This is a genomic window from Streptomyces sp. NPDC057280, assembly GCF_042668605.1.
Taxonomy (GTDB): Bacteria; Actinomycetota; Actinomycetes; order Streptomycetales; family Streptomycetaceae; genus Streptomyces.
On the sequence record NZ_JBHUYR010000002.1, the window covers coordinates 628,385 to 741,989 of the forward strand.

A 113,605-nucleotide genomic window follows, 5' to 3' on the forward strand; every position below is an offset into this window, starting at 1 on the left:
CACGTACGCCTGCCTGAAGGAGTTCGCCGGCACCACCCAGGCCCTGCTCGTCGCGATCGGCGTCATGGTCCTGGTGTCGTACGTCGCCGTCGGCGTCTCCCCGCGCACCATCGGCCGCCAGCACCCGCTGAACACCGCGACGGCGGCGGCGTACGTCCTGCTGCCGCTCGCGCGGATCATGGGCCCGATCCCGAACCTGCTGATCCTCATCGGCAACGCGCTCACCCCCGGCAAGGGCTTCCGCCGCGGCCCCTTCGCCTCCGAGGCGGAGCTGCGCGCGCTCGTCGACCTCGCCGAGAAGGAGTCGCTGATCGAGGACGACGAGCGCCGCATGGTGCATTCCGTCTTCGAGCTCGGCGACACCCTCGTGCGCGAGGTGATGGTGCCGCGCACCGACCTCGTCGTCATCGAGCGCTACAAGACGATCCGTCAGGCCCTCACCCTCGCCCTGCGCTCCGGTTTCTCCCGCATACCGGTGACCGGGGAGAGCGAGGACGACATCGTCGGCATCGTGTATCTGAAGGACCTGGTCCGCAAGACGCACATCAGCCGGGACGCCGAGTCCGAGCTGGTCTCCACGGCCATGCGGCCCGCCGCGTTCGTGCCCGACACCAAGAACGCCGGCGACCTGCTGCGCGAGATGCAGCGCGACCGCAATCACGTCGCCGTCGTCATCGACGAGTACGGCGGCACCGCCGGCATCGTGACCATCGAGGACATCCTGGAAGAGATCGTCGGCGAGATCACCGACGAGTACGACCGCGAGCTGCCGCCGGTCAAGGAGCTGGGCGACGACCGCTACCGGGTCACCGCCCGCCTCGACATCACCGACCTGGGCGAGCTGTACGGCCTCGACGAGTACGACGACGAGGACGTGGAGACCGTCGGCGGACTCCTCGCGAAGGCGCTGGGGCGCGTGCCCATCGCCGGGGCCTCTGCCGTCGTGGACCTGCCCGACGAGCGGGCGCTGCGGCTGACCGCGGAGGCCGCGGCCGGCCGGCGGAACAAGATCGTGACCGTGCTGGTGGAGCCCGTAGAGGTGCCCAAGGAGGACGAGTGAACCCGCAGGAGCTGCGCACCTTCTGCCTCTCCTTCAACGCGGCCGTGGAGGACTTCCCCTTCTCGCCGGAGATCTCCGTCTTCAAGGTGCTGGGCAAGATGTTCGCCCTGTCCTGGCTGGACAACCGCCCCCTGACGGTCAACCTCAAGTGCGACCCGGAGGACGCGGTCCGGCTGCGCGCCGACCACCCCGGCCTGATCATCCCCGGCTACCACATGAACAAGCGGCACTGGAACACCGTGACGGTCGACGGCGAGCTCCCGGACCGGCTGGTCCGGGAGCTCGTGGAGGACTCGTACGACCTGGTCGTGGCCGGCCTACCGCGCGCCGACCGCCTCCGCCTCGACCGTCCCTGACCGCCGGGTCCGCAGGCCCACCGCGACCAGCGCGGCGGTGGCCAGGACGACCGCCGCGTCGATCGCGACGACCGTGCGGACGCCGGTCAGCAGGTCACCGGCGGTCGTCGCCAGCACGCCGAGCAGCGGGATGCCGACCGTGATGCCGACCTGCTGGGTCGAGGTGACCAGCCCGGTCGCCAGCCCCTGCTCCTCGTCCGGCACGCCCGAGGTGACGGTCAGGCCGTACGAGATGATCGCGCCGAGGTGGAACATGCTGGCCAGCGAGACGGCGGCGACGGCCAGCCAGACCGAGGCGTTGGACTCCCCGAGGCCCAGCAGCGCGGCGATCAGGACGCCCTGGCCGGTGAGCGAGACGACCAGCGTGCGGCGGGCGCCGCCGAGCCGGCCGATGACCCTCGGCGTGTAGACGCCCGCCACCACCGACAGCACGCCCTGCACTCCGAAGACGAGGCCGGTCTCGAACGCCGACAGGTGCAGGACCTCCTGGAGGTACAGGGTGAGCACGAAGACGATCGTCGACATCATCGAGAAGGTGACCAGACCGCCCAGGTTGCCCCACGCCACCGTGCGGCGGCGCAGCATCGGCAGCGACACCAGCGGGGCCGCGCTGCGGGACTCGACGACCGCGAAGGCGGTCAGGAGGGCGAGGCCCGCCACCAGGGTGATGACGACGTCCGTGCGTCCGAAGCCGTGGTCGGCGGCCGTCGACAGGGCGTAGATCAGCGAGAGCAGACCGCCGGTGACGGTGACCGCGCCGGGGATGTCCAGGCGGGGGCGGTCCGGGGTGCGGGACTCCGGCAGCAGGCCGGGCGCCAGCGGCAGGACGAGCAGCGCGAACAGGGTCAGCAGACCCATCGTGGAGCGCCAGCCGAAGGCGTCGGTGAGGACGCCGCCCGCCACCATGCCGACGGTGTAGCCGAGGGACAGCAGGGTGCCGGAGATGCCGAGCGCGCGGTCGCGGGCCGGGCCCTCGGGGAAGGTGGTGGTGAGCAGGGACATGCCGGTCGGCACGATGGCCGCCGCGCCCACCCCTTGCAGCGCGCGTCCGGCGAGGAACGACGCCGGGTCCCAGGCGAACGTCGCCAGGAGCGAGGCCGCGCCGAACAGGGCGAGGCCGGTCAGGAACAGCCTGCGGCGGCCGTACAGGTCGCCGATCCGGCCGAACAGCAGCAGGAAGCCGCCGGACGGCAGCGCGAACGCGGTGACCGCCCACTGGAGCGCGGACTGGCTCATGCCGAGGTCCGCCCCGAGGACGGGCAGGGCGACGTTCAGGACCGAGAAGTCCAGGGCGACCATGAACTGGGCCGCGCACAGGACGAAGAGGACGAGCTTGTCGCGGTGCGAGAGCCGTGGTGCGGGGACGGTGCCGGTCTCGGTGCCGGCGGTGGTTGTGGATGCGGTGTCGATCGCCATGGACACGAGCCTCGCGGCCGTGGAATAGCCGTGGGGAGACGGAAGTTGTCCTGGTGGTGGCACCACCAGGCAACGGCGGCGGTACGAGGGGGACGAGTTCGTGGTGGCGGAGGCTGTCCGGCGGCGGCAGGAGCTGCGGGAGTTTCTGATGAGCCGGCGGGCCCGGGTCTCGCCCGCCGAGGCCGGGTTGCCGGACGGCGGGGCGCGACGCCGGACGCCCGGGCTGCGGCGCGAGGAGGTCGCCGTGCTGGCCGGGGTGGGCGCCTCCTGGTACCAGTGGCTGGAGCAGGGGCGGGACATCTCGGTGTCGCCGCAGGTCGTGGACTCCGTTGCGCGCGTGCTGCGGCTCAGCGGCGCCGAGCGCCGTCATCTGTACGTCCTCGCCGGGCTCAACCCGCCGGTGCCCGAGGTGGAGCCGGGCCGGCGGGACATGTGCGACGGGCTGCGGCGGATGATCGACGCGTGGATGCCGTATCCGGCGCACATCATGGACCTCTACTACAACTGCGTGCTCTACAACGACGCCGCCGCGATGGTCCTCGGGATGCGGCCCGACATCACGCAGAACTGCCTCGTCGACTTCTTCACCGACCCGATGTACCGGTCCCGTTCGAGGAGCTGGGCCGAGAACGCGCGTACGGTCGTGGCCCAGTTCCGGGCGGCGTCGGCCGCGCGGCCCGACGACGAGGGGTTCCGGCAGGTGCTGGCGGACGTGTCGGCGGCGAGCGAGGAGTTCGTCGCGCTCTGGAAGGAGCGGGACATCGAGGACGCCGGGCAGATCCGCAAGGAGCTGGACCATCCGCTGGCCGGGCTGCTGCACGTCGAGGCGAGCGTGCTGAAGATGCCGGTACGGCCGGATCTGTCGATCGTGCTGCACACGCCGATGGACGAGGTGACGGCCGGGAAGCTGGAGTGGCTGGCGTCCCCGGAGGGGCGGCGGGGGGTCATGTATCCGGTGGCGGGACGAGGGTACGTATCCTCGGCTCATGACCGACAGCGCGCTTGATCCCGAGGACCGCAAGATCGTGACCCTGGCCCGTTCCGCGCGGGCACGCAACGGGGTCCCCGAGGGGGCGGCGGTACGGGACGACACCGGACGTACGTATGTCGCGGGGACGGTGGCTCTGGCCTCCCTCCAGCTGAGCGCGCTGCAGACGGCTGTCGCGATGGCGGTGGCCTCCGGGGCGAAGTCGCTGGAGGCGGCGGCGGTGGTGACGGAGGCGGATGCGGCGGCGGCGGCGGATCTCGCCGCGGTGCGGGATCTGGGGGGCGCGGGGACGCCGGTGCTGCTGGCGGGGCCGGACGGAGCGGTGCGCTCCACGGTGACCGTCGACTGACTTCCGGGTCGGCTGAATTTGAACCTTGTCGTCTTCAGTCTCTCGCGCATCAATGGAACCGATAGTTCCGACGGCCCGTCAGATTTTCCCCCGCCACCCCCCACGCGGCGCGTCCCGCACCACGCCCCGCCGACGGGCCGTTCGGGCATCTCCCGTCCATCCCCACATGGCACTTCCCCCGAACGGGGAAGGGAGAGGGAACCCGATGAGAGGCAAACGAACAGCGACCGGTGCGGCACTGGTGACCGGGGCGCTCGCGGTCGCCGGGCTGGTGTGCGCGCCCGCCGCCCTGGCCGTCACCCCCGGCAGCGCGACCATCAACGCCGACTGCGGCGGCTTCGGCAGTGGTGAAGCCGCCGTCACCGCCACCCAGGACGGTACCGCCGCGACCATGACGATCAACTCCTCGGCCATCACCGCACCGATCGCCCTGTCCGAGGACTCGATCACCTCGACCCTCACGCTGGTGAACGCCGCCGGCGGCACCACGTCCTTCACCGCCACCGAGAACCCGGCCATCGCCGCCGGCGATCCCGTGCAGGTCGGCCCGCTCCCGGGTGCCGTGGCCTCGGGTGACAGCCTCGAGGCCTACGGCGGCTCGCTCACGATGACGGTCTTCGGGATCACCATCACCTGCACGGCGACCGCACCGCAGTCGCCGGGTCCGTTCGTGTTCGACTGAGTACGAGCAAATGCCGGAGCTGCCGCAGTAACTGATGGTTCGTCAGATTACTGCGGCAGCTCCATTGACTTCTCACGCAATCCCCACATCAATGCCCCCTGTCGGCGCAGAAGAGCCGCTGCGCCCGCATCCCTCGGAGGGGGCAACCAACCATGAGAAACCGAAGACGCCGACTGGCGTCGCTGCTCGGGGCGGCCGCGCTCGCCGTCACCGCCGGCGGTGCGCTCGCCGGGCCGGCCGAAGCCGCGGGCAACGTCGACTTCGCCACCCACTGCATCCCGCCCGCCGTCGCCGGCATCCCGCCCATCGACGGCACCACGACCGCGCTCATCACGGTCGACAAGGCCGCTCCCAAGGTCGGCGACACCGTCACCGTGACCTACACCGTGGTCAAGCCCGCCGCCAGCAACCCCACCGCCATCAGCCTCCCGGCCGACATCATGACGCCGTCCGGCAAGGTCACCCTCGGCGGGGCGCAGACCGGGGACGTGACCGTCGTCGGGCCCAAGAAGAACGATCCGGTGGCCGGCAACGCGCCCTTCCCGTCGTTCAGCATGACCGGTACCTTCACCGTCACCACCGCCGGAGCCATCACGCTCTCGCCCGGCGACTACAACATCCACACCAGCTACATCCTGGAGCTGGACACCCCCTGCACCGTCATCAGCCCGCCCGCGCCCGTCTCCGAGACGATCACCGCGAGTCCGGCCACCCAGCCCAACACCCGTGCCATCACGCTCGGTTCGGCCTCCGGGAACCCCGGTGACAGCGTCACCGTCAACGGCAGCCACTTCACCCCGGGCGCCACCGTCACCCTCGCCGGACGCTCCGGTTCCAGCCAGACCGCGGACACCGCGACCGTGACGGCGGACACGGCCGGAGCCTTCAGCGGGTCCCTGGTGGTGAACGACAAGACCACCACCGGCGTCGTCGCCTACGAGGGCGCGAGCTGGAGCGACCAGTCCGGTGCCGGGCCCGCCGCCTACACCGTCATCGACAACACACCCGTCCCCGACAACGCCCAGAAGATCAGCACCACGGTGAAGGCGGGCACCCTGTCCATGACCCAGGCCGGGGACACCGTCTCCCTGGGCGCGGTCGACTACGGCAAGGGCGGCGCCTCGGGCGGCGACCTCAACACCGTGAGCGTCAAGGACTTCCGCGGCGGTGTCGCGGGCTGGTCCCTGACCGGCAAGGTCACCGACTTCACCGGTCCCGGCGCCAAGATCGATGCCGGGGCGCTCAGCTGGACCCCCGCCTGCACCACCAAGGCGGGCAGCCCCAGCACCTGCCAGGCCGGTTCGTCCGGCACCGTGGGCGCGGCCGGGGCGACCCTCGCATCCGCCCCCGACGGCACGGTCACCGGCGGTGAGTTCACCGTCGACGCCAAACTCTCCCTGAACGTACCGGCGTTCACGCCTCCGGGCACGTACTCCGGCGTTCTCACCCTCACGCTCAGCTGACCGTACGGGCGTCCGCACCCGCCCGTGTCACCTCGTACAAGTGGGGGTCCGCACCCATGCGCCGTATGTTCCACGCCCTGGTCCTGGGCCTTCTGTTCCTCCTCGTCACCCCCTGCGCGCACGCCGCCGACAACGGCAGCTGGTCCGTGTACCCGCTCGCCTCGAAGGTCGCCGCGCGTCCCTACTTCTATCTCTCCGCCGACCCGGGGCAGACCCTCACCGACAAGGTGGTCGTCGCCAACAAGACCGGGAAGCCGCTGACGTTCCGCCTGTACGCCGCCGACGCCTACAACACCGCCCGCGACGGCGGCTTCGCCGTGCGCACGGTGACGGAGAAGATGCGGGGCGTCGGGGTGTGGGCGCGGCCCGCGAGGACCCGGGTCACCGTTCCCGCGCACGGCAAGGTGACCGTGCCGTTCACGATGAAGGTGCCGGAGGGTGCCGAACCCGGTGACCACCCGGGAGCCATCGTGGCCCTCGACGAACGGATCGACCGGGGCGACGGCTCGGTCGCGCTCGGGGTGCAGCGGGCCGTGGCCGCCCGCGTCTATCTGCGGGTCGGCGGGCCGACCCTCCCCGCGATCTCCGTGGCGGACGTCCGGGTCAGCCACCACCAGCCGCTCGTGCCGGGACTGGGCGACAGCGCGGCGACGGTCTCGTACACCCTGCGCAACACCGGCAATGTCACCCTCGACCCGAAGGTGGAGCTGCGCGCGACGGGCCTGTTCGGCCGTACGCTGCTCGCCCGCGATCTGACGAAGGTCCCCTCCGAGCTGCTGCCCGGGCAGAGCGTCCGGCTGAGCGAGCCGTGGCGGGGCGCGCCCCAGCTGGAGTGGGGCGAGGTGACGCTCACGGCGAGCGCGAAGGACACCCGCGAGTCGGCGGGCGCCTCCTTCCTCGCGCTGCCGTGGCTGATGGCGGTGCTGCTGGCGGCGGCCGTGGCGGTGGGGGCAGTCCTGGTGATCAGAGCGCGTCGGGGCCGCGTTCGCCCGTCCGTACGCGTACGACCGTCTCGACCGGCAGTGCCCACACCTTCCCGTCCCCGATCTTCCCCGTCTGCGCGGCCTTGACGATCGCGTCGATGACCGCGTCGGAGTCGGCGTCCTCCACCACGACCTCGATCCGGACCTTCGGGACCAGGTCGACCTGGTACTCGGCGCCGCGGTACACCTCGGTGTGGCCGCGCTGGCGGCCGTAGCCGCTGGCCTCGCTCACGGTCAGACCGTGGATGCCCAGCTCCTGGAGGGCGGTCTTCACCTCGTCGAGGCGGTAGGGCTTGACGATGGCGGTGATGAGCTTCATGCCTGGCTCTTGACCTTCTGGGCGGAGGGGACGGAGGACGCGCTGACCGGGGCGCCGTGGCCCAGGACGCCGTGATCGTATGCGGTCTCGGCGTGCACCGTAAGGTCCAGGCCGGTGTGCTCCTGCTCCTCGCTCGCCCGGAAGCCGATCGCCTTGTCGAGCAGCTTGCCGATGCCGTACGTCACCAGGAAGGCGTACGCCCCCACGGCGACCACGGCCACCAGCTGCTTGCCGAGCTGGGCAAGGCCGCCGCCGTAGAGCAGACCCTCGGTGCCGCCCGTCATCTCCGCGACGGCGAAGACGCCGATGAGGAGGGTTCCGACGATGCCGCCGACCAGGTGGACGCCGACGACGTCGAGGGAGTCGTCGTAGTTGAGCTTGAACTTCCAGCTCACGGCGTAGGAGCAGAGCACGCCCGCGGCGAGGCCGACCACGAGGGCGCCGAGGAGGGAGACCGAGCCGCAGGACGGGGTGATCGCGACCAGACCCGCGACCGCGCCGGACGCGGCGCCCAGCGTGGTGGGGTGGCCGTCGCGCCTCTGTTCCACGAAGAGCCAGCCGAGCAGGCCCGTGCAGCCGGCGGCGAGGGTGTTGAGGAAGGCCGCGGCCGCCAGTCCATTGGCTCCCAGCGCCGAGCCCGCGTTGAAGCCGAACCAGCCGAACCAGAGGAGACCGGCGCCGAGCACGACCATGGGGAGGTTGTGCGGGCGCATGGCATCTTTCTTGAAGCCCAGACGGGGGCCGAGGACCAGTGCGAGGGCCAGGCCCGAGGCGCCGGAGGTGATCTCGACGGGCAGACCGCCCGCGAAGTCCAGTGCGCCGAGCTTGTCGAGGATCCAGCCACCCGGGCCCCAGACCCAGTGGGTGACGGGAACGTATACGAGCAGCGCCCAGACCGGCACGAACACCAGCCACGCACCGAACTTCGCGCGGTCCGCGATCGCGCCGCTGATCAGGGCCGCCGTGATGATCGCGAAGGTGAGCTGGAAGGTGGCGAAGAGGAGGGTGGGGACCGTGCCCTGGACGCTGTCGGGGCCGAGGCCCTTCATGCCGGCGTGGTCGAGGCCGCCGATGAGGCCCGAGAAGGTGTCGTCGCCGAAGGCGAGGGAGTAGCCGGCGGCCAGCCACACCACCGTCACCAGCGCGATCGAGACGAAGCTCATCATCAGCATGTTGAGGACGCTCTTCGTGCGGACCATGCCGCCGTAGAACAGGGCCAGACCCGGGGTCATCAGCAGGACGAGGGCGGTGGCGGCGAGCAGCCAGGCGGTGTCGCCGGTGTCGATGCCTTGCGCGGCTAGGGTCACGGTCGTCTCCAACGGTGTGGGGGCTCGTCAGAGGTTCACCGGCGTGCGTTTCCGCTTGCGTACGGGTGTGTTTCGCCGAGGTTTCATTGCGTGAGGGTTTCCGAAAGCTCACGTGTGGGGCGGTGATCGGTCTGTTGTGCGGCGGGGGTCTGTGGATCAGGGAGAATGGGCGCCATGAGCGTTCGCAGTCAGTCATCCGAGCCGTCTGAGCCGACCGGGGCTCCCCATCGCGCCGGCTTCGCCTGCTTCGTGGGCCGCCCCAACGCGGGCAAGTCCACCCTCACGAACGCTCTGGTCGGGCAGAAGGTGGCGATCACGGCCAACCAGCCGCAGACGACGCGGCACACCGTGCGCGGGATCGTGCACCGGGAGGACGCCCAGCTGATCCTGGTGGACACCCCGGGGCTGCACAAGCCGCGGACCCTGCTGGGGGAGCGGCTGAACGACATCGTGCGCACGACCTGGGCCGAGGTCGACGTGATCGGCTTCTGCCTGCCGGCGAACGAGAAGATCGGGCCCGGTGACCGCTTCATCGCGAAGGAGCTCGCCGGGATCAAGAAGTCGCCGAAGGTAGCGATCGTCACGAAGACGGACCTCGTCGACTCCAAGGCCCTCGCCGAGCAGCTGATCGCGATCGACCAGCTGGGCAAGGAGCTGGGGATCGAGTGGGCGCAGATCGTGCCGGTGTCGGCGACGGCGAACAAGCAGGTGGACCTGCTGGCCGACCTGCTGGTCCCGCTGCTCCCCGAGGGGCCGGCCCTCTACCCCGAGGGTGACCTCACCGACGAGCCGGAGCAGGTCATGATCGCGGAGCTGATCCGCGAGGCCGCGCTGGAGGGCGTGCGCGACGAGCTGCCGCACTCCATCGCGGTCGTGGTGGAGGAGATGCTCCCCCGCGAGGACCGCCCCGCCGACAAGCCCCTCCTCGACATCCACGCCTTCGTCTACATCGAGCGCCCCAGCCAGAAGGGCATCATCATCGGCCCCAAGGGCAAGCGCCTGAAGGAGGTCGGCATCAAGAGCCGCAAGCAGATCGAGGCACTGCTTGGCACGCCGGTGTTCCTGGACCTCCATGTGAAGGTGGCGAAGGACTGGCAGCGGGATCCTCGGCAGTTGCGGAAGCTGGGGTTCTAGGGGGTTGTCCGCTGGGGGGTGAGGTCCTGCAGGCCCACCACCCGCAGCAGCTCCAGGCGTTCGTACGCCTCTGTTCCCGGGCGGGCTGTGTGGACGACCAGGAGGTGGTGGTGTTCGTGGCTGACCATGACCTCGCAGTCGAGTTCCAGCAGGCCCACCACGGGGTGCACGAAACGCTTCGTGGCCTTGTCGCGCTGGGTCACCTCGTGCTCGTCCCACAGCAGGGCGAACTCGGCGCTCAGGTCGCGGAGTTCGGCCACCAGCGCGGCCGGTTCCGGGTCGTCGGGGCGGGCCGCGGCCACCGCACGCAGGGTGGCGACCTGGGTGCGGGCGTGATCCGCCAGGTCCTCCTCGGGGAAGAGCGTCCGCGCGGCCGGGTCCAGGAAGAACCGCCGGACCAGGTTGCGGTCCCGGCGCGGCCGGGACATCACGTCACCCACCAGCGCCTTCGCCATCGCGTTCTGGGCCAGCACCTCACCGCAGTCGTTCACCACCTGCGCCGGGGTGTCGTGCAGCCGGTCGAGGATGAGCAGCAGGCCGGGGCGGACGTGCGCCGACGCCGTCTCCCGGCGTGGGGGTTCCTCGCCCACCAGGTGGAACAGGTGGTCCTGCTCGACGTCCGTGAGGCGCAGCGCCCGCGCCAGTGCCGTCAGCATCTGGCGGGACGGGCGCGGGCCGCGGGACTGTTCCAGGCGCGTGTAGTAGTCCACGGACATGCCCGCGAGCGACGCCACCTCCTCCCGCCGCAGGCCGGGCGTACGGCGCCTCGCCCCCGGCGTCAGGCCCACGTCCGACGGGGTCAGGCGGGCGCGGCCACGGCGTAGGAAGTCCGCCAGTTCGGGTCGGTTCACCCCTCCAGCCTGCGGCACCGCGCTCTCCTTATCCAGGGACTGCCGGTCCCCCGATCGAGAGGTCTCTCCCGCACGCCACGAACCCGGCCGAGGCTGGTCACCGACGAGAGGAGCACAAAGATGCTGACGTTGGTGACAGGGACGACCGGGCAGGTCGGCCGACGGTTCGTGCCCCGGCTGCTGGCCCAGGCCCGGCCGGGCGAGAGGGTGCGGGTGCTCGTGCGGGACGCCGGCCGCGGGGAACCCTTCGCCGAGCTGGGCGCCGAGGTCGTGGTCGGCGATCTGCGGGACGCCGAGGCGCTCGGCAAGGCGGTCGCCGGCGTGGACGTGGTCGTGAACGTCGCGGCCGCCTTCCGCGGCGTACCGGACGAGGAGTGCCGGGCCGTCAACCACGACGCCGCAGTGCAGCTGGGGCGGGCCGCGCTCGCGGCCGGGGTGGGGCGGTTCGTGCAGGTCAGCACCGGCCTGGTGTACGGCACCGGACGCGGGCGTCCGCTGACCGAGGACGACGAGAGCCGGCCCGGCGGGGGGATGTGGGGCGCCTACCCCGAGTCCAAGGCGCGGGCGGAGCGGGAACTGCTCGCGATGGACGGGCTGGACGTACGCGTCGCCCGCCTCCCCTTCGTGTACGGCGAGGGCGACCCCCATCTCGCCCAGTCCCTGATGTGGGCCAAGCACTGGGCGGCCACCCAGCGCCTGCACATGGGCCACCACGTGGACGTCGCCCAGGGCCTGCTGCGCATCCTGCACGCACCGGGCATCGCGGGCCGGATCTACAACATCGCCGACGACGCCCCCGTCACGGCGGTGGAGCTGCACCAGCTGAACGGCGCCGAGGTCCCGCCGGAGCTGCACGAGCGGACCGACCCCGACCCGTGGCTGGTGCTCATGTCGACGGAACGGATCCGAAGGGAGCTGGGGTACCGGCCGGTGTATCCGTCGGTCTACGCGGCCAGGGACGCCGGAGCGCTGTGACGGGGGCGCTCTAGTCCACGCCCCTTATCCGGTCGACGAACACCGCCCCCGCCAACCCGATCACCGCCGCGACCAGATACAGCACCCGGTAGCCGCCGAGGTGCGTCACGATCGGCGCGGCCACGGCGGGGGCGGCGACCTGGGGGAGGGCGTTGGCGACGTTGATGACGCCGAGGTCCTTGCCGCGGTCCAGGGCCTTCGGCAGGACGTCCGTCATCAGCGCGAAGTCGACCGACATGAACACCCCGAGGGCCAGACCCAGCAGCGCCGCCACCACGATCGCGCCGGTCCAGGTCTGCCAGGCCGCGAGCAGCGCCGTGGCCGCCGCCATCAGCGCCCCGGACCAGCGCACGAACGGTTTGCGGCGGCCCACCCGGTCCGACCACACCCCGCCGACCACCACCGTGCCCAGCAGCGTCACGCTGTTCACCGCGGTGAGGATCAGGACGCCCTGCTCCGGGTCGTCGTGGTGGAGGCGGTCCCGGAGGTAGTAGAGGAGGTAGAGGATCACCAGCGCGTTGCTGAGGTTGATCAGGAACCGGGTCAGCCAGGCCCAGCCGAAGTCCGGGTAGCGGCGGGGGCTCAACCAGAATCCGCGGGCGAAGGAGCGGCCGTGCCACGGCGGACGGTCCGCCGCCGGCAGCCGCAGGTCCGGATACCGGAGCACGTACGGCAGGACGCCCGCCAGCGCGAACACCGCGCACGCCGCATACCCCGCCGCGATCCCGCCCGCCGCCGTCGCCAGCCCCGTACCGGCCACCGCGCCCAGGACCTGCGCCGCCCCCAACCACCCGCCCACCGAACCGCGTTGCAGCCGCGGTACCCGGTCCGGCACGGCCGCCGTCACCGCCGCGAAGGACGCGTTCAGGGTCAGCTGGACCAGGCACCAGCCCAGCGTCATCAGCCACAGCCCGCCCGCGCCCGCGAGCAGGAGCAGGGACAGGAACCCGCCGCCCGCTCCGGCCACGATCCACGGCGTACGGCGGCCCCAGCGCGCCGTCGTCCGGTCCGACAGGGCGCCGAAGAACGGGTTGGCGGCCAGGGACACCACCGCGCCGGCGCCCGTCACCCACGCCAGCAGCGTCTCCTTCGACATGCCGGTACCGGGCGCGAAGTCCTCCGCCTGGCGGGCCAGCAGGATCTGCAGCGGGCCGTACCAGCCCACCCAGATCGCCACGTTGGCGAGCGAGAGGGCCGCCGTCCAGCCCCGGCCGACCCGCTCCACGGGCTCGTCCAGGGCCGTCGTCGTCACCTCTGGGCCCGCAACAGGGACTGGTACCAGGCGTAGGAGTCCTTCTTGGTCCGCTCCTGCGTCGTGAAGTCCACGTGCACCAGGCCGAACCGCTGCGCATAGCCCTCGGCCCACTCGAAGTTGTCCATCAGCGACCACACGAAGTAGCCCCGGACGTCGACGCCCGCCTCCACCGCCCGGTGCAGCGCGCGCACATGGCTGTCGAGGTAGTCGATCCTGGCGCGGTCGTGCAGGCCCTCGTACGAGCAGCCGTTCTCCGTGATGACCACGGGCGGGAGCCGGTCGCCGTAGCGGGTGTGGAAGGTCGTCAGGAGTTCCGTCAGGGCCTCCGGGACCACCGGCCAGCCGAAGTCCGTGACCGGGACGTCCTCGATCTCCTGGACGGAGAAGGGGAGTTCGGCCGGGATCGTCAGCCCGCCGAACTCGATGTCCTCGCCCTGCGGGGCGCCCACCTTGGTCGGCGCGTAGTAGTTGACGCCGTAGAAGTCCAGCGGCTCGGAGATGACCTTGAGGTCTGACGCCACGTCGCCCGGCATCAGGTCGCCCAGCCCGTCCGGGTATTCGCCCAGCAGGATCGGCTCGGCGAACAGCCGGTTGAGCAGCAGGTCGTAGAACGCCGCCGCCTCCAGGTCCGGCTGCTCCTGCGAGGCGGGCCAGGTCGGGCCGTGGGAGTTGGCGATGCCGATGTCCGCGGCGCCGGAGGCGCGCAGGGCCTGGACGCCGAGACCGTGGGCGAGGAGCAGATGGTGGGCGACCGGCAGCGCGTCGAACATCAGCCGCTTGCCGGGGGCGTGGGCGCCCAGCGCATGACCGAACAGGGTGTGTTCGGCGGGCTCGTTGATCGTGATCCACTTCTGCACCCGGTCACCGAGCCGCTCGGCGACGACCGCGACGTACTCCGCGAAACGCGCCGCTGTGTCCCGCTCCAGCCAGTCGAGGCCGACCGGCAGGTCCCAGTGGAACAGGGTCGGGACCGGGCGGACGCCCGCCGCGCAGAGCTCGTCGACCAGCCGGTCGTAGAAGTCCAGGCCGCCGGGGGCGTTCACCCTCGGCCAGGAGACCGAGAAGCGGTACGCGTCCACGCCCAGGTCGGCCAGGAGCGCCACGTCCTCGCGGTAGCGGTGGTAGTGGTCGCAGGCCGTCGCCGCCGTCGAGCCGTCCTTCACCCGGCCCGGCTCGGCGGTGAACGCGTCCCACACGGAGGGCTCGCGCAGCTCCGTCGCGCCCTCGATCTGATGGGCCGAGGTCGAGACGCCCCAGAGGAAGCCGGCCGGAAACTCGGGTATCGCGTTGGTCGCCATGGGCGGGATCATCCTTACCGGCGGTAAGGGAAGTCAACGCCCCAGCGTGAACTGCCCGTTACGCTCCTTCCTTCAGGACCCGCGAGATCAGCTCCCGCTGCTCCTCGGTGAGCCGGGGGTCGGCCGCGTAGACCGTCCTCCCGTCCACCGTGATCTCGTAGCTGAACCCGTCGGGGACCCCGACGGGCGGGATGTGCCGCCCGTCGGAGACCGCCTTCTCGGCCAGGGCTCGCCATTCGGGTGCGTCGGGCCGCCCCGAGGTGTCCACCTCGGCGCTGCGCTCGATGCCCGCGAATCCGCCCGTGCGCCTCACTCGAATACGCATGGGACCGTGTGTAGTACGGATTTACGCCGTGCGCACCCCGACCTGCTCCCACGCCTTCAGCACGGCCTGGAGTTCCTCGCCCTCCTGGTAGCGGGCCTTGGCCGCCGCCACCGTCAGCGTCGCGAAGTCCGTGAACAGCGCGTCCTTCTTCAGCTGCCCGCCGGTCAGCACGTCGTACCAGATCTGCCCCGCCCGCTCCCAGGCGTGGCCGCCGAGGGTGGTGGCGACGATGTAGAACGCGTGGTTGGGGATGCCGGAGTTGATGTGGACGCCGCCGTTGTCGCGGCCGGTGCGGACGTAGTCGTCCATCGTCGCGGGCTGCGGGTCCTTGCCGAGGACGTCGTCGTCGTACGCCGTGCCCGGCTCCTTCATGGAGCGCAGTGCCTTGCCCGTGACGCGCGGGGCGAGCAGGCCCGCGCCGATCAGCCAGTCGGCCTCGGCGGCGGTCTGGCCGAGGGTGTACTGCTTGATGAGGGAGCCGAAGACGTCGGACATCGACTCGTTGAGCGCGCCGGACTGGCCGAAGTAGGTCAGGTTGGCGGTGTACTGCGTGACGCCGTGGGTGAGTTCGTGGCCGATGACGTCGATCGGGATGGTGAAGTCGAGGAAGATCTCGCCGTCCCCGTCGCCGAACACCATCTGCTCGCCGTTCCAGAAGGCGTTGTTGTAGTCCCGGTCGTAGTGGACCGTCGCGTCGAGCGGGAGGCCGCTTCCGTCGATGGAGTCGCGTGCGTAGGCGTTGAGGTACAGCTCGAAGGTGGCGCCGAGGCCCGCGTAGGCGCGGTTGACCGTGGCGTCCTTGCCGGGTTCCGAGCCCTCGGCGCGGACCTTCTTGCCGGGCAGCTCGGTGCGGTGCCTGGCGTCGTAGAGGGTGCGGTGCGGCTTGCCGGCCTCCGCGCCGAGCGGCGCGGCGACGGACGGGGCGCCGATGACCGTGGTCAGACGGCGGTGGGTGCGCTCGAAGGCGTCGCGCTCCAGGGTCTTGCGCGCGGGATCGGCGAGCGCGGGGTCCTCGGCCTGGGCCAGCTTGTCGAGGACGTGCGGCGGTACGACGGTGCAGAAGACGGGCTCGAAGCCCCCGTTGGTCTTCGTCATGCCCGGCACCCTTGCACTGCGTTATTCCGGTGTCACTACCCGCAACCATGATTGGTGAAATATGCGGACAGGGAGCGGCACGCTCCGTGACGAAGTGGTATGACGACGTGGCGTGGCGCACTTTTTGTCCGGTTCCCTGGTTATTCGTCGCCCGGGTCCCGCATGCTGATACAGCGCCCCGCATCCGAACCGGCTCGGCTAGCATGCTTCGCATCATGCGTTTCGGGCTGCTTCTTCTTAGCTGCCGCGGCGAGGGCCTGTAGTCCAGGTCGACTCCCTCCCCGCGGAGCTTGGCGTTGCGTCGTCGGCCGTCCTTCCGGACACCCTGAGGAGCCCGAGTCATCATGGCGAACCGCCAGCAGCCCAGCAGCATGCCGATCCACAAGTACGGCCGGTACGACCAGGTCGACATCCCGGACCGCACGTGGCCGGACAACCGGATCACCGTCGCGCCCCGCTGGCTCTCCACCGACCTGCGTGACGGCAACCAGGCCCTGATCGACCCCATGTCGCCCGAGCGCAAGCGCCGGATGTTCGACCAGCTGGTCAAGATGGGCTACAAGGAGATCGAGGTCGGCTTCCCGGCCTCCGGCCAGACGGACTTCGATTTCGTCCGCTCGATCATCGAGGAGCCGGGCGCGATCCCGGACGACGTCACCATCTCCGTACTGACCCAGGCCCGCGAGGACCTGATCGAGCGGACCGTCGAGTCCCTGAAGGGCGCCAAGCGCGCGACCGTCCACCTGTACAACGCCACGGCCCCCGTCTTCCGCCGGGTCGTCTTCCGCGGCTCCAAGGACGACATCAAGCAGATCGCCGTCGACGGCACGCGCCTGGTCATGGAGTACGCGGAGAAGCTGCTGGGCCCCGAGACCGAGTTCGGCTACCAGTACAGCCCCGAGATCTTCACCGACACCGAGCTGGACTTCGCCCTGGAGGTCTGCGAGGCGGTCATGGACGTCTACCAGCCGGGCCCGGGTCGCGAGATCATCCTCAACCTGCCCGCCACGGTGGAGCGTTCGACCCCGTCCACGCACGCGGACCGCTTCGAGTGGATGAGCCGCAACCTGTCGCGCCGCGAGTACGTCTGCGTCTCCGTCCACCCGCACAACGACCGCGGTACGGCGGTGGCGGCGGCCGAGCTGGCGCTGATGGCCGGCGCCGACCGCGTCGAGGGCTGTCTGTTCGGACAGGGCGAGCGCACCGGCAACGTCGACCTGGTCACCCTGGGCATGAACCTGTTCTCCCAGGGCGTCGACCCGCAGATCGACTTCTCCGACATCGACGAGATCCGTCGCGTGTGGGAGTACTGCAACCAGATGGAGGTCCACCCGCGCCACCCGTACGTGGGCGACCTGGTCTACACGTCCTTCTCCGGCTCCCACCAGGACGCCATCAAGAAGGGCTTCGACGCGATGGAGGCCGACGCGGCCGCCAAGGGTGTCACGGTGGACGACATCGAGTGGGCCGTGCCCTACCTGCCGATCGACCCCAAGGACGTGGGCCGTTCGTACGAGGCCGTCATCCGCGTCAACTCGCAGTCCGGCAAGGGCGGTATCGCGTACGTCCTGAAGAACGACCACAAGCTGGACCTGCCGCGCCGGATGCAGATCGAGTTCTCGAAGATCATCCAGGCCAAGACGGACGCCGAGGGCGGCGAGGTCACCGGGTCCGACATCTGGGCCGTCTTCCAGGACGAGTACCTGCCGAACCCCGAGAACCCGTGGGGTCGGATCCAGGTCAAGAACGGGCAGTCGACCACCGACACGGACGGCGTGGACACGCTGAAGGTGGAGGCCACGGTGGATGGTGTCGACACCGTGCTGACCGGTACCGGCAACGGTCCGATCTCGGCCTTCTTCGACGCGCTGGCCAAGGTCGACATCGACGCCCGGCTGCTGGACTACCAGGAGCACACGATGAGTGAGGGTGCGTCCGCGCAGGCCGCGTCGTACATCGAATGCGCGATCGACGGCAAGGTGCTGTGGGGGATCGGGATCGATGCGAACACGACGCGAGCGTCGCTCAAGGCGGTTGTGTCTGCCGTGAACAGGGCTGCGCGCTAAGAGGGTGCCTCGCGGGGTGGTGTGGCGGGTGCGGCGCCGTTGTGGCTGGTCGCGCAGTTCCCCGCGCCCCTAGGCCATCTTCCCCGCCGGCGTTTCCAGGTCCCCGTCCGCTGTCGTCCAGCGGGCGGGGCCCGTTTGTTTTCGGCCATCTCCTCGTGGAGGTCACGGAAAGGTCTCGTCCAGGGTGCTGACTGGGGGTCTCCGATGTGGCTAACATCACGCCAGCGCGGCGATGTTGCCGTGCGGTTACGCGGAGGTGTGACGTGCTGCCAGGACGGGGACGAAACGACCGTGTCGTCAGGCCTGCGCGCATGCTGGGCACGCGTACCGCATGGACGCCCGTGGGCGACGGGGAGTTCTTCTGCCCAGGCTGCGGCGGGGACCGCAACTACCAGCGGCTGACCGGCCGCCGCCGCTTCACCCTCCTCGGTGTTCCGGTGCTGCCGCGCGGTGAGACCGGGCCGGTCGTCGAATGCGCGGCCTGCTGCCGCCACTTCGGCACCGACGTCCTCGACCATCCGACCACCACCCGCTTCTCCGCGATGCTCCGCGACGCCGTCCACACCGTCGCCCTCGCGGTCCTCGCCGCGGGCGGCACCTGTTCGCGTACGGCGCTGGAGGCGGCCGCCGCCACGGTCCGCGCCGCCGGGTTCGACGACTGCACGGAGGACCAGCTCGGCGCGCTGGTGGAGGCGCTGGCCGCCGACACCGGGCGGGTCTTCGGCGAGCCCTGCGGGGCGGGGCTGGCGATAGAGCTGCACGAGGCGCTGGACCCGCTGGCACCGCATCTGGCACCGGCCGGGCGGGAGTCGATCCTGCTCCAGGGCGCCCGGATCGCCCTGGCCGACGGGCCCTACACCCCCGCCGAGCGCGATGCGCTGGCCACGGTCGGCGCCGCCCTCACCATCTGCGCCGACGACGTCACGCGGCTGCTGGCCGCGGCGCGGACACCGTCGTAAGCCCCGCAGTACTCCCCAGGGAGTAATCGGGGGCCCGTACCGCCCTGCGTAGTAACCCCCAACTCGCCCTTCCGCGCGACGATTCGAGGTCCCCGCGCCGGGAGTCTGGACACGACCCAGACATCCGACCGGAGGGAGGCCCGTCGATGGGGGCCGCAAGGACATCCGCACGACGACGGCGTGCCGTGCCCTGGGTGCTGCTCGGGCTGTGGATCGCCGTGCTGGCGATCGCCTCGCCGTTCGCCTCGAAGCTCGCCGACGTCCAGCACGACCGGGCCGTCGACTATCTGCCCGCGAGCGCCGACTCGACGCAGGTCGCCAGGATCCAGGACCGGCTGCCGGGTGGCGAGGCCACCGAGATGGTCGTCGTCTACCACCGCGACAGCGGACTGACCGCCGCCGACAAGGCCACCGCCGCCCGGCAGATCGAGCGGATCGCCGGGGCGCACCAGCTCACCGGCAGGCCTCAGGGCGTCCCCTCCAAGGACGGCACCACCCTGATGTACCCGGTGGCGAGCACCGAGCCGGGCACCGACGAGAAGGCCCGCGACGCGCTCGTCGACGACGTACGGGACATCGCGCACGGCGAGGGCGGTCTGAGCGTCGACGTGGGCGGCGCGGGGGCGCTCCAGACCGACGCCGCCGAGGTCTACAACGCGCTCGGCGGGCCGCTGCTCTACACCACGGCCGGGGTCGTCGCGCTGCTGCTGATCCTGATCTACCGCAGCCCGGTCCTGTGGCTGGTGCCCCTCGTCGTCGCCGGCCTCGCCGACTATCTGTCGATGGGCGTGGCCTACGGCGTCCACCAGGCGTTCGGCACCGCCGTGACCGGCGCGAGCTCCGGCATCATGACGATCCTCGTGTTCGGCGCGGGCACCGACTACGCACTGCTGCTCGTCTCCCGGTACCGCGAGGAGCTGCGGCGCTTCGAGCGGCCGTACGACGCGATGGCCGCCGCGCTCAAGGGCTGCGGCCCCGCGGTGCTGGCGTCCTCCGGCACGGTCGCGGCGGGCCTGCTGTGCCTGCTCGCCGCCGATCTCAACTCCAGCCGCGGCATGGGGCCGCTCGGCACGGTCGGCATCCTGTGCGCGCTGGCCGCCATGCTGACCCTGCTGCCCGCGGTTCTGGTGCTGCTCGGCCGCCGCGTCTTCTGGCCGCTCGTGCCGCGCTACGGCAGCACGCCCAAGGCCCGCCGGTCGCTGTTCGCGGCGATGGGCAGCTCCGCCGAGCGGCGGCCCCTGGCCGTCCTCGCCTCCGGCGCGGTCCTGCTGGGAGCGCTGGCGCTCGGGGTGCTGAACCTGCCCGGCGCCCTCAAGCAGGAGGACTCCTTCACCACGAAGCCTGACGCGGTCGCCGCCATGGAAACCCTGGCCGAGGCCTACCCCGAGCAGGGCACCCAGCCGCTCACCGTCCTCGCCCCCACCGACCGGGCCGACACCGTGCTCGGCGAGGTCCGGGACACCCGGGGTGTCGCCTCGGCGGAGCGCGGGCGCAGCGGGGACGGCTGGACGGAGATCTCGGTCACCACGACCGCCGCACCCCAGTCGGCGGGCGAGACGGCGACCATCGAGGCCCTGCGCGACCGCCTCGACGACGCGCTGGTCGGCGGCGCCAGCGCCCAGCAGCTCGACCTCGCCGACACCAACGCCCGTGACCGCATGATCGTCGTACCGCTCGTCCTCGTCTCCGTCCTGCTGATCCTGGTCGCGCTGCTGCGGTCGCTGGTCGCGCCGCTGATCCTGGTCGGCGCGGTGGTCGCGGTGTGGGGCGCTGCGCTCGGCATCGGCGGGCTGGTCTTCGGGCCGGTCTTCGGCTTCGAGGGCACGGACCCGGGGCTCGGCCTGCTGTCCTTCGTCTTCCTGGTGGCACTCGGCGTCGACTACGGCATCTTCCTGATGCACCGGATGCGGGAGGAGTCGCTGAACGGCACCGAACCGGTGGCGGCGGCGCTGACCGCGCTGCGCACGACCGGCGGCGTCATCGCCTCCGCCGGCCTGGTCCTCGCCGCGACCTTCGCGGTGCTCACCAACATGCCGCTGGTCAGCCTCGTCGAGCTCGGCTTCGTCATCGCCGTCGGCGTCCTGCTCGACACCTTCCTGGTCCGCACCTACCTGGTGACCAGCGCCGCCGTCGCACTGCGCCGCAAGGTGTGGTGGCCGGGCGCCCTGTCCCGCGACCCCGGGCCGCCGGCCCCGCCGAAGGAGCCGGAGCCCGTAGTGGCGGTGACGCACTGAACGGAACCGACCGGCGCCCCTCCTCTCCCGGAGGGGCGCCGTCCCGTCGGAGGATGACCCCCATGCACCCCACCACGACCCCGGTGCGGCCACGCCTCGGCGAACGCGTCACGGCGACGCTCACCCGCGACCCCAGGACCGCGCCGCACGCCACCCGCAACGACGCGGTGCTGGCGGCCGTCCTCGCCGGCCTCGCCGCGGTCCTGGCGGCCTTCACCGACACGCTCCGCCACCCGGACGCCCTGGGCTGGACCCTTCTCCTCGCCGCCCACGTGCCGCTGGTGTGGCGCCGGCGGCGGCCGCTGCTGGTGCTGGCCGCGGTGGTGGTGCTCGTCATCCCCTACCACGCCCTCGACAACAACCACGGCGCACCCGTCCCCGCCTCGCTCGTCGCGCTCTACACGGTCACCGTCACCCAGCGCCCCGCCCGCTCGATCCTGGTCGGCGCCGCGGGCCTCGCCGTCTCCCTGACCGTGATGCTCACCTTCGGCGACCACAAACAGGCCTCCGACCTGGTGCGCATCTACGGCTGGGTGCTGGCCGTCCTCTTCATCGGCATCGACGTCCGCTACTACCGCCAGTACGTCGCCTCCCTCGTCGAACGCGCCGAGCGGGCCGAACGCACCCGCGAGGAGGAGGCGCGGCGCCGGGTCGCGGAGGAGCGCCTGCGGGTCGCCCGCGACCTGCACGACCTCCTCGCCCACACCATCACCCTCATCGGCGTCCAGACCTCGGTGGCCGCGCACGTCCTGGCCGCCGACCCCGAGCGCCTGGACCGGGAGACGATCGCCAAGGCACTCAACGACATCGCCGACACCTGCCGCACCGCCCGCGGCGAACTGCGCACGACGCTGGAGGTGCTGCGCGAACAGGGCGCCGCCGGGGAGACGCGCGGCCCGCTGCCCGGCCTCGACGGCGTCCCCGACCTGGTGGAGGCGGCACGGCTGGCGGGCGCGCGGGTCACCCAGACGGTACGGACGGGCGAGACGACCCCGCCCGCCGTGGGGGCAGCGGCCTACCGCATCGTCCAGGAGGCACTGACCAACGCGGTGCGGCACGCGGGGGCGGAGCCGGTGGTACGGGTGGAGGTGTACGAGGAGCAGGGCGCCCTGCGGCTGGCGGTCACGGACGACGGGGCGGGGGACACGGGTGCCGGCGGTTCTTCGGACGGCGGCGGATTCGGGCTGGTCGGGATGCGGGAGAGGGCCCGCAGCGTGGGTGGCACACTCGACGCGGGGCCGCGGGCCGGGGGCGGTTTCGAGGTGACGGCGGTGCTGCCGCTGCGGGGTGCTCTGGAGGGGGCCGGATGACGATCCGCGTACTGCTTGCGGACGACCAGACGCTCGTACGGGCCGCGTTCGCGATGCTCGTCGAGTCGGCGGGGGACATGGAGGTCGTGGGCGAGGCCGGTACCGGCCGGGAGGCGGTGGAACTGGCCCGGGGCGCGTGTGCCGACCTGATCGTGATGGACATCCGGATGCCGGACCTCGACGGCATCGAGGCGACCCGGCTGATCGCGGCGGACCCCGACCTGGCCGGGGTGAAGGTGCTGGTCCTCACGACGTACGACACGGACGAGAACATCGTGGAGGCGCTCCGGGCGGGGGCGTCCGGGTTCCTGGTGAAGGACACGAGGCCGGCGGAGCTGCTGGAGGCCATCCGGACGGTGGCGGCGGGGGAGTCGCTGCTGTCACCCGGGCCGACCGCGCGGTTGATCGCGCGTCTGCTGAGCAGCCCGACCGCGGCGACGCCGGTGTCGGGTGGGCCGGAGTGCCTGTCCGAGCGGGAGCGGGAAGTGCTGACGCTGGTGGGGCGGGGGCTCAACAACGCCGAGATCGGGGAGGCGTTGGGGCTGAGCCCGCTCACCGCGAAGACTCATGTCAGCCGGATCATGGGGAAGTTGGGGGCGCGGGACCGGGCGCAGTTGGTGATCGTGGCGTACGAGTCCGGGATGGTGACGCCCGGGGGCGTGTAGGCGTCCTACAGCAGCCCCGCCCCCGCCAGGAACTTCCCCACCTCGGCGACCTCCGCCACCGACAACCCCACTTGAGGCTCGGCCGTCGCGGGGCAGTCGATGACCCCGCGGAGGTACAGCGCGGCCTTGAACGCCCCCAGGGCCGCCGAGGATTCCCCCATCCGCCTGCGGTCCCCGGCCCGCACCATCCCGAACAGGCCGCACAGGCGCTCCTGTTCGGTGCGGGCCGCGGCCCAGTCCCCGGCGCGGCACAGCTGGTACAGGCGGACGTACCCCTCGGGGTCCACGTTCGCCAGGCCCGGTACCGCGCCGTGGGCGCCCGCCGCCAGGGCCGAGTCGACGAGCAGTTCGGAGCCCGTGAGGGCGGCGAAGCCGGCGAGGTCGCAGTGGCCGCGCAGCCCCCGCAGGACGTCACGGAAGCCCGCCAGGTCGCCGCTGGAGTCCTTCAGCCCCGCCAGCACGCCGTCCGCCGCAAGCTCCAGGACCACGTCTGCCGGCAGCTTGGTGTGGACGCCGCCGGGGAGGTCGTACGCGATGACCGGGACCTCGCTTTCCGCCGCGAGGAGGCGGTAGTGGCGGGCGATCTCCGCCGGGTGGGTGCGGGTGTAGAAGGGGGCTGTGGCCACCACCGCGTCCGCCCCGGCCGCCACCACCCGCGCCACCTGCTCCCGCACCCGCGGCGTCGTCATGTCGATGACCCCGGCCAGCACCGGCAGCCGCCCGCCGACATGCCCCGTCACCGCCTGCACCACCACCTCCCGCTGCCCGTCCGTGAGGTAGGCCGCCTCGGACGACGTACCGAGCACGAACAGGCCGTGCACCCCGGCCTCCAGCAGGTGGTCGACCAGGCGGAGCAGCGAGGGGACGTCCACCTCGCCGTCCGGCGTCAGCGGGGTGCACACGGGTGGTACGACGCCGGTCAGCGGGGCGGGGACGGTCATCGAGGCTCCCTGTCGTCGGTGCTACACGGGCGGCGCGGTCAGCTGGGCCGCGATCGCCCCGCCGTCCAGCCACACGTTCTCGCGGGAGATCTTCCCCTCCTTGAACTCGAAGACATGCAGCATCCGGAAGGTGATCCGGCGGTCGTTGCCCGGAATGCCCATGAACTGGCCGGTCACCACGGCGGTGATGAAGTCCTCGGTGATCGCGGCGTCGTCGGCGTAGTACGTGTGGGTGCGCTCCGCCTTCTCGACGCGGAGGTCCTTCACCAGCTGGTGGTAGCGGTCCAGGGCGGCCTCGACGCCGTGGATCGGGTCGCCCGGGAAGCCGACGACGTCATGCTCGACGTCCTCGGTGTAGACGGAGACCGCGCGCTGCGGGTCGCCGTGCTCCTCGGCCAGCATGTGCGTGCCGATCAGGCTTTCCATTTCGGCAGGTGTGACGGTGCCCATCGGGGCACCCCCTCTCACTCATGCCGTGACCCGCGGCCACGGCCCCCGTTGATGAGACAGTGCTACCGTAATGAGAAGAGTTTCTCACGACAAGAGGGGATTCGCATGACGGAGGGGCGCACCGGAAGCGCGACCGGCGCGACCGGAGGGCTTGCGCGCGGTGGATCGTCCGAGGGGCGGCGCAACCAGAAGCTGCGCACGCGCCGGGCGCTCGTCGACGCCGCCGTCACCCTGGTCCGCGAGGGCAGGCCGGTCACCATCGCCGACGCCGCCGAGGTCGCCCAGGTGTCGGTCGCCACCGCCTACCGGTACTTCTCGCACCCGCAGGACCTGCTGCGCGAGACCCAGAGCGCGGCGCGGGCCTTCGAGGCCGTCGCCGAGCTGCCGGACGATCCCGCCGAGCGCCTCGACCAGCTCGTCTCCCGCGTCGCCGGCGTCCAGCTCGACGACGAGGCGGTGTGGCGGGCGGTGCTGCGCTCCTCGCTGGAGCGCTGGACCCCGTCCGGCGCCGGTGAGCTGGACGAGTCCGACGGCACCCCCATCCGCAACCGCTTCCGCCTCGATCTCACCCGCACCGCCCTCGAACCCCTCGCCGGCACCCTCCCGCCCGACCTCCACCGCCGCCTCCTCATGGCCGTCACCCTCGTCTACGGCGTCGAGGCCCTCATCACCACCCGCGATGTCTGCGAACTCGACCCCACTGAGGCCAAGGACGTGATGCGCTGGGCGGCGGGCGCGCTGCTGGAGGCGGCGCTGCGGGAGGCGGAGGAACAGGGTGAGCGAGGCTGAGTGGGGCCAGGACGACATCGGCGTACTGAGGCTGCCGTCCGGCCGGCTCGTCCGGGGCCGCGGGCTGCGGCACCCCCTCCCACCGGGGGCGACCCCCTCGTACGGCCTTTACCTCCTCGGCCACCGACCGCCGCCCGTCCCCTGGGAGTCGCGCTGGCTGCGCTGGCCCGACTTCCGGCTGCCCGCCGATCGTGCGGACGCCCGCGACGCGCTCACCGAGGTGTGGGAGCGGGCCGCGGGCGAGCGCGTCGAGGTCGCCTGCGGGGGCGGACGCGGGCGTACGGGGACGGCGCTGGCGTGTCTGGCCGTGCTGGACGGCGTACCGCCGGGTGAGGCCGTCGCGTACGTCCGTGCGCACTACCACCGGGGCGCCGTGGAGACGCCGTGGCAGGGGCGTTATGTGCGGCGGTTCAGGCCGGACCGGTGAGGGTGTCCGCCAGCAGGGCCGCCGTGTCGCGGATCAGTACGTCGTCCCGGGCGGCGTCCTGCTCGGGCAGGGTCGACAGGACGGCCAGCAGGAGCGGGGTGCCGTCCTCGGTCCAGGCGATGCCGACGTTGTTGTTGGTGCCGTAGGAACCGCCGCCCGTCTTGTCGGCGACCGTCCACGTCCTCGGCAGACCGGCGCGCAGGCGGGTGCCGCTCGTGGTGTTGCCGCGCAGCCAGTGGGTGAGCAGGGCGCGGTCGGGGCCGTCGAGGGCGTCGCCGAGGACCAGCCGGCCGTACGTCCGGCCGATCGCGTACGGGCTCGTCGTGTCCGTGATCCGCCAGGGCTCGGCCGAGTTGAGCTCCGTCTCCCAGCGGTCCAGGCGGGTCACCCGGTCGCCGAGGGAGCGGGCGAAGCGGGTGAGGGCGGTGGGGCCGCCGAGTTCGCGCAGCAGGAGGTTGCCGGCGCCGTTGTCGCTGAAGGTGATGGCCACCTCGGCGAGTTCGGCGACCGTCATGCCGTCGGCGAGGTGCTCCCGCGTCTTGTCGGAGCCCTCCTTCGGCAGGTCGGCGTCCGTGTAGTGGATACGGCGGGACAGGAACTCGCCGTCGCGGTCGAGATCGCGCAGCACGGCGGCGGACGCGAGCGTCTTGAACAGCGAGCACATGGGGAAGAGTTCGCCGGCGCGGTACCGCACGGTCCGGCCGGTGGCGATGTTCCGGGCGAACACGCCGAGCCGGGCCCCGTGTTGAGCCTCCAGCTCGCGCAGGCCCTCGGGGGCGGCGGCGTGGGCGGGTGCGCTCGTCATGAGGGCGGCGGCGGTGGCAGCGGTCAAGAGGGTTCGGCGGGCTAAGATCGCGCTCTCCTTCGGTCGGTGGGGCGTTGACGATCTCTGCAGTGATCGACGCCGTACGTCATCCCTTGGTTGCGGGCTCGTAGACCATCGGCGGACGGCGGTGCGGGCGCGGGGCCGCCACAGTGGCCGTATGGAGATGACCAGGAAGACCGAGGGGATCAGCCGGGCGCGGTTCCTGGCGGGAGCGGCGGCGATCGGGGTGGCGCTGCCCTCGGGGGCCGCCGCGGCGGTCGAGAAGGGACCGGCCCGCAAGGGACTGACGCGCCGCGGTGTCGTCTACACCGTCGGCGCGGGGGAGACGCCGGCCACCGCCTGGAGCACCGCCCGGATGCGGCGTGACCTCCGTGCCGTCCGCGACGACCTGCACGCGAACACCGTCGACGTCACCGGCGACGGCGTCGAACGCCTCACCTCGACCGCCGCCGAGGCCGCCGGACTCGGTCTGCACGTCTGGCTCCAGCCGACCCTCGGTGACGTCCCGGAGCGGGACATCCTCGAACACCTCGCGGAGACGGGCCGGTTCGCGGAGCGCCTGCGACGGCAGGGGGCGAGCGTCGACTTCAGCGTGGGCTGCGAGTTCTGGCTGTTCGTGCCCGGGATCGTCCCCGGGGACGACGTGTTCGAGCGCATCGAGAATCTCCAGAGCGGGAACCTCGACCGGGCGGCGATGCAGCGCCGGCTCGCCCGCTTCACCGCGAAGGCGGCACGGCTCGGCCGCAGGGTCTTCCACGGCCGCCTCAGCTACGCCTCCGCCCCGGAGATCGACCAGGTCGACTGGGACCTCTTCGACATCGTCGGCGTCGACTACTACTCGTACTTCCCCCGACGCTCCGACCACGTACGGGAGTTGCGGCGGTACCTGCGCCACGGCAAGCCGCTCGCCATCACCGAGTTCGGCACCTGTGCCTACCGTGGCGCGCCGGAGACGGACGGCATGGGCTGGGACATCGTCGACCACCGCAAGACGCCCGAGGAGATCAGGGATCCGGTCCCGGTCCGCAGCGAGCGCACCCAAGCCGCCTACCTCACCGACCTGTTGGACGTCTTCGAGTCGATGGACCTCTACGCGGCGATGGTCTTCGAGTTCCTCACCGCGGACGCCCCGCACCGCCCCGGCGACCCGCGCCACGACCTCGACCTGGCGAGCTACGGCATCGCCAAGGCGATCCAGGACCGCCCCGGCGATCCCGGCTCGCCCTGGCACTGGGAGCCGAAGGCGGCGTTCCATGCCGTGGCCCGCGCCTATGGGAGGCGCTGACGCCGTCAGGGCGGTCAGCGGCAGTAGAGGTCGGCGGCGGGGCGCTTGCCCGTCGTCAGGAAGCGGGTCACCGCCGCGTCCCCGCAGGCGTTGCCGTTGTCGAGGTAGGCGTCGTGGCCCGTGGAGTCCACGGTCACCATGACCGCCCGCCGTCCGAGCGCCGCACGGAGCTTCCGGGCGCCGCCCACGGGGGTGGCGACGTCCCGTTCGTTCTGCACGAGGAGGACGGTGGAGGGGCCGCGGTCGGTGATCACCGTCGGCGGCTCCTGCGGCGGGTAGGGCCAGGCCGCGCAGACCATCGCGTTGCGGGGCATGCCGGCGGTCAGCGGGAACTCGGCCCGGCTCTCCTCGACTCCCTTCTGGTAGACGGCCGTTGACGTCGGCCAGGCCACGTCGTTGCAGAGCGTCCCGGCGCCGACTGCGGAGACGTTCTGGAGGACGGCGTCGGGCGGCGAGGCCGGCGCGGGCGGCACCGTGCCCTTCTCGGCGGCCAGCATCAGCTGCGCGAGCGCGGGGAAGTCGTCGGGGTCGTAGAGGCTGCTCAGCATGGCCTGGCGCAGCATGTTGCCGTTCAGCTCGGCCGGGTTGGCGCCGGGCCACGGGAGAGGCTCGCGGTCCAGGCGCGCCGCGAGCTCCAGGAACCTCGGGCGCACCTCGGCGGCCGTCGCGGCGACGCGGTACGGATTACCGGGCGCGGAGGCCCACCGGGCGAACTCGGGGAAGGTGTCCTCGACGCCCTGCTCGTGCCCGGCGAGCCAGGCGCGGGCGACCCGGGTGGGGTCGGGGTCGTCGTTGCTGTCCAGCACGAACCGGTCGGTGCGGCCCGGGAACATCTCGGCGTAGACGGCCCCCACGTACGTCCCGTACGACACGCCCCACGCGGAGATCCGCCGCTCGCCCAGCGCGGCCCGCAGCCGGTCCAGGTCGCGGGCCTCGTTGCGGGTGCTGAGGTGCTTGAGCAGCTCACCGCCGTTGCGCTGGCAGGCCTCGGCCATCCGCCGGGCGGTCGCCATGTTCGCGTCCACGGAGCCGTCCGCGGCGGGCCAGGGGCGTGACGCGGTCAGCGAGAGGTCGCGACGCTCCAGCCCGCAGTCGACGGAGGTGGAGGGCGCGAGCCCGCGCGGCGCGAACCCGATCAGGTCGTAGGCGTCGCGCACCTCCTGCGGCAGCTTCTGCCCCTTCCCGGAGGGGTCGTCGAGGCTCGACCCGCCGGGCCCGCCGGGGATCAGGAACAGGGCCCCGCGCCGGGCGGCGGGCTTCTCGCTCACGATCCGCGAGACGGCGATCCCGATGCGCGGACCACCGGGATCGGCGTAGTCCATGGGCACGTCGAGCACGGCGCACTGCTGACGCGGATCGAGACCGGTGCCCACGCACTTCCCCCATTTCAAGGCGGGCGCGGCGGACGCGGTGAGGGGTGTGAGAGCCCCGAAGACGATCCCGGAGGCGACGGTGATCCGGACGAGGGACTTGGTCAGCTGCTTCATGCCGATGAGCCTTCCGGATCTTCACGCCCGCCCCCATCCGGCCAACTGCCTTGTCCTCGCGGGGGTTTACCCCAGTGATCGGCTACGGGCAATGCCATCCGGCGCTTGCGGGTATACATGGGGGCGGGGAGGGGACGGGGGATGCGTAAGTTTCTGCTGCCGGTGTTCGTGCTGGGACTGATCATGGCGTTCTTGTCGGCCGGGGCCGGGACGGCGTCGGCCGAGGAGGCGGACCGGTGCGAGTCCCGGGCGTTGCGGGCCGCCGAGGTCACCAGCTCGGTGCGGATCAAGCACGACGGCGAGGACTACACACGGGCCGAGGCCGACATGGTCGTGAAGGTGCCGAAGTCCTGGCCGCTCTCCGACGATCTGCTGCTCAACGGGGACGCGGCGGCCTACCGGGCAGCGATGCGGTGTCTGGTGCACGACACCGACGACGACTACCCGTACCGCGACACCGAGTGGCGGCCCTGGCCGCCCCGGGTGACAGTCGGCGTGCAGACCATCACGGTGAAGTACCGGGCCGTCAGCTCCGTGGACAGCCCGACCCAGCGCTGGTTTGGCCCCTGGCGCATCACACCGGGCAAACGGCTGTGGACACTCTCGCTGGAACGCCCGCCGGCGCTCGCGCAGTCCTGGTGGCGAGAGATCTCCGTCGACCTCGGCAACCGCGGTGCGCGGGACATCTGGCCGATGCCCACCAAGGGCTCGGCGAACGAACTGACCTGGACCTGGGCCAAGTCCGACATGCCGATGCCGGCGCTGTGGGTGCGGATGCAGCCGCCGGCCTCCAAGGCACTGGCCATTCGCTGGGAGGAAGGCGCCCGCTGGTATCTGTTGCGGTCCGTCACCTGGGTCTCCTGGGACCTCGTCCTGTTCCCCGTGGCCCTCTTGCTGATCCGGCGGCTGTCCCGGTCACCGGCCCCCGCCCTTCGGACCCCCGCTGAGGCGGCCACCCGGCGCAACCTGCTGCTGTGGGTCTGGCTGATGTTCGTCATGTCGCTGCTGTTCGAGCTGGCGGACGATCTGCCCCGACTGTCCACCTGGTGGGACAGCCATCGCGTCGCCTGGAACCTCGTGCTCGGCACGGTTTTCGGCATCCTGCCGTCCCTGTTCGGCAGGCCTCAGGTCGCTGCCCGGGTGGCCGTCTCGGTGGCCGGCGCGTATCCCGTCGTGGTGGCGGTGCGCCCCGGCTGGTTCGGCCTGCCCGCCGACTTTTGGCTCGACCAGACGATCACCGACGAGGTCGTGCGGGCGGAGCGGACGGGTGGGTTCTGGTGGCTCGGGCTCGCCTGCGTCTGCGTCGCCTTCGTCTGGATGGTGGGCGGGGTGTCGGCTCTCCGGCGAATCAGGGCAGGGGTGGAGGTCCAGAACACCGCGACGCCGCCGCGCGGCACCTTTCCCTGGTGGGTCCTTCCGGTCTGCGTGGTCGGCGCAGTGGTTCTGCCCGCCCTGGCCCTGTGGGCCGCACACAACTCCTGGTCCCAGACGACCTGGTTGAGCACCCGGGACGACTTCTGGGAGCTGTGGCGCTTCGTCTACCACTACAACCAACTGGCCTGGTTCCCCTCCGACCTGTCCCTCTGGTGGTTCGTGACAGTGTGCTGGTGGTACGGCCTGGCCGCGGCGCTCCTCGCGGTCCTCGCCGCCCGCGCGGCGGCTCCCCACGACGAGCCGGTCGCTCCCGAGGGGACGACGCTCCTCGTCCTCGCCCTCTTCTCCTTCCAGTTCGTCTGGCCCACGCCGGGCTGGTACGTCGGCCTGTGGCTGTCCCCCCTCACCGTGCCGGCCACCCTCCTGACCGGCTTCCTGCTGCTGGCTCTCGGCCGGCGCCGTGCAGTGCTGTGGCAGAAACCGTTGCCGAACCAGCCGGACAAAATGCTGCGGCACGCGATGCGGGAGTCCGACCGGAGCTGGCTGGTCGAGTCCGCCCGCACTTACCGGGACCTCCATTCACGGCTGCGCCGGCTGGAGCAGGGCGACCCGGACGGCAAGCGGCAGGAGTTAGAACAGGAACTCGACGCCCTGCACCACTGGAACCCGCCCGGTGCCACCGCCCCGTTCGCCGGCGTCCGGCTGCCCGAGTCGGTGGATGTCGTGGAACTCGCCCTCGCCTGGGGGCCGCGCGCGACCTGGTGGCAGAACGCCTGCCGCGCCGCCCTGCTCACCGCGCTGATCGCACTGCCCGCCAACGCGGTCTCGTTCTGGGCGGACAACATCCGGGGGTCGTTGTGGGACAGCGTGACCAGGGACGAGCTCGGCATCGTCGGACTACTCGCCAACGCGGCCAGCCTGGAATTCTGGGCAGCCGCCCTCGGCTTCGTCCTCGGCGCGCTGTGGCGTGTGCTGCCCGGCCGCCGCGGACCCGCCAAGGCCCTGGGCCTGTTCCTGGTGTACGCCGTCCCCGTCGCCGCCCACTGGATGCTCACCCGGGCGATGGGCCAGGCCTTCGGCACCTGGGCCCTCGATCTGGCGCTGACCCTGCTCATCCTCACCGTGACGGGCGTGGTCATGGACATCGACACGTTCCGTCAGGAGGGCATCTACTGGCCGACCAAGGCGTCCCTGCTGCTGTCGATCTACCAGCTGCGCACGGCCTCGGTGCAACTGGCCTTTCTCGTCGCCCAGGTGGTGGCCCTCGTCGGCCTCTGGCAGCAACTGAAGGGCAACGACCCCATGATCCTCATCCAGCCGGGCGAGGCCACCGACAAGTCGGGTGGCCCCGACGCCTCGAACCCTTGATCCGCACCGGCGGCCCACAGACTCCTGCTGAGTGTAGGGAAACCCGCCCGCCCCGGAGAGGTGAAGCGTGAAATCCGGGGGAGCCGGGGAGGCACCTGAGTGAGCGCACAGTGGCGTGTCGTGTCGAAGGAGTGAGGGAGCCGGTGAAGGGATTGCGGGCGGCGTCGGAGAAGCTCCGGGGCGCACGGGTGGATGTGGCGTGCGACGCGTTCGGTCCGGTGCCGCGATGAGGGTCCCCGTCGGCAGCCACGTCGTGGACACCCGCACCGGACGGCTCGGCATCGTCATGGGACACGAAGGCCCCTACCTCCAGCTCAGACCCTACGGCGGCGGCAAGGAGTGGGACGTCGCCCCCGACGCCGTGCGGTACGCGACCCCCGCCGAGCGGCTCAGCGCGGCGACCGCGTACGCCGACGCCCGCAGCCGGGCAGAGGGGCCGTGACCGCACTGTCGTAGGGTGCGGGTCCCATGGGTCCGTGGAGCCCGCGGAGACGGACCCACGCCGACCCGGCCCGCCGACCCCTCGACGTACGGGACAATGACTCCATGAGCCTTTTCCGGGACGACGGCATCGTCCTGCGGACGCAGAAGCTCGGAGAAGCGGACCGCATCATCACCCTCCTCACCCGGGGCCACGGGCGGGTGCGGGCCGTCGCGCGCGGTGTGCGGCGGACCAAGTCCAAGTTCGGGGCGCGACTCGAACCGTTCTCCCATGTCGACGTGCAGTTCTTCGCGCGCGGGAGCGAGCTGATCGGGCGCGGGCTGCCGCTGTGCACGCAGAGCGAGACCATCGCCGCCTACGGCAGCGGGATCGTCTCCGACTACGCCCGCTACACCGCCGGCACCGCGATGCTGGAGACCGCCGAGCGGTTCACGGACCACGAGGGCGAGCCCGCCGTACAGCAGTACCTGCTGCTCGTCGGGGCGCTCAGGACCCTCGCCAACGGCGAGCACGCCCCGCATCTCGTCCTCGACGCCTTCCTGCTGCGCTCCCTCGCCGTCAACGGCTACGCCCCCAGCTTCGGCGACTGCGCGAAATGCGGGCTCCCCGGGCCGAACCGGTTCTTCTCCGTGGGCTCCGGAGGCTCCGTCTGCGTGGACTGCCGGGTGCCCGGCAGCGTCGTACCCTCTCCGCAGACCCTGGAACTCCTCGGCGCGCTGCTTACGGGAGACTGGGGGACAGCGGACGCGTGCGAGCCGCGGTACGTCCGGGAGGGCAGCGGACTGGTCTCCGCCTACCTGCACTGGCATCTGGAACGCGGGCTGCGCTCGCTGCGTTACGTAGAGAAGTAAGCCGGAGAGGAACGAAGCAACATGGTCGTACGTGGGATCCTGGGGCGCCAGCGCCGCGAGTACAGGACGCCCGAGCCCCACCCCTCCGGCGCCCGCCCGCCGAAGCTCCCCGGCGAACTCGTCCCGAACCACGTGGCGATCGTCATGGACGGCAACGGCCGCTGGGCGAAGGAGCGTGGGCTGCCCCGCACCGAGGGCCACAAGGTCGGCGCCGAGCGCGTCCTCGACGTCCTCCAGGGCGCCGTCGAGATGGGCGTCGGCGCGATCTCGCTGTACGCCTTCTCGACCGAGAACTGGAAGCGCTCGCCCGACGAGGTCCGCTTCCTCATGAACTTCAACCGCGACTTCATCCGCAAGACCCGCGACCAGCTCGACGAGCTCGGCATCCGGGTCCGCTGGGTGGGCCGGATGCCCAAGCTGTGGAAGTCGGTCGCCAAGGAACTCCAGGTCGCCCAGGAGCAGACCAAGGACAACGACAGGCTGACGCTGTACTTCTGCATGAACTACGGCGGCCGTGCCGAGATCGCGGATGCCGCGCAGGCGCTCGCCGAGGACGTGAAGGCGGGCCGGCTCGACCCCTCCAAGGTCAATGAGAAGACCCTCGCCAAGTACCTGTACTACCCGGACATGCCGGACGTCGACCTGTTCCTGCGGCCCAGCGGCGAGCAGCGCACCTCCAACTACCTGCTCTGGCAGAGCGCGTACGCCGAGATGGTCTTCCAGGACGTCCTGTGGCCCGACTTCGACCGCCGCGACCTGTGGCGGGCCTGCGTCGAGTACGCCTCCCGCGACCGCCGCTTCGGCGGCGCCCTGCCCAACGAGGAACTGCTCGCGATGGAGGGCAGGCAGACCGCTCCGTGATCGCAAGCGTGGCCATGTCACGGCTACCCGGCGTTCACCGGGTTCGCGCACGATCCGGCCATGAAGGTCACGCACCGCGCCATCCCCGCCGCCCTCGCCCTGGGCACCCTGCTGGTCGCGGCCCTGCCCGCGCAGGCCGCGCACCAGCCCGCCCACGCCACGAGTTACGGCACCAAGGCCACGTACGCCCCGCAGCAGAGCGCGCACTCCTACCAGCGCCCGCCCGCCGGCTTCACCCCGGTCTTCACGGAGAACGTCTCCCGGCACGGCTCCCGCGCCGCCTCCGACAGCGAGGACGGCGACCTGATCCTCGCGCTGTGGGACAAGGCCGAGGCCGCGGGCCAACTCACCCGCAAGGGCAAGGAGTTCGGTCCCAAGGTGCGCGCCCTCCAGGCCGCCATGGCGAAGGTCGGCTACGGCAACCTCAGCGGGCGCGGCGAGCAGGAGATGCGGGACACCGCCGCGCGCACGCAGCGCCGGCTGCCCTCCCTCTTCGCGCGGATCGCCGCCGACGGCGAGAAGATCGACGTCGTCAGCTCCGGGCAGGGCCGCGCCATCGACAGCGCGAACGCGTACGCCGGTGAGCTCGCCGCGACCGACCCGGCCCTGAAGCCGCTGATCGGCGCGACCCGCACCGACAAGGACCTGCTCTACTTCCACAAGTCCGCCGGGGGCGCCGCCTATCGCGACTACATCGACCACGACCAGCGCCTTGCGGCCACCCTGAAGTCGATCACCGACCAGCCCCGTACGGCAGAGGCCGCCCGCAGCGTCCTGCGTCGGCTCTTCCAGGACACCTTCGTCGACGGGCTCAGCACCGCCGACCAGGTGGCCGCCGCCCAGGCCGTCCACAACCTGTACGCCATCGCCCCCGCGATGAGCGAGGAGAGCCCGGACGGCAAGGACTGGGGCATGCAGCGGTACATCTCGCGCTCCGACGCCGCCTGGTTCGGCTACCTCTCCGACGCCGAGGACTTCTACGAGAAGGGCCCCGGCTTCGCGGACAGCGACATCACCTACAAGATGGCCGGTGTCCTCCTCGACGACTTCTTCCAGCAGGTCGAGGCGAAGAGGGCGGGGACCAGCACGCTCGGCGCCGAACTCCGCTTCTCCCACGCGGAGGAGATCATCCCGCTGGCCGCCCTGATGGGCCTGCCGGGCAGCACGCAGCCGGTCACCGAGCAGCAGCCGTACACCTACGCCACCAACCCGTGGCGCGGCAGCTCCGTCTCCCCGCTCGGCGCGAACATCCAGTGGGACGTCTTCCGCAAGGGCGACCGCTGGCTGGTGCGGATGCTCTACAACGAGAAGGAGACCGCGTTCAAGGCGGGCTGCGTGCCCATTGCCAAGGGCAGCAAGTTCTACGACCTGGACGCACTGGAGAGGTGCTTCGGCCGCGCTTGATCAGCGGCGGTACGATCCCGCCTCATGGTCATGAACATGGGGCGGGACGCCGAACAGGGCGTGGTCGAGCTGGCGTACCAGCCGGTCGTCGGGGACTACGCGACGGCGCTGCGCGAGCGCCGGCGGTTCAACCGGGCGGGGCGGCTCCAGAAGGTGGCGCTGGTGCTGATCGCGTTCGCCTGGGTGCTGAACCTCGGGGTCGCGGTGGGCGGCGGGGACACCCATGTGTTCCTGCTGATCTGGATGCCGCTGCTGGTGGCGCTGCTGCTGGCCCAGCCGTGGTTGCAGGCCCGGCAGGTCATGAAGGCCGCCACCCGCAACGGTGCCTTCCGGGCGGCGGTGTCGGACGCGGGGCTGACGGTGGTCACCGAGCACAGCTCGACCTCGGTGGGCTTCGCGGCCCAGCCGCGCTACCGGGAGACCAAGGAGCTGTTCGTCCTCTACAGCGACGACAAGAACGCCACCTGCTTCACCGTGCTGCCCAAGCGGGGCGCCGCGCACCCCGCCGACGTGGACCGGTTGCGGGAGATCCTCGACCGCAACCTGACCCGCGTCTGAGTTCCGAGGTCAGCCGGCGGCTGCCGCGCAGTCGGCACAGGTGCCGAAGATCTCCACCGTGTGCGCCACGTTGACGTAGCCGTGCTCCGCCGCGATGGCCTCGGCCCACTTCTCCACCGCCGGTCCCTCGACCTCCACGGCCTTGCCGCAGACGCGGCAGACGAGGTGGTGGTGATGGTCGCCGGTGGAGCAGCGGCGGTAGACGGACTCGCCGTCGGAGGTGCGCAGGACGTCGACCTCACCGGCGTCGGCGAGGGACTGCAGGGTGCGGTAGACCGTGGTCAGACCGACCGAGTCGCCCTTGTGCTTGAGCATGTCGTGGAGCTCCTGCGCGCTGCGGAACTCGTCGACCTCGTCCAGGGCCGCCGCCACGGCAGCCCGCTGCCGGGTCGAACGGCCCTTCACGGGCGGTCCAGCGGTCGTCACCGGTTGCCTCCTCACACCTTCTGCGTCTGCCGGGCCATTGTGCCAGCCCGCGCGGTGCCCAGTCAGACGCCGACCTTTCCGTCCGGCTCCCGGCTGGCCGGAATCACACACTCCGCGGGGTCGCCCGCGGCCTGTGCGGCGGCTGCCGCCCGGGCCCGGCGGCGGGCCAGCGGGGTGGCGAGGGCCGTGGTCAGGATGAACGCCGCGATGGTCAGCAGGACGATCGTCGCGCCGGGCGGGACGTCCTGGTAGTACGACGTGACGGTGCCGCTGATGGTGACCGTGACGCCGATGGCCACGGCGATCGCGAAGGTCGCCGCGAAACTGCGGCTGAGCTGCTGGGCGGCCGCCACCGGGACGACCATGAGGGCCGAGACCAGCAGCAGGCCCACCACGCGCATGGCGACCGTGACCGTCACGGCCGCCGTGACCGCCGTCAGCAGGTTCAGGGCGCGTACCGGCAGACCCGTGACCCGCGCGAACTCCTCGTCCTGGCTGACCGCGAAGAGCTGGCGGCGCAGGCCCAGGGTGACCAGCACCACGAAGGCCGCGAGCAGGCAGATCGCCGTCACGTCCGACTGCGACACCGTCGACAGCGAGCCGAAGAGGTACGAGGTGAGGTTGGCGTTGGAGCCGGTGGGGGCGAGGTTGATGAACATCACGCCGCCGGCCATGCCGCCGTAGAAGAGCATCGCGAGGGCGATGTCGCCGCGGGTCTTGCCGTACCAGCGGATCAGCTCCATGAGCACCGCGCCGAGGACGGAGACGAGGGTCGCCATCCACACCGGGGAGGTGTTCAGCAGGAAGCCGAGGCCGACGCCGGTCATCGCCACATGGCCGATGCCGTCGCCCATGAGGGCCTGGCGGCGCTGGACCAGGTAGATGCCCACGGCCGGGGCGGTGATGCCGACCAGGACGGCGGCGAGCAGGGCCCGCTGCATGAAGGCGTAGTCGAGGATCTCCATCAGCTCAGCAGTCCCGTGTGGATCGGCGCGTGTTCGTGCGGGTGTACGTGGTCGTGGCCGGGGAGCGCGTGCTGGCCGACCGCCTTCGGGGGCGGTCCGTCGTGCAGGACGCAGCCGTCGCGGAGCACTACCGCCCGGTCGATCAGGGGCTCCAGGGGGCCCAGTTCGTGCAGGACCAGCAGGACCGTCGTACCGGCGGCGACCTGCTCCTGAAGGGTGTGCGCGAGCACCTCCTGGCTGGCCAGGTCCACGCCCGCCATCGGCTCGTCCATGATCAGCAGCTCGGGTTCGGCGGCGAGCGCGCGGGCGATGAGCACGCGCTGGTGCTGGCCGCCGGACAGCGCGTCCACCGAGTCCTTCGCGCGGTCCGCCATGCCGACCAGCTCCAGGGCCCGGCGTACGGCCTCGCGGTCGGCCTTGCGCAGCACCCCGAAGCGGGCGCGGGACAGGCGGCCGGACGAGACGACCTCGGTGACCGTCGCCGGGACACCGCCCGCGGCGGTGGTGCGCTGCGGGACGTAGCCGACGCGCGCCCAGTCCTTGAACGCCTTGCGGTCCGTGCCGAACAGGCGTATCTCGCCCGCGGCGAGCGGGACTTGGCCGATGATGCCGCGCACGGCCGTCGACTTGCCGGAGCCGTTGGCGCCGAGCAGCGCGACGACCTCACCGCGGTTCACGGTGAGGTCGATGCCGCGCAGCACGGGCCGTGAGCCCAGGTCGGCGCGGACGCCGCGCAGGGAGATGACGGGCTCGGACACGGACTCCTCCGGGTGGGTCATTTGGCGCCTAGCGCGCTCTGCAGCGCCTTGAGGTTGGACTCCTGGACCTGGAAGTAGTCGTCGCCCCTGGACTTGGACGTGATGCCCTCGATCGGGTCGAGGACGTCCGTCTTCAGGTTCGCGTCGGAGGCGATGGTCTTCGCGGTCTTGTCGCTGACGAGCGTCTCGTAGAACACGGTGGTGACGCCGTCGGCCTCGGCCATCTTCTCAAGGTCCTTCACGCGGGCCGCGCTCGGCTCCGACTCGGGGTCGAGGCCGTTGATGGCCTCCTCGGTCAGGCCGTAGCGCTCGGCGAGGTAGCCGAAGGCGGCGTGGGTGGTGATGAAGACCTTGGTCTTGGTGTTCTTCAGCCCGTTCGCGAACCGGGTGTTGAGGTCGTCGAGCTTCTTCACCAGGGCCGCGGTGTTCTTCTTGTAGTCGGCCGCATGGTCGGGGTCGGCCTTCTCGAAGGCCTTGCCGACGCCCTCGGCGACCTGGGCGTAGCGCACCGGGTCGAGCCAGATGTGCGGGTCGAGGCCGGCCAGCTCCTCGTTCGCGTGGTCGTCGTGCTCGGCCGCGTGGCCGCCGACCTCGTTGCCGTGCTTCTCCAGCGTGGTCAGGGAAGCGGCGTCGATCTTGGTCTTGACCTCGGACTGGGCCACCGCGTCGTCCACGGAGGGCTGGAGGTTCTTGAGGTAGAGCACCGCGTCGGACTCCTGGAGCTGCGCGGTCTGCTTGGCGCTGATCTCCAGGTCGTGCGGCTCCTGGCCGGGCTCGGTGAGGCTGGTGACGTGGACGTGGTCCCCGCCGATCTGCTCGGCGAGATAGGCCATCGGATAGAACGAGGCGACGACGTCGAACTTGTCCGTGTTGCCGGCGGCGCTCGCGCCCGAGCAGGCGGAGAGGGTCCCGAGACCGAGGGCGGTGACGGCCGCGATGACGGTCCCCGATATGTGCTGTCGTCGTACGTTCATGACAGTCATTTTCAACAAATATGGAAACCGTTGTCAACAAACCTGGGTGAAGGGCCGGTGAGAGATGGTGGAGGCCCGAACCGATTTGATACCGGGGGTGTCGGCGCCGGTAACCTGAGTCATTCGCTGCCGTCCATTCGTCATGAAGAGAGCACCGTGGCCGCCGACAAGATCGACACCATCGTCAGCCTGAGCAAGCGCCGTGGCTTCGTTTTCCCCTGTAGTGAGATCTACGGCGGTCAGCGCGCCGCCTGGGACTACGGACACCTGGGTGTCGAGCTCAAGGAGAACATCAAGCGCCAGTGGTGGCGCTACATGGTGACGTCGCGCGAGGAGGTCGTCGGTATCGACTCGTCCGTGATCCTGGCTCCCGAGGTCTGGGTCGCCTCCGGTCACGTCGCCACCTTCTCGGACCCGCTGACCGAGTGCACCTCCTGCCACAAGCGCTACCGCGCGGACCACCTGGAGGAGGCGTACGAGGAGAAGAAGGGCCGCCTCCCCGAGAACGGCCTCGCGGACATCAACTGCCCGAACTGCGGCACCAAGGGCCAGTTCACCGAGCCCAAGCAGTTCTCGGGTCTGCTCTCCACGCACCTCGGCCCGACCCAGGACTCCGGCTCCGTCGCGTACCTGCGCCCGGAGACCGCCCAGGGCATCTTCACCAACTTCGCCCTGACGCAGACCGCCGCGCGCAAGAAGCCGCCGTTCGGTATCGCGCAGATGGGCAAGTCCTTCCGCAACGAGATCACGCCCGGCAACTTCATCTTCCGCACCCGCGAGTTCGAGCAGATGGAGATGGAGTTCTTCGTCAAGCCGGGCGAGGACGAGAAGTGGCAGGAGTACTGGATGCAGGAGCGGTGGAACTGGTACACCGGCCTGGGTCTGCGCGAAGAGAACATGCGGTGGTACGAGCACCCGCAGGAGAAGCTCTCCCACTACTCCAAGCGCACCGCCGACATCGAGTACCGCTTCCAGTTCGGCGGCAGCGAGTGGGGCGAGCTCGAGGGTGTCGCCAACCGCACCGACTACGACCTCACCGCGCACTCCAAGGCCTCCGGCCAGGACCTCCAGTTCTTCGACCAGGAGGCCGGTGAGCGCTACACCCCGTACGTCATCGAGCCCGCCGCCGGTGTCGGCCGCACCATGCTGGCGTTCCTGCTCGACGCCTACGTCGAGGACGAGGCGCCCAACGCCAAGGGCAAGATGGAGAAGCGCACGGTGCTGCGCCTCGACCACCGCATCGCTCCGGTGAAGGTCGCGGTGCTCCCGCTCTCCCGCAACCCCGAGCTGTCCCCGAAGGCCAAGGGCCTCGCCCAGGCGCTGCGCCAGAACTGGAACATCGAGTTCGACGACGCCGGCGCCATCGGCCGCCGCTACCGCCGCCAGGACGAGATCGGTACGCCGTACTGCGTGACGGTCGACTTCGACACGCTGGACGACAACGCCGTGACGGTCCGCGAGCGCGACTCGATGAAGCAGGAGCGCGTCTCCCTCGACCAGATCGAGGGCTACCTGGCGAGCCGCCTCGTCGGCTGCTAGGGCGCGAAGCCGCCGCATTGGCCCTTGATGCGGGTCCCGTAGTGGACCTGTATCAAGGGCCGTCGTGCTTCCAGGGTGGAGGCATGAGCCTCGCCTTCCTCCTCACCACCCTCGTCGTGGTCGCCACCCCCGGCACCGGCGTCGTCTACACCCTCGCCGCCGGGCTCTCCCGCGGCCGCCGGGCGAGCGTCGTCGCCGCCTTCGCCTGCACGCTCGGGATCGTGCCGCACGTCCTCGCCACCGTCACCGGCCTCGCCGCGCTGCTCAACGCCAGTGCCGCCGCCTTCCAGATCCTCAAGTACGCCGGTGTCGCCTATCTGTTGTGGATGGCGTGGGCGAGCCTGCGGGACCGTGACGCGATCACCGTCGAGCGGGATGCTCCGGCGCCCTCCTCCGCGGGCCGGGTGATCGTCCGAGGGGTGCTGATCAATCTGCTCAACCCGAAGCTGACGATCTTCTTCTTTGCCTTTCTGCCGCAGTTCGTGAGCCCGGGGGAGCCGCATGCGCTGCCCCGGATGCTGGGGCTCAGCGGGGTCTTCATGCTGGCGACCTTTGTGGTCTTCGCCGCGTACGGGGTGCTCGCGGCCTCGGTCCGGCGCCATGTGATCTCCCGGCCGCGGGTGATGGCGTGGCTGCGGCGGAGTTTCGCCGGGTCCTTCGTGCTGCTCGGAGCGAAGCTCGCGATGACTGACAGCTGACAGATATTGAAATCTGTCAGCTGTCATGCCAGGCTGGACGGCATGACGACACAGACCCCCCGCACCCTCGGAACCACCGGCCCCCAGGTCTTCCCCCTCGGTCTCGGCTGCATGGGGATGTCCGGTATGTACGGCGAGGCGGACCGCGCCGAGTCCATCGCCACCATCCACGCCGCCCTGGAGGCCGGCGTCACCCTTCTCGACACCGGTGACTTCTACGGCATGGGCCACAACGAACTGCTCGTCGCCGAGGCCCTGCGCACCGCACCGGCCGCCCTCCGGGAGAACGCGCTGACCAGCGTGAAGTTCGGCGCCCACCGCGGCCCGGACGGCTCCTGGCTCGGCTACGACACCCGCCCGGCCGCCGTGAAGACGTGGGCCGCGTACTCCCTCCAGCGCCTGGGCGTCGACCACATCGACGTCTACCGTCCCGCCCGGCTCGACCCGGACGTCCCGATCGAGGAGACCGTCGGCGCGATCGCGGAACTCGTCGAGCAGGGATACGTCCGCCACATCGGCCTGAGCGAGGTCGGCGCCGAGACCATCCGCCGGGCCGCCGCGACCGCCCCGATCGCCGACCTCCAGATCGAGTACGCGCTCATCTCCCGCGGCCCGGAGCGCGAGATCCTGCCCACCCTGCGCGAACTGGGCATCGCCGTCACCGCATACGGCGTGCTCTCGCGCGGGCTGCTCTCCGGTCATGTCACGCCCGGCCAGCAGTACGCGGCGAACGACTTCCGCGCCCACTCGCCCCGCTTCCAGGGCGACAACCTCCAGCACAACCTGAATCTCGTCGAGGCCCTGCGCAAGATCGCCGAGCAGAAGGGCGTCTCCGTCGCGCAGATCGCGATCGCCTGGGTGCTCTCTCGGGGCGAGGACATCGTGCCGCTGATCGGCGCCAGGACCCGGACGCGGCTCGACGAGGCCCTGGGCGCCCTGGACGTGACACTGGACGCGGCCGACCTCGCCGCCGTCGAGGCCGCCGTACCGGCGGACGCGGCGGCCGGCGAGCGGTACGCCCCCGCCCAGATGGCCATGCTCGACAGCGAGCGCTGATCGCGGTGCCGGGTACCGTCTAGGCATGCCAGCCACCAGCGAGATCCTGACCGCCGAGCGCATCCTCGAAGCCACCGAGGAGGTGCTGCGCCGCCACGGCCCGGCCAAGGCCACCGTGGTCGACGTGGCCCGCGCGCTCGGCGTCAGTCACGGCAGCGTCTACCGGCACTTCCGCACCAAGGCGGCGCTGCGGGAGGCGGTGACGAAGCGGTGGCTGGACCGTACGACCGAGGTGCTGGCCCGGATCGTGACGTCCGGCGGCGACCCCGAGACCCGGCTGCGCGACTGGCTCGCCGCCCTGTTCACCGCCAAGCGCCGCAAGGCCGGTGACGATCCCGAGCTGTTCGCGACCTACCAGGTCCTGGCCGTGGAGGCCGGCGAGGCGGTGAGCGCCCATCTCGCCGACCTCACCGGCCAGTTGGCCCGGATCATCCAGGACGGCGTCGACACCGGCGTCTTCACCGCCCCCGACCCCGAGGCCACCGCCCGCGCCGTCTTCCACGCCACGGGCCGCTTCCACGACCCCGGTTACGCCGCCGCCTGGCAACGGCACGACATCCAGGCCGAGTTCGAGGCCGTCGTGGACCTGCTCGTCCGGGGGCTGCGGGCCTGAGAGGATCCGGGGGGTCCTGAGAGGATCTGGGAATCCTCAGTGGATCCTGGGGTCCTGAGGAGTCAGTCGTCCTTCGGGTTCACCGTCGCCTGATGGGCCTCCGCCAGATGTTCCTCCGCCTTCAGCCAGGGCAGGAACTGCGCGGCCTTCTTCCAGCCGCAGGTGTCGCATCTGATCGTGCGCTGGGGGCCTTTGCGCAGCACCTGGACGACATGCTCCCGCCCGTGCTGGTCCCAGCGGCTCACCTTGCTCGTGCTGATCTGCAACATGATGCCTCGCCTCCGGTGAGGCAGTGTGCAGCAATCACAACATCAACAGGGGTTTCTTCACGGCGAGTTCGCTGAACCGTGAACAGTCCTCACCCGATGGTCCGCGGCAGCCGCAGGCTCAGCAGGCCCGTCAGGGCCACGCCCGCCAGTTGGGCGAGGAGCGTGGTGACCAGGGCGTCGCGCATGCCCAGGGTGGGGATCAGGGAGAGGAACAGGGTGCCCAGGGTGGCCACGCCCAGGGCCAGTGCGGACTGCTGGGTGGTGATCATCACGCCGCTGCCCACGCCCGCGCGGGCCTGCGGTACCTCCGAGAGGACGATGCGGAAGATCACGGGGAGCTGGAGGGCCTGCCCCGCGCCCGCGATCGCCGCGCCCGGCAGCAGCTCGACCAGGCCGAGGTCCGGCCAGGAACGCCAGGCCGCGAGGGCCATCAGGCCCACCCCCACCGCCTGGATCACCGCACCGGCGGTGACGACGCGCGTGCCGTACTTCGCGACCAGCCGCGGGCCCGCGAGCGAGGTGAAGAAGAAGACCACCGCCATGGGCGCCAGGGCGAGCCCGGCCCTGACCGGCCCCAGCCCGGCGCCGCGCTGCAACGCCACCGCGATCACGAACATGAAGCCGCTGAACCCGATGGAGAACGGCACGATCATCACGAGCCCGCGCCGCAGCGACACCAGCCGGAACAGGCTCGGCGGGACGAGCGGCGTACGGCCGCGCCGGTCCGCCCCGCGCTCCACCGCCCAGAACGCCGCCACCGCGAACGGGAACGCCGCCAGCGACAGCCACGTCCACAGCGGCCAGCCCGCCGCCCGCCCCTCGGTCAGCGGGGCCAGCAGGGTGAGCAGGGACACCGCCAGCAGGACCGTGCCGGGGCCGTCCACCGGCTCGGGGTGCTGGGAGCGGGTCTCCGGCACGGCACGGGCGGCGAGGACCAGGCCGAGGACGACGACCGGGACGTTGACGAGGAACACCGAGCGCCAGCCGGTGCCCGCGATGTCGGCCGCGACCAGCACCCCGCCGAGGATCTGGCCGGCCACCATCGACAGGCCCGCCGTCGCGCCGTACAGCCCCATGGCCTTCGCGCGGCGCTGGCCGCTCGTCGCCGCCTGGATGGTGGCGAGCACCTGCGGCAGCATCGCGGCCGACGCGACGCCCTGCGCGACCCGGGCCGCGACCAGTGTCCACGCGGACGGCGCGAGCCCGCAGGCCAGCGAGGTCAGGCCGAAGGCCGCCATGCCGCCGAGGAAGAGCCGGCGCCGGCCGAAGAGATCGCCGAGCCGGCCGCCCAGGACGAGCAGCACGGCGTACGCCAGCCCGTAACCGGACACGACGAGTTCGAGGACCGACTCGCTCGCCGACAGGTCCCGGCCGATCGTGGGCAGGGCGACGTTGACGATGAAGAAGTCGATGAGGGGCAGTGCCGCGCCGAGCAGCACCGTGAAGAGACCGAGGCCGCCGAGCAGGGGCGGTGCGCCGGTGGTGCGGAGGTGACGTGAGGTGAAGGTTTCGGTAGTCACGCATCCCAGCGTCCGCCGGATCTCAGACTGGTACCAGAGTGTCTTTATCCTGGTAGAAGGAGTACCTGGAAACAGGGTCCGGCCGGCGGCACGCTGGAGGTATGACGACGATGGCCGAGGTGGCGGTGACGGCGACGGCTCCGGCGAGCTCCGGCGCGACGGGTGCGGCGGAGGTACGGCGGCACGAGCTCGCCGCGTTCCTGCGGCACCGGCGTGAGCACATCAGCCCCGAGCAGGTCGGCCTGCCCCGGGGGCGACGGCGCCGCACACCCGGGCTGCGGCGCGAGGAGGTCGCGCACCTCTCCGCGGTGGGCGTCACCTGGTACACGTGGCTGGAGCAGGCGCGGGACATCCAGGTCTCGGTGCAGGTCCTGGACGCGCTGGCCCGCACGCTGCTGCTCGACCCCAGCGAGCGGGCCCACCTCTTCCAGCTCGCCGGAGCGGTCGACCCGACGCCGGCCACCACCTGCCCGTCCATCACGCCCGCGATCCAACGCGTCCTGGAGCAGCTGGAACCCATCCCGGCGTGCGTGCAGAACAGCCGGTACGACATCCTCGCCTACAACCGGACGTACGGGCTGCTGCTCTGCGACCTCGACGCGGTGCCCGCGGAGGACCGCAACTGCCTGATCCTCTCCTACACGCACGAGCCCTGGCGGTCCTCGATCGTGCATCTCGACCAGACCCAGCGCCTCATGGCCGCCCGCTTCCGCGCCACGATGGCCAAGCACCTCGGTGAACCGGCCTGGAAGATGCTCCTCCAGCGCCTGCGCACCGAGTCCCCCGAGTTCCGCGAGGCCTGGGACCGGCACGAGGTCGACGCCCATCGCGGCAAGCGCAAGGAGTTCCTGAACCGGTACGTGGGCCGGGTCGCGGTCGATCACACCGACATGTGGCTGGGGCCGGAGGCGGGGCCGCGCATCGTGACGTACGTGCCGGCGGACGAGGAGTCCAAGGAGCGGCTGGAACGGCTGCACGCGATCGCCCTGGAACGGACCCCCGACGGCGCTTAGGCGGAAACCCCCACAGCCTCCCGCACCTCGGCGGGAGACAACCGCTCGGCCACTCGCTCCGCACTGCGCCGAGCCCGCGCCCCACTGCTCAGCGCACCCAGCACCAGTACCGCGAGCCCGCACCCGGTGAGAATCCACCACCCCGGCCCGGCGGCCTCCACGAACGCGTCCTTGTACGACGACGACCCCACACCCGCGGCCAGCACCGCGCCGATCACCGCGACCCCCAGCGTCTGCCCCAACTGCCGGCTCGTGGAGGCGACCGCCGCCGCCACCCCCGCCTGCGCCCGCGGCATCCCGGACACCGCCGTGTTGGTGATCGGCGCGTTCACGAACCCGAAGCCGAGGCCGAACAGGACGTATCCGAGGAACAGCGTGACGTTCGAGGTCTCCGCGTCGAACGCCGCGAACATCACCCCGCTCGCCGTCATCGCGAACCCGGCGATCAGCAGCGGCACGCGCGGCCCCCGGGTGCCGACCAGGCGCCCGGACAGCGGCGCGCACAGGAACGTCGGCACCGCCATCGGCAGCATCCACAACCCCGCGTGCAGCGCGTCCAGCCCCCGGACGTTCTGCAGATACAGCGTCGACAGGAACAGGAACCCGCCCAGCGCCGCGAACGCGCTGATCGCGATCACCGTGGCCCCGCTGAACGGCACCGACCGGAAGAACCGCAGGTCGATGAGCGGTTCCTCGCGCCGCGGCTCGTACCACAGGACGCCCAGCAGCGCGGCCAGCGCCAGCGCGGCGTACGGCAGCGTCGAGGCGAACCCGGCGTTCGGGGCCTCGATGATCGCGTACGTCAGCGAGCCGAACAGCGCGATCACCAGGAACTGGCCCAGCGGGTCGGGGCGCTTGGCCTTGGGGGCACGGGACTCGGGGACGTGGCGGAGGGTGAGCAGGAGGGCGGCGAGGCCGACCGGGAGGTTGATCCAGAAGATCGAGCGCCAGCCGACGGAGTCCACGAGCAGGCCGCCCACCAGGGGGCCGGCGGCCATCGAGATACCGACCACCGCGCCCCACGCCCCGATCGCGCGGGCGCGCTCGCGCGGGTCCGTGAAGGTGTTGGTGATGATCGACATCGCGACCGGGTTGAGCATCGAGCCGCCGACCGCCTGCACCATGCGGAAGGCGACGAGCGCCTCCAGGTTCGGGGCGAGGGAGCACAGCACCGAGCCGACCGTGAAGACGACCAGGCCCGCCATGAAGACCCGCTTGCGGCCGATCCGGTCGGCCGTGGACCCGGCCAGCATCAGCAGCGAGGCCAGGACGAGCGTGTAGGCGTCGATCGTCCACTGCAGGCCCGACGTGCTGGCGTCGAGGTCGTGCTGCATGGACGGCAGGGCGACGTTCAGCACCGTGTTGTCGAGGCTCACGATCAGCAGGCTCATGCAGCAGATCGCGAGGACGAGGAGGCGCCGGCGATGGCTGAGCTCGGGCATGGGGTCCAGCGTACGCCGATTTCGATAGTGCGTCTAACTAATGGTCATTACATGATCGAGTGGGGATCGAGTGGGGGTCGAGGGGGAATCGAGCTGGAATCGAGCGGGGAATCAAGGAGGGGGCGAGGAGGGCTCGAGTCAGGGCCGAGCGGGGACCGAGCGGGGACCGGGCGGGGCTCCGGTCGGCTCCGCCGAAGGGCACTGGTCGTCGTACGCGACAATGGGGGAATGTCCACGACCGCCGCGCCCCTCCAGATCGGGCCGCACACCGTTCAGCCGCCCGTCGTCCTGGCCCCCATGGCCGGGATCACCAACGCGCCCTTCCGCACCCTGTGCCGGGAGTTCAGCGGGGGCAAGGGACTGTTCGTGAGCGAGATGATCACGACGCGGGCGCTGGTCGAGCGCAACGAGAAGACCATGCAGCTGGTCCACTTCGACGAGAGCGAGAAGCCGCGCTCGATCCAGCTGTACGGCGTCGACCCGGCCACCGTCGGCAAGGCCGTCCGCATGATCGCGGAGGAGGGGCTCGCCGATCACATCGACCTGAACTTCGGGTGCCCGGTGCCGAAGGTGACGCGCAAGGGCGGCGGGTCGGCGCTGCCGTACAAGCGGCCGTTGCTGCGGGCGATCCTGCGTGAGGCGGTGTCGGGGGCGGGTGATCTGCCGGTCACGATGAAGATGCGCAAGGGCATCGACGACGACCACATCACGTACCTCGACGCCGGGCGGATCGCGGTCGAGGAGGGCGTGACGGCGATCGCGCTGCACGGGCGTACGGCGGCGCAGCACTACGGCGGTACGGCCGACTGGGATGCCATCGCGCGCCTGAAGGAGCACGTGCCGGAGATCCCGGTCCTCGGCAACGGCGACATCTGGTCGGCGGAGGACGCGCTGCGGATGGTGCGTGAGACCGGGTGCGACGGGGTGGTCGTGGGGCGTGGGTGCCTGGGGCGGCCGTGGCTGTTCGCGGACCTGGTGGCGGCGTTCGAGGGGCGTACGGAGGACATCTCGCGTCCCTCGCTGCGTGAGGTGGCCGACATCATGGTCCGCCACGCGCGGTTGCTCGGGGAGTGGATCGGCGACGAGTCCAAGGGCGTTGTCGACTTCCGCAAGCATGTCGCCTGGTATCTGAAGGGCTTCGCGGTCGGCAGCGAGATGCGCAAGCGGCTGGCGATCACGTCGTCGCTGGAGGAACTGCGGTCCGGGCTGGATGAGTTGGACCTCGATCAGGCGTGGCCGGTGGGCGCGGACGGCCCTCGCGGGCGGACGTCGGGGAACAACCGGGTCGTGCTGCCGGACGGGTGGCTGAAGGACCCGTACGACTGCGCGGGCGTGAGCGAGGACGCGGAACTGGACACGTCCGGCGGCTGAGCGCCGGGTCGTTCGCGTTGCGCGGGCGGGGCGGTGGGGGTTCGCGGTGGCGGTGGTTGTTCGTTGTGGGGCGGGGCCGCGCCGGGGGGTGTCCGTCCTCGGAACGGCGCGGAATCGGGCAGCTAGAACAGGGCGCCCGTGTTGACGCGCCAACCGCTGCGGGCGGACACCCCCCGACACGTCCCCTTCCCGCCGTCGCGCGCTGCCGGTCCGCGGGGGTGCGCGTCTTCCGCCGTTCCCGCAGCCGCCGGACCGGGGTCAGCCCGTCGACGGGTGCGGTGTCGAGCCGTACGCCTTCAGGAAGCGGTCGCGGAATGCGCTCATCTTCCAGACCGGGGCGTTGTGGGCCGGCTTCAGGCCCTCCGTCCAGTTCCAGTCGGTGATCTTGTCCAGGACCTTGGGGTCCTTGGCCACGATGGAGATCGGGACGTCGCGGCTGGCGTGGTTGCCGCTGACCCGGGCTATGGGCTGGTGGTCGCCCAGGAAGACCAGGACCGTGTTCTTGGTGCCGTAGCGCTCCAGCCACTGGGTGAGGGCCGTCACCGAGTACTGGATCGACTTGCCGTACTCCTCACGGGACTTGGTGGGGTCCGTGATGATGTCCGAGGGCTTCTTGCCGGCCTTCTGGATGGCGTCGAAGATCTTGCCGTCGCCCAGGTCGTTCCAGTCGACCATCTTGGGGATCGGGGCCCAGGGCTGGTGGCTGGAGGTCAGGATGACCTCCGACATCAAGGGCTTGTTCCGCTTCTTGCCGTGGACCTGGCGCTGGAAGGCCTCCAGGGCGTACTGGTCGGGCATCGTCGACCAGCTGAACTTGGGGCCCTGATAGCCGAGTTGGAAGGCGTTGTAGACCTTGTCCAGGCCGTAGTAGCGCTGCTCCGGCCAGCCCTTCTGGATGCCCGGCATCACGCCGACCGTGTCCCAGGCGCCCGTCTTCTGGAACGCCTTGGTGAGGCTCAGGTGGTCGCTGGCCATGACCGTGCGGTACCGCTGCTGGTTGTCGATCCACAGACCGGACAGGGTCGTCGAGTGGCCCAGCCAGCTGCTGCCGCCGTACGTCGCCGACGTCAGCCAGCCACTGCGCGCGCTGTAGCCCGCCTTCCTGAGGGCCTCGGTGCTGGAAGTGAGCGTCCGGTCCACTCCGGGCGCCATGACCGGGTCCTCGATCGCGCTGCGGCCGTAGCTCTCGATGAAGGTGAAGATCACGTCCTTGCCCCGGAGGTCGGGGACGAGCTGGCTGCCGGGGGTCGCCCCGAACGTGTCCGACTTGGCCTCGCGGGCGAACGCCGCCTCGTCGCGGATCGTGTCCGTCACCCGGGTCGCCTGGATCTTCAGCGCCGCCGCGGCCCGGTCGGCGGCGATCGGCACGCCGCCGAGCTGGAGCCCTAGGGCGTAACAGGTGATCCAGGCCATGGCCGCGATCAGGGTGCCCCGGGTCGCCTTCGCCCGGTTCGCCGCGAGTACGTTGCTCAGCCGGACCATCGCCAGTGCCGTCAGGGACAGCAGGAGCAGGACGAGGACGATCGCTCCGATCACCGCGAACACGGCGACCGTTCCGCCCATCGAGTCCTTGACGTACGACTGCGCGTCGTCCAGCAGCTCCCAGTCCAGGATCATGTTGAAGCCCCGGCCCAGATAATCCCGGAACCCCATGTCCAGGAGGTTCAGGATCGTCAGGATGCCCAGCCCCGCGCCGGACACCGCCGCCACGATGATTCTGGGCCGCTTCGGCAGCCACAGCGCCACCGCCGCCCCGATGATCGCCTCGACCGGGATGCGGGTGAAGCGGTTCGGCTTGAGGGCGGGCAGCGCGTTGGGGAGAAGGAGCGCCGCAAGGACGAGCAGGGCGGCGAGGGCGGTCACCGTCCAGTGGAGGATGGGTGGGCGGGCGCGCTGCGGGGCGTCGTCGAGGACGTCCTCGGTGGGCTGGGGCGTGCGTATGGAGACAGACACCCGGAGGACCTTCCGTCGCGGGACCCGATGGCGTGGTGGCGGGTCCGACATGGGGCCTCGGACCCGCCACATCTCGGTACGGGGTGCCTCGCGTGCGTGTTCACAGGTACCGGGCAAACACGAAGTAAACGGTTGTCCAACGCCGCTCAGGGGCGCGGGGAACTGCGCGACAAGCCACGACGGACCCGCACCCGCCGTACAACAGGTCCCGACGAGCTACTAGGCGCCCCCAACTGCCGTCAGCAGCGCAAGTGGCGCCGCCGCAGACCGAGCCTCCCGCACACACGCATGCGGATAAGGCACCGGTTCCCGATGCGTGTCCCTGCCGTACCCGGCGATGACTTCCGGGAGCCGATGGCCGGCCGCCGTCGCCGCGTCGACCAGGCCGTGGGCCACCGAACGTGCCTCGTCATGCAGCCCGTACCGGGCCAGGCCCAGCGTGATGAGCGCGTTGTCGTGCGGCCACACCGAACCGCGGTGGTACGACAGCGGGTGGTACGCCGCCTGCCCGGCCGCCAGCGTCCGTACGCCCCAGCCCGAGAAGAAGTCCGGTTCCAGCAGGCGCCGGCCCACGACCTCGCCGTACTCCTTGTCCAGCAGCCCCGACCACAGCAGATGCCCGGCGTCGGAGGCCAGTGCGTCGAGTTGGCGGCCCTCGCCGTCCAGGGCGAGGGCGGGGAAGGAGTGGTCCCGCATCCAGAAGTCGCGCTGGAAGCGGTCGCGGAGGTCGGCCGCGGCCTGTTCGAGGAGGGCCGCGTATGTCTCGTCCGCCCATACCGTCCGCGCCAGCCACGCCGTGCGCCGCAGCGCGTCGTACGCGTAGCCCTGCGCGCCCGCCGCCATCACCGCGCCGGAGGCGCGGGTGCCGTCGGAGGAGCAGATGGAGCCGGGGGAGTCCTTCCAGTTCTGGTTGGCGAGGCCGCCCTGGTCGGCGCGGTAGACGAGGTAGCCGCGGGAGGTCAGGCCGCCGTGGTCCAGCATCCAGCAGATCGCCGCGCGGGCGTGGGGTTCCAGGCGGCGGGCGAGGGTGACGTCCCCGGTCTGTTCGACGTATGCGCCGAGGAGGACCAGGAAGAGGGGGGTGGCGTCCACCGAGCCGTAGTAGCGGCCGTAGGGGACCTGGCCGAAGTGCGCCAGTTCGCCGTGGCGTACCTCGTGCACGATCTTGCCCGGCTGGGCCACCGCGTTCGCGCCGGTCTCCGTCGCCTGTGCCGCGGCGAGGGCGGGGAGGGTGGCGGCGGCCAGCTGGGGCCGGTAGGGGAGGGCGAAGAGGGAGGTGAGCAGGGCGTCCCGGCCCAGCAGGGTCAGGAACCAGGGGGCGCCCGCTGCCGGGACGTGCAGGGTCTCGCCGTCCGGGCCCTGTGCCGGGACCTGGAGCGAGGCCAGGTCGGCGAGGCCCCGGGCGCAGGCGGCGGCCAGTTCGGGCCAGTCGGTCGGGAAGGCCACCCCCTCCACGAACTCGCCTTCCAGCGCGATGAGTTCGGCGTTGAGGGCGGTGGGGGACTTGGGGACGCGGAGGGCGCGCTTGTCGCCGTGCGGGCGGGCCATGACCCGGAGGGTCAGTTCCGCCGTGCCGTGCGGTTCCAGGTCCAGTGTCCAGACCAGGCGGCGGGCGCCGGTGCCGGTCTCCTCCACCGCCTCCGGAGCGGGCTCCGCCGTCACCGTCGTACAGGACCGCCATTCGCCGCGCTGGTAGGTGAACTCCACGCCGGAGTCGAGGACTTCGCGGGAGCGGGTGGCGCCGGTCTTGGCGTAGGTGCGGTAGTCGGAGCGGAGTTCGAACTGGTCGGTGAAGTCGGCGTCCGCGGTGACCGCCAGGCGGACCGTGGTGGGGACCGGGCGGTTGCTCGTCACGCGCAGGGATTCGACGAACGAGCCGTCACCCACCGCCTGTTCGCGGAAGATCGTGTACGCCGGGGGCTCGTTGCGGCCGCCCCGGGGGACCAGGACACAGCGGGCCGTGTCGCCGTCGGCCACCGGGGTGAGGGCCTCGGGGACGGCGCCGTCCACCGTGAGCTGCCAGCGGCTCAGGTGGCGGGCGTCGCGTACGAATAACCCCTCGGGGGACGGGGAGCTGCCGCCCCGGACTCCGCTGATGTCCCCGCCGTCTCCCACGGCCGCGAACGTCCCGCCGCGCACGAGCAGATGATGCCGGTCCGTCATTCCCGGTCCCCTCCCTTGGATCCCGTGTGGGTGGTGGCGCTGTGGAGCAGGTCGAGCGAGAGCGCGGCGGTCCAGCCGAAGCCGGTCGCCCCGCAGGCCTCGCCGGTGTACGGGTCGACGTACTCCGCGAAGTCGGAGGTGCCGGCGAGTTGCAGCACCGCCCTGCGCAGGGCGGCGGCCCGCCCCCGTTCGCCGTGCGTGCGCAGACCGCGCTCCAGCAGCCAGTTGGTGTTGAACCAGGCCGGGCCGCGCCAGTAGCGGTGCGGGTCGAAGGCCTCGCCGAGCAGGTCGTAGCTGGGGACCAGGCGGGTGGTGCCGCCGAGTCCGAAGTGCTTGGAGGCCGTCGTGCGGACCAGGGCCGTGACGACGTCCCGGGGGAGTGTGGGCAGGAGCAGGGGGATCAGGCCGGAGACGCTGCGCTCCGGGATGAGCCTGCCGGTGCGGACGTCACGGCAGAAGAACATGCCCTCCACCGGGTCCCAGAGGCGGTCGATCAGGGTCGCGGTCAGGCGCTCGGCCCGGGTGTGGCGGGCGGTGCCCGGGGCGCCCAGCTCCTGGGCGATACGGGCCAGCGCGTGCTCGGAGGCGATGAGCAGGGCGTTGAAGGACGGGTCCTCGACCGCGAACTCGGCTGCCCCGTCCGCGTATTCGCCGTCCCGGTAGTCCGTCGCCAGGCGGACGTAGCGGCCGTAGTCCAGGTCCGTGGGGCGGTCCTCCGGGGAGCCGTGGTCGAGGTCGGCGCGGCGGAAGGAGCGGGCCGGGGCCGGGGTGATCCGGCTCAACGGGGCGTCCCAGCAAGGGCTGTTGTCCATGCCCTGCTCCCAGGGGTGGACCACCGACGCCAGACCGGCGCCGCCCAGGTCCCTGCGATGCAGGAGATAGCGGTGCCAGGCGGCCAGGTGGGGGTACACCCGGGTGAGGAAGCCGCGGGCCCGGGACAGCCCCGGGTCGGCCTGGTGCACCAGCCAGGCGGCCAGCGCGTGCACCGGTGGCTGCACGATGCCGGACGTCTGTACGGTGCGCGGGGCGCCCGCAGCGCGCCCCGCGGTCGAGGAGCGCCAGAAGTCGGGGCTCGGGAAGTACGCGTCGAGCGGCACGGAGGGGTTGAAGACGATGTGCGGGATGCGCCCGTCACCCCATTGGGCGTCGAGCAGCGTCTCCAGTTCCGTCTGTGCCCGTAACGGGGACAGGTGCCGCAGGCCGATCGCGATGAACGCCGAGTCCCAGGACCACTGGTGCGGGTACAGGCTGCGGGAGGGGACCGTGGAGGTGCCCGTCCAGTTGGCCTCCAGTACCCGCGCCGCCCTGACGTGCAGAGAATGTGTCGTGACGTCCGGTTCGTATACGAAGGGCCGGGTCCGGACATGCGAGGTCAGCTGGGCAGTGCGATCCACTCGGGGCTCCCCGAAGACGTTCGGCCTGACCGGTTCGGTCGAGGCCACCGTAGAGTTACGTCTATTTAACACGCAAAACTCAATATGTAATGCAAGCTTGAGAAACACAAGGGGGTGCGCATGAGTGGTCGTGCTCAAGCGAGCGCCGGCGAACTGCTCGAACTGGTGCGAAGCGGACGAGCGACGACTCGTGGTGCCCTGCAACAGGTGACCGGGCTCTCCCGGGCCACCGTCGGCCAGCGCCTCGACCGGCTGTTCCGGGCCGGCTGGCTGCGCGAAGGGGCCGGGGGGCCGGTGGACTCCCCGCTCGGCGGACGCCCCTCCATCACCCTGGAGTTCGACGACTCCCATGCCGTCGTCCTCGCCGCCGACCTCGACACCCGGCACGCCCGCGCCGCCGTCCTCTCCCTGACCGGCGAGATCCTCGCCGAGCACGGCGGGACCCTCGTCATCGAGGACGGTCCGGACGCGGTGCTGGGCGAGCTGGGCCGCTGGTTCGCCGAGCTGCTGGAGAAGGCGGGGCACCGCGCCGACGAGGTGTGCGGCATCGGCCTCGCCGTGCCGGGCCCGGTCGACAGCGAGACCGGCCGGGTCGTGCAGCCGCCGATCATGCCGGGCTGGGACGGCTACGACATAAGAGAGCGCCTGGCCAGAGCGTTCAGCGAGCACACGGGCGCAGGCCGGGTGCCGGTCCTCGTCGACAACGACGCCAACCTCATGGCGTACGGCGAACAGCGCACGGGGTACGGGGACTGCTCGGCCTTCGTGCTGGTCAAGGTGTCCACCGGTATCGGTGCGGGTGTGGTCGTCGACGGTTCGATCTATCGCGGGATCGACGGGGGCGCCGGGGACATCGGGCACATCCGGGTCGGCACCGAGGCGCTGTGCCGGTGCGGGTCGTACGGCTGTCTCGCCGCCGTCGCGAGCGGCGGTGCCGTGGCGCGGCGGCTGGCCGAGAGCGGGGTGCCCGCGGCGTCCGGCTCGGATGTGCGGGACCTGCTGACCGCCGGGCATGTGGAGGCCGCCGCGCTCGCCCGGGAGGCGGGGCGGCAGGTCGGGGACGTACTGGCGACCGTCGTGACGCTGCTGAACCCCGGGGTTCTGATGATCGCCGGGGATCTGGCCGGAACCGCCTTCCTCACGGGCGTGCGCGAGCTGCTGTACCAGCGGGCACTGCCGCGCTCCACCGCCCATCTGGACGTCGTCACCTCACGGCTCGGCGAGCGGGCCGGGCTGGTGGGGGCGGGGGCCCTGGTCGTGGAGCACCTGTACGCGCCCGGGCGGGTCGAGGAACGGCTCCTGGCGCTCGGTGTGTGACGTCCGCATGGTGGTACCCGGCCGTCTGAGGCGGCGTGATTCTCGCCACCTCTGATCGGGGCGACGCTCAGATGAGCGGATCTTGGGCGACTGCACTTCTCCAAGGGGTGGCACCCAGTGCCACCCCTTGATCGTTCATCGATCGAAATCAGGCGTGCTGAAAGCCGCTCACGTGAGCGTTATGAGGCGTCTTCGGGGCGGGGCGCGTTCAAGAGGTGAACACATGATCACCCGATTGCTTGCCAAGCTTTGACTTTCGATCCGCTGGCGGAGGCCTGGTTACGAGCACATGACGCGCAAGTGGACGTACCCATGAGCCTTCGATCTGGGTATGTTCCCCGTCGTCAGGGCAGCCACCGCGTCCTCGAGGGAGTCGAGAACCGTGTCGGAAAACAAAGAACCCCACGTAGCGAAGTTCGTCTACGACTTCACCGAGGGAAACAAGGACCTCAAGGACCTCCTCGGCGGCAAGGGCGCGAACCTCGCCGAGATGACCAACCTGGGACTCCCCGTTCCCCCCGGCTTCACCATCACGACCGAAGCCTGCAAGGTCTACCTGGAGAGCGGCGCGGAGCCGGTGGCACTGCGTGACGAGGTGAGTGCGCACCTCGACGCCCTCGAGAAGCGGATGGGCAAGAAGCTCGGCCAGGCCGACGACCCGCTGCTCGTCTCGGTCCGCTCCGGCGCCAAGTTCTCCATGCCCGGCATGATGGACACGGTCCTGAACATCGGCCTCTCCGACAAGTCGGTGAAGGGCCTCGCCGAGCAGGCCGGCGACGAGCGCTTCGCCTGGGACTCCTACCGCCGCCTCATCCAGATGTTCGGCAAGACCGTCCTCGGTGTCGACGGCGAGCTCTTCGAAGAGGCCCTCGACGCCGCGAAGGACGCCAAGAAGGTCGCGGTCGACACCGACCTGGAGGCGGCCGACCTCAAGAAGCTCGTCACCAAGTTCAAGCGGATCGTCAAGGCCGAGGCCGGCCGGGACTTCCCGCAGGACCCGCGCGAGCAGATGGACCTCGCCATCAAGGCGGTCTTCGACTCCTGGAACACCGACCGCGCCAAGCTCTACCGCCGACAGGAGCGCATCCCCGGCGACCTGGGCACGGCCGTCAACGTCTGTTCCATGGTCTTCGGCAACCTCGGTCCCGACTCCGGCACCGGCGTCGCCTTCACCCGCGACCCGGCCTCCGGCCACCAGGGCGTCTACGGCGACTACCTCCAGAACGCCCAGGGCGAGGACGTCGTCGCCGGCATCCGCAACACCGTGCCGCTCGCGGAGCTGGAGCAGATCGACAAGAAGTCGTACGACCAGCTGATGCAGATCATGGAGACGCTGGAGAACCACTACAAGGACCTCTGCGACATCGAGTTCACCATCGAGCGCGGTCAGCTGTGGATGCTCCAGACCCGCGTCGGCAAGCGGACGGCCGGTGCCGCCTTCCGCATCGCCACCCAGCTCGTGGACCAGGGCCTGATCGACGAGGCCGAGGCGCTCCAGCGGGTCACCGGCGCCCAGCTCGCCCAGCTGATGTTCCCCAAGTTCGACGAGGACGCCAAGGTCGAGCAGATCGGCCGGGGCATCGCGGCCTCGCCGGGCGCGGCGGTCGGCAAGGCGGTCTTCGACTCGTACACCGCCGTGAAGTGGTCGCGCTCCGGCGAGAAGGTCATCCTGGTCCGCCGCGAGACCAACCCCGACGACCTCGACGGCATGATCGCGGCCGAGGGCATCCTGACCTCGCGCGGCGGCAAGACCTCCCACGCGGCCGTCGTCGCGCGCGGCATGGGCAAGACCTGTGTCTGCGGCGCCGAGGAGCTGGAGGTCGACACCAAGCGGCGCCGGATGACGGTCCCGGGCGGGCATGTGGTGGAGGAGGGCGACCTGATCTCCATCGACGGGTCGTCCGGCAAGGTCTACCTGGGCGAGGTCCCGGTCGTCCCGTCTCCCGTCGTCGAGTACTTCGAGGGCCGGATGCACGCGGGTGCCAACGACGCCGACGAACTGGTCGAGGCGGTCCACCGCATCATGGCCTTCGCCGACCGCAAGCGCCGGCTGCGGGTCCGCGCCAACGCGGACAACGCCGAGGACGCGCTGCGCGCCCGTCGCTTCGGCGCGCAGGGCATCGGGCTGTGCCGTACCGAGCACATGTTCCTCGGTGAGCGCCGCGAGATGGTCGAGAAGCTGATCCTCGCCGACACCGAGGAGGAGCGGGAGTCCGCGCTGGCGGAGCTGCTGCCGCTGCAGAAGAAGGACTTCGTCGAGCTGTTCTCGGCGATGGACGGCCTTCCGGTGACGGTCCGTCTCCTGGACCCGCCGCTGCACGAGTTCCTGCCCGACATCACCGAGCTGTCGGTCCGCGTGGCCCTCGCCGAGTCCCGCCAGGAACCGCACGAGAACGAGCTGCGGCTGCTCCAGGCGGTCCACCGCCTGCACGAGCAGAACCCGATGCTGGGCCTGCGCGGCGTGCGTCTGGGTCTTGTGATCCCGGGCCTGTTCACCATGCAGGTACGGGCGATCGCCGAGGCGGCCGCCGAGCGCAAGAACGCCAAGGGCGACCCGCGGGCTGAGATCATGATCCCGCTCGTCGGCACGGTCCAGGAGCTGGAGATCGTCCGCGAGGAGGCCGACCAGGTCATCGCGGAGGTCGAGGCCGCGACCGGGACGTCTTTGAAGCTGTCGATCGGCACGATGATCGAGCTGCCGCGCGCCGCCCTCACGGCCGGTCAGATCGCCGAGGCGGCGGAGTTCTTCAGCTTCGGCACGAACGACCTCACCCAGACGGTGTGGGGCTTCAGCCGGGACGACGTGGAGGCTTCGTTCTTCACGGCGTACCTGGAGAAGGGCATCTTCGGGGTGTCGCCGTTCGAGACGATCGACAAGGACGGCGTGGGCTCCCTGGTGAAGCTGGCCGCCGAGGCCGGCCGCGCCACCCGCCCCGACCTCAAGCTCGGCGTCTGCGGCGAGCACGGCGGCGACCCGGAGTCGGTCCACTTCTTCCACGAGGTCGGCCTGGACTACGTCTCCTGCTCCCCGTTCCGCATCCCGGTCGCCCGCCTGGAAGCGGGCCGCGCGGCCTCCGAGTCCGTGGGCAGCGACCACCGCTGATCCACCTCTGGCGCCGGAACCGCCGTCCGTCCCCGACCCTCAGTACCGATGGGCGGCGGTTCCGGATCACCAAGAAGGAGCGGCACCCTGTGCGGGGGTGCCGCTCCTTCGGCCTTCTACGGGCGGTCCGCCGGGGCCCGCCGCTTGCGCGCCGCCAGCAGGACTCCGCTGCCGGCGGCCAGGGCGACCACGCTGCCGGCCGCGAGGTACGGGGTGGTGTCGTTCCCGCCGGTCTCGGCGAGGTCGTCGTCGGGTTGCCGGGTGTCGGCCCCGTCCGTCTCGTCCGCTCCGGCGGCCTTGTCGTCGGCCGGGACGAAGTCCGCGGGCGGCCGGTCGCAGCCGACGCCGTCGCCGTCCCGGTCGAGATGGGTGCCGTAATGCTCGTCGCCCTTGGGGATGTTCGCGTACCCGGCGGCGTATGCGTCCGTGCAGTTCTCGAACGGGTGGTCGCCGTCGTGGGCCGAGGCGGCCGACGGGAGTACGGCCAGGGCCAGCGCGGCGACGACGAGGGCGCCGGGCTTGCGGAGCAGCTTCACTGCGGGTCCTTCCGGGGGCGTGCGTGATCAAGAAGTGACGGTTGGTCAGATACGAGGTGACGAACCTATTGAGGGACCGCTCTTGTGGAGGCGGTATGAAGGACCCGTGATACGAACGTGACGTGACTGGCCGGTAACTCTCCGCGAGCCCGACGCTGGGTCAGCTGTCGCAGGCGACCCCGTCGTTGTCGCGGTCCAGGTGGGAGGCGTAGCCGGGCTGGCCGCGGTAGATGGGGGCGGCGCCGGCGGCGCGGGCTTCGCTGCAGTTGGCGTAGTAGACGCTGCCGGAGTCGCCGTCCGAGTCCGAGCCGGAGCCGGACCCGGTGTCCGCCTCGGCTCGCGCCGTGACCGTCTTGGTGACCTTGACGGTCTCCGTGGCGGTCACGGTGGCCGCCGGTTCCGGCTCGGCGGTCTCGGTCGCCGTGGCCGTGGCCGTCACGGTGGCCGTCGGTGCCGGCTTGGCCGCCGCGGGCTTCGCGTCGTTCCCGGTGCCCTCGCCGCCCGCGCCTATGCCGATGCCGACGAAGAGCGCGAGCGCGAGAGCGGGCAGCGCGTACCGCTTCCGGGCCCACTTGGGTGCGGGGCCGGAAGCGGACGGCGTGGTGTACGGATTTGTCATGGCGTCCCCCCGAAGGTGCTGTGAGGGGATGACCGTATGACCGCACCTTCATTTGTGAAGGTGAAGTGTTCAATCCGTGACCAATGTGCGGCTACGCCCGGAACGGGCCCGTCACCTCGTACGTGATTCCGCCCGACGAGCTTCCCGTCGTGCCCCGTTGGCTGGAGAAGTACAGGCGGGTGCCGTCGGGGGAGAAGGCCGGGCCCGTGATCTCCGAGGAGGACTGGCCGTCGATGCGGAGGAAGGGGGCGACCACGTCGTCCGGGGTGATCAGGCAGATCTCCATGGTGCCGCCGTCCTCGGCGACGAAGAGGTCGCCGGAGGAGGAGCCGGTGACGTTGTCGACGCCGGTCAGCGGGGCCGTGCCGGAGGTGACCAGGGAGTCGTCGTACGCCAACTCGTAGGTGCTGGAGGTCAGGTCGAGCTGCCAGACGCGGTTGTCGCCCTTGGTCGTGAACCACACCTTGTCGTCGGCGTAGTGGCAACCCTCGCCGCCGTTGAAGGACTTGGAGCCGGAGACCTGGGTGCGGGTGGTCGTGGGGGAGCCGTCGGGATCGGGGATCGTCGTCCAGGTGAAGGAGCCGGACGTGGCCGTGCCCGCCACCAGCACCTGGAGCGTGCCGGACGAGAGGTCGCCCCAAGTCGTGGGCACGAAACGGTAGAAGCGGCCGTTCGTCTCGTCCTCGGTCAGATAGATCACCTTGCGCACCGGGTCCGCGGCCGCCGCCTCGTGCTTGAAGCGGCCCATCGCCGGCCGTTGCACCGCCGCGTTCACCCCCCACGGGTCCGTCTCGTAGACGAAGCCGCGGTCCACCTCCTCGCAGGACAGCCAGGTGTTCCACGGCGTCCTGCCGCCCGCGCAGTTCTGCCGCGTGCCCGACAGGATGCGGTACGCGCCCGTGATCGCGCCGGACGAGGAGAACCTCACCGCGCTCGCGCCGCCGCTCGGGTTGATCTCCGAGTTGGAGACGTAGATCCAGCCCGTGCCGTCCGCGTAGCACGCGCCGCCGTCCGGGGCGCTGTGCCAGGCGTACGACGTCCCGCTCACCGTCTGTCCCGAGCGGGCGATGACGCGGCTGCTGAAACCGGCGGGCAGCCGGATGCCGTTGGCGTCCGGGGAACCGAGCGCCCCGTAGGGGCCGGTGCCGGGCTGGGCGGGGGCGGCGTATGCGGCACCGTGCCACAGGGAGCCGCCGAAGGCGGCGGAGGCCCCGCCGACGACGGTCGCACGGAGGAAGGTACGACGTTCCACGCTCACTCCATAGGGGTGTCGTGACAGCCCCGCCACCGGTCGGCGGCGGGGTCGCGCGGTGTCGGACCCTAGGGTCACGGGATAGACGTGTCATGGACAAGACATGAATCGGGCGTACGGCTCACGTGACCAGGAGTGCCCTCGCTCGTAGGCTGGGCTTCCGTCATCGGTGGAGGGAGGCCGCTCATGTCCGGCTGGAGCGCGCGGGACATCCCCGACCAGAGCGGGCGCACGGCCGTGGTCACCGGCGCCAACAGCGGCCTCGGGTACGTCACCGCGCGGGAGCTGGCCCGCGCGGGCGCCCGGGTGGTGCTGGCCTGCCGCAGCGAGGCGCGCGGCACCGAGGCCGGGGACCGGCTCGTCACCGAAGTGCCGGGCGCCGACGTGGAGTTCACCCGGCTCGACCTCGGGGACCTCGCCTCGGTACGGGACTTCGCGCGGAGCTTCCCGTACGACCGCCTCGATCTGCTCGTCAACAACGCGGGCGTGATGGCGCTGCCGTACGGCACCACGGCGGACGGGTTCGAGACGCAGTTCGGCGTCAACCACCTCGGGCACTTCGCTCTCACCGGGCTGCTGCTGCCCACGCTCCTCGACACTCCCGGCGCCCGGGTGGTGACCGTCTCCAGCGGCGCGCACGCGATGGCCAACATCGACCTCCGCGACCTCAACAGCGAGCGCCGCTACCGGCGTTGGATCGCCTACGCCCGCTCCAAGACCGCCAACCTGCTCTTCACCCACGAGCTGGCCCGCCGGCTCGCGGGGCACGGCGCGGACGTGGTGGCCGCCGCGGCCCATCCGGGGTACGCGGCGACCAACCTCCAGGAAGCCGGGCCGCGGATGGCCGGACGGCGGTTCGCCGAGCGGTTCATGGCGGTCGGCAACAGGTACTTCGCCCAGTCCGCGGAGGGCGGCGCCCTGCCCACGCTGTACGCGGCCACCGCCCCCGACGTCCCGCCCGACTCCTTCACCGGCCCCTCCCTCGCGGGCTGGCGCGGCGCCCCCGGCCCGTCCTGGCGAGCACCCTGGACGCTGAACGACCGGGCGGGGGAACTGCTGTGGGCCGCCTCGGAACGGTTGACCGGCGTCCCGTACGACCTCCTGAAGCCCTGAGCCGGCCGCCAACTGGGCCGACAGTCCCGAAAACGCACCCCGATCTCACGGACCGGCCGGCCGGGCCGGGGCCGGGCGCGCCCTTGCCGGCCGCCTGCCGTGTTCCGCTGTCGAGGGGGAGCACCGGCTCCTGACGGCCGTCGACCGGGCACTGGCGCACGCCCGCGATCTCGCCGGCGGGTGAGGGCGTCGGCTCAGGCCGTCGCCCCGCTGTCCACCACCAGGTCGGTGCCCACCACCGAGGACGCGTCGTCCGAGGCCAGGTAGAGGACCGCCGCGGCGATCTCGTCCGTGGTGGAGATACGGCCCAACGGCAGGGTCTCGGCGGCGCGTTCGGTGCGCTGCGCCTCCGTCTCGCCCCGGCGCAGCGACATCGGCGTCTCCACCGCGCCGGGGCTGACCGCGTTGATCCGGACGCCGTCGCGGATGTGGTCCAGGGCCGCGCCCCGCGTCAGGACGGACACGGCCGCCTTGGTGGCGGCGTACGCGGCGGCGCCGGGGTGGCGGGTGTGGGCGCCGAAGGTCGAGGCGATGTTGACGATGGCGCCGCCCGACGGCTGGGTGCGCATCTGGCGGACCTCCGCCCGGAGGGCGAGGAAGACGCCGGTGAGGTTGATGGCGAGCTGCTCGTGCCAGTCGGCCTCCGCGAGGTCGGCGAGCGGCTGTCCGCCCCGGAAGACGCCGGCGTTGTTCACCGCCACGTCCAGCGAGCCGAACCGGTCCACCACCGCGTCGACCAGTGCCTGGACCTCGGCGGCGTCGGTGACGTCCGCGGTGACCGCGAGGGCCTTGCCGCCGGCCTCCTCGATCAGCCGCACGGTCTCCGCCAGCGGCTCGTGACGACGGCCGGCCACCACCACCTGAGCCCCCTCGGCGGCGAGCGCCAAGGCGATCGCGCGGCCGATACCCGAGCCCGCGCCTGTGACGAGAGCGGTCCTGTCGTGGAAACGGCTGGTCATGATCTCCCCTTATTCTTGACCGATCGGTTTAATATGCTGCCAAATAAAAAGCCGCAGCGCTCAGTCCAGCAGCGCCAGCGCCTGTTCCGCCGCGTCCCGCACCCTGGCCGGGTCGGGCGACGCCTTGCCCACGACCTTGAGGCCCTGGAGCAGCACCAGCAGCATGCGCGCGAGGGTCAACGGGTCGCGGCCCTCGGGCAGTTCACCCTGCGCCCGGGCACGGACCAGGCCCGAGTGCAGCACCGTCTCCACGTGGTCCCAGTTCCGCTCGACCTGCCGGGCCGCCGCCGGGTCGTGCGGGGCGAGCTCTGCCGCCGTGTTGGTGATGAAGCAGCCGTTCAGGCGCAGGTTCTCGGCGGTGGCCTCATCGGCGTAGCGCCGGACGAGCGCGCGGACGGCCGGCAGGACCGGGCCCGGCTGGGACAACTCCCCGAGCAGGTCCGGCAGCCGTTCCTGATAGCGCTCCAGCGCCTTCAGGTACAGCTCGTGCTTGTTGCCGAAGGTCGCGTAGATGCTCGCGCGGCCGATGCCGAGGTGCTCGACGAGGTCGGCCATCGACGTCGCCTCGTAGCCGCGCCGCCAGAACAGCTCCAGAGCTGCCTGCAGCGCGGCCTCGGGGTCGAACTCCTTGGTCCTGGCCATGGGAAGCAGCCTAGGGTGATCTGGAACGATCGGTCAAGAAGGCTGCCGGAACGACACTACGCGGCCCGCACCTGGTACGTCGCGATCCGTACCGTCTCGTCGTCCAGGCACTCCCCGGTCTCCAGGTCGAAGCGCTGCTTCAGCAGGGGCGAGGCCACGAAGGCCCGGCCCCGGAGCGTGCCGGTCAGACCGCGGGAGAGGACCGCCGCGCCGCCGAACGGGTCGCGGTTGTCGATGGCGTACAGCTTGCCCGCGCGGTCGCGGAACAGGGCCACCTGGCGGCCGTCGGGCAGCAGGGCCGCGACTCCGCGGCCCGGGAGCAGGACGTTCAGGTCGCAGACCGTGAACCAGCTGTCGTCGAGCTGGAGTTGGACCTTAAGGTCGGTGGTCTCGGGTGCCAGGGTCATCGCTGGGCGGTTCCTTCCAGGACGTCTTCAGCAGGGCGCATGCCGATGGACAGCAGCGGCAGGTCGGGCTTGATCTGGTCGCGCTCGGGGACGAAGCCGACGACCGGGTCGGGGGTGTCGGGGGCGTTCACGAAGGACACGAACCGGGCGAGCTTCTCGGGGTCGTTGATGGTGTCGGCCCACTCGTCGCGGTAGTGCGCGACGTGGTTGGCCATCAGGCTCTCCAGCTCCTCGCAGATGCCGAGGGAGTCCTCGACGACCACGTCACGGACGTGGTCCAGGCCGCCCGGGATGCGCTCCAGCCAGGTCGAGGTGCGCTCCAGGCGGTCGGCGGTGCGGATGTAGAACATCAGGAACCGGTCGATGAGCTTGATGAGTTCGGCGTCGGAGAGGTCCTGCGCGAGGAGGTCCGCGTGACGCGGGGTGGCGCCGCCGTTGCCGCCGACGTACAGGTTCCAGCCGCCGGAGGTGGCGATGATGCCGAAGTCCTTCGACTGGGCCTCGGCGCACTCGCGGGCACAGCCCGAGACCGCCGACTTCAGCTTGTGCGGGGAGCGCAGGCCCCGGTAGCGCAGCTCCAGGTCGATCGCCATGCGGACCGAGTCCTGGACGCCGTAGCGGCACCAGGTCTGCCCCACGCAGGACTTCACCGTGCGCAGGGACTTGCCGTACGCGTGGCCGGACTCGAAGCCGGCGTCCACCAACCGCGTCCAGATCAGCGGGAGCTGTTCGACGCGGGCGCCGAACATGTCGATCCGCTGGCCGCCGGTGATCTTCGTGTAGAGGCCGAAGTCGCGGGCGATCTCGCCGATGACGATCAGGCCCTCCGGGGTGATCTCACCGCCGGGGATGCGCGGGACGACCGAGTAGGAGCCGTTCTTCTGGAGGTTGGCCAGGAAGTGGTCGTTGGTGTCCTGGAGGGCGGCCTGCTCGCCGTCGAGGACGTAGACGTCGGCGCCGATCGTCGGGGCGAGGGAGGCGATGATCGAGGCGACCGCGGGCTTGCAGATCTCGCAGCCCTCGCCGCCCCTGGCCTCGTCGCGGCCGTACCGGTCGAGGAGGTCCTGGTAGGTGTTGATGCGCAGGGCGAGGACGATCTCGTACAGCTCCTCGCGGGTCTGCCCGAAGCAGCCGCACAGGCCCTTGTCGACCTCGATGCCGGACGCCTCCAGCTCGGCGTTGACCAGCTGGCCGAGAACCTTGACGCAACTGCCGCACGTCGTGCCGGCCTTGGTGCACTTCTTCACCTCGGGCACGGTCGTGCACTGGTGGTCGGTGACCGCGGCGCGGATCGTGCCCTTGCGGACGTTGTTGCAGGAGCAGATGATCGCGTCGTCCGGCAGCGCGCTCGGGCCGAGCTGGACGGACTCGCCGGCACCGGCGGGCAGCACCAGCGACTCGGGGGAGACCGGCGGGACCGAACCGGTGAACGCCTTCAGCGTGCCGTAGGCCTCCGCGTCGCCGACCAGGATGCCGCCGAGGAGCGTGCCGTCGCGGCCGATGACCAGCTTCTTGTACAGCCCCGCGCGGGAGTCGGAGTAGACGACGTCCAGGCAGTCCTCGGTGGTGCCGTGCGCGTCGCCGAAAGAGGCGACGTCCACGCCGAGCAGCTTCAGCTTGGTCGACAAGTCGGCGCCCGCAAAAGCCGCTTCGTCCGACGCGATGGTCGCGGCTGCCGTCTCGGCCTGCTCGTAACCGGGGGCGACCAGGCCGTACACCCGGCCGTCGGCGGCCAGCGCGCACTCGCCGATCGCGAAGACGCTCGGGTCGTTCACCGTGCGGCACTGCTCGTCGACGGTGATGCCGCCGCGCTCGCCGACCGTGAGTCCGCAGTCGCGGGCCAGCTGGTCGCGGGGGCGGACACCGGCGCTGAACACCACGAAGTCGGTGGCGAGTTCGGAGCCGTCGGAGAGCTTCATGCCGGTGACGGCGCCCGTCTCGTCGACGACGATCTCCTGGGTGCCGACGCCCGTGTGGACGCTCAGGCCCATCTCCTCGATGGTCCGTAGAAGGGCCGCGCCACCGCCCTCGTCCACCTGCACCGGCATCAGACGCGGCGCGAACTCCACGATGTGGGAGGTCAGTCCGAGCCCCTTGAGCGCGCCGGCGGCCTCGAGTCCCAGCAGACCGCCGCCGACCACGGCACCCGTCGTCGAGTTCTTGGCGTACTCCTCGATCGCGAGGAGGTCCTCGATCGTGCGGTAGACGAAGCAGCCGGTGGCGTCCTTGTTCGGGACCGGCGGGACGAACGGGAAGGAGCCGGTGGCGAGGACGAGGATGTCGTAGCCGAAGACCTGGCCGGACTTCGCGGTGACCCGCTTCGCCTCGCGGTCGATCGTCTCGGCCGGGTCGCCGACGTACAGCTCGATGCCGTGCGCCTGGATGAACTCCATGTCCGTCAGGGACAGGTCCTCGGGCGTCTTGCCCGAGAAGTACGAGGTGAGGGCGACGCGGTCATAGGCCGGGCGCGGCTCCTCGCACAGCACGACCACGCGGTGGGTGGCGGTCAGGCCGCGCTCGGCGAGCGCCTCCAGGAAGCGCTGGCCGACCATGCCGTGGCCGACGAGGACGATCGTGGGGGTGGCCTCCGTGGCCTCCGGGCGGGCGGTCATCAGGAGCCTCCATCGTTGGTGAGCAGGTGGAGCAGGGGGCCGTCGTCGGGGAGCGGCTCTGCTCCCTCCCAGGCGCGGGCGAGCGCGCCGACGGTGCCGAGTTCGCCGACGAGGACCCCGCCGACCAGGCGGTCGTCGCGGACGACGACCTTGCGGTAGGTGCCGCGGGTGGCGTCCGTGAGCTGGACGACGTCGTCCCCGGGCCGCGCCTCGGTCTCGCCGAACGCGGCGAGGTCGAAGGGGGAGTCCGGGCCGGTCAGCGTGAGCCGGGTCAGGGAACGGGTGCCGGTGTAGCGGGCGTTCGTCCGGCCCGCGAGCAACTCGGCGAGCACATCGGCCTGTTCGAGGGCCGGAGTGGCCAGTCCGTACAGCACGCCGTCGTGCTGGGCACAGTCGCCGATGGCGTGGATGTACGGGTCGGAGGTGCGCAGTTCGTCGTCGACGACGATGCCCTTGCGGATCTCCAGGCCGGCGTTCCAGGCCAGGCCCGCGCGCGGGTGGACACCACAGGCCAGGACCACGAGGTCGGCGTCGAGGGCGTAACCGTCGGACATCTCGACCGAGCGGACCGCGCCGCCGACGACCCGCACGTCCCGCACCCGGCACTCGGTGTGGATCTCCACACCGAGGTCCATCAGATGCCGCTGGACCAGCTTCGAGGCGCTCGGGTCGAGCTGGCGCTCCATGAGCCGCTCGCCCTGCTGGGCGAGGACCACCTGGGCGCCACGCTGGGCGAGCGCCCGGGCGGCGGAGACGCCGAGCAGCCCACCGCCGATCACGACCGCCTTCACGCCCGGCCGTACCTGCTTGGACAGGCCCAGGCAGTCGTCCATGGTGCGGAAGGCGTGGACGCCCTCCGGCAGGACGTGGTCCGGGTTGAACAGCCCGCGCAGCGGCGGCAGCACCGGGTTGGAACCGGTCGCGAGGACCAGCGTGTCGTATGCGATCTTCGAGCCGTCCGCGCACTCGACGGTCCGGGCCTCGCGGTCGATGCCGGTGACCCGGGCGCGGGTGAGCTGCGCCGGCGCGGGCAGCGCGATCACCTCGGGGCTGTAGCGCCCGGCCAGCACTTCGGCGAGGAGCACCCGGTTGTACGGGCGGTGCTCCTCCTCGCCGATCAGCTTCACGGGCGTGCCGAGCTCGCCGAGCCGCCGGGCGAGACGGACGCCCGCGAGGCCGGCGCCGATCACCACCACACGCGTATTCGAGGTCATGCCTAGGAGCGTGCGGTGCCGGTGTTACCCGACCGCATCGCGTCTGTTTCCCACGAGGAACGCTGCCCTCCCCCTTGCCGGGGTGCGGATGTGAGGGTTCGGGACGGGCGTCGGGGGTGCGTTGTGAGGTGACCGGAGCCTGCCGGCGGCCCGGGTGATTGGACGCTGCACGTATCCCGTCCATAAAGTCCCGACCATGCCCGACATACCCCTGACCACCGTCGTCGTCCTGTGCCTGGCGGCCCTGGCGGCCGGCTGGATCGACGCCGTGGTCGGCGGCGGTGGCCTGCTCCTGCTCCCGGCCCTCCTCCTCGGCCTCCCGCCCGGCACCCCGGCCGCGCACGCCCTCGGCACCAACAAGGCGGTGGCCATCGTCGGTACGTCGGGCGCGGCGGTGACGTACGCCCGCAAGGCGCCCGTCGACGTGAGCCTCGCCGTCCGTATCGGGCTGGCCGCCCTCGCGGGGTCCTCGGCGGGCGCGTTCTTCGCGGCCGGGATGAGCACGGAGGTGCTCAAGCCGGTGATCATGGTGGTGCTGGTCGGGGTGGGGACCTTCGTCATCCTCCGCCCCGCCTTCGGCACGGCGCCCGCGACCGGCCCGGCCACCCGCCGCCAGGTCCTCGCCGCGATCGGCCTCGCGGGCCTCGGCATCGGCTTCTACGACGGGCTGATCGGCCCCGGCACCGGCACCTTCCTGGTCCTCGCCCTCACCGCGGTCCTCCACCTGGACCTGGTCACCGCGTCCGCCACCGCGAAGATCGTCAACTGCTGCACCAATGCCGGCGCGCTCGCGATGTTCGCCTGGCAGGGCGCGGTGCTCTGGCAGTTGGCGGCACTCATGGCCGTGTTCAACCTGGCGGGCGGCACCCTCGGCGCGCACACCGCCCTGAAGAAGGGCAGCGGGTTCGTCCGGGTCGTGCTGCTGACGGTGGTGTTCGCGCTGGTGGCGAAAATGGCGTGGGAGCAGTGGGTGGCCTGACGTTACGGTGACCTCATGGCGACCCAGGTGATCGTGCTCAACGGCGGTTCCAGCTCCGGCAAGTCCGGGATCGCGCGGTGTCTTCAGGCGGTACTGCCGGACCCGTGGCTGACCTTCGGCGTCGACTCGCTGATCGAGGCGATGCCCGGCGAGGGGGTCGGCATCGAGTTCGCGGCCGACGGCTCGGTGGAGGTCGGCCCCGCGTTCATGGCGCTGGAAGCGGCCTGGGCCCGCGGGATCGCCGCGATGGCCCACTCCGGCGCCCGGCTGATCATCGACGACGTGTTCCTCGGCGGCGCGGCGACCCAGGAGCGGTGGCGCCGGGTCCTGGACGGCCTGGACGTCCTCTGGGTCGGCGTCCACTGCGAGGCGGCGGTGGCCGCGGGCCGGGAGATCGCCCGCGGGGACCGGGTGCGCGGGATGGCGGAACAGCAGGCGGAGCTGGTCCACCGGGGCGTGGCCTACGACGTCGAGGTCGACACCGCGCGCGCCGAGTCGCTGGAGTGTGCCCGCGCCGTCGCCAAGGCCGTGGTCAGCGGCTCCCCGTGAGATGGGCGAAGACCACCACGTTCCCCTGGTAGCCGGTCGCCCGTGAGTAGCCGCCGCCGCAGGTGATCACCCGCAGCTCGGGGCGGTGGGCCGCGCCGTACACCTTGGCGTCGGGGAAGTCGTCGGCGTCGTAGACCTCGACGGAGTCGACGGAGAACACGGCCGTGGTGCCGTCGCGGCGTTCCGTCTCGATGGTGCTGCCCTTCTTCAGGGCGCCGAGGTCGTAGAAGACGGCGGGCCCGTCGGCGTTGTCGACGTGCCCGGCGATGATCGCGGTGCCGGTCTCACCGGGGGTCGTGCCGGCCTCGTACCAGCCGGCGAGGTTCTTCTTCGCGGCCGGCGGGACGTCGAGGCTGCCGGTCGGGGTGAGCCCGAGGCCCGTCAACGGCGCGTCCACCCGGATCGAGGGGATGCGGATGCGGTCGGGCGGGGAGGGCGGCAGCGGAGGGGCCGAGCGCGGGTCGGTGCGACCGGCGCGGGCCTCGGACGCGGCCGGCTGCGGCGGGGCGTGCGTCGCGGCGCCGCTGCGCAGCAGCCACGCACCCGTGCACAGGGCGACCAGGGTGACGGCCGCTATGACGACGTTGCCGGCCCGGCCGGCCCTGCTGAAGCTGCGCACAACGAGCCTCCTGGACGGTGGACCCGCCCCCCTCCGGGCCGCGAGGGGCGTCGGACCCGGAGGGGGAGGGACATGCGGTACCGGCGGACGGACAGCGGAGGGTGTCCGTCAGATCCCGTCGCCTCTCGCCCGGCGATGCAGGAGCCAGGTACCGCCCGCGGCGGCGACGGCGAGAGCCGCCACGCCGGCCGCGGTCTGCACGGGGTCGGGGCCCAGAGCGCCACCGACCCCCGTCTTCACACTTCCTCGGGGATACACCTGCTGCCGCGTCGACGTCATCGTCACCACGAGGTCGCCGGTGACCCGTTTCCCGCCCTCCGCGCAGGTCGCGACGATCTCGTACGTCCCCGGCTGCGCGCTCTCCGGCACCTCGAACTGCCCGATCGCGTCCTGCTCGTGCGTGCTCGGCGCGAGCGTGAACCGCCCGGCACCGACCGCGCTCGCGTCGCCCTCCGCCGTGCCGTCGTCACCGCAGGCCGCGGTGTTGACCGTGACCTGCCCGCCCGGCGCCACCGAGGAGGGGTACACCTCCAGGGTCCCGGCACCGGCGGCGTACACCGGCGCGGTGGCCAGCCCAGCGGCCGCGACGGCGAGCGCGGTGCCGGTGAGCAGACGGGCGGTACAGCGCATCGGGTGCTCCTTCGAGCGATTCGGTGTCCCCTGCCCTTCCGAGGTAAGTGGCAGCGGGCCGCCCGCGCTTCCTGAGGGAGTGTCAGAAATGTGGTGAATGGGTGTCAGGTCGGCGTGAAGGAGGCCTGATCGTCCGGAGTTTCAGCAGGTCACCGCCGTACGGCAGGGGGGTCGCGGAAGAGAACCCGAAGGGCGCAGAGCGCGCGTGCGACCGGGTGACCCGCCTCTCGCGACGATGCGCGACGACTCGCGGCGACGGCGCGTGGCGACGACGTGGGGCGATGAACCGCGGCGACGACGCCTGGCGATGACCCGCGGCGACGACTTGACCTCGACCAAACTTGAGGTATCAGCCTGTACCGCATGCCTATCACAGACACGCTCGTCTCCGATGCCCCGCTCCACGTCACCCTCGTCGTCGGCAGCAACCGGCACGGCCGGTTCGGCCCGGTGGTCGCCGACTGGCTCCTCGGCCGGATGCGCGACCGGGACGACCTGATCCCGGACGTAGTCGACGTGGCCGACGTCCATCTCCCCACCAGCCTGACCCCGACCCCCGAGGCGGCCGCCGCCCTCGCCGACGTCACCCCGAAGCTGGAGGGCGCCGAGGCCTTCGTCGTCCTCACCCCCGAGTACAACCACTCCTTCCCGGCCGGCCTGAAGAACCTCGTCGACTGGCACTACGCGGAGTGGCGCGCCAAACCGGTCGCCCTCGTCTCCTACGGCGGCCTCGCGGGCGGTCTGCGAGCGGCCGAGCACCTGCGGCAGGTCTTCGCCGAGCTGCACGCGGTGACCGTCCGGGACACGGTCTCCTTCCACCACGCGGGCGCGTCCTTCGACGACACCGGCCGCCTGAAGGACCCCTCGGGCCCGGACGCGGCGGCGAAGACGATGCTGGATCAGCTGGTGTGGTGGGGGAAGGGTCTGAGGGAGGCGCGGGCGAGGCGCCCGTACGGGGCGTAAGCGCGTTCGGCCACTTCGACAGGCACAGGGCGAGCCCGTCGAGGACGACTTCCAGGCCGCAGCGGAACTTCTCGTCACGCAGGGCGGCCGGGTCGGTGACCGCGACGGTGTCCGCGCAGGAGCCGGAGAGGCGTTCGTGGCCGGCGGCGGCCTGGCGTCGGGGCGGGGCCGGGTGTTGTGTCCGGGGCCGGCCTTCCGCGTCGGGGCGGGGCCGGGTGTTGTGTCCGGGGCCGGCCGTCCCGCGTCGGGGCGGGGCCAGGTGTCGGGTCCGGGGCCGGCCTTCCGCGTCGGGGCGGGCTGGATGCTGTGCCCGGGTTCGGCCTTCCGCGTCGGGGCGGGCTGGATGCTGTGCCCGGGTTCGGCCTTCCGCGTCGGGGCGGGCTGGATGTTGTGCCCGGGTTCGGCCTTCCGCGTCGGGGCGGGCCGGGTGTTGTGCCCGGGTCCGGCCTTCCGCGTCGGGGCGGGCCGGGTGTTGTGCCCGGGTCCGGCCTTCCGCGTCGGGGCAGGCTGGATGCTGTGCCCGGGCCCGGGCTTACGTGCGGAGCGGGGCCGGCGCTGTGCTCGGTTCCGGACTCTGTGGCGGTGACGGGCGGAGCGCTGTGTCCGGCCCGGCCCTGCCTCGGTGCCCGGGTTCGTTTTCCCGTTCCTCCGGGTACCCGGCACGCGTGCATATGCCGAGGAGAGACCGCAGATGACCGTGCCGGACAATTCGGCGACCGGCGCGGACGTGCTGCCCGTCCTGCGCAGCCTGAAGGAACTGGCCGAGCTGGTCGAGCGCGACGAGGGGCTGTTCGTCCGCTGGTCGCGCGGGCCGGAGGCCGACGGGGAGACCGCCACCAGCACCGACGACCTCACGGGGGTGAGCATGCCGGGCCTGTCCGCCAACCCGCTCGACGTCGAGCCCTGGTGGGAGGACCGTTCGACCGAGCTGTGGGTGGCGCGCCGGCTGTACGACTACTCCCACCTGCCGCGCGAGAAGGGCCCCGGGGTACGCCCGTGGGTCCTGTTCGGCCGGGTGGCGGGCCGCGGCCCCGACAACGAACCCCTCGTCCGGGACGTGGAACCCGTCGCCTGGATCGACGAGGACGTCATCCGGCAGGCGGAACGCGAGGTCACGGAGTGGGGGGCGCGCTGGGGGCCGCTGCGACGCGCACGGTGAGGCCGGTTCACCCCTCGGTCGGCTCCCGCCGGGCCTCGTGGTTGGCCAGCAGGTTGAGGAGTTCCGCCACGGTCAGCCCCGACTCCGCCGGATGACGCAGGATCGTCCCCGGCTGGATGCGGTACGTGTTCGATCTGCCCTCACGCTTGTGTGTCAGATACCCGTCGTTCTCCAGATCCGAAATGATCTTCTGGACGGCGCGCTCGGTGAGTCGGCAGCGGGCCGCGATGTCGCGGATGCGGGTGGTGTGGTCCTCGGCGATGGCCGCCAGCACGCGGGCGTGACTGGTCAGAAAGGTCCACCCCGAGTGTGGTTCCGGCACTTCTCCCATGGACCAAGGATATGACGTCTGGTTCGCGTAACCAAAAGACTGAATTAAATTTCCGGTATCTCTTGACGTGTGAAGGAGCGGTGCCGAAGCTGGAAGCGGAGCGAGCGGACTCGACAAGGACGGCGGACATGCACGCACCAACGGCGGTCGACCAGGCTGTCCTGGACCTGACGACGCACGCGCCGTCGCCGGACGGCCGCGTACGCCTGACGATCCGCGGTGAGCTCGACATCAGCGCCGTCCCGGCACTGGAGCGAGCCCTGCGGCAGGCCCTCGCGCGCGCCACCCGGGGCGTGGAGCTGGACCTGAGCGGTACGGCCTTCTGCGACTGCGCGGGTCTCAACGCCCTGCTGGCCGCCCGGCGGCACGCGCTGGAACGCGGCAGAACGTTCACCATCCGATCCGCCGGCCCCGCGGTGCGGCGCCTGCTGACCGCGACCGGCACCTGGCCACTGTTCACACCGGGGGAGCACGCCCTGAACCACGACGAGCAGGCACTGCGCAAAGAGGTCGTCCAGCTGCGCCGCGCCATGCAGACGCGGCCCGTCATCGACCAGGCGCGAGGCATCCTCATGGCGACGTTCGCGCTCAGCCCCGAGGACGCCTGGGACGTGCTGGTCAGGATCTCCCAGACCACCAACACCAAGCTTCACGTGCTCGCCGGCGAACTGGTCGGCACGGCACAGAACGGCGGCATACCCGAGGCCATGCGGCAACAGGTCAAAGCGGTCCTGGCGACCCTGCCCGCAGCCCCGACCCCGCCCGGCGGGGAGCCCTCGTCGGAGGACACCGCCTGAGACGCCGGTGCGGCGGCGGAGCACCACAGCCCCACCGCCGCACCGTCACGCCCGCCGTCCGGTCAGCCGACGTTCACCGCGCTCCAGGCCGCGGCCACCGCGTTGTACTCCGTGCTCCCGGTCCCGTACAGGTCCTTCGCCGCGTTCAGCGTCGCCGTCCGGGCGCCCGCGTAGTTCGTCGAGGACGTCATGTAGACGGTCAGCGCCCGGTACCAGATGGCACCCACCTTGTCCCGCCCGATCCCGGACACCGAACTGCCGTTGCAGGTCGGCGAGTTGTAGCTGACGCCGTTGACCGTCTTCGCCCCGCTGCCCTCGGACAGCAGGTAGAAGAAGTGGTTCGCGACGCCGGACGAGTAGTGGACGTCGAGGTTCCCGACCGAGGAGCTCCAGCAGTCGGCCGAGTTGCCGTCCTTCGACGGCTTGTCCATGTAGCGCAGCGCGTCCCGCCCGAAACCGGACCGGACGATCTTCTCGCCGATCAGATAGTCCCCGGCGTCGGAGGAGTTCGCGGCGTAGAACTCCACGAGCGTGCCGAAGATGTCGGACGTCGCCTCGTTGAGCCCGCCGGACTCGCCCGAGTACGTCAGCGCCGCCGTCTTCGACGTCACGCCGTGGGACATCTCGTGCCCCGCCACGTCCAGCGACACCAGCGGACCGAGCTGCGTCCCGTCACCGTCGCCGTACGTCATGCAGAAGCAACTGTCGTCCCAGAAGGCGTTGTTGTAGCTGTTGCCGTAGTGGACGCGGTTGTACGACCCCTTGCCGTCCCCGGCGATGCCGTTCCGCCCGTGGACGTTCTTGTAGTAGTCCCAGGTGACGTCGGTGCCGTACTGCGCGTCGACCGCGGCCGTCGCCCGGTCCGAAGTCGCCCCCGTGCCCCAGTGGTTGTCGGCGTCGGTGAAGAGCGTCGCCGGGGCGCGGCTGATGCAGATGCCGAAGATGCACAGGTCGGTCTTGTTGGCGGCGTCGCCGGTGTACGTGTTCCCGCGCGTCGGGTCCTTGAGCTGGTACGTCGACCCCGACAGCGTCGTCTGCAACGGCACCGTCCCGCCGTACAGCGACTTGCCGTCGCCCGAGGCGCTCTCCAGGGAGTCCCAGGCGTCGATCTGCGCGCCGGTCCCCGCGTCGGTCAGGACCACGCGCGCGACCGGGTTGCCCTGCGCGTCCTGGGCCACGGCCTCGGTGCGCCAGGCCAGCTTGGGCGTGCCGTGCAGGGCGTCGACGACCAGCTGCGGCTTGGCGGTCAGCTTCTTCAGCGTCTCGCCGAGGTTGGCGGCGCGCAGCGCGTTCGCGGCGAGGTCGGCGGCCTTCGGCGCCGACAGGGCGGGCGTCGTGCCGGGCAGCGAGATCGCCTTCTTCGTCGCCCGGTTGACGCCTTCGTACGACCCGTCCGGCGCCAGATGGACGACGAAGTCGCCGCCCAGTACGGGCAGGTTGCGGTAGGTGCGGTCGTAACGGACGTGCTGGGAGCCGTCCTTGTCGACGACGACGTCCCGCACCTCGGTCTTCTGCGCGGACGTCAGCCCCAGCGCGGAAGCCCGGTCGACCAGCACCGAGGCCGCGTTGTCGATCGCGGTGGCCCGGGTCGGTCTGTCGGCCGCGTGGGCGTTGGGGACGAGTGCGGCCGCCAGCAGAGCGGTGGTGGTGGCGGCCACACCGGCCGCGGCGAGCCGGGAGCTCCTCGAGGGGAGGGAGCGGACAGGGCGGACTGAGCGTATTCGGCTCATCTGTCTCCTCAGAAAGGCGCCTGGGGCGCGTGGGGGAGGCGCTCGTGCTGGAGGAGATTCAAAGGGCACAGGCCTGTCATGTCCATACCGCGTCTGTGCCGGTGTGTGTGGAGAGAGAATCGTTTCTGTGAGCCTCGCCCCCCTGCCCCCGCCGTCCCTCCCGTTCTTCGTCTACGGCACCCTCCGCCCAGGTGAGCCCAACCACGACCACTTCCTGAGCGGCCGCACGACGGCCGAGGAACCGGCGCTGCTGCACGGCGCCTCGCTGTACGACGGCCCCGGATACCCGTACGCGGTGGAGGAGCCCGGCATCGTCCGCGGCGACCTCGTCACCGCCCGCCCCGAGGAGTACGCCGCCCTGCTCGTCGCCCTCGACCGCCTGGAGGAGTACGCCCCCGGCGACCCCCGCAACCTCTACGAGCGGGTCGAGCGCGAGGTGGTCCGGGAGGCCGACGGGACGCCGGTGCGGGCCTGGGTGTACGTCGCCGCCCCCGCCGTGGCCGAAAGGCTCCGCCGCCGCGGCAGCCGCATCGCGACCGGCGACTGGCTGGCCCTGCGCTGACTCCGTGCTGAGCCCGCGCCGCCGGTCAGGCCGTGGCGCCCGGCGCGCTCAGGACTCGACCTCGACCGCCTCCACCCGCACCGCGCACGTCTTGAACTCCGGCATCCGCGAGGTCGGGTCGAGCGCCGGGTTGGTGAGGGTGTTGGCGCGGCCCTCGCCAGGCCAGTGGAAGGGCATGAAGACCGTGTCGGGGCGGATGCCGGTGGTGATCCGGGCCGGCGCCACCGCCCGGCCGCGCCGGGACACGACCGCCACCGGGTCGCCCTCGGCCGCGCCGAGCCGGGCCGCGAGCCGCGGGTGCAGTTCCACGAACGGACCGGGCGCGGCGGCGTTCAGCTCGTCGACCCGGCGGGTCTGGGCGCCGGACTGGTACTGCGCGACGACCCGGCCGGTCGTCAGCAGCACCGGGTACTCGTCGTCCGGCTCCTCCGCCGAGGCCCGGTGCGAGACGGGCACGAAGCGGGCGCGGCCGTCGTCGGTGGCGAAGCGGTCGAGGAAGAGCCGGGGGGTACCGGGGTGTCCCGCTTCCGCATCGGCGTCGGCAGTGGGGCACGGCCAGAACACCCCGTTCTCCTCCGCCAGCCGGCGGTAGGTGATCCCGGAGTAGTCGGCCACGCCGCCCGCACTGGCCCGGCGCAGCTCCTCGAAGACCTCTTCGGGGTCGGTCGGGAAGCCCTTCTCCACGCCGAGCCGGTCGGCGAGTTCGTGCAGGACCTCCAGGTCACTGCGGACCCCCTCGGGCGGGGTGATCGCCTGCCGGCGCAGCAGCACCCTGCCCTCCAGGTTGGTCGTGGTCCCGGTCTCCTCGGCCCACTGGGTGACGGGCAGGACCACGTCCGCGAGAGCCGCCGTCTCCGACAGCACCACATCGCACACGGCAAGGAAATCAAGGGACTTGATGCGCTCCTCGATGTGCGCGGCCCGCGGCGCCGACACCACCGGGTTGGAGCCCATCAGCAGCAGGGACTTGATGTCCTGGCCGAGCGCGTCGAGGAGTTCGTAGGCGCTGCGTCCCGGGCCGGGGAGTGAGTCGGGGTCGACGCCCCACACCTCGGCGACATGCCGTCGAGCGGCCGGGTCGTCAAGCTTGCGGTAACCGGGCAACTGGTCGGCCTTCTGACCGTGTTCGCGCCCGCCCTGCCCGTTGCCCTGCCCGGTGAGGCAGCCGTATCCGGACAGCGGCCGCCCCGCCCGCCCGGTCGCCAGGCACAGGTTGATCCACGCGCCCACGGTGTCGGTGCCCTTGGACTGCTGCTCGGGTCCGCGCGCGGTCAGCACCATCGCGGCCTCCGGCTCGCAGAACATCCGCACGGCTTCCCGGAGTCGGGGCACCGGCACGCCGGTGATCCGCTCCACGTACTCCGGCCAGTGCGCCATCGCGGCGGCCCGCGCCTCCTCCCAGCCGGCGGTGCGCTCGGCGACGTACGCCTCGTCGACCCGCCCCTCGGCGACGATCAGGTGCAACAGGCCCAGCGCCAGGGCGAGATCGGTGCCGGGGCGGGGCATCAGATGCAGGTCGGCCTGGTCGGCGGTCCTGGTCCGGCGCGGGTCGACGACGATCAGGGTGCCGCCGTTCTCCTTCAGCTCCGTGAAGAAGCGCAGCGAGGGCGGCATGGTCTCGGCGAGGTTGGAGCCGACGAGGATCACGCAGCCGGTCCTCGAGATGTCCTCCAGCGGGAACGGCAGCCCGCGGTCCAGGCCGAACGCCTTGATGCCGCCGGCCGCGGCCGAGGACATGCAGAAGCGGCCGTTGTAGTCGATCTGCGAGGTGCCGAGGACGACCCGGGCGAACTTGCCCAGCGTGTACGCCTTCTCGTTCGTCAGGCCGCCCCCGCCGAACACCCCGCACGCGTCCGGACCATGTTCCGCACGCGTACGCCGCAGCCCCTCGGCGATCCGGTCCAGTGCCTCGTCCCACGTCGCGGGCACCAGCGTGCCCCCGGAGCGCACCAACGGGGAGGTCAGGCGGACGCTGGACGAGAGCACCGCGGGCGCTGTCCGGCCCTTGCCGCACAGCGCCCCCCGGTTCACCGGGAAGTCCGCGCGCTCGGTCACTTCCACGCCCCCGTCCGGGATCGGCGTGAGATTCATCCCGCACTGCAGGGCGCAGTAGGGGCAGTGGGTGGGCGTCGCGGTGTTCTGCATGCCCTTCAGCGTGCTTCCGCCGTGTTACGTGCGCGGCGGCTCCCTGTTACACGGCCGGGACGGCGACCTCCCCGCGGGGCGACGGCCGCCGTGAGGCACACGGGTGCCCCCCTCTGAGTCGCCGCCGACCGGGGCGGACGTTGCCTCTGTTGCGAAAGACGCCACATGTGGCGCATTCCGTTCCGTAGTTGGCCGATGACGCCTAGTTGAGTGTTGAAAAACCGGAGCTACAGTCGAGCGCGGATCCAGCTTGGCGCCAGGTCGTCCCTCACGCGAAGAAGCCAGCCAGGAGGTCCCCCCAGCATGCCTCTGCGCCATCTGAGCCCACGCGACCAGCAGCTTTTCCTCCAGTACGGCGTCGGCCCGGCCGTCCCCGTCCCGGACCCGCTCCTCCACCGCGCCGTGGAACGCCGGGCCGCGGCCACCCCGCACGCCGTCGCCGCCGAACACCTCGGCGCGCGGATCACGTACGGCGAACTCGACCGCCACGCCGACGCCCTCGCCGCCCTGCTGACCCGCGAGGGCGTACGCCCCGGCGACCACGTCGGCCTGTTCGTCCGCCGCTCCCTGCCGATGGTCGTCGGCCTGCTCGGCATCCTGAAGGCGGGTGCCGCCTATGTGCCGCAGGACGTCGCCCTCGCCCCCGCAGTCCAGCTCGCCCATGTGATCCGCGCCGCCCGCACCCGGGTGGTCGTCACCGTCGCCGAGCACGCCCACCGCGTCCCGCTCCCGCCGGGCCACCGGCTGATCGCCCTCGACGAGCCACTGCCGTACGTCCCGGCCCCCCGCCTTCCGCGACAGCACCGCCGACCGGTCCCCGTGGGCCCCGACGACGGCTGCTACGTCCTGTTCACCTCCGGCACCACCGGACGCCCCAACGGCGTGAAGGTCACCCACCGCAACGTCGCCAACATCCTGCTCACCGCCCCCGGCGACCTCGGCATCCGCCCCGGCGACCGGGTCGCCCAGCTCCTCAACATCGCCTTCGACATGGCCGCCTGGGAGATCCTCGGCTGCCTCGCCCACGGCGGCACCCTCGTCATCCGGGGCACAGACATCGCGGCGGCGGCCCGCACGGCCGACGTCCTCGTCGCCACCCCCACGGTCCTGTCCGGCATCGACCCGGCGGCCTGCCCGCGCGTCCGCACGGTCGCCGTGGCCGGGGAGCCCTGCCCGCGCCCGCTCGCCGACCGCTGGGCGCACCGGGCGGCGTTCCACAACTGCTGCGGCCCGACCGAGACGACCATCGTCAACACGATGAGCCGCCACGACCCGGCCGCCCCGCTCCTCACCATCGGCCGCCCCACCCCCAACAACACGGTCTACGTCCTGGACGCCGACCGCCGCCCCCTGCCCATCGGCGAGGTCGGCGAGATGTGGGCCGGCGGCGACTGCGTCTCGGCGGGCTATCTGGGCAACGACGCCCTCAACGCCGAGCGCTACGCTCCCGACCCCTTCCTGGGCGGCGGCCGGAAGATGTTCCGCACCCGCGACCTCGGCCGCTGGACCCCCGACGGTGAACTCGAGCACCTCGGCCGCACCGACGACCAGGTCAAGGTGAGGGGCTTCCGCGTCGAACTCGACTCCGTCTCCTCGGTGCTGGAGTCGGTCGACGGCTGCGTCCGCGCGGTGACCCTGAAACGGGACGCCCGCACGCTGGTCGCCTTCGTCACCCCGGCGGACGTCGACCCCGACCGGGCCCGGCGGGCGGTGGCCGACGCGCTGCCGTACTACTGCGTCCCCGAGACTGTCATGCCCCTGACACACCTGCCGGAGACGGACCGCGGCAAGATCGACAAACCGGCGCTGCTCAGGCTGGCGGAGGAGCGCATGGCGGTGTCCCGATGACGACCTCGCTGCAACGGCAGACCACGGACCTGCCCCCGCTCACCCCGCGCCTGCGCCGCCTGCTCAAGCACCCGCGCCTGATGCACTACAACCGCCTGTGGGCGCTGGTGCTCCTGGCCAACGGAGTCTTCCTGTGGGCGAGTTGGACCCCGTCCGCCCGCACGGCGGGCCACGCGGCCCTCGCCAACCTCGCCCTGGCCGTCCTCACCCGCCAGCAGTACGTCATCAACCTCCTCTTCAAGCTGGCGACTCGGGCCCCGACGAGCTGGCCGCTGAAGGTCCGCTGGACGCTGGGCAAGGTCTACCACTTCGGCGGCCTGCACGTGGGCGGGGCGCTGGCGGGCACGGCGTGGTTCCTGGCGGCGACGATCAGCACGCACAACACCCGTCAGGCAGCCGTCGGTTGGGTCCTGCTGACCCTGCTGGCATTCATCATCGCCACGGCCCTGCCCCCCTTCCGCTCCCGCCACCACGACCACTTCGAGAAGATCCACCGCTTCGGCGGCTGGACGGCCCTCGCCCTCTTCTGGGCCCACAGCCTCCTGACGTCCCCCGGCCCGGTCGAGGTGTCCGTCCTGGCGGTCGTCACCTTCAGCGTCGCGCTGCCCTGGCTGCGCCTGCGCAAGGTCGCCGTACGCCTCGAACGCCCCTCCCCGCACGTCGTGCTGGCCCGCTTCGACCACGGCGAGACCCCGTTCGCGGGCTCCTCCACGGCCATCAGCCGCGGCCCGCTGAAGGAGTGGCACTCCTTCGCGAACGTCCCGGCCCCCGGGGAGCCCGGCTTCCGCCTGACGATCTCCCGGGCCGGCGACTGGACGGGCGCCTTCATCGACGACCTGCCGGAGAAGGTCTGGGTCAAGGGCATCACCACCGCCGGAGTCGCCAACATCGAGACCCTGTTCACCAAGGTCGTCTACGTGGCGACCGGCAGCGGCATCGGCCCCTGCCTGCCCCATCTGCTGGCCGCCGAGGTCCCGTCCCGCCTGGTGTGGGCCACCCGCGACCCCCGCACCACCTACGGCGATGCCCTGGTCGACGAGATCCTCGCCGTCCAGCCCCACGCCCTGGTCTGGGACACCTCCCGGCACGGCAAGCCCGACATGGTCCGCCTCGCCTACGAGGCCTACCGCGACTTCGGGGCCGAGGCGGTGATCTGCATCTCCAACAAGAAGCTCACCTGGCAGGTCGTGCACGGCCTGGAGCAACGGGGGATTCCGGCGTACGGCGCGATCTGGGACTCGTAGAAAGGGGACCCGCATGAACCACCTGAAGCTGGAGCGGCAGGGCGCCGTCGTCACCGTACGCCTGCACCGCCCGCACGTCCGCAACGCACTCAGCGGCGCGCTGCTCGCCGAACTCCTCGGCGCGCTGCGCCCGTTGGACGACGACCCCGACGTCGGCTGCTACGTGCTCACGGGCGCGGAGGGGTACTTCGCGGCCGGGGCCGACATCAAGGAGATGGCCGCGATGACGGCCGTCGACATGATGACGGAGGACTACTTCGGGGCCTGGGAGGAGTTCGCCGACCTGCGCACCCCGAAGATCGCCGCGGTCAACGGCCCTGCGCTGGGCGGCGGTTGCGAGCTGGTGATGATGTGCGACCTGGTGATCGCGGGGGAGTCGGCGGTGTTCGGCCAGCCGGAGATCAAGCTCGGCGTGATCCCCGGCATCGGCGGCACCCAGCGCCTCACCCGCCTGATCGGCCGTGCGAAGGCGATGGACCTGGTCCTCACCGGCCGCACGATGGACGCCCGGGAGGCGGAGAGCTCGGGCCTGGTGTCCCGGGTGGTCCCCGACGACCAGGTCCTCCCCGAGGCCCTGAAGGCCGCGGAGACGATCGCCTCCTACGGCCGTACGGCGGTCAGAGCGGCCCGCGAATGCGTCGACCGGTCCCTGGAGACCGGCCTGCGCGACGGCATCCGCTTCGAACGCCGGGTGTTCCACGCCCTGTTCGCGACCCACGACCAGAAGGAGGGCATGACCGCGTTCCTCGAGAAACGCGCCCCGCACTTCACCGGCCGCTAGCCAGCGCCGCGCCCACCCCCGGTTCCTTGGGCCCGAGGAACCGGGGATCGGGCTCGAACACCGCGTCCAGCGCGGCCTTGCCGGCCGCGAAGATCTCGCGAGTACCGCCGTAGTACCAGGTCACGTCGTGCTTGGCGTCGACCCCGACGCCGTACGACGTCACACCGGCCGCCTCGCACAGCGCGACCGCCCGCCGGATGTGGAAGCCCTGGCTGATCAGCACGGCCTTGTCCACCCCGAAGATCTTCTTGGCCCGGACACAGGAGTCCCAGGTGTCGAACCCGGCGTAGTCACTGACGATCCGGCCGTCGGGAACCCCGTGCCGGGTCAGATAGGCCCGCATCGCGTCGGGCTCGTCGTAGTCCTCCCGGCTGTTGTCGCCGGTGACGAGGACGACCTCGACACGGCCCGCGCGGTACAGCTTCGCCGCCGCGTCCAGCCGGTGCGCGAGATACGGCGACGGCTCCCCGTCCCACAGCCCGGCCCCGAAGACGACGGCGACCTCGGTGCGCGGCACGTCCGCGACGGTGCGCAGCCGGTCGCCCGTGACGACGTACATCCAGGTCGCCGGGAGCAGCGCCAGCACACACCCGGCCATCACGGCCTGCACGAGCCGCCGCTGCCCGGTACGGGTGCGCGGCAGGCGGGGTCGGCGCAGTCTCACGGGGTCCCTCCCAGGTCGTCCTTCGACAGTCAGGGACGTGAAGCAAGCGCTCACGGTTCGCCGCCGTGCACGTGACCAGCCTCACGTACCCGCACGAAACCGCAGGTCAGCGCAGCTCACACTGCCCACCTGCCCCACGGTGAACCCACCGAAAATCCCCGTTATCTTCATGCAACGGGGCGGCAATGTCCCCCCACCACCATCGGTCCATGACAGCGTCGAACTCTGTTCACGACGAGTCCAAGGCAGTCCACTTCGACAGTACGGCGCACCTCATGAACCGGATCAGCAGCCAGCTCGCCAGCCAGCTCAGCCTCGTGTCGCTCAGCGGCAGGCGGCGCCCCGAGCCTCCCGCGCTCGTCGTCGTGGCCCACGGCAGCCGCGACCCGCGCGCCCTGAGCACCGTACGCGCGCTCCTCGACAAGGTCCGCGCCCGGCGCCCCGGCCTCCCGGTCCACCTCGGTCACATCGAGCTGAACGAGCCGCTGCTGACCGACACCCTCAAGTCCCTCGGCGACCGCGAGGCGATCCTCGTCCCGTTGCTGCTGAGCCGCGGCTACCACGTGAAGCGGGACATCCCCGAGATGGCCGCCGGGACGGACGTACGCGCCCGCGTGGCGCCCGCGTTGGGCCCGCACCCGTTGCTGGTGGACGCGCTGCACGCCCGGCTGCTGGAGGCGGGCTGGGAGGAGACCCCGCGCGTGGGCAGCGCGGTGGTCCTGGCGGCGGCGGGCTCGCGCGACCCCGAGTCGAAGGTCGACATGGCCCGCATGGCGTCCCTGCTGTCGACCCGCCTGGGCGCCCCGGTGGTCCCGGCCTACGCCACGACGGCGGCCCCCACGGTCCCGGCGGCCATCGAGGCCCTGGCGGCGAGAGGCTACGACCGCGTGGCGATCGCCTCCTACTTCACGGCCCCGGGCCGCTTCGCGACCGAGTGCGCACAGGCGGCCCCGTGGATGGCGTCGGCGCCCTTGGGCACCCACGAGGCGATGGCGGACCTCTTGTTGCACAGGTACGACCAGATGACGTCCCTGAGGGGCGCGGAGAACGGCGCGAGCAGCCACGAACAACCCGCGGTCGCCGTCTGACGGAACCAGGCAGCCGAACCGGCGAATTGTCAGTCCCTGCCCGTACTGTCGAGTCATGCCGTACGACCTGCCCTCAACCGACCGCTGGGCCCCGGAGCCTGACAAGCGCCCCGGCCGCACCGCCTTCCAGCGCGACCGCGCCCGCATCCTCCACTCCGCCGCGCTGCGCAGGCTCGCCGGAAAAACGCAGGTCGTCACCCCGGGCACCCGAAGCCAGGCCTGGGACGCGAGCCCGAGAACCCGCCTCACGCACTCCCTGGAGTGCGCCCAGGTGGGCCGGGAGCTCGGCGCGGCCCTCGGCTGCGACCCCGACCTGGTCGAAGCCGCCTGCCTCGCCCACGACCTCGGCCACCCCCCGTTCGGTCACAACGGCGAACAGGCCCTGAACGAGTTCGCGGAGGACTGCGGCGGCTTCGAGGGCAACGCACAGTCCCTGCGCCTCCTCACCCGCATCGAGCCCAAGCGCTTCACCGAAGAAGGCTCGGTGGGGCTCAACCTCACCCGCGCCACCCTCGACGCGGCCACCAAATACCCCTGGCCCCGCGGAGCGGCACCGCACGCGTCCCCCAAGTTCGGCGTCTACGAGGACGACCGCCCCGTCTTCGACTGGGTCCGCAAGGACGCCCCCGGCACCCGCACCTGCTTCGAGGCGCAGGTCATGGACTGGTCCGACGACGTGGCGTACTCGGTGCACGACGTCGAGGACGGCCTGCACGCGGGCCACATCGACCCCAACTGCCTGCACGCGGACCCGGAACGCCACGCGGTCTTCGCGGTGGCCCTCGGCCGGTACGTCCCCGAGGACACCGACCCCGCCGAACTCGCCGCGGCCCTCGACCGGCTCCAGGACCAGCCGTGGTGGCCGCACGGCTACGACGGTTCCGCCGTCGCCCAGGCCCGGCTGAAGGACGCCACCAGCCAGCTCATCGGCCGCTTCTGCCTCGCCGCCGAGGGCGCCACGCGCGCGGCGTTCGGCGGCGGCCCGCTCACGCGATACGCCGCCGAACTCGTCGTACCGCACGAGACGCGGCTGGAGTGCGCGGTCCTCAAGGCCGTCGCCGACCGTTACGTGATGCAGCGCGCGGAGCAGGAGCGGCTGCGGGCCGACCAGCGGATCGTGGTGGCCGAACTCGCCGAGGCGCTCACCGCCCGCGCCCCGGACGGGCTCGACCCGCAGTTCCGGGCGCTGTTCGACCAGGCGTCCGACGACCGTGCCCGCAAGCGGGTGATCGTCGACCAGATCGCGTCCCTCACGGACGCGTCGGCGCGATCGCTTCATGCTCGCCTGACGGGGCATATGTGAGACAGATGTGCCAAGGGTGAAGCGAAACACGCCCGAATGTGACCCTCCGTGGCCTGATCGGGCCACTCCCTCTTCCCCCATCACGCTGCGTGCGGGACGCTCCCATGTGGCGGCACCCGCTGTGTTCTCTGGGGCGACACTCCCCAGACACCCCCGGTAGGAGGCATCAAGTGGTCGATGCGGACCAGACATTCGTGATCGTCGGAGGTGGTCTCGCCGGCGCCAAGGCAGCCGAGACGCTCCGAGCGGAGGGCTTCACCGGTCGCGTGATACTGATCTGCGACGAACGCGACCACCCCTATGAGCGCCCGCCCCTGTCCAAGGGCTACCTGCTCGGCAAGGAGGAACGCGACAGCGTCTTCGTGCACGAACCTGCCTGGTACGCGCGCAACGACATCGAGCTGCACCTCGGCCAGACGGTCGACGCGATCGACCGCGCGGCCAAGACGGTCCGCTTCGGCGACGACGGCACGCTCGTCCACTACGACAAGCTGCTTCTGGCCACCGGGGCCGAACCCCGCCGCCTGGACATCCCGGGCACCGACCTCGCGGGCGTCCACCACCTGCGCCGCCTCGCCCACGCGGAACGCCTCAAGGGCGTGCTGGCCGCGCTGGGCCGGGACAACGGCCACCTGGTGATCGCCGGGGCCGGCTGGATCGGCCTGGAGGTCGCGGCGGCGGCCCGCGAGTACGGCGCCGAGGTCACGATCATCGAGCCCGCCCCGACCCCGCTGCACGGCGTCCTCGGCCCCGAGCTGGGCAGTCTCTTCGCCGACCTGCACCGGGAGCACGGCGTGCGCTTCCACTTCGGTGCCCAGCTCACCGAGATCGTCGGCCAGGACGGCATGGTGCTGGCCGCCCGCACCGACGACGGCGAGGAACACCCGGCGCACGACGTCCTCGCCGCGATCGGCGCGGCCCCGCGCACCGCGCTCGCGGAGGCGGCGGGCCTGGAGCTCGCCGACCGGGCGCACGGCGGCGGCGTCGCGGTCGACGACCGGCTGCGCACCTCCGACCCCGACATCCACGCGGCCGGTGACGTCGCCTCCTTCCACCACGCCCTGTTCGACAGCAGGCTGCGCGTGGAGCACTGGGCCAACGCCCTCAACGGCGGCCCCGCCGCGGCCCGCGCCATGCTCGGCCAGGACCTCGTCTACGACCGCGTCCCCTACTTCTTCTCCGACCAGTACGACCTGGGGATGGAGTACAGCGGCTGGGCGCCCCCGGGGTCGTACGACGAAGTGGTGATTCGCGGGGACGCCGGAAAGCGTGAGTTCATCGCGTTCTGGGTGAAGGAGGGCCGGGTGCTGGCGGGGATGAACGTGAACGTGTGGGACGTCACGGACCCGATCCAGCAGCTGATCCGGACGAAGACACAGGTGGACACGGAGGCACTGGCGGACCCGCACGTTCCGCTCGACAGCCTGGTCTCTTGAGTGTCAGTCCGTCCCCGTGCTGCGATTCCCGGGGGCGCTGCATCCGACAGCCGCTCCGCGGCGGGCCGGACCCCCGGCCGAAAGACGTCTCGCCTCAGGAGTGTCAGTTCGGCCCCGTAGAATCACGGTGTGGCAGGACGGATCAACGACGAGGACGTGAAGGCGGTACGGGACGCGGTCCCGATCGACGCCGTGGTGTCCGAGTACCTCCAGCTGCGCAACGCGGGCGGGGGCAACCTCAAGGGCCTGTGCCCGTTCCATGACGAGAAGTCGCCGTCCTTCCAGGTCAGCCCGGGCAAGGGACTCTTCCACTGCTTCGGCTGCCAGGAGGGCGGCGACACCATCACGTTCGTGATGAAGGTCGACCACCTCACCTTCTCCGAGGCGGTCGAGCGCCTGGCCGCCCAGGCCGGCATCACCCTGCGCTACGAGGAGGGCGGGTACAACCCGGCCCACCAGCGCGGCGAACGCATCCGCCTGGTCGAGGCCCACAAGATCGCCGCCGACTGGTACATGGAACAGCTCGCCACCAGCCCGGAGGCCGACACCGGCCGCAAGTTCCTCGCCGAGCGCGGCTTCGACCAGTCCGCCGCCGAGCACTTCTCCGTCGGCTACAGCCCCCAGGGCTGGGACCACCTCACCCGCTACCTCCGCGGCAAGGGCTTCACCGACAAGGAACTCCTGCTGTCGGGCCTCTCCCAGGAGGGCCGCCGCGGCCCCATCGACCGCTTCCGCGGCCGCCTGATGTGGCCGATCCGCGACATCGGCGGCGACGTGGTGGGCTTCGGCGCCCGCAAGCTCTACGAGGCCGACACCGGCCCGAAGTACCTCAACACACCCGACACGGCGATCTACAAGAAGTCCCAGGTCCTCTACGGCATCGACCTCGCCAAGAAGGACATCGCCAAAGCCTCCCGCGCGGTCGTCGTCGAGGGCTACACCGACGTCATGGCCTGCCATCTCGCGGGCGTGACGACGGCCATCGCGACCTGCGGCACCGCCTTCGGCGGCGACCACATCAAGATCCTCCGCCGGCTGCTGATGGACAACGGCTCGGCCCGCGTGATCTTCACCTTCGACGGCGACGCCGCCGGCCAGAAGGCCGCCCTGCGCGCCTTCGAGGACGACCAGAAGTTCGCCGCCGAGACCTACATCGCCATCGCCCCCGACGGCATGGACCCCTGCGACCTGCGCCTCGCCAAGGGCGACGACGCGGTCGCCGACCTGGTCGAACCCCGCACCCCGCTCTTCGAGTTCGCGCTCCGCCAGATCGTCGTCCGCTACGACCTCGACACCCCGGCAGGCCGGGCGGCGGCCTTGGACGAGGCCGCCCCGATCGTCGCCCGCATCAAGAACAGCGGCGCGCAGCACGAGGTCGCCGTCCAGCTCGCCGGCATGCTCGGCATCCTCGACACCCAGTTCGTCGTCAAGCGCGTCGCCCAACTGGCCCGCTGGGCCCGCGACCGCGGCGGCAAGGGTGCCCCCGCCCCGGCCCGCGGCCCCCAGCAGCCGTACGAGGCCACCCAGCGCACCGCGGCCGGCGGCCCCGCCCTCCAGCTCCGCAACCCCGTCTACGCCACCGAGCGCGAACTCCTCAAACTCGCCCTCCAGCGCCCGGAGTTGGTCTCCCCGGCCTTCGACGCCTACGGCATCGACGAGTTCACCGCCGCCCCCTACGCCGCCGTACGCCAGGCGATCATGGAAGCGGGCGGTGCCGAGTACGGCACGCAGGACCCGCAGGACTACCTGGTCCGGGTCCGCGAGGCCGCCCCCGACGACGCGGTCCGGGCGATGGTCACGGAGCTCGCGGTCGAGGCGATCATGCGCAAGACCGTCGACGAGATCTACGCGGGCATCCAGCTGGTGGCGGTCCGCCGCCGGGCCGTGGAGCGCCGCGTCCGCGACATCCAGAGCACCCTCACCCGCCTGGGGACGCACGGGGACCCGGCCGAACTGGCCGCCGTACAGAACGAATTGTGGGTTCTCCAGCAGTACGACCAGGCACTGCGGGAGCACGGAGCCGCAGCTCTCTGAGCGTGTCGCGTCCGTCAGGGTAACCACCCGGTCACGGACCGGACTCAAAAAGTCACCGCACGCCCCTCGTGGCGGCGATGTGTCGTACTCCACACTGGGTTCCGGTGCCTGAGTCCTCGGAGCGCGGCCGATCCGTCCCCAACGGGTCCCAGACCCCCGCGGTTCCGCTCATCGCGTACGGGACGGACAGCGGCGAGGCCGCCGACTCCGTCCCCGAAACAGCGCTGCCGCACTCTGCAGCGATCATCCTGGAGGTCGCCCCCGTGCAGACCCAGACCCTCACCCAGACCGAGAGCCGTACGGACGCCACGGAGCCGGACGCCGAGACCGACGTTCTCGTCGCGGTCCCGCCGCAGAACCGTGTCGTGCACCACCCCGAGACCGAGCCCGAGGAGCCGCCCGCCGACGCGCTGGAGAGCGCGGAGCCCGCGGAGGTGCCCGAGCCGGTCGAGGCCCCGGAACCGGCCGCCCGCAACCGCGCCGACACCGGCGGACCGTCGTCCGACCTGTTCCGCCAGTACCTCCGCGAGATAGGCCGCATCCCGCTGCTCACCGCGGCCGAGGAGGTCGAACTCGCCCGTCGCGTCGAGGCCGGCCTGTTCGCGGAGGAGAAGCTCAGCACCACGCCCGACCTCGACAGCCAGCTCGCCCTCGACCTGGACCGCCTGGTCGTGATGGGCCGCATGGCCAAGCGCCGCCTCATCGAGGCGAACCTGCGCCTGGTGGTGTCGGTGGCCAAACGGTACGTCGGCCGCGGCCTGACCATGCTCGACCTGGTCCAGGAGGGGAACCTGGGCCTGATCCGCGCGGTCGAGAAGTTCGACTACGCCCGCGGCTACAAGTTCTCGACGTACGCCACCTGGTGGATCCGCCAGGCCATGTCCCGCGCCCTCGCCGACCAGGCCCGCACCATCCGCGTCCCGGTCCACGTCGTCGAGCTGATCAACCGGGTCGTCCGCGTCCAGCGCCGCATGCTGCAGGAACGCGGCTACGAACCGACGCCGGAGGAGGTGGCCGACCACCTCGACCTCGCGCCGGAACGCGTCAGCGAGGTGCTGCGGCTGGCCCAGGAACCGGTGTCGCTGCACGCGCCGGTGGGCGAGGAGGACGACGTCGCGCTGGGCGACCTGATCGAGGACGGCGACGCGACCTCCCCCGTGGAGTCGGCGGCGTTCCTGCTGCTTCGGGAGCATCTGGAGGCGGTGCTCTCCACTCTGGGCGAGCGTGAGCGCAAGGTCGTCCAGCTGAGGTACGGGCTGGTGGACGGTCGGCCGCGGACTCTGGAGGAGATAGGCCGCATCTTCGGCGTGACGCGGGAGCGGATCCGGCAGATCGAGTCCAAGACGCTCAACAAGCTCCGGGATCATGCCTTTGCGGATCAGCTGAGGGGCTATCTGGATTGATGCCGGGTGCGGGGGTGTGGGGGCTGGTCGCGCCCGCGCGGCGGAGCCGCATATTGATACAGCCCCGCGCCCCTTGGGTGGGACCAGCCCCCGCCCGCCTGTTAGTCGACCTCCGCCACCGCCTGCGCGAACTGCGCCTTGTACAGGCGCGCGTACGCCCCGTCCGCCTCCAACAGGTCCGCGTGCGCGCCCTGTTCCACGATCGAGCCGTTCTCCATCACCAGGATCGTGTCCGCGTCCCGGATGGTGGAGAGGCGGTGGGCGATCACGAACGACGTGCGGCCGTGGGCGAGTTTGGCCATCGCCTTCTGGATCAGCACCTCGGTGCGGGTGTCGACGGACGACGTGGCCTCGTCGAGGACCAGGATCACCGGGTCGGACAGGAACGCCCGCGCGATGGTGATGAGCTGCTTCTCACCGGCGCTGACGCCCGAGCCCTCGTCGTCGATCACGGTGTCGTAGCCGTCGGGCAGCGTCCGGACGAACCGGTCGGCGTGCGCGGCGCGCGCGGCCTCCTCGATCTCGCCCCGGGTGACCTCGCGGGAGGCGCCGTACGCGATGTTCTCCGCGATGGTGCCGCCGAACAGCCAGGTGTCCTGGAGCACCATGCCGATCTGGGCGCGCAGTTCGTCCCGGGACATCTTCGCGATGTCCACCCCGTCGAGGGTGATCCGGCCGCCGGAGACGTCGTAGAACCGCATCAGGAGGTTGACGAGCGTGGTCTTGCCGGCGCCGGTCGGGCCGACGATCGCGACCGTGTGGCCCGGCTCGACCTTCAGGGACAGGTCCTCGATCAGCGGCTTCTCGGGGTCGTAGCGGAAGGAGACGTGCTCCAGCGCGACCCGTCCGCGCAGTTCCTCCGGACGGAGCCCCGGGACCGGGTCCGCCGCCTGCTCCTCGGCGTCGAGGAGTTCGAAGACCCGCTCGGCGGAGGCGACGCCGGACTGCACGAGGTTCGCCATGGACGCGACCTGCGTCAGCGGCATCGAGAACTGGCGGGAGTACTGGATGAAGGCCTGCACGTCACCGATGGAGAGGGCGCCCGACGCGACCCGCAGCCCGCCGACGACCGCGACCAGCACGTAGTTGAGGTTCGACACGAACATCATCAGCGGCTGCATGACCCCGCTGTTGAACTGCGCCTTGAACCCGGCCTCGTACAGTGCCTCGTTCTGCTCGGCGAACTGCTCGGCCGACTCGTCCTGCCGCCCGAAGACCTTGACCAGGGTGTGGCCGGTGTACATCTCCTCGACGTGCGCGTTGAGCTTGCCGGTGGAGCGCCACTGCTGCACGAAGTGCGGCTGCGACCGCTTGCCGACGCGGGTGGCGACGACGAACGACAGCGGCACGGTCACCAGCGCGACCAGCGCCAGCAGCCAGGAGACGTAGAACATCATCGCGAGCACGCCGATGATCGTCAGCAGCGAGTTGATGAGCTGGCCCATCGACTGCTGGAGGGTCTGCCCGATGTTGTCGATGTCGTTCGTCGCCCGGGACAGCACCTCGCCGCGCTGCCGCTTGTCGAAGTACGACAGCGGCAGCCGCGACATCTTCGTCTGCACGTCCTCGCGCAGCCGGAACATCGTGCGGTTCACGGCCCGGTTGACCAGCCGGGTCGCCACCGCCATCAGCAGCCCCGCGACGGCGAAGGCGCCGGTGGCGAGGAGCAGCACATGTCCTACGGCGGTGAAGTCGATGCCCTCGCCGGGCGTGAAGTCGGTGCCGCTCAGCATGTCGGCGACCGCGGAGTCACCGCGCTCGCGCATCCCGGCGAGGACCTCCTCCTTCGAGGCCCCGGCCGGCATCTGCCGGCCGATGATGCCGGCGAAGACCAGGTCGGTGGCCTTGCCGAGGATCCACGGCCCGATCGAGTTCAGACCGACGCTGACCACCACACAGGCCAGCAGCGCGTAGATGGTGAACCGCTCCGGCCGGAACTGCCCGATCAGCCGCCGGCCCGACACCTTGAAGTCCAGCGAACGCGTGTCCGGGCCGCCGCCGGCCATCATCCGCCCCATGGGCCCGGCCATCAGGCAGCCTCCGCTTCCGTCAGCTGGGAGAGCACGATCTCCCGGTAGGTCTCGTTGTCCGCCATCAGTTCGCGGTGGGTGCCGGTGCCGACGACCCGGCCCTCGTCGAGGACGACGATCCGGTCGGCGTCGCGGATGGTCGCCACCCGCTGGGCGACGATCACCACGGTCGCCTCGGCCGTCTCCGCGGCGAGTGCCGCGCGCAGCGCCGCGTCCGTGGCGTAGTCGAGGGCGGAGAAGGAGTCGTCGAAGAGATAGATCTCGGGCCGCTGGACCAGCGTCCGGGCGATCGCGAGCCGCTGCCGCTGACCACCGGAGACGTTCGTGCCGCCCTGGGCGATGGGGGAGTCGAGGCCGTTCTCCAGCTGCTCGACGAAGCTCTTGGCCTGCGCCACCTCCAGCGCGTGCCACAGCTCCTCGTCCGTGGCGTCCGGGTTGCCGTAGCGCAGGTTCGTCGCCACGGTCCCCGCGAAGAGATACGGCTTCTGCGGCACGAGCCCGACCGTCCTCGCCAGCAGTGTCGGTTCCACGTCCGCGACCGCGACCCCGTCGACCAGCACCTCACCCTCGGTCGCGTCGAACAGCCGCGGCACCAGCCCCAGCAGCGTCGACTTGCCGCTGCCGGTCGAGCCGATCACGGCGGTCACCTCACCGGGCCGGGCCACCAGGTCGACGCCCTTCAGCACCGGCTCCTCGGCGCCCGGGTAGCGGAAGCCCGCGTCCCGGATCTCCAGGTGCCCGTGCCGGCGCAGCTCGGTGACGGGGGCGAGCGGCGGGACGACGCTGGAGTCGGTGTCGAGAACCTCCTGGATGCGCTCGGCGCACACCTCCGCGCGCGGCACCATCATGAACATGAAGGTGGCCATCATCACGGACATCACGATCTGCATCAGATAGGCGAGGAACGCCGTCAGGTCGCCGATCTGCATGCCGCCGCTGTCGATGCGGTGGGCGCCGAACCACACCACGGCGATCGACGACAGGTTCACCGTCGTCATGACCACGGGGAACATCAGCGCGAGCATGTTGCCGGTGGCCAGGGACATCGCGGTGAGGTCGCCGTTGGCCTTGCGGAACCGCTCCTCCTCGTACTGGTCCCGGACGAAGGCACGGATCACGCGGTTGCCGGTGATCTGCTCGCGCAGCACCCGGTTCACGGTGTCCAGCCGCACCTGCATGGACCGGAACAGCGGCCGCAGCCGCCGTACGATCAGCGTCACGCAGATGCCCAGCGTCGGTACGACGGCCACCAGCACCGCCGACAGCGGCACGTCCAGGCCGAGGGCGAGGACGATGCCGCCCACGCACATGATGGGCGCCGACACCATCAGGGTGAACGTCATCAGCGCCAGCATCTGCACCTGCTGGACGTCGTTCGTGGTCCGCGTGATCAGCGAGGGCGCGCCGAAGTGGCCCACTTCACGGGCCGAGAACGACTGCACCCGGTCGAAGACCGCGGCCCGCACGTCCCGGCCGAGCGCCGCGGCCGTCCGGGCGCCGTAGTACACGGCCCCGATGTTGCACACGACCTGGGCCAGCGAGATCCCGATCATCAGGGCGCCGTAGGACAGGATGTAGCCCGTGTCCCCGTTGACCACGCCGTGGTCGATGATGTCGGCGTTGAGCGTGGGCAGGTAGAGGGTGGCGCAGGTCTGCAGGAACTGGAGCAGGACCAGCACACCGATGGGTTTCTTGTAGGGCCTGAGATAGGTCCGCAGAAGTCGTATGAGCACGCTACGTCTCTCGGAGTCGGCGACAGGGGCCGGAGGTGGTTGCCCCTGGCCCCTATCGTCGGACACTCCCCCCGCGTTACCTCAACCGATTAAGCCGACAGCAGTGCTCTTTACCGCCTTATGGGCGGAAGACGCTCTCGGAACGGTCAGCCGCGGAAGGCGTTCGGATGTGTCTGCTCCCGCACGGACACGAACTGCTGTCGCACGGCCTGCCCCACCGCCAGCTCCTCGCCGGGCTCCAGGATCTGCGCGGCCGCCCCCTGCCAGGCCGGCGGGGTGCGCGGGTCGAGCGTCCCCTGCGACACGCCGAGCGCCCAGGCCGCCTGCCGGGCGGCCCCGATCGCCGCGTAGTCCGCGGGCTGCGGTACGACGACCTGGGCGCCGAAGATCGCCGGTGCCGCGGCCTGCACGGCCGACAGCTCGGCGGCGGCCCCCAGCAGGAAGACCCGCCGCACCTCCACGCCTCTGCCGCGCAGCACGTCGAGGGCGTCCGCGAGCCCGCACAGCATGCCCTCGAACGCGGCCCGGGCCAGATGCTCGGGCTTCATCGACTCCCGCCGCAGCCCGGCGAGCGTCCCGGCGGTGTGCGGCAGACTCGGCGTCCGCTCACCCTCCAGGTAGGGCAGCAGCACCAGCCCGTGCGAACCCGGCGTCGACTTCATCGCCAGCTCGGACAGGGCCTCCAGATCGGGCAGCCCGAGCAGCTCGGCGGTGCCGCGCAGGGTCCGTACGGCGTTCAGGGTGGTGACGACGGGCAGGTGCATGCCGGTCGCGTCGGCGAGGGACGTGATCATCCCCGTGTTGTCGACGAGCGCCTCGGGATGCACGGCCATGACGGACCCGGAGGCCCCGAGTGACACGACGGCGTCACCGAGTCCGATCCCCAGCCCGAAGGCGGCGGCCATGGTCTCGCCGGTCCCGGCGGAGATCAACAGCCCCTCCGGGGTCGTACCGGCCGCCTCCGAAGGCCCGATCACCTCGGGCAGCATCGCCTGGTGGCCGAGCGCCAGCTCGACGAGGTCGGTGCGGTAGGCACCGGTGGCGGCGGACCAGTAACCGGTGCCGGAGGCGCCGCCGCGGTCGGTGGTGCGGCGCACGGGCCGCCCGAGGAGCTGCCAGACGAGCCAGTCGTGGGCCTGGAGCAGCACGGCGGTGCGCAGGGCGGCGTCGGGCTCGTTCTTCACCAGCCAGCGCAGCTTGGTCACCGGCTGCGGGGCCTGCGGCACACAGCCCACGGCCTGCGCCCACGCCTCGCGCCCGCCGAGCGCGTCGATGAGATCGGCCGCCGCGACCTGGGCACGCTTGTCGCCGCCGACGAGGGCGGGGCGGACGGTGTTGCCCTGGGCGTCCAGCGGCACGACGGCGTTCTGCTGCGCGGACACGCCGATGGCCTGCACGCCTTCGAGCAGCCCGCCGCCGGCCGCCTCACCGAGGGACAGCAGCCAGGCCTGGGGGTCGACGTCGGAGGGACGGCCCTCCACCGGGTGCGGGGCGTAGCCCTGCCTGAGCACGGCGCCCGTGTCCGCGTCGCAGACGACGATACGAGTGAAATCGGGCGCACTGTCCAGCCCGGCGACTATCCCCATGGCGAAAATTCTATGGGCCGGACGACGTCACCCCGTCCGGCACTCAAGTGTTGCTGGTTCCCCAGTCGTCCTCGGCGGCGCCGTTGGCGTTGCGGTCCCGCAGCGAGCGGACCCGCTGGGTCACCGAGTCCGGCATCCGGTCCCCGACCTTGTCGCTCACCACGTGGTACGCCTTGCCCGCGAACTGGCGGCCCTGCTGGGCGGCCGACTCGGCGGTGTTGCGGACCGCGGGGTTCTGCGAGACCTGCCGCGCGGACTTCTTCAGCTGCTCGTAACGCTCGCGCCCGGCACGCGTGCCCAGCACGTAACCCAGAGCCAGCCCGGCGACGAAAGTGAGCTTGTAGCGCATGGCGGCCACCCTTCCCTTGCGTAGGTCTGCTGTGCGGCGTCGGTGCCGGGGGGAACCGATTGGCGGAGCACCCCCCTGCTTGCGCTAATGTATGTGTCGCAGCGGACGCCCGCCCCCTGGCGAATACCCAGGGAGGTACGTTCGATGCAACGAGGCATTCCTCCGTAGCTCAATTGGCAGAGCAGCCGGCTGTTAACCGGCAGGTTACTGGTTCGAGTCCAGTCGGGGGAGCTTCGATCTTCCGTAGCTCAATTGGCAGAGCAGCCGGCTGTTAACCGGCAGGTTACTGGTTCGAGTCCAGTCGGGAGAGCGTGTTGAACAAGGACCCCCGAAGGGGTCCTTTTTCATGTGATCACCCTGGACCGGGAACCGTGCAGGTCACAGCGGAGTCCTTCAGGGCATGCGAAGTCGACCATACGAAGCAGGAGATCGTATGAGCGGCTATGCTGCGGCAGACGGCGCGCACACATGTACGCGACACGCCGCTATGGGGCGGTAGCTCAGCCGGTTAGAGCAGCGGACTCATAATCCGTCGGCCGTGGGTTCGAGTCCCACCCGCCCCACTCTCGTCTGCTCGTGCAGGAACGTTTTCACCTGCTGCACAGTGGTGGCCCCTCGGTGACCGCGAGAAGCCGGTCCCCTCACGTCGTCGTAGCGGGACCCACGGGCGTGTGCAGGTGCGCGTACACATCCTCCAGCGGTAGATCGAGGCGGTCCTTGTCCTCGTTCCAGTGCCGCAGCACCGTCGCCGACGCCTCCGCCAGGTCCGGCGGCAGTCCTACGGCGTCCAGCGCGGCCGCGATCTCCGCCATCTCCGGCGCCCAGCGCCAGGCACGGGCGGCGACGCTGGGGAAGTGGTCCGTCTCGGCGAGGATGCGTGCCGTCAACGCCCGACCCTCCTCGGCGAGTTCCGCGCCCACCCCGTGGCTCGCGGCGAGGGCGTGCGAGACGGCCGCCAGGACCCGCGCCGACTTCTGGAAGGAGGCGTACGACATCTTCAGCGCGGATGCCGCGCCGATCCCGGCGTCCAGGGGGCGGGCGACGACATCGGTGCCGTCGAACAGCGCGGCCGTCCTCGCCACCGCCGCCGCGTCGCCGCTCAGGTAGAGACGGGGGCCGCTGCCGTCCGCCGGAGGGCCGCCGATGATCGAGCCGTCGACCATCAGCGCGCCGCGCTCGGCGCAGGCCTTGCCGATGCGGGTCGCGCGGTCCGGGCTGATGGCGTTGGCCTCGACGTAGACGCCCCTGAAGCCGTGCTCCAGGACCTCGTGGGCGACGTCCTCGGCGCCGTGCGGCGGACAGACGGAGAGGACCAAGTCGCTGACGGACAGGGCGGATGCGAGGGAGTCGGCCGGCTCCAGGCCTGCCTGGCGTGCCCGTTCCAGGGAGGCCGGGCTGCGGCCCGTCGGGACGTACAGGACACGGGTTCCCGTGCGGGTCGCCTGGCCGCCTACCGGGGCGCCCATCGCCCCCGGGTGCAGGAGCGTCACCGTTGTCGTCATTTCTGCCTCCCGCCCGGCAACCTTCTGGGATCCTGCGGCGACTGTACGTCGAAGGCCTCCGTCCCCGGAGCCCCACCCGACACAGAAGGACCCGACCGTGGCCCCTCCCTCCTCGCACCGCCGCCCTCGCAAGTCACGTGCCCTTCTCATCGCCGTCGCGGTGGGGGCCGTCGCGCTCATCGCGTCCGTGATCGTGGCGTTCCGGCCCGGTGGCGGCTCGGGGGACGCCGTGTCGGTGGCGGACGCCGGCCGTGCGGCGAGCGCCGGGTCCGGCGCGGTGAGACAGACGCCGTCCGACGGCCCGTCATCGTCACCGAGCGCGTCGGCCTCCGCGTCGGCGTCCGCTTCGGCCTCGGCTTCCGCTTCGGCTTCGGCGGGCAAGAAGGCCACCCCGAAGGCCACTACTGCCAAGCAGCCCAAGGCCACGCCCAAAGCCCCTGCCGGTACCGGCTCGTTGGCGGGCCGGATCAGGCCCGGTGTCACCTACAGCGGAGTCGCCACCTTCTACGACGCCGGGGACGGCGACGGCGCCTGCACCTTCGGTCCGGCCGGCACCGTCCTGACCGCCGCCATGAACACCGCCGACTACGAGGCGTCCAAGGCGTGCGGGGCGTACGTCCGGGTCCGGGCCGCGGGCGGCGCGTCGATCACCGTACGGATCACGAACGAGTGCCCCGCACCCTGCCGCGTCGGTCAGCTCGACCTCAGCGCGCAGGCGTTCGCGAAGCTCGCCGCGCCGGTGAAGGGCGAGATACCGATCACCTGGAGCCTGGTGAGCCCCAGCACGGGCCAGAAGCTCTCCGTCCGGTACAAGACCGGGTCCAGCCGCTACTGGTGCGGCATCCAGGTGCTCGGCCACCGGAATCCGGTGGCGCGGCTGGAGGTGCGCACCAGTAGCGGCTGGACCGTGTTGCCCCGCGCCTCGTACAACTACTTCCTCTCCGAGCACGGCGCCGGCTGCGGCGGGGCGATCCGCGTCACCGACATCTACGGGGAGCAGTTGACGGTGAACGGGATCGCCCTACGGCCGAACGTCGTCCAGGGGACGGGTGTGCAGTTCGCCCAGCACTGAGCTCAGCTCGTCGTCACCGCCGTGTCGTCGACGACGAAGCTCGTCTGGAGCGAGGAGTCCTCGACACCGGAGAACTTCAGCGTCACGGTCGTGCCCGCGAAGGCCGACAGGCTGAACGACTTCTGGACGTACCCGGAGGCCGCGTTGAGGTTGGAGTACGTGGCCAGGGTGGTCGATCCGGCGGTGACCGTCAGCTTGTCGTACTGGGTGCTGGTGGTGGTCTCGGCCGTGTCGATGTGCAGATAGAAGGTGAACGTGGTGCCGGTGCAGCCGCTCGGGATCGTCACCGACTGGGAGAGCGTGTCGGTGTGGGTGGAGCCGTAGCCGTCCAGCCAGGCCTTGTAGGAGCCGGTGCGGGCGGCCTCGTCGCTGTCGTTGGTGATGACGCCGCTGGTGGCGGTCCAGGTGGTGTTGCCGGACTCGAAGCCCGCGTTGCCCAGCAGCTGGGTGGAGGTGCAACTGCCGCCGCCTCCACTGGAGTTGACGGTCCAGGTGAAGGAGGCGGTGCCGGTCGCGCCGGTGCTGTCGGTCACCGTGACCGTCGGGCTGTAGGACCCGGCGGTGGTCGGCGTGCCCGAGATGACGCCGGTGGAGCTGCTGATCGACAGGCCGGTCGGCAGCCCGGTCGCCGCGTAGGTCAGCGTGCCGCTGTTGGTGGAACTGGCGCTGATCTGGAGGCTCACCGCGGTGCCGGCGGTGGAGGTCTGGCTGCCCGGGTTGGTGACCGTGACGCCGGTGCTCGGGACCGTGATGTGGCTGCCGACGTTGATGCCGGCGAAGGCGTTGCCGACCCCGGCGTACTGCGTGGAGCTGGTGCCGTAGAGGGCCGCGGCGGCGTTGAGGGCGGCGGTGCGGGCGCCCGCGTAGTTGGTGCTGGACGTCATGTACGTCGTCAGCGCCTTGTACCAGATCTGCAGGGCGGCGGCCCGGCCGATGCCGGCGACGGCGACCCCGTCGGAGGTCGGGCTGTTGTAGGTGACGCCGTTGATGGTCTTGCTGCCGCTGCCCTCGCTCAGCAGGTAGAACATGTGGTTCGCGGGGCCGGACGAGTAGTGCACGTCGAGGTTGCCGACGCCGGAGTACCAACTGTCGGCCGACGAACCGTCCTTGCTGGGCTTGTCCATGTAACGCAGCGGCGTGCCGTCGCCGTTGATGTCGATCTTCTCGCCGATGAGGTAGTCACCGACGTCGCTGGAGTTGTTGGCGTAGAACTCGACGCCGGTGCCGAATATGTCGGAGGTGGCTTCGTTCAACCCCCCTGACTCACCGGTGTAGTTGAGCCCCGCCGTGTTGGAGGTGACGCCGTGGCTCATCTCGTGCCCGGCCACGTCCAGCGACGTCAGCGCGTGCGTGCCGCCCGAGCCGTCGCCGTACGTCATGCAGAAGCAGTCGTCGTCCCAGAAGGCGTTGACGTACGACGAGCTGTAGTGGACGCGGGAGTAGGCCGCCACGCCGTCGTTCTTGATGCCGCTGCGGCTGAAGGTGTTCTTGTAGAAGTCCCACGTGACCTGAGCCCCGTAGTGCGCGTCGACGCCCGCGGTCTGGGTGTTGGACCCGGACCCGGTGCCCCAGGTGTCGTCGGCGTCGGTCATCAGCGTGCCGGTGCCGGACGTGCCGTTGTTGAGGCTGTACGTCTTGTGGCCGCCGCGCGTGGTGTCGTACAGCTGGTACGTCGAACCGGACAGATTCGTCCCGATGGTGACCGTGCCGCTGTACTGGCTGTTGCCGGTGCCGGTCTCGACGCCCTCGAAGCGGGAGAGTTCGGCGCCGGTCGTGGCGTCCGTGATGACGTGCAGCTTGCTGGGGGTGCCGTCGTCCTGGAAGCCGGTGACGACCGTCTCCCAGGCGAGCTTCGGGGTGCCCTTGCCGGCCCAGATCACCTTGCGGGCGCTCTGCGCGGCCGGGGCGTCGGCCTTGAGCGCCTTGGCGGTCTTCAGCGCCTTGGACTCGGCGGCCGCCTTGCCGAAGGCGGCGGTCGTCGACTTCACCGAGACGGTACGGCGGTTGTTGTTGAAGGTGGTGCTCACGGTCCCGGCGGCCCGTGCGGCCGGGGGTGTGTGCACGACCAGGTCGCCGCCGAGGACGGGGAGGCCGGCGAAGGTGCGCTCGTAACGGGTGTGCAGGGTGCCGTCGTTGTCCTTGACGACGTCCTTGACGACCAGCTTCTCCTTGGCGCCGAGGCCGAGGGTCCTGGCCGTCGCGCCCGTCTTGGCGTCGGTGCTCTTGATGAGCGCGGTGCGCTGGGCCGGGGAGAGCTTGGCCTCCAGCCCGCCGGTGCGCAGCGGGCTCGGGTGGGGGGAGGCGGGCGCGGCGGTCGCGGGGACCGTCTGGAGGCCGAGGGCGAGCAGGGCGGCGGTGGCCGCGAGGGCTCCGGCGGCGGTCACCGGTCGGGTCGCCGGTCGGGGCGCCGCTCCGGTGGCCTGTCTGGTCGCCTGTCTGATCGCCTGTCTGGGGGTTCGTCTCACTCTTGCTCCTACTGCGACGGCCGTATGGGGGCGGCCGGTGACAGACCGGGCAGACGGATGTGCTGTCCGGGTCGGACTGAGCAGTGCAGGGCTGAGCAGTGCGGGGTGCGGTTCGGAAGGATGACAGGATTGACGTAGGCATGTCATGCGAAGGGCGGTCATTCGAGGGCCGTACGGGAGCCGTCGAGGGTTAACCCTCTGCGTACCTGTGAACCACCTGTGTGCCGTACCGGGCCGCGGCCGGCCCGGCGCGGCCGGCTCCGCACCGTCGGCTCGGCGCAGGCGGTGGCCCGGACCCGGCGTCCGTGGCAGGATCCGGCGGACCGGCCCTGCACCCGTCCTTCGGGGATTGACCGGCCCAGCGGGGGGTAAGCGCGGTTCGTCCAGGATCAGCGGGGAGCGGTATGAGCGGCAGGAGTGAGCCAGGAGGGCTCGACGGACAAGGGCCGGGCGGCACGCCCACCCCCTTCGTCCACCCCGCGCTGTTCTACCGCGACACCCGGGACTACCTCGAGGGCACGCTCGGCTTCATCCGCGAGGGGCTCGCCGCGGGGGAGCCGGTCGCCGTGGCGGTGCCCGGCCGGAACCTCCGCCTCATCAGGGAAGGGCTCGGTCCCGCGGCCGGCGCCGTACGCCTCCTCGACATGGAGCGGGCCGGCCGCAACCCCGGCCGGATCATCCCCGGCGTGCTGCGGGCCTTCGCCGACGCACAGCCGCTTGGACGCCGGGTACGGATCATCGGCGAACCGATCTGGGCGGGCCGTACCGCCGTCGAGTACCCGGCCTGCGTCCAGCACGAGGCCCTGATCAACGCCGCCTTCGAAGGCCGTACGGCGACCATCCTGTGCCCCTACGACGTCCGGCGCCTCGACGAGCGGGTGCTCGCCGACGCCTGGGCCACGCATCCCACGGTCATCCACGACGGACGGACGGCGCACAGCGGGAGATACGCGCCGGACAAGGTGGTCGCCCGCTACAACGAGCCGCTGCCCGTGGTGCCGGGGGCGTCCGCCGTGACCTTCCCCTTCGACGAGGACTCACTCCCCGAGGCCCGCCACCGCGCCGCCGACGAAGGCACCCGCCTCGGCCTCACCCCCGCCCGCGTACAGGATCTGATGCTGGCCACGGCGGAGCTGACGACCAACAGCGTGGTGCACGGGGGCGGGCGTGGGGTGCTGCGGGTCTGGGGGGAGGGCGCCGGCGTGGCGGGCGTGAGCTGCGGTGCGGTGGTGTGCGAGGTGCGGGACTCCGGGGTGCTCGCGGACCCTCTCGTGGGACGGCGCCCGGCACCGCTGGACCAGCGCGGCGGGCGTGGACTGCTGATGGTGAACCTGGTGTCCGACCTGGTCCGGATGCACACCGGCCCGCTGGGGACTACGGTGCGGTGCTGGTTCGGGCGGTGACGGCCGGGCGGTCGGGCCGGGGCGTCACGGGGGTGGGCGGAAGACGGCGGCTATGGCCAGGCCGCGCTGCCACAGGGCGGCCACTCTCCGCTCGCGCCAGGAACAGCCGAAGCAGGCGGCCAGGGGAGAGGTTCACAACGGTGCCTGCCAGGTGACCGTCGTCCCCGTGCCGCCGTCCCCCGTCCGGCCGTCGTCGTACACCGTCAGCCGTACGCCTTCCCGTCCGTCGGGCAGTGTGGCCGTCGCGTCCACCGTCACCTCGATGCGGGAGACACCGGTGCGGCGGGACGCGGTCGCGAGGGCTCGGCGTAGGGCGGTGAGGAGTTGAGCGGCTGTCTGTTCGGGGACGCGGTGTTCCACCGGGCCGGTGAACCGGGTCGACGGAGTGAAGCCCAGGAGGGCCGCGGCGCCTGCCGTCTCACGGAGTACCCTGCCGCGGAAGGTGGTCGGGGCGTCCGCCGGGGGCTGTTGCAGGGCGAAGATCGTCGTGCGGACCTCCTGGATCGTCGACTGCAGTTCGTCGACCGCCCTGGTCAGGGTCTCCTGGACATCCTCCGCTCCGGGGCGGCGCTGGGTGGACTCCAGCATCATTCCGGTGGCGAACAGCCGTTGGACGACGAGGTCGTGCAGGTCGCGGGCGATGCGGTCGCGGTCCTCGAAGACGGCCAGGAGCTCACGGCTGTGCTGGGCGTCCGCGAGGACGAGGGCGAGGGCGGCCTGGGAGGCGAACTGGACGGCCAGCAGGCGTTCCACGGAGGTGTACGGGCGGTCGCCGCGGCGGCGGGGCAGGGCGAGGGTGCCGATCAGCCGGCCGTCCGCCTGGAGGGGCAGCATCATGCTGGGGCCGAAGCGGTGGCGGACGTGCGTCGTCATGCGGGGATCGGTCGCCGAGTCGTCCACGAACACCGGTTCACCGCCGAGGAGTTGTTCCAGGACCGGGCTGCCGGGGGCGATCGTGGTGCCGACGATGTCGCCCGGGTCGTCGTACGTCGACGCCGTCACGATCTCCATGCCGCCCTCGTCGGTGGGCTGGAGGATGACCCCGGCGGAGGCGTCGGCGAGGATACGGGCGCGTTCGGCGACGGTCGTCAGGGCGTCGGCCGCCGGCCCGTCGCTCAGCAGCGCCGTCGTGACGGCCGCCGCGCCCTCGATCCAGCGTTCCCGCTGCCGCGCCGCCTCGTACAGCCGGGCGTTGCCGATCGCGATGCCGGCCTGGGCGGCGAGGACGTGCAGGAGCTGTTCGTCCTCGGCGGTGAAGGTGTCCTTGCCTGCCAGATGCAGCGTGCCGAACTCCTCGTCCTGGACACGGATCGGCACGGTGAGCACCGTCTCTTCCGGGACCGCCGAGCCCGGGGCGCTGATCTCGATGAGCCCGTCCTGCCCCGGGTCGGCCGTCCCGAGCGCGGAGTACCGGGCGCCGGTGAGCTCGGCGGCCGCGTCCACGATGTGCTGAAGGGTGGTGCGCAGTTCGAGATCGGTGCCGACGCTGAGGACGGCCTCCAGGAGGGGCGGGAGCGGGTCCTCGCCGGTCAACGGGGCGCCTCAGTCGGTGATCGGGTCCAGCGCCAGCGGCTCGATACGGCCCTCCAGCATCGCGCCCAGCCCCTCCACCGCGCACACCTCGGGGCGCTCCGCGATGTGCACCGGCATGCCGGTCGCCTGGCGCAGCATCTGGTCGAAGCCGGGGAGCAGGGCGCTGCCGCCGACCATCATGATGCCGCGGTCGGCGAGGTCGGCCACCAGGTCCGGCGGGCAGTCCCGCAGCACCTTGCCGATGCCGTCGAGGACCGCGGTGAGCGGGGTCTGGATCGCGTCGCGGACGGCGGCGGTGTCGACCTGGACGGAGCGGGCGAGACCGGTGGCGACGTCACGGCCGTGGATCTCGGTGGAGGCGGGGCCGGAGGCGGTGAGACCGTTGCCGGACAGGGCGAGCTGGAGCGGCCGTACGGACTGGCTCGGCAGCATCAGCTCGTGCTGGTGGCGCAGGTGCTGCACGATCGCGTGGTCCACGGCCTCGCCGCCGACCGGGATGCGGACGGCGTTCACGATCGAGCCCAGGGAGAGCACGGCGACCTGGGTGGCCGCCGCGCCGCAGACCAGCACCATGGTCGCCTCGGGCCGCTCCACGGGCAGTCCGCAGCCCACGGCCGCGGCGATGAGGGTGTCCACCAGCTCCACGCGGCGGGCGCCGAGACCGACCAGGGTCTCGATGGCGGCGCGCTGCGCGAGCGGGTCCGCGTCGTGCGGGGTGCAGGCGGCGGCGCGCAGGATCGGCTTGCGGCGCAGCGAGCGGCGGATCTTGTCGCCGAGCAGGTGCCGCAGCATGCGCTGCGCCATCTCGATGTCGACGACCGTGCCGCCGGAGACGGGCCGCACGACACGGATGTAGTCGGGGGTACGGCCCGTCATCTTCTCCGCGAAGTCGCCGACCGCGATCAGCGCGCCGGTGCGGGTGTTGACGGCGGCGACGGACGGCTGGTCGACGACGAGCCCGGCGCCCTTCACGTACACCCGCGTCCTCGCCGCGCCCAGGTCGACGGCGAAGTGGCAGCGGCGCAGCTGCTCCAGACTGGCGGTCATGGCAGGTCCTCCCGAGAGCACAGACCGGGGGGCCGCGCCGGGCGGCGGGCCTCACTGGCATCGTGTGGGGGCGGGGGGTGGGACGCCTGTTGGAGGGGGCTGTGTGGGGCGCGGCTGAATGGGGGGTTTTGCGGCTTATGTCCCATGTAAAAGTTATCTAAAGAACTCGAGGGGCGCTCAGCGGCGGCGGGCGGCGGCCACCAAGGCGGCGAGGCCCCAGACGACGGGTACGTCGGGGTCGGCGCCGCGGAGCTCTCGTCGGACCGTCTCGTATCCGCTGAAGCCGATGAAGGGCAGGCTGATGGCGCGGGCCGCGCGGAGGCCGGCGACGGTGGAGCCGACCAGGACGCAGGCGGACGCGGGGGCGCCGAGCACGTCGAGGGCCTCGGTGAGGACGTGCGGGTGCGGCATGAGCCGGGTGAGGTCGGTGCCGCGGCCGTGGACGCCGCCGCGGACGGGGAGATCGAGCCGCGCCAGATACCGGGTGGCCGCCGTCGTGGCCCGGTCGGTGACGACGGCGGTGCGGGTGCCGGACGCGTGCAGCGTGCGGAGCAGTTCGGCGGCGGATTGGACGGGGCGCGCGGTGTCGGCCGCCTGCATGTCGTGCAGGTCGGCCCGGCGGCGTAGCGGCTGGGCCAGGTCGTGGTGCGCGAACGCGCGGAGCAGACCGAGGGAATCGGAGTGCTCTGCCACGGTGGGCGACGGACGCCCTGGCAGTGCGCCCTCAGGGTCGCCCCCCTCCATGGCCAGACGTTCGAGATCCAGCAGGACCGACTGCTCGGAGCCGGACGGGTAGAGGTGTGCCAGTACGCCGTCGAAGCCGAGCAGCACGCCTGCGGCGTTCGCGATCAGGTCCTCCGGGGAGCGCCTGCGGGGCGGCGTGGCGGGGAAGGACCACCGCAGGGTGTAGCCGGGGACGCGCAAGGGCCTCAGCGCGGCCTCGGCAGCGCGACCGGTCAGCGACGCGTCGGTGACCGTGTCGGCGATCACCCGGCGCGGGTCGAGCTGACTCCCTGCCGCGAGCACGGGATCGTCGACGCTCCACCGCACCGTGACGCCGGGCCGTACGGCGTCGAGGACCAGTTCACGGGGGCGCAGGTCGACTTCGTAGTAGGACCAGCCCGCCCGCAGACGCGCCGGGGTCGTGCGCAGTGTTGGGGACTCGGGGAGGGCGAACTCGCCGTCGGGGAGGGCGAGGACGATGGCCGTGGCCTCGCCTCGGGAACGCGGGACGGTCCCGTCGTACGGCATGGGGAAGGGGCCGCGCACGGCGGGTTCGTCGGGGCCCGTGGGCGTGTCGTCGTCGGCCGGGAGGCTTTGGTGGACGAGGCAGTACCAGCCGGGGCGGGGCACGAGAGGCCTGAAGGGGGCGTACGTGCCGAGCGGGGCGTCCGCGATCTCCGTGTCATGCCAGGAGTCCGAGAGGGCGATGACCGCCTGCGCGGAAGAGGCGTTGAGCGCCGCCTGGGTGAGTTCTCGGCCGGGGAGGTCGCTGTACACCTCGCTGCCGTCCGGTTGGAGTCCCACCTTGCTGAACTCCACGCGGACTCGGAGGCCGCCCAGGCGTCTCATCCGATCGGGCAGCAGGTCGAGCGTCGCGCGGAGCAGGGCGGAACCGTCCACGTACGCGTTCATCAGCACGGCGATGCCGTCGTCGGTGTCCAGCAACCGGTAGTTCTCCGAGGGGACTTCACCGGCCTCGAGGAGCTCGTGGACCAAGCGGCGCAGGGCGTCGCGGGCCGCTCCGGGCTGGCGGCCGTCGGCGAACGCATACCGGATGCGGTCGTGTGTGTCGATCTCCGGACCGTCCTCGTCGCCCGTGTCTTCTCCGGTGAAAAGGCTCTCCGGCACGTCGTCCAAGGGCAGGGGGGTACCCTCGGGCAGCTCAGGCCGGAGATCGAGAATCGTCGGGCGATCGCCCTCCGGATCGACAAACCCGTCCGGATGCTCGTCCGGGGCGGCGACGAAGCCATACGCGGTGTCGGTGTCGGTGGGCGCCTCGGGGTCCTCCTCGTCGGCCGTCTCCTCCGACCCGCCGCCGAACTCCTCACGCAGTTCCCGGCCCAGGGCCATCAGCTCGGGGTTGTCACCGCCGGACAGCTCGTACTCCTCGTACACCTCCAGCGCCTCCTCCGTACGGCCCTGGCGGCGGAGCGCGATGAGATAGAGACGGCGGAAGTCCTCCCGGGCGGGATAGAGGGCCAGGAGGGATTCGAGCTCGGTGGCCGCGCGCTCGAACTCCCCGAGTTCCAGGTCTAGTTCCGCACGGGAGCGGTACAGGCCGAGGCGAAGCTGGGTCAGGCGGGTTCGGGCGGTGCGGGCAGCCGGGCCGAGCACGTTCGCGAGGGGAGTGCCGCTGCGCCAGAGCGCGAGGGCCTGGTCGTAGTGCGCGCGTTCCCGGGGTGTCTGGGCCACCAGTCGCTCGCACTCGATGAGGTCGACGTAGTCGGCGCTGGTGTGCAACGCATAGCCGCCGGGAAGGGCGGCAAGGGCACCGGGTTCCAGGGCTGAGTTCAAGCGGCGTGCCAGGCCCGCCAGTTCCTCGAGCGGGCTGTCCGGCCTCTCGCCGGAACCCCACAGCCCGGCCGCCAACTCGTCGGTCGTGACCTTGCGGCCGTGCCGGAGCAGCAGCATGGCGAGCATCGGCAGCTCATCCACCGTGATGGGCTGCCGGCGGTCCGGCGTTTCGACCCGCAGCGGACCGAGGAGGTAGTAGAAGCGCTGCGTGTACCCCTCTCTGGCGAGCCGCATGAGCTCCGGATCAAGGAGCAGCTTCAAGCCCTCCGTCTGGGAGTTGAGAAGCCGGGACAGAAGTTTGTTGAGGGCTGTGGCGAAAGCGGTCTGGAGGTTTCTGGGCAGATGCCCCAACTGCGGCGGTCGCAGCGGAGGCACCAACCGCGTGGTGCCTGCCGCCAGTTGCAGCAGCACCTCGGCCAGTGCCCGCAGATCTCCGGCGCGCCCCCCGGGGCCAGAGACCCGGCCCGGTGCGAACTGAGTGACCTTGACCGCGCCGTCGGGCAGCAGCATCACCGCCGCCATGTCGAGGCCGCCATGGGTGACACCGGCCAGGTGGCAGGCCAGCAGGGCCCGCGCGACCTGAGCCGCGATGGATACCAGCAGGGGCGCCGGGACGAGACCCCCGCTCCCTCCGGCCAAATGACCGAGAGGGATGCCGTCCAGCTCCTCCATGACCAGGTAGGGCACCCCGTCCTCGATGCCGAAATCGTGGACGGTCACCACACCGTGGTGCTCGATCCCCCGGAGGATCTCCGCGTCCCGCAGGAAGGCCTCCCGGCGCGCACGCTCGGTGATCGGCCGGTGCAGCCGGACCACCACGGTCCGGTCCGTCTCGGCGTCCTGGGCCCGCCACACCCTGCCACCTGGCTCGAGCCGCTCCAGCAGCCGATACCGCCGGTCACCCAGCCACTCGGGTGCGGTGACCGCCGTGCCACCGCCCATCTGCCGCAGGCTCTCGGCGGTGACCGTCGCGAACGCCTCCGCGTCCACATTGCCCTGCGCACCGCCGGCTCCCGGTGTCGACGCCACGAACTCCCCCGGCGCCGAACCCGCCCGTTCGTCGATCAACCCGCCCACCCGGGCCAGCAGTTCGGTGGTGCGCCCACGTGCCGTGCGTGGCACTCCTTGGAGCAGCAGTTCCCGCACTCCGGGCCGGAAGGCGTACGAACCCGACGCGCCGGACACACCGGTGAGCATGCCGGACAGGATCACCTCGGCCAGATGCTGGGGGCGTGGGTGCGGTTCGAGAGCGGCCTGGACCAGCCGCATGAACGGCAGATGGGGACGGCCCACCGCGAGATGCCCCGCCAGCCGGAACGCCTCCGGGGAGGCGGTGGCGCGAAAACGCAGCACCAGTTCCTCGGGAGAGAGGTCGGCCACGTCCGTACGGTCCCCGGCAGCGGCCGACAGCGGCCCGCCCAACCGGGCGGCGGCGCCGGGCAGTTCCTGGCCCCCCGGCGTGGCGACCAGCGCGGCCCAGTTCGACAGCCACCGCGGCCCCGGCTCCAGCACGGGCAGGGGCGGGGCGCTGTCGGCTCCGTGCAGGACGTCGTCGTACGGGGTGAAGGCGAGTGCGGCCGAGGGAGCCGCCGGATGCGGAGCCGACAGCCGGCCGGGCGCCGCGGGCAGGGCCGTGTCGCGCCACAGGTGCTCGGGGAGCGGCTGTACGACGGCCAGCGACGTCCGGCGCGCCCAGCGGCGCAGCGTCTCGAACCAACGCTCACCGGCGGGGCCCGCACGCCACTGCGGGCCCATGCAGTCGCTGACCAGGAGGGTCACCGTGCGGCCGTCGGCGGGCGTGGCGGTATCGGGGCGTGCGGTGCCGTCGGGATCGGCGCGGTGCACGGACACCGTGCGGAAGATGCCCGACTGGGCGAGCGCCGCGTGCAGCTCGCGGATCAGGGGGCGCCAGACCGGCATCGTGGGCCCGGCGTCGTACACGAGATTCAGCCGCAGCCAGCGCTCACGCGCCGGGCGCAGCACCGGCAGCCACCACTCAGGGCCGGCGCCGAGACGGGCGATGCGGTCGGCGGTGGCCCGCTCGTCCAGCTCGACGCGGTCCGGTGCCGCGGTACGGCGCTTGAGCGGGCGCAGCGCGCGCTGGAGCGCCAGCGGGTGGCGCAGCATCGGGGGTGCCGGAGCCAGGAGGGTGGTGTGCGGCTCGGCCGGCGCCCCCAGGCCCGGGGTGCGGTCGGGGGCGGGCAGGTGCAGCGGGGTGCGCGGGGGCTGCGGGGTGCGCGGGGGCTGCGGGGCGCTGCGGTCCTGCTCCCCGGGCGAGGGCGGCGCGGGAGCCGGCTCGGGGACCTCCTGTCGTACGTCGTCGGCGCGGGCTGATGGCTCGACGGCGGCCGGGGCCTCGGCCGGCGGCTCCAGGTGGCGGGCCAGCCACAGGAGTTCGGCGAGTTCGAGCGGGGTCGGGCGCATGCCGTCGGCCGCCTCGGCCAGGAGGTCGGCGAGGCGGGCGAGCGGTTGCGGAGCCGGTCGCTCAGAACGCATCGGACTGCGGCGCCTCGCTGAGGTACGGCATCAGCCGCTCGGCCAGCTCGTCGAGGGACTCGGCGGCCAGGTCGGAGGAACGGGCCAGGTAGATCGCGTTCAGCAGCTGATCGGTGGCCAGGTCGCCGCCGCCCACCCGGGACAGGAAGCGGCTGATCAGGGTCTGCGCGTAGGCGTCGGGTTCCTCGTCGAAGTGGGCGCGGACGATATCGGTGAGGTGGCTGTCGTCCGGCTGCCGCAGCCGCAACGTGACACAACGCCGCAGGAAGGCCGGCGGGAACTCGCGCTCGCCGTTGCTGGTGAGCACGACGAAGGGGAAGGCGCGGCAGCGGACGCGGCCGCGCTCCACCGTCACCCGCTGGTCGCTGCCGTCGATCATCACCTCGGCCGAGGGGGTGTCCCGGGTGGTCCGGATCAGCTCCGGGATCTCGTACTCACCCTCCTCCAGCACGTTCAGCAGGTCGTTGGGCAGGTCCAGGTCGCTCTTGTCGATCTCGTCTATGAGCAGGGCACGGGGGCGGGCGTAGGGGAGCAGGGCGGTGCCCAGTGGCCCCAGGCGCAGATGGTCCTCGATGCCGGTCTCGGCCGCCGGCGCCTGCCGGGCCGCGTACAGCCGGGAGAGCGGGTCGTACTGGTAGAGGCCGTCGTGGAGGGTGCTGCGGCTGGTGATGTTCCACCGCAGGACGGGACCGAGTTGCAACTCGCGGGCGACCGCGTACACGAGGGAGGACTTACCCGTGCCGGGCGGGCCGGTCACCAGCAGTGGCCGTCGCAAGTACAGGGCCGCGTTGACCAGTTGGACCGTCTCCTGGGTGGCCCGGTACGTCTCCGCGCGATGCGCGCGATCGGCGGAGACCGTGGGTGCTTCCGGCTGGTCGAGCACCGGTTCGCCGTCGAAGGCCCGCCAGGGAGGAGGCGGCGGCAGCTGGGAGATGCCGTCGTGCGGCTCGTTGGTGCCGAGGTAGACGGGCCACAGGGGCATGAGTCTTCTCTCCGTGAGATGGGCGACGGCTTCAGGCGACGGGGGAGTGCAGGCTGGCGGCGGGCTCGGGGAAGCAGCGCGGATCGTCCCACAGGAGCTGGACGTGGTTCGCCCAGTGCGTCTCCGGGTCCTCGTCCGCGTTCGCCGTCTCCCGCAACGCCATGACGTGCCGGGGAAGTTCGGCGGGAGGGACATCGGCGACGGACGCGGCGAGCCGGTCCAGGAACACCTGACCGGAGCAGCGGCCCTCGTGCCGGAGGGCCGAGCAGCCCGTGCGCGACCACAGCAGGACCGGCACGGGTGTGTTGAGGCCGGCATCGAAGTGTGGGCGGGCGGTGGCGGGCGGGAAGGAGAAACCGGCCAGGCCGACGTCGTCCTCGCGCAGGCGCTTGCGCAGGCTCGGCGGACGCTCTGTCGTATCGCACTCCACCCGGTGCAGTCGCGCCTTCGGACAGGCATCCAGCTTCTGCCACTTCCTGGACAGCTGGTGGCGCAGCCCGCCGCTGCGGTGCCGGGACCGGTCCACGACCACGAGCGGGTACGCGCAGCCCAGCGGGGTGGAGTCCTCGGTGCCGCACTCCCAGTGCGCCACCGGTTCGTTCAGCCACTCCCGGGGCAGCACGAACGTCAGCAACTCCGCCGCGTCGGAAGAGAGGTGGGTGAAGGCCTCGTCGATGCTCCGCTGGACGTACTCCCGTACCGCGGAGCGCGGCAGGCGTCGCGAGCCCACCCGACGCCGTTGCCCCTCACGATAGGCGGACACCTCGACGGTGACCTGGTCCGGGCCCGCGCCGCTGTGATCGAGCTCGACCACGATCGGCGACCAGGAGGACGCGGTGGCCGGCCGGGCGGGCGGCGCGTCCAGCAGCTCCTGCAGCAGATCGGCGAACCGGGTCACCGCCTCGGCGTCGGGGACCTCCCACTGCACATACCCGGCGGCTGCCCCCAGCGTGGCGAAACCGCCTGGCGGCAGCTCCGGGCCGAAGGCGCCCACCGCGTCACGGTACAGCCGGTCCGGATCGCAGTCCGCCCTTCGGTCCACGGCCCGCCGGACCAGGGTGTACAGCCGTCGTACGGCATCGAGGTGGTGGTCGGGCGTGGGGACGAGCTCGCCCAGTTCGGGCCAGTAACGGGCGATGACCTGGGTGGGCAGCATGCGGCCCACCCGAAGGTCCGGTTCCCCCGCGATCTGCGTGACCATGCCCACCACCTGGCCGTCCAGAGCGAGTGCCGCCCCGCTGAAACCGTCCGCCAGTGGCTGCCCATGGGCGGCGACGGCCTGCAACTGCACCCACTCGTCCGCGATCAGGGGTCCGCGCACCGCCCGGTACACCGCGAGCGCACCCTCCTCGTACCCTGCCGGGAAGCCGTAGGCGACCAACTCGGGGGCGGACGGCCCGCGTTCGGCGCCGGGCGGGGCGAACCGGGCCGGAGCGATGGGTACTTCCCGGTCAAGTTCGAGGACCGCCACGTCACCGGGCGAGGTGTCGCCGCCCTGCCAGCCGCCGCGCACGACCACGGTGGCGGTGAGGCTGCCCAGCTCCTGGTGCCCGGGAAACGTCACTGATACCGCCGCGGTCTGATCCCACTGGACGACATGGGCGCAGGTGAGCACCTGCCGCGCCGAGACGAGGAAGCCCGCCCCGACCTCGTCGCCGCACTCGATCCGGGCGTGCCAGGCGGCGCTGCTCATGACTGGGCGACGGGCCCCGGCTCCGCACCGGACCGAACGGCCGGCGCCGGCGACCAGCTGAGCTTGACGACCAAGTGCCCTTCAGCCGATCCCTTGGCGATGACGGCACCCGCCTCCGCGCTGAGTTTCACGCCGAACTCGAGCTCTACGGAGTCGGGCCGAAGAGAGCCTTCCCGGAAGACCCGCAGAGCCGACTCGGCCGCCGCCCGCACACCGTCGAGCGCGGCCTCGAAGGTGCGCGCCGCCTGAGCCGGTCCGCTGCCGCGCGAGACGTTCCGCGCCCCCGGCCTGCCGTCGACGCTCTCCACGACGACCAGGGCACCGTCCTCGGTCTTGAACTGCATCAAACTGTCCATGTCGGCGCCAACTCCCCCGTGGTGTGTGACCTCAGTCAACTCTATTGTCACGGAAGGTGCTTGGCGAGGTCGGGCGGATCACGCCCAGCGCCACGACGTCCTGTGGCCTCAGAAGCAGTTGTTCCGCGGTCGCTTCGATCTCCGTCTCCGGTCGCTTCAGGATCGCCGCGGCGAGTTCGGGGGCGATCACCGAGAAGTAGCTGTCCGGCGTGGCCCAGGTGTTGCCGGGGGACGCGAGGGCCAGTGCGCCGCCGGAGCCGCCCTCGCCGATGAGGAGCGTGGTGACCGGGGTGCGAGCCGCGGCGACCGTCAGGAACAGGTCCGCGATCGCCGCGCCGACGCCCTGTCGTTCGGCCTCCGCGTCATTGGCGGCGCCGGGCGTGTCCACCAGCGTCAGCACCGGGATGCCGAGCCGGTCCGCGAGCCGGATCAGCCGGATCGCCGTGCGGTAACCGGCCGGGCGGGTCGCCGTCCCGTCCTGCGCCGCGTACGCGA

97 protein-coding genes and 3 tRNA genes (2 of these 100 cut by a window edge) are annotated in these 113,605 nt (G+C 71.5%); 51 read left to right on the forward strand and 49 right to left on the reverse strand.

The annotated features are described in order from the left end of the window. On the forward strand, positions 1-1,060 hold the 3' portion of the coding sequence (locus ACFUO4_RS13380) for a hemolysin family protein (protein WP_383483558.1). It extends 230 nt beyond the left edge of the window; the window shows 1,060 of its 1,290 coding nt (coding positions 231-1,290); its start codon lies off the left edge, out of view; it ends in the stop codon at positions 1,058-1,060. Then, positions 1,057-1,416, forward strand: a complete 360-nt coding sequence (locus ACFUO4_RS13385) for an MmcQ/YjbR family DNA-binding protein (protein ID WP_383483561.1) — start codon at positions 1,057-1,059, stop codon at positions 1,414-1,416. The genes ACFUO4_RS13380 and ACFUO4_RS13385 overlap by 4 nt, the downstream gene beginning before the upstream one ends. Here ACFUO4_RS13385 and ACFUO4_RS13390 read toward each other — a convergent pair. Continuing rightward, the gene (locus ACFUO4_RS13390; RefSeq protein ID WP_383483564.1) at positions 1,378-2,832 is read right to left on the reverse strand and encodes an MFS transporter; all 1,455 of its coding nucleotides are present in this window, start codon (positions 2,830-2,832) and stop codon (positions 1,378-1,380) included. The genes ACFUO4_RS13385 and ACFUO4_RS13390 overlap by 39 nt on opposite strands. A gap of 148 nt (positions 2,833-2,980) precedes the next feature. Between ACFUO4_RS13390 and ACFUO4_RS13395 the strand changes: the two genes are divergently transcribed. From ACFUO4_RS13395 to ACFUO4_RS13415, 5 genes are all read left to right on the forward strand, one after another. Continuing rightward, a complete protein-coding gene (locus ACFUO4_RS13395) occupies positions 2,981-3,838 on the forward strand; it encodes a helix-turn-helix transcriptional regulator (RefSeq protein ID WP_079308278.1) in 858 nt (285 codons plus the stop codon). Further along, complete coding sequence (locus ACFUO4_RS13400; RefSeq protein WP_079308279.1) at positions 3,819-4,169, forward strand: cytidine deaminase; 351 nt, start codon at positions 3,819-3,821, stop codon at positions 4,167-4,169. Before ACFUO4_RS13395 ends, ACFUO4_RS13400 begins: the two co-directional genes overlap by 20 nt. 205 nt (positions 4,170-4,374) lie before the next feature. Next, on the forward strand, positions 4,375-4,851 hold the full coding sequence (locus tag ACFUO4_RS13405) for a hypothetical protein (protein WP_383483569.1): 477 nt from the start codon (positions 4,375-4,377) through the stop codon (positions 4,849-4,851). A 152-nt stretch (positions 4,852-5,003) separates the two neighbouring features. Continuing rightward, complete coding sequence (locus tag ACFUO4_RS13410; protein WP_383483572.1) at positions 5,004-6,314, forward strand: beta-xylosidase; 1,311 nt, start codon at positions 5,004-5,006, stop codon at positions 6,312-6,314. Between the two features lie 56 nt (positions 6,315-6,370). After that, the gene (locus ACFUO4_RS13415; RefSeq protein WP_079308282.1) at positions 6,371-7,384 is read left to right on the forward strand and encodes a WxL protein peptidoglycan domain-containing protein; all 1,014 of its coding nucleotides are present in this window, start codon (positions 6,371-6,373) and stop codon (positions 7,382-7,384) included. Here the strand turns inward: ACFUO4_RS13415 and ACFUO4_RS13420 are convergent. Both ACFUO4_RS13420 and ACFUO4_RS13425 read right to left on the reverse strand, forming a co-directional pair. Then, on the reverse strand, positions 7,278-7,616 hold the full coding sequence (locus tag ACFUO4_RS13420; protein ID WP_059191692.1) for a P-II family nitrogen regulator: 339 nt from the start codon (positions 7,614-7,616) through the stop codon (positions 7,278-7,280). The two genes, ACFUO4_RS13415 and ACFUO4_RS13420, sit on opposite strands and share 107 nt — an antisense overlap. After that, positions 7,613-8,923, reverse strand: a complete 1,311-nt coding sequence (locus tag ACFUO4_RS13425; protein ID WP_079308346.1) for an ammonium transporter — start codon at positions 8,921-8,923, stop codon at positions 7,613-7,615. The genes ACFUO4_RS13420 and ACFUO4_RS13425 overlap by 4 nt, the downstream gene beginning before the upstream one ends. Before the next feature lie 165 nt (positions 8,924-9,088). On the opposite strand from ACFUO4_RS13425, the gene era reads away from it, so the two are divergent. Beyond that, a complete protein-coding gene (gene era / locus ACFUO4_RS13430) occupies positions 9,089-10,057 on the forward strand; it encodes a GTPase Era (protein ID WP_079308283.1) in 969 nt (322 codons plus the stop codon). Here era and ACFUO4_RS13435 read toward each other — a convergent pair. After that, entirely contained in the window at positions 10,054-10,908 is an 855-nt protein-coding gene (locus tag ACFUO4_RS13435) for a helix-turn-helix transcriptional regulator (protein WP_079308284.1), read from the reverse strand. The two genes, era and ACFUO4_RS13435, sit on opposite strands and share 4 nt — an antisense overlap. Positions 10,909-11,028: 120 nt before the next feature. On the opposite strand from ACFUO4_RS13435, the gene ACFUO4_RS13440 reads away from it, so the two are divergent. After that, positions 11,029-11,883 (forward strand): NAD-dependent epimerase/dehydratase family protein, encoded by an 855-nt coding sequence (locus ACFUO4_RS13440; protein WP_383483579.1) that lies wholly within the window; start codon positions 11,029-11,031, stop codon positions 11,881-11,883. Positions 11,884-11,893: 10 nt separating this feature from the next. Here ACFUO4_RS13440 and ACFUO4_RS13445 read toward each other — a convergent pair whose 3' ends face one another. From ACFUO4_RS13445 to ACFUO4_RS13460, 4 genes are read right to left on the reverse strand one after another with little or no spacing between them, the layout of a single operon-like run. After that, positions 11,894-13,135 carry an MFS transporter gene (locus ACFUO4_RS13445; RefSeq protein WP_383483582.1) on the reverse strand — a complete coding sequence of 414 codons (1,242 nt, stop codon included), beginning with the start codon at positions 13,133-13,135 and terminating at the stop codon, positions 11,894-11,896. Beyond that, a complete protein-coding gene (locus ACFUO4_RS13450; RefSeq protein ID WP_383483585.1) occupies positions 13,132-14,448 on the reverse strand; it encodes a GH1 family beta-glucosidase in 1,317 nt (438 codons plus the stop codon). The genes ACFUO4_RS13445 and ACFUO4_RS13450 overlap by 4 nt, the downstream gene beginning before the upstream one ends. A gap of 46 nt (positions 14,449-14,494) precedes the next feature. Next, on the reverse strand, positions 14,495-14,761 hold the full coding sequence (locus tag ACFUO4_RS13455; protein ID WP_383483588.1) for a protealysin inhibitor emfourin: 267 nt from the start codon (positions 14,759-14,761) through the stop codon (positions 14,495-14,497). A 21-nt stretch (positions 14,762-14,782) separates the two neighbouring features. Next, positions 14,783-15,856, reverse strand: a complete 1,074-nt coding sequence (locus tag ACFUO4_RS13460; RefSeq protein ID WP_383483591.1) for a M4 family metallopeptidase — start codon at positions 15,854-15,856, stop codon at positions 14,783-14,785. Between the two features lie 344 nt (positions 15,857-16,200). On the opposite strand from ACFUO4_RS13460, the gene leuA reads away from it, so the two are divergent. The 5 genes from leuA to ACFUO4_RS13485 all read left to right on the forward strand — a co-directional run bounded on the left by leuA (position 16,201) and on the right by ACFUO4_RS13485 (position 23,090). Then, the gene (leuA, locus tag ACFUO4_RS13465; RefSeq protein ID WP_383483594.1) at positions 16,201-17,922 is read left to right on the forward strand and encodes a 2-isopropylmalate synthase; all 1,722 of its coding nucleotides are present in this window, start codon (positions 16,201-16,203) and stop codon (positions 17,920-17,922) included. A gap of 263 nt (positions 17,923-18,185) precedes the next feature. Then, positions 18,186-18,881 (forward strand): TerB family tellurite resistance protein, encoded by a 696-nt coding sequence (locus ACFUO4_RS13470; RefSeq protein WP_383483597.1) that lies wholly within the window; start codon positions 18,186-18,188, stop codon positions 18,879-18,881. A gap of 146 nt (positions 18,882-19,027) precedes the next feature. Then, on the forward strand, positions 19,028-21,115 hold the full coding sequence (locus ACFUO4_RS13475) for an MMPL family transporter (RefSeq protein WP_383483600.1): 2,088 nt from the start codon (positions 19,028-19,030) through the stop codon (positions 21,113-21,115). A 62-nt stretch (positions 21,116-21,177) separates the two neighbouring features. Further along, entirely contained in the window at positions 21,178-22,425 is a 1,248-nt protein-coding gene (locus ACFUO4_RS13480; RefSeq protein ID WP_383483603.1) for a sensor histidine kinase, read from the forward strand. Continuing rightward, positions 22,422-23,090 (forward strand): response regulator, encoded by a 669-nt coding sequence (locus tag ACFUO4_RS13485; protein WP_383483606.1) that lies wholly within the window; start codon positions 22,422-22,424, stop codon positions 23,088-23,090. Before ACFUO4_RS13480 ends, ACFUO4_RS13485 begins: the two co-directional genes overlap by 4 nt. A gap of 5 nt (positions 23,091-23,095) precedes the next feature. On the opposite strand, the gene ACFUO4_RS13490 is transcribed toward ACFUO4_RS13485, so the two are convergent. Continuing rightward, positions 23,096-24,031 carry a dihydrodipicolinate synthase family protein gene (locus tag ACFUO4_RS13490; protein WP_383483609.1) on the reverse strand — a complete coding sequence of 312 codons (936 nt, stop codon included), beginning with the start codon at positions 24,029-24,031 and terminating at the stop codon, positions 23,096-23,098. A 21-nt stretch (positions 24,032-24,052) separates the two neighbouring features. After that, positions 24,053-24,457: an ester cyclase gene (locus ACFUO4_RS13495; RefSeq protein ID WP_383483613.1), complete on the reverse strand. Its 405-nt coding sequence runs from the start codon at positions 24,455-24,457 to the stop codon at positions 24,053-24,055. Between the two features lie 129 nt (positions 24,458-24,586). On the opposite strand from ACFUO4_RS13495, the gene ACFUO4_RS13500 reads away from it, so the two are divergent. Both ACFUO4_RS13500 and ACFUO4_RS13505 read left to right on the forward strand, forming a co-directional pair. Further along, positions 24,587-25,270 carry a TetR/AcrR family transcriptional regulator gene (locus ACFUO4_RS13500; protein ID WP_383483616.1) on the forward strand — a complete coding sequence of 228 codons (684 nt, stop codon included), beginning with the start codon at positions 24,587-24,589 and terminating at the stop codon, positions 25,268-25,270. Further along, positions 25,257-25,697 (forward strand): protein phosphatase, encoded by a 441-nt coding sequence (locus tag ACFUO4_RS13505; protein ID WP_383483619.1) that lies wholly within the window; start codon positions 25,257-25,259, stop codon positions 25,695-25,697. The genes ACFUO4_RS13500 and ACFUO4_RS13505 overlap by 14 nt, the downstream gene beginning before the upstream one ends. Here ACFUO4_RS13505 and bla read toward each other — a convergent pair. Continuing rightward, on the reverse strand, positions 25,681-26,502 hold the full coding sequence (bla, locus tag ACFUO4_RS13510) for a class A beta-lactamase (protein ID WP_383485652.1): 822 nt from the start codon (positions 26,500-26,502) through the stop codon (positions 25,681-25,683). The two genes, ACFUO4_RS13505 and bla, sit on opposite strands and share 17 nt — an antisense overlap. 184 nt (positions 26,503-26,686) lie before the next feature. Between bla and ACFUO4_RS13515 the strand changes: the two genes are divergently transcribed. Further along, entirely contained in the window at positions 26,687-27,808 is a 1,122-nt protein-coding gene (locus ACFUO4_RS13515) for an abortive phage infection protein (protein WP_383485655.1), read from the forward strand. Between the two features lie 14 nt (positions 27,809-27,822). On the opposite strand, the gene ACFUO4_RS13520 is transcribed toward ACFUO4_RS13515, so the two are convergent. After that, positions 27,823-29,295: an alpha/beta hydrolase gene (locus tag ACFUO4_RS13520; protein ID WP_383483622.1), complete on the reverse strand. Its 1,473-nt coding sequence runs from the start codon at positions 29,293-29,295 to the stop codon at positions 27,823-27,825. A gap of 141 nt (positions 29,296-29,436) precedes the next feature. Between ACFUO4_RS13520 and ACFUO4_RS13525 the strand changes: the two genes are divergently transcribed. From ACFUO4_RS13525 to ACFUO4_RS13550, 6 genes are all read left to right on the forward strand, one after another. Beyond that, positions 29,437-32,037 carry a DUF6185 family protein gene (locus ACFUO4_RS13525; RefSeq protein WP_383483625.1) on the forward strand — a complete coding sequence of 867 codons (2,601 nt, stop codon included), beginning with the start codon at positions 29,437-29,439 and terminating at the stop codon, positions 32,035-32,037. Between the two features lie 226 nt (positions 32,038-32,263). Next, positions 32,264-32,479: a hypothetical protein gene (locus tag ACFUO4_RS13530; protein WP_079308296.1), complete on the forward strand. Its 216-nt coding sequence runs from the start codon at positions 32,264-32,266 to the stop codon at positions 32,477-32,479. Between the two features lie 104 nt (positions 32,480-32,583). Then, positions 32,584-33,330 carry a DNA repair protein RecO gene (recO, locus tag ACFUO4_RS13535; RefSeq protein ID WP_079308297.1) on the forward strand — a complete coding sequence of 249 codons (747 nt, stop codon included), beginning with the start codon at positions 32,584-32,586 and terminating at the stop codon, positions 33,328-33,330. A gap of 21 nt (positions 33,331-33,351) precedes the next feature. After that, a complete protein-coding gene (locus ACFUO4_RS13540; RefSeq protein WP_079308298.1) occupies positions 33,352-34,191 on the forward strand; it encodes an isoprenyl transferase in 840 nt (279 codons plus the stop codon). 60 nt (positions 34,192-34,251) lie between these two features. Next, on the forward strand, positions 34,252-35,595 hold the full coding sequence (locus tag ACFUO4_RS13545; protein WP_383483631.1) for a histidine-type phosphatase: 1,344 nt from the start codon (positions 34,252-34,254) through the stop codon (positions 35,593-35,595). A 24-nt stretch (positions 35,596-35,619) separates the two neighbouring features. Next, positions 35,620-36,153 carry a YcxB family protein gene (locus ACFUO4_RS13550; RefSeq protein ID WP_383483634.1) on the forward strand — a complete coding sequence of 178 codons (534 nt, stop codon included), beginning with the start codon at positions 35,620-35,622 and terminating at the stop codon, positions 36,151-36,153. A 9-nt stretch (positions 36,154-36,162) separates the two neighbouring features. On the opposite strand, the gene ACFUO4_RS13555 is transcribed toward ACFUO4_RS13550, so the two are convergent. From ACFUO4_RS13555 to ACFUO4_RS13570, 4 genes are all read right to left on the reverse strand, one after another. After that, positions 36,163-36,579: a Fur family transcriptional regulator gene (locus ACFUO4_RS13555; RefSeq protein ID WP_079308300.1), complete on the reverse strand. Its 417-nt coding sequence runs from the start codon at positions 36,577-36,579 to the stop codon at positions 36,163-36,165. 62 nt (positions 36,580-36,641) lie between these two features. Then, positions 36,642-37,544, reverse strand: coding sequence for a metal ABC transporter permease (locus ACFUO4_RS13560; protein WP_079308301.1), 903 nt, complete (start codon positions 37,542-37,544; stop codon positions 36,642-36,644). Beyond that, a complete protein-coding gene (locus tag ACFUO4_RS13565) occupies positions 37,544-38,323 on the reverse strand; it encodes a metal ABC transporter ATP-binding protein (protein ID WP_383483639.1) in 780 nt (259 codons plus the stop codon). Before ACFUO4_RS13565 ends, ACFUO4_RS13560 begins: the two co-directional genes overlap by 1 nt. Continuing rightward, positions 38,320-39,276 (reverse strand): metal ABC transporter substrate-binding protein, encoded by a 957-nt coding sequence (locus ACFUO4_RS13570; protein ID WP_383483642.1) that lies wholly within the window; start codon positions 39,274-39,276, stop codon positions 38,320-38,322. Before ACFUO4_RS13570 ends, ACFUO4_RS13565 begins: the two co-directional genes overlap by 4 nt. Before the next feature lie 156 nt (positions 39,277-39,432). On the opposite strand from ACFUO4_RS13570, the gene ACFUO4_RS13575 reads away from it, so the two are divergent. The 4 genes from ACFUO4_RS13575 (at position 39,433) to ACFUO4_RS13590 (ending at position 43,182) form a co-directional block, all read left to right on the forward strand. Then, on the forward strand, positions 39,433-40,815 hold the full coding sequence (locus ACFUO4_RS13575) for a glycine--tRNA ligase (protein ID WP_079308304.1): 1,383 nt from the start codon (positions 39,433-39,435) through the stop codon (positions 40,813-40,815). An 83-nt stretch (positions 40,816-40,898) separates the two neighbouring features. Continuing rightward, on the forward strand, positions 40,899-41,513 hold the full coding sequence (locus tag ACFUO4_RS13580) for a LysE family translocator (RefSeq protein WP_383483646.1): 615 nt from the start codon (positions 40,899-40,901) through the stop codon (positions 41,511-41,513). 42 nt (positions 41,514-41,555) lie between these two features. Next, entirely contained in the window at positions 41,556-42,569 is a 1,014-nt protein-coding gene (locus ACFUO4_RS13585) for an aldo/keto reductase (protein WP_383483649.1), read from the forward strand. A 25-nt stretch (positions 42,570-42,594) separates the two neighbouring features. Beyond that, positions 42,595-43,182, forward strand: coding sequence for a TetR family transcriptional regulator (locus ACFUO4_RS13590; protein WP_079308307.1), 588 nt, complete (start codon positions 42,595-42,597; stop codon positions 43,180-43,182). Between the two features lie 62 nt (positions 43,183-43,244). Here ACFUO4_RS13590 and ACFUO4_RS13595 read toward each other — a convergent pair whose 3' ends face one another. Then, positions 43,245-43,451, reverse strand: coding sequence for a hypothetical protein (locus ACFUO4_RS13595; RefSeq protein ID WP_079308308.1), 207 nt, complete (start codon positions 43,449-43,451; stop codon positions 43,245-43,247). 89 nt (positions 43,452-43,540) lie between these two features. Beyond that, the gene (locus ACFUO4_RS13600) at positions 43,541-44,971 is read right to left on the reverse strand and encodes an MFS transporter (RefSeq protein ID WP_383483653.1); all 1,431 of its coding nucleotides are present in this window, start codon (positions 44,969-44,971) and stop codon (positions 43,541-43,543) included. A 110-nt stretch (positions 44,972-45,081) separates the two neighbouring features. On the opposite strand from ACFUO4_RS13600, the gene ACFUO4_RS13605 reads away from it, so the two are divergent. Next, positions 45,082-45,984, forward strand: a complete 903-nt coding sequence (locus tag ACFUO4_RS13605; protein ID WP_383485658.1) for a helix-turn-helix transcriptional regulator — start codon at positions 45,082-45,084, stop codon at positions 45,982-45,984. Here the strand turns inward: ACFUO4_RS13605 and ACFUO4_RS13610 are convergent. After that, positions 45,981-47,426 (reverse strand): MFS transporter, encoded by a 1,446-nt coding sequence (locus tag ACFUO4_RS13610; RefSeq protein WP_383483656.1) that lies wholly within the window; start codon positions 47,424-47,426, stop codon positions 45,981-45,983. The two genes, ACFUO4_RS13605 and ACFUO4_RS13610, sit on opposite strands and share 4 nt — an antisense overlap. A gap of 228 nt (positions 47,427-47,654) precedes the next feature. On the opposite strand from ACFUO4_RS13610, the gene dusB reads away from it, so the two are divergent. Then, the gene (gene dusB / locus ACFUO4_RS13615) at positions 47,655-48,797 is read left to right on the forward strand and encodes a tRNA dihydrouridine synthase DusB (protein WP_079308312.1); all 1,143 of its coding nucleotides are present in this window, start codon (positions 47,655-47,657) and stop codon (positions 48,795-48,797) included. A gap of 258 nt (positions 48,798-49,055) precedes the next feature. On the opposite strand, the gene ACFUO4_RS13620 is transcribed toward dusB, so the two are convergent. The 3 genes from ACFUO4_RS13620 to ACFUO4_RS13630 all read right to left on the reverse strand — a co-directional run bounded on the left by ACFUO4_RS13620 (position 49,056) and on the right by ACFUO4_RS13630 (position 54,307). Next, entirely contained in the window at positions 49,056-50,801 is a 1,746-nt protein-coding gene (locus tag ACFUO4_RS13620) for a CDP-alcohol phosphatidyltransferase (protein ID WP_383483659.1), read from the reverse strand. A gap of 168 nt (positions 50,802-50,969) precedes the next feature. Continuing rightward, complete coding sequence (locus tag ACFUO4_RS13625; RefSeq protein ID WP_383483662.1) at positions 50,970-52,913, reverse strand: glycogen debranching N-terminal domain-containing protein; 1,944 nt, start codon at positions 52,911-52,913, stop codon at positions 50,970-50,972. Then, positions 52,910-54,307, reverse strand: a complete 1,398-nt coding sequence (locus tag ACFUO4_RS13630; protein WP_383483665.1) for a trehalase family glycosidase — start codon at positions 54,305-54,307, stop codon at positions 52,910-52,912. The genes ACFUO4_RS13625 and ACFUO4_RS13630 overlap by 4 nt, the downstream gene beginning before the upstream one ends. 120 nt (positions 54,308-54,427) lie before the next feature. Between ACFUO4_RS13630 and ACFUO4_RS13635 the strand changes: the two genes are divergently transcribed. Further along, complete coding sequence (locus ACFUO4_RS13635) at positions 54,428-55,624, forward strand: ROK family protein (protein ID WP_079308315.1); 1,197 nt, start codon at positions 54,428-54,430, stop codon at positions 55,622-55,624. Positions 55,625-56,006: 382 nt separating this feature from the next. Next, a complete protein-coding gene (ppdK, locus tag ACFUO4_RS13640; RefSeq protein ID WP_079308316.1) occupies positions 56,007-58,727 on the forward strand; it encodes a pyruvate, phosphate dikinase in 2,721 nt (906 codons plus the stop codon). Positions 58,728-58,843: 116 nt separating this feature from the next. Here ppdK and ACFUO4_RS13645 read toward each other — a convergent pair whose 3' ends face one another. The 3 genes from ACFUO4_RS13645 to ACFUO4_RS13655 form a co-directional block, all read right to left on the reverse strand. Next, positions 58,844-59,263, reverse strand: a complete 420-nt coding sequence (locus ACFUO4_RS13645; RefSeq protein ID WP_383483669.1) for an LAETG motif-containing sortase-dependent surface protein — start codon at positions 59,261-59,263, stop codon at positions 58,844-58,846. 160 nt (positions 59,264-59,423) lie between these two features. Further along, on the reverse strand, positions 59,424-59,882 hold the full coding sequence (locus ACFUO4_RS13650; RefSeq protein ID WP_383483672.1) for an excalibur calcium-binding domain-containing protein: 459 nt from the start codon (positions 59,880-59,882) through the stop codon (positions 59,424-59,426). A 91-nt stretch (positions 59,883-59,973) separates the two neighbouring features. After that, positions 59,974-61,134: an alkaline phosphatase PhoX gene (locus tag ACFUO4_RS13655; RefSeq protein ID WP_383483675.1), complete on the reverse strand. Its 1,161-nt coding sequence runs from the start codon at positions 61,132-61,134 to the stop codon at positions 59,974-59,976. 186 nt (positions 61,135-61,320) lie between these two features. Here ACFUO4_RS13655 and ACFUO4_RS13660 point away from each other — a divergent pair, with 186 nt between their 5' ends. Beyond that, positions 61,321-62,247, forward strand: coding sequence for an oxidoreductase (locus ACFUO4_RS13660; protein ID WP_383483678.1), 927 nt, complete (start codon positions 61,321-61,323; stop codon positions 62,245-62,247). 194 nt (positions 62,248-62,441) lie between these two features. Here the strand turns inward: ACFUO4_RS13660 and ACFUO4_RS13665 are convergent, their stop codons facing one another. The 5 genes from ACFUO4_RS13665 to ACFUO4_RS13685 are packed head-to-tail and all read right to left on the reverse strand — an operon-like array spanning position 62,442 to position 68,081. Then, a complete protein-coding gene (locus ACFUO4_RS13665; RefSeq protein ID WP_383483681.1) occupies positions 62,442-63,206 on the reverse strand; it encodes an SDR family NAD(P)-dependent oxidoreductase in 765 nt (254 codons plus the stop codon). Between the two features lie 60 nt (positions 63,207-63,266). Next, the gene (locus ACFUO4_RS13670) at positions 63,267-63,848 is read right to left on the reverse strand and encodes a TetR/AcrR family transcriptional regulator (RefSeq protein ID WP_079308322.1); all 582 of its coding nucleotides are present in this window, start codon (positions 63,846-63,848) and stop codon (positions 63,267-63,269) included. Positions 63,849-63,904: 56 nt separating this feature from the next. Further along, positions 63,905-64,255, reverse strand: a complete 351-nt coding sequence (gene nirD, locus ACFUO4_RS13675; RefSeq protein WP_383483685.1) for a nitrite reductase small subunit NirD — start codon at positions 64,253-64,255, stop codon at positions 63,905-63,907. Further along, on the reverse strand, positions 64,252-66,867 hold the full coding sequence (gene nirB, locus ACFUO4_RS13680; protein WP_383483688.1) for a nitrite reductase large subunit NirB: 2,616 nt from the start codon (positions 66,865-66,867) through the stop codon (positions 64,252-64,254). Before nirB ends, nirD begins: the two co-directional genes overlap by 4 nt. Next, the gene (locus ACFUO4_RS13685; protein ID WP_383483691.1) at positions 66,867-68,081 is read right to left on the reverse strand and encodes an NAD(P)/FAD-dependent oxidoreductase; all 1,215 of its coding nucleotides are present in this window, start codon (positions 68,079-68,081) and stop codon (positions 66,867-66,869) included. Before ACFUO4_RS13685 ends, nirB begins: the two co-directional genes overlap by 1 nt. Before the next feature lie 196 nt (positions 68,082-68,277). On the opposite strand from ACFUO4_RS13685, the gene ACFUO4_RS13690 reads away from it, so the two are divergent. Both ACFUO4_RS13690 and cpt read left to right on the forward strand, forming a co-directional pair. Beyond that, positions 68,278-69,060: a TSUP family transporter gene (locus ACFUO4_RS13690; RefSeq protein WP_079308326.1), complete on the forward strand. Its 783-nt coding sequence runs from the start codon at positions 68,278-68,280 to the stop codon at positions 69,058-69,060. Positions 69,061-69,075: 15 nt separating this feature from the next. Continuing rightward, positions 69,076-69,609, forward strand: coding sequence for a chloramphenicol phosphotransferase CPT (gene cpt / locus ACFUO4_RS13695; RefSeq protein ID WP_383483694.1), 534 nt, complete (start codon positions 69,076-69,078; stop codon positions 69,607-69,609). On the opposite strand, the gene ACFUO4_RS13700 is transcribed toward cpt, so the two are convergent. Further along, positions 69,593-70,228, reverse strand: a complete 636-nt coding sequence (locus ACFUO4_RS13700) for a class F sortase (protein ID WP_383483697.1) — start codon at positions 70,226-70,228, stop codon at positions 69,593-69,595. The genes cpt and ACFUO4_RS13700 overlap by 17 nt on opposite strands. 108 nt (positions 70,229-70,336) lie before the next feature. Then, a complete protein-coding gene (locus ACFUO4_RS13705) occupies positions 70,337-70,858 on the reverse strand; it encodes a hypothetical protein (protein WP_383483700.1) in 522 nt (173 codons plus the stop codon). A gap of 363 nt (positions 70,859-71,221) precedes the next feature. Between ACFUO4_RS13705 and ACFUO4_RS13710 the strand changes: the two genes are divergently transcribed. Together ACFUO4_RS13710 and ACFUO4_RS13715 are read left to right on the forward strand one after the other, a co-directional pair. Then, positions 71,222-71,821, forward strand: a complete 600-nt coding sequence (locus ACFUO4_RS13710; RefSeq protein ID WP_383483703.1) for an NADPH-dependent FMN reductase — start codon at positions 71,222-71,224, stop codon at positions 71,819-71,821. A gap of 691 nt (positions 71,822-72,512) precedes the next feature. Beyond that, positions 72,513-72,980: a DUF6098 family protein gene (locus tag ACFUO4_RS13715; protein ID WP_383483706.1), complete on the forward strand. Its 468-nt coding sequence runs from the start codon at positions 72,513-72,515 to the stop codon at positions 72,978-72,980. 7 nt (positions 72,981-72,987) lie between these two features. Here the strand turns inward: ACFUO4_RS13715 and ACFUO4_RS13720 are convergent, their stop codons facing one another. Continuing rightward, entirely contained in the window at positions 72,988-73,311 is a 324-nt protein-coding gene (locus ACFUO4_RS13720; RefSeq protein WP_383483709.1) for a helix-turn-helix transcriptional regulator, read from the reverse strand. Positions 73,312-73,439: 128 nt separating this feature from the next. On the opposite strand from ACFUO4_RS13720, the gene ACFUO4_RS13725 reads away from it, so the two are divergent. Further along, positions 73,440-74,108 (forward strand): STAS domain-containing protein, encoded by a 669-nt coding sequence (locus ACFUO4_RS13725; protein ID WP_383483712.1) that lies wholly within the window; start codon positions 73,440-73,442, stop codon positions 74,106-74,108. 62 nt (positions 74,109-74,170) lie between these two features. On the opposite strand, the gene ACFUO4_RS13730 is transcribed toward ACFUO4_RS13725, so the two are convergent. Then, positions 74,171-75,838 (reverse strand): M4 family metallopeptidase, encoded by a 1,668-nt coding sequence (locus tag ACFUO4_RS13730; protein ID WP_383483715.1) that lies wholly within the window; start codon positions 75,836-75,838, stop codon positions 74,171-74,173. 142 nt (positions 75,839-75,980) lie between these two features. On the opposite strand from ACFUO4_RS13730, the gene ACFUO4_RS13735 reads away from it, so the two are divergent. Further along, entirely contained in the window at positions 75,981-76,400 is a 420-nt protein-coding gene (locus ACFUO4_RS13735; protein WP_383485661.1) for a gamma-glutamylcyclotransferase family protein, read from the forward strand. Positions 76,401-76,448: 48 nt separating this feature from the next. Here the strand turns inward: ACFUO4_RS13735 and ACFUO4_RS13740 are convergent, their stop codons facing one another. After that, a complete protein-coding gene (locus ACFUO4_RS13740) occupies positions 76,449-78,545 on the reverse strand; it encodes a molybdopterin oxidoreductase family protein (RefSeq protein WP_383483718.1) in 2,097 nt (698 codons plus the stop codon). 303 nt (positions 78,546-78,848) lie between these two features. On the opposite strand from ACFUO4_RS13740, the gene ACFUO4_RS13745 reads away from it, so the two are divergent. The 3 genes from ACFUO4_RS13745 to ACFUO4_RS13755 are packed head-to-tail and all read left to right on the forward strand — an operon-like array spanning position 78,849 to position 82,418. Further along, complete coding sequence (locus tag ACFUO4_RS13745; protein WP_383483721.1) at positions 78,849-80,393, forward strand: amino acid adenylation domain-containing protein; 1,545 nt, start codon at positions 78,849-78,851, stop codon at positions 80,391-80,393. Further along, positions 80,390-81,637: a hypothetical protein gene (locus ACFUO4_RS13750; protein WP_383483724.1), complete on the forward strand. Its 1,248-nt coding sequence runs from the start codon at positions 80,390-80,392 to the stop codon at positions 81,635-81,637. Before ACFUO4_RS13745 ends, ACFUO4_RS13750 begins: the two co-directional genes overlap by 4 nt. 13 nt (positions 81,638-81,650) lie before the next feature. Continuing rightward, positions 81,651-82,418 carry an enoyl-CoA hydratase-related protein gene (locus ACFUO4_RS13755; protein WP_383483727.1) on the forward strand — a complete coding sequence of 256 codons (768 nt, stop codon included), beginning with the start codon at positions 81,651-81,653 and terminating at the stop codon, positions 82,416-82,418. Here ACFUO4_RS13755 and ACFUO4_RS13760 read toward each other — a convergent pair. Continuing rightward, positions 82,405-83,082 (reverse strand): vancomycin high temperature exclusion protein, encoded by a 678-nt coding sequence (locus ACFUO4_RS13760; protein ID WP_383483730.1) that lies wholly within the window; start codon positions 83,080-83,082, stop codon positions 82,405-82,407. The genes ACFUO4_RS13755 and ACFUO4_RS13760 overlap by 14 nt on opposite strands. A gap of 209 nt (positions 83,083-83,291) precedes the next feature. Here ACFUO4_RS13760 and ACFUO4_RS13765 point away from each other — a divergent pair, with 209 nt between their 5' ends. The 5 genes from ACFUO4_RS13765 (at position 83,292) to ACFUO4_RS13785 (ending at position 90,346) form a co-directional block, all read left to right on the forward strand. Then, positions 83,292-84,170, forward strand: coding sequence for a sirohydrochlorin chelatase (locus ACFUO4_RS13765; protein WP_383483733.1), 879 nt, complete (start codon positions 83,292-83,294; stop codon positions 84,168-84,170). Between the two features lie 55 nt (positions 84,171-84,225). Further along, on the forward strand, positions 84,226-85,473 hold the full coding sequence (locus ACFUO4_RS13770) for a deoxyguanosinetriphosphate triphosphohydrolase (RefSeq protein ID WP_383483736.1): 1,248 nt from the start codon (positions 84,226-84,228) through the stop codon (positions 85,471-85,473). Between the two features lie 170 nt (positions 85,474-85,643). Beyond that, positions 85,644-86,909, forward strand: coding sequence for an NAD(P)/FAD-dependent oxidoreductase (locus tag ACFUO4_RS13775; protein WP_126271746.1), 1,266 nt, complete (start codon positions 85,644-85,646; stop codon positions 86,907-86,909). A 129-nt stretch (positions 86,910-87,038) separates the two neighbouring features. Continuing rightward, positions 87,039-88,943 carry a DNA primase gene (gene dnaG, locus ACFUO4_RS13780; RefSeq protein ID WP_383483739.1) on the forward strand — a complete coding sequence of 635 codons (1,905 nt, stop codon included), beginning with the start codon at positions 87,039-87,041 and terminating at the stop codon, positions 88,941-88,943. 104 nt (positions 88,944-89,047) lie between these two features. Further along, positions 89,048-90,346, forward strand: coding sequence for an RNA polymerase sigma factor (locus tag ACFUO4_RS13785; protein ID WP_383483742.1), 1,299 nt, complete (start codon positions 89,048-89,050; stop codon positions 90,344-90,346). Between the two features lie 101 nt (positions 90,347-90,447). Here ACFUO4_RS13785 and ACFUO4_RS13790 read toward each other — a convergent pair whose 3' ends face one another. The 4 genes from ACFUO4_RS13790 to ACFUO4_RS13805 form a co-directional block, all read right to left on the reverse strand. Then, entirely contained in the window at positions 90,448-92,376 is a 1,929-nt protein-coding gene (locus ACFUO4_RS13790) for an ABC transporter ATP-binding protein (protein WP_383483745.1), read from the reverse strand. Further along, positions 92,376-94,109, reverse strand: a complete 1,734-nt coding sequence (locus ACFUO4_RS13795; RefSeq protein WP_383483748.1) for an ABC transporter ATP-binding protein — start codon at positions 94,107-94,109, stop codon at positions 92,376-92,378. Before ACFUO4_RS13795 ends, ACFUO4_RS13790 begins: the two co-directional genes overlap by 1 nt. A gap of 146 nt (positions 94,110-94,255) precedes the next feature. Then, on the reverse strand, positions 94,256-95,695 hold the full coding sequence (locus ACFUO4_RS13800; protein WP_383483751.1) for an FGGY-family carbohydrate kinase: 1,440 nt from the start codon (positions 95,693-95,695) through the stop codon (positions 94,256-94,258). Between the two features lie 43 nt (positions 95,696-95,738). Beyond that, on the reverse strand, positions 95,739-96,044 hold the full coding sequence (locus ACFUO4_RS13805) for a hypothetical protein (protein ID WP_079308352.1): 306 nt from the start codon (positions 96,042-96,044) through the stop codon (positions 95,739-95,741). Positions 96,045-96,202: 158 nt separating this feature from the next. On the opposite strand from ACFUO4_RS13805, the gene ACFUO4_RS13810 reads away from it, so the two are divergent. The 3 genes from ACFUO4_RS13810 (at position 96,203) to ACFUO4_RS13820 (ending at position 96,607) form a co-directional block, all read left to right on the forward strand. Then, positions 96,203-96,275: transfer RNA gene (locus tag ACFUO4_RS13810), tRNA-Asn, on the forward strand. Positions 96,276-96,281: 6 nt separating this feature from the next. Further along, a tRNA-Asn gene (locus ACFUO4_RS13815) sits at positions 96,282-96,354 on the forward strand. A gap of 179 nt (positions 96,355-96,533) precedes the next feature. After that, positions 96,534-96,607: transfer RNA gene (locus tag ACFUO4_RS13820), tRNA-Ile, on the forward strand. 78 nt (positions 96,608-96,685) lie between these two features. Here ACFUO4_RS13820 and ACFUO4_RS13825 read toward each other — a convergent pair. After that, on the reverse strand, positions 96,686-97,546 hold the full coding sequence (locus tag ACFUO4_RS13825) for a DUF1932 domain-containing protein (protein WP_383483754.1): 861 nt from the start codon (positions 97,544-97,546) through the stop codon (positions 96,686-96,688). Positions 97,547-97,643: 97 nt separating this feature from the next. Here ACFUO4_RS13825 and ACFUO4_RS13830 point away from each other — a divergent pair, with 97 nt between their 5' ends. Then, on the forward strand, positions 97,644-98,618 hold the full coding sequence (locus tag ACFUO4_RS13830; RefSeq protein ID WP_383483757.1) for an expansin EXLX1 family cellulose-binding protein: 975 nt from the start codon (positions 97,644-97,646) through the stop codon (positions 98,616-98,618). 2 nt (positions 98,619-98,620) lie between these two features. On the opposite strand, the gene ACFUO4_RS13835 is transcribed toward ACFUO4_RS13830, so the two are convergent. Next, positions 98,621-101,002 (reverse strand): M4 family metallopeptidase, encoded by a 2,382-nt coding sequence (locus tag ACFUO4_RS13835; protein ID WP_383485664.1) that lies wholly within the window; start codon positions 101,000-101,002, stop codon positions 98,621-98,623. Between the two features lie 485 nt (positions 101,003-101,487). Here ACFUO4_RS13835 and ACFUO4_RS13840 point away from each other — a divergent pair, with 485 nt between their 5' ends. Beyond that, positions 101,488-102,486, forward strand: coding sequence for an anti-sigma factor RsbA family regulatory protein (locus ACFUO4_RS13840; RefSeq protein WP_383483760.1), 999 nt, complete (start codon positions 101,488-101,490; stop codon positions 102,484-102,486). 132 nt (positions 102,487-102,618) lie between these two features. On the opposite strand, the gene ACFUO4_RS13845 is transcribed toward ACFUO4_RS13840, so the two are convergent. The 7 genes from ACFUO4_RS13845 to ACFUO4_RS13875 form a co-directional block, all read right to left on the reverse strand. After that, positions 102,619-104,019, reverse strand: a complete 1,401-nt coding sequence (locus tag ACFUO4_RS13845; protein WP_383483763.1) for a GAF domain-containing sensor histidine kinase — start codon at positions 104,017-104,019, stop codon at positions 102,619-102,621. Between the two features lie 9 nt (positions 104,020-104,028). Then, positions 104,029-105,066, reverse strand: coding sequence for a rod shape-determining protein (locus ACFUO4_RS13850; protein ID WP_059191590.1), 1,038 nt, complete (start codon positions 105,064-105,066; stop codon positions 104,029-104,031). Positions 105,067-105,243: 177 nt separating this feature from the next. Continuing rightward, complete coding sequence (locus ACFUO4_RS13855; protein WP_383483767.1) at positions 105,244-110,079, reverse strand: SAV_2336 N-terminal domain-related protein; 4,836 nt, start codon at positions 110,077-110,079, stop codon at positions 105,244-105,246. After that, complete coding sequence (locus ACFUO4_RS13860; RefSeq protein ID WP_383483770.1) at positions 110,069-111,061, reverse strand: AAA family ATPase; 993 nt, start codon at positions 111,059-111,061, stop codon at positions 110,069-110,071. The genes ACFUO4_RS13855 and ACFUO4_RS13860 overlap by 11 nt, the downstream gene beginning before the upstream one ends. 31 nt (positions 111,062-111,092) lie before the next feature. Further along, the gene (locus ACFUO4_RS13865) at positions 111,093-112,754 is read right to left on the reverse strand and encodes a trypsin-like peptidase domain-containing protein (protein ID WP_383483773.1); all 1,662 of its coding nucleotides are present in this window, start codon (positions 112,752-112,754) and stop codon (positions 111,093-111,095) included. Continuing rightward, positions 112,751-113,110: a CU044_2847 family protein gene (locus tag ACFUO4_RS13870; protein ID WP_383483776.1), complete on the reverse strand. Its 360-nt coding sequence runs from the start codon at positions 113,108-113,110 to the stop codon at positions 112,751-112,753. The genes ACFUO4_RS13865 and ACFUO4_RS13870 overlap by 4 nt, the downstream gene beginning before the upstream one ends. A gap of 31 nt (positions 113,111-113,141) precedes the next feature. Further along, a protein-coding gene (locus ACFUO4_RS13875) for a carboxyl transferase domain-containing protein (RefSeq protein ID WP_383483779.1) crosses the window boundary here: on the reverse strand, positions 113,142-113,605 show its final stretch. Its footprint extends 895 nt past the window's final position; 464 of the gene's 1,359 nt are visible here — the last part of the coding sequence; its start codon lies off the right edge, out of view; it ends in the stop codon at positions 113,142-113,144.

Bases quoted from the DNA above. Each gene is read 5' to 3' on its own strand.
- ACFUO4_RS13670 (WP_079308322.1), bottom strand. From the start codon at position 63,848: ATGGCCAGGACCAAGGAGTTCGACCCCGAGGCCGCGCTGCAGGCAGCT.
- ACFUO4_RS13415 (WP_079308282.1), top strand. From the start codon at position 6,371: ATGCGCCGTATGTTCCACGCCCTGGTCCTGGGCCTTCTGTTCCTCCTC.
- ACFUO4_RS13475 (WP_383483600.1), top strand. From the start codon at position 19,028: ATGGGGGCCGCAAGGACATCCGCACGACGACGGCGTGCCGTGCCCTGG.
- ACFUO4_RS13480 (WP_383483603.1), top strand. From the start codon at position 21,178: ATGCACCCCACCACGACCCCGGTGCGGCCACGCCTCGGCGAACGCGTC.
- ACFUO4_RS13500 (WP_383483616.1), top strand. From the start codon at position 24,587: ATGACGGAGGGGCGCACCGGAAGCGCGACCGGCGCGACCGGAGGGCTT.
- ACFUO4_RS13565 (WP_383483639.1), bottom strand. From the start codon at position 38,323: ATGACCCACCCGGAGGAGTCCGTGTCCGAGCCCGTCATCTCCCTGCGC.
- nirD (WP_383483685.1), bottom strand. From the start codon at position 64,255: ATGACCCTGGCACCCGAGACCACCGACCTTAAGGTCCAACTCCAGCTC.
- ACFUO4_RS13440 (WP_383483579.1), top strand. From the start codon at position 11,029: ATGCTGACGTTGGTGACAGGGACGACCGGGCAGGTCGGCCGACGGTTC.
- ACFUO4_RS13805 (WP_079308352.1), bottom strand. From the start codon at position 96,044: ATGCGCTACAAGCTCACTTTCGTCGCCGGGCTGGCTCTGGGTTACGTG.
- ACFUO4_RS13595 (WP_079308308.1), bottom strand. From the start codon at position 43,451: ATGTTGCAGATCAGCACGAGCAAGGTGAGCCGCTGGGACCAGCACGGG.
- era (WP_079308283.1), top strand. From the start codon at position 9,089: ATGGGCGCCATGAGCGTTCGCAGTCAGTCATCCGAGCCGTCTGAGCCG.
- nirB (WP_383483688.1), bottom strand. From the start codon at position 66,867: ATGACCGCCCGCCCGGAGGCCACGGAGGCCACCCCCACGATCGTCCTC.
- ACFUO4_RS13560 (WP_079308301.1), bottom strand. From the start codon at position 37,544: ATGGAGATCCTCGACTACGCCTTCATGCAGCGGGCCCTGCTCGCCGCC.
- ACFUO4_RS13605 (WP_383485658.1), top strand. From the start codon at position 45,082: ATGGCCGAGGTGGCGGTGACGGCGACGGCTCCGGCGAGCTCCGGCGCG.
- dusB (WP_079308312.1), top strand. From the start codon at position 47,655: ATGTCCACGACCGCCGCGCCCCTCCAGATCGGGCCGCACACCGTTCAG.
- recO (WP_079308297.1), top strand. From the start codon at position 32,584: ATGAGCCTTTTCCGGGACGACGGCATCGTCCTGCGGACGCAGAAGCTC.
- ACFUO4_RS13650 (WP_383483672.1), bottom strand. From the start codon at position 59,882: ATGACAAATCCGTACACCACGCCGTCCGCTTCCGGCCCCGCACCCAAG.
- ACFUO4_RS13840 (WP_383483760.1), top strand. From the start codon at position 101,488: ATGAGCGGCAGGAGTGAGCCAGGAGGGCTCGACGGACAAGGGCCGGGC.
- ACFUO4_RS13485 (WP_383483606.1), top strand. From the start codon at position 22,422: ATGACGATCCGCGTACTGCTTGCGGACGACCAGACGCTCGTACGGGCC.
- ACFUO4_RS13610 (WP_383483656.1), bottom strand. From the start codon at position 47,426: ATGCCCGAGCTCAGCCATCGCCGGCGCCTCCTCGTCCTCGCGATCTGC.
- ACFUO4_RS13450 (WP_383483585.1), bottom strand. From the start codon at position 14,448: ATGATCCCGCCCATGGCGACCAACGCGATACCCGAGTTTCCGGCCGGC.
- ACFUO4_RS13520 (WP_383483622.1), bottom strand. From the start codon at position 29,295: ATGAAGCAGCTGACCAAGTCCCTCGTCCGGATCACCGTCGCCTCCGGG.
- ACFUO4_RS13490 (WP_383483609.1), bottom strand. From the start codon at position 24,031: ATGACCGTCCCCGCCCCGCTGACCGGCGTCGTACCACCCGTGTGCACC.
- ACFUO4_RS13755 (WP_383483727.1), top strand. From the start codon at position 81,651: ATGAACCACCTGAAGCTGGAGCGGCAGGGCGCCGTCGTCACCGTACGC.
- ACFUO4_RS13455 (WP_383483588.1), bottom strand. From the start codon at position 14,761: ATGCGTATTCGAGTGAGGCGCACGGGCGGATTCGCGGGCATCGAGCGC.
- ACFUO4_RS13530 (WP_079308296.1), top strand. From the start codon at position 32,264: ATGAGGGTCCCCGTCGGCAGCCACGTCGTGGACACCCGCACCGGACGG.
- ACFUO4_RS13550 (WP_383483634.1), top strand. From the start codon at position 35,620: ATGGTCATGAACATGGGGCGGGACGCCGAACAGGGCGTGGTCGAGCTG.
- ACFUO4_RS13665 (WP_383483681.1), bottom strand. From the start codon at position 63,206: ATGACCAGCCGTTTCCACGACAGGACCGCTCTCGTCACAGGCGCGGGC.
- ACFUO4_RS13745 (WP_383483721.1), top strand. From the start codon at position 78,849: ATGCCTCTGCGCCATCTGAGCCCACGCGACCAGCAGCTTTTCCTCCAG.
- ACFUO4_RS13580 (WP_383483646.1), top strand. From the start codon at position 40,899: ATGAGCCTCGCCTTCCTCCTCACCACCCTCGTCGTGGTCGCCACCCCC.
- ACFUO4_RS13790 (WP_383483745.1), bottom strand. From the start codon at position 92,376: ATGGCCGGGCCCATGGGGCGGATGATGGCCGGCGGCGGCCCGGACACG.
- ACFUO4_RS13460 (WP_383483591.1), bottom strand. From the start codon at position 15,856: ATGACGAAGACCAACGGGGGCTTCGAGCCCGTCTTCTGCACCGTCGTA.
- ACFUO4_RS13740 (WP_383483718.1), bottom strand. From the start codon at position 78,545: ATGCAGAACACCGCGACGCCCACCCACTGCCCCTACTGCGCCCTGCAG.
- bla (WP_383485652.1), bottom strand. From the start codon at position 26,502: ATGACGAGCGCACCCGCCCACGCCGCCGCCCCCGAGGGCCTGCGCGAG.
- ACFUO4_RS13705 (WP_383483700.1), bottom strand. From the start codon at position 70,858: ATGCGCTGTACCGCCCGTCTGCTCACCGGCACCGCGCTCGCCGTCGCG.
- ACFUO4_RS13495 (WP_383483613.1), bottom strand. From the start codon at position 24,457: ATGGAAAGCCTGATCGGCACGCACATGCTGGCCGAGGAGCACGGCGAC.
- ACFUO4_RS13870 (WP_383483776.1), bottom strand. From the start codon at position 113,110: ATGGACAGTTTGATGCAGTTCAAGACCGAGGACGGTGCCCTGGTCGTC.
- ACFUO4_RS13855 (WP_383483767.1), bottom strand. From the start codon at position 110,079: ATGCGTTCTGAGCGACCGGCTCCGCAACCGCTCGCCCGCCTCGCCGAC.
- ACFUO4_RS13590 (WP_079308307.1), top strand. From the start codon at position 42,595: ATGCCAGCCACCAGCGAGATCCTGACCGCCGAGCGCATCCTCGAAGCC.
- ACFUO4_RS13770 (WP_383483736.1), top strand. From the start codon at position 84,226: ATGCCGTACGACCTGCCCTCAACCGACCGCTGGGCCCCGGAGCCTGAC.
- ACFUO4_RS13540 (WP_079308298.1), top strand. From the start codon at position 33,352: ATGGTCGTACGTGGGATCCTGGGGCGCCAGCGCCGCGAGTACAGGACG.
- ACFUO4_RS13800 (WP_383483751.1), bottom strand. From the start codon at position 95,695: ATGGGGATAGTCGCCGGGCTGGACAGTGCGCCCGATTTCACTCGTATC.
- ACFUO4_RS13625 (WP_383483662.1), bottom strand. From the start codon at position 52,913: ATGACGGACCGGCATCATCTGCTCGTGCGCGGCGGGACGTTCGCGGCC.
- ACFUO4_RS13395 (WP_079308278.1), top strand. From the start codon at position 2,981: ATGAGCCGGCGGGCCCGGGTCTCGCCCGCCGAGGCCGGGTTGCCGGAC.
- ACFUO4_RS13730 (WP_383483715.1), bottom strand. From the start codon at position 75,838: ATGAGCCGAATACGCTCAGTCCGCCCTGTCCGCTCCCTCCCCTCGAGG.
- ACFUO4_RS13765 (WP_383483733.1), top strand. From the start codon at position 83,292: ATGACAGCGTCGAACTCTGTTCACGACGAGTCCAAGGCAGTCCACTTC.
- ACFUO4_RS13420 (WP_059191692.1), bottom strand. From the start codon at position 7,616: ATGAAGCTCATCACCGCCATCGTCAAGCCCTACCGCCTCGACGAGGTG.
- ACFUO4_RS13515 (WP_383485655.1), top strand. From the start codon at position 26,687: ATGACCAGGAAGACCGAGGGGATCAGCCGGGCGCGGTTCCTGGCGGGA.
- ACFUO4_RS13620 (WP_383483659.1), bottom strand. From the start codon at position 50,801: ATGTCGGACCCGCCACCACGCCATCGGGTCCCGCGACGGAAGGTCCTC.
- ACFUO4_RS13860 (WP_383483770.1), bottom strand. From the start codon at position 111,061: ATGCCCCTGTGGCCCGTCTACCTCGGCACCAACGAGCCGCACGACGGC.
- ACFUO4_RS13825 (WP_383483754.1), bottom strand. From the start codon at position 97,546: ATGACGACAACGGTGACGCTCCTGCACCCGGGGGCGATGGGCGCCCCG.
- ACFUO4_RS13545 (WP_383483631.1), top strand. From the start codon at position 34,252: ATGAAGGTCACGCACCGCGCCATCCCCGCCGCCCTCGCCCTGGGCACC.
- ACFUO4_RS13690 (WP_079308326.1), top strand. From the start codon at position 68,278: ATGCCCGACATACCCCTGACCACCGTCGTCGTCCTGTGCCTGGCGGCC.
- cpt (WP_383483694.1), top strand. From the start codon at position 69,076: ATGGCGACCCAGGTGATCGTGCTCAACGGCGGTTCCAGCTCCGGCAAG.
- ACFUO4_RS13390 (WP_383483564.1), bottom strand. From the start codon at position 2,832: ATGGCGATCGACACCGCATCCACAACCACCGCCGGCACCGAGACCGGC.
- ACFUO4_RS13410 (WP_383483572.1), top strand. From the start codon at position 5,004: ATGAGAAACCGAAGACGCCGACTGGCGTCGCTGCTCGGGGCGGCCGCG.
- ACFUO4_RS13635 (WP_079308315.1), top strand. From the start codon at position 54,428: ATGAGTGGTCGTGCTCAAGCGAGCGCCGGCGAACTGCTCGAACTGGTG.
- ACFUO4_RS13660 (WP_383483678.1), top strand. From the start codon at position 61,321: ATGTCCGGCTGGAGCGCGCGGGACATCCCCGACCAGAGCGGGCGCACG.
- ACFUO4_RS13850 (WP_059191590.1), bottom strand. From the start codon at position 105,066: ATGACCGCCAGTCTGGAGCAGCTGCGCCGCTGCCACTTCGCCGTCGAC.
- ACFUO4_RS13725 (WP_383483712.1), top strand. From the start codon at position 73,440: ATGCACGCACCAACGGCGGTCGACCAGGCTGTCCTGGACCTGACGACG.
- ACFUO4_RS13585 (WP_383483649.1), top strand. From the start codon at position 41,556: ATGACGACACAGACCCCCCGCACCCTCGGAACCACCGGCCCCCAGGTC.
- ACFUO4_RS13525 (WP_383483625.1), top strand. From the start codon at position 29,437: ATGCGTAAGTTTCTGCTGCCGGTGTTCGTGCTGGGACTGATCATGGCG.
- ACFUO4_RS13400 (WP_079308279.1), top strand. From the start codon at position 3,819: ATGACCGACAGCGCGCTTGATCCCGAGGACCGCAAGATCGTGACCCTG.
- leuA (WP_383483594.1), top strand. From the start codon at position 16,201: ATGGCGAACCGCCAGCAGCCCAGCAGCATGCCGATCCACAAGTACGGC.
- ACFUO4_RS13405 (WP_383483569.1), top strand. From the start codon at position 4,375: ATGAGAGGCAAACGAACAGCGACCGGTGCGGCACTGGTGACCGGGGCG.
- ACFUO4_RS13750 (WP_383483724.1), top strand. From the start codon at position 80,390: ATGACGACCTCGCTGCAACGGCAGACCACGGACCTGCCCCCGCTCACC.
- ACFUO4_RS13865 (WP_383483773.1), bottom strand. From the start codon at position 112,754: ATGAGCAGCGCCGCCTGGCACGCCCGGATCGAGTGCGGCGACGAGGTC.
- ACFUO4_RS13720 (WP_383483709.1), bottom strand. From the start codon at position 73,311: ATGGGAGAAGTGCCGGAACCACACTCGGGGTGGACCTTTCTGACCAGT.
- ACFUO4_RS13685 (WP_383483691.1), bottom strand. From the start codon at position 68,081: ATGACCTCGAATACGCGTGTGGTGGTGATCGGCGCCGGCCTCGCGGGC.
- ACFUO4_RS13715 (WP_383483706.1), top strand. From the start codon at position 72,513: ATGACCGTGCCGGACAATTCGGCGACCGGCGCGGACGTGCTGCCCGTC.
- ACFUO4_RS13570 (WP_383483642.1), bottom strand. From the start codon at position 39,276: ATGAACGTACGACGACAGCACATATCGGGGACCGTCATCGCGGCCGTC.
- ACFUO4_RS13710 (WP_383483703.1), top strand. From the start codon at position 71,222: ATGCCTATCACAGACACGCTCGTCTCCGATGCCCCGCTCCACGTCACC.